This window comes from Salipaludibacillus keqinensis (assembly GCF_003226325.1).
Classification (GTDB): domain Bacteria; phylum Bacillota; class Bacilli; order Bacillales; family Salisediminibacteriaceae; genus Salipaludibacillus; species Salipaludibacillus keqinensis.
Genome location: NZ_PDOD01000006.1, coordinates 115,344 through 230,686, shown reverse-complemented (window position 1 = coordinate 230,686; position 115,343 = coordinate 115,344). Strand labels below are relative to the sequence as shown.

The following is a 115,343-nucleotide window of genomic DNA, read 5'->3' as shown; positions in this document are numbered from 1 at the left end:
GGACGCATTCAAACACGCAGTTTCGATAATAACGAAGGGCGTCGTGTATTCATGACTGAAGTAGTTGGGGACAGCGTTCAGTTTCTAGAGCCTCGTGGTTCAGGAGGATCTGGCGGTGGAGGAAACCAATATTCAGGTCAAGGTTCAGGTCAGAGTAACTACGGACAGCAAAATGACAACAGCGGTTATCAAAATAATCCGAACCAAGGCTCCGGTCAAGGTGGATATAGTCAAGGAAATCAAGGCGGCCAAGGAAATCAAAATGACGATCCGTTTGCCAGTGATGGTAAGCCAATTGATATAAATGATGATGACCTGCCGTTCTAAGAAACCGGTTCAAACCGGATAAAATTTATTAGAAGGAGGGATATTTATGGCACGTCGCGGACGACCAAAACGACGTAAAGTGTGTTACTTTACTGTAAACAAGATCAAGCATATTGACTATAAAGATACTAATTTGCTAAGCAAGTTTATCTCTGAGCGTGGAAAAATTCTTCCTCGCCGAGTAACTGGAACTTCTGCAAAATATCAACGTCAATTAACTCGCGCTATCAAGCGCTCCCGTACAATGGCTTTATTGCCTTTCGTTACTGGAGAATAATTCTTGCACAACACAGTAGCTCTTTGCTACTGTGTTTTTTTGTTTGCAGCTGACTGAACACCGATTTATCACTTACTGAAAAATGACCGAGTCAAGAAGAAACCGGGGGTAACACTCATAATTCACTAGACTTTGTCGAATTTACTAGTTTTTATGCTATAATTGGACATGCTTTACTACTACATATTAGTAGTTTTAAGACGGGTTTATCTACTAATGTTAAGCATACATAATCTATATGAAACACCAAGACTTGGTGGTTTTTCACGTTGGGAGTTAGGAATGTAATGAAAAAAACTTCGGTCTTTTTATTTTTACTTTTCGGTTTGTTATTAATTGTGCCGTCTTATGTTTTTAGCGAGTCCAACGATATCATTTCCGTCCCGGAAACGGATGTTTCATCTGAAACGGTGAGAGGTGAAATTATTGAAATCTTGGAAGATACACCTCAAGTGCAAGAAATTGTAGTGAAGGTGAAACAAGGAGAATTCAAAGGTGAAACTGTAACGGCAAGGCAAACATTATCAGGTAACCCTGCTCAAGATTTTTATTTCCAAGAAGGTGAACGTGTTCTTTTATGGATTGAGAGTGAAGATGGGGTCATTCAACGAACGTTAGTGAGGGAGTTAACACGAGATCATTATTTAGGTTATTTAACGGCCTTTTTTATTTTTTCTCTTGTATTAATTGGAGGCATAAAGGGGATTAAGACGGTTGTTTCGTTAGCACTGACAGCGTTTCTTGTCATTCAGGTTCTCATACCTTTTATTTTAGCAGGACTACCACCGATTCCTGTAACGATCTTTGTCGCTTCGATTATCACTACAAGTTCTGTTTTAATTATTAGTGGATTTAATAGGAAGTCATTAGCGGCCATCATAGGGACAATTGGTGGGGTGATCATTGCTGGAATCCTAGCCTGGGTGATGACGAGGTTGACGAGGTTAACTGGTCTGAGTGGCGACGAAACACAAATGCTCATGTATATTCCACAGCAAATTGACTTCGATTATCAAGGGTTATTATTTGCAGGAATGATTATTGGAGCAGTCGGAGCTGTCCTTGATATTGGGATGTCGATCTCTTCTGCCATTGATGAAGTAAAACGTAGCAATCCTGCTATTAGTACGAAAAATTTAATTAAATCAGGGTTGAATTTAGGAAAAGATATAATGGGCACGATGGCAAATACGCTTATCCTTGCTTACACAGGGGCCTCGATGTCGCTTTTGTTAGTATTGGTCGCCCACAATATTTCTTTTGCCCGAGTCGTGAATATGGATGCCATGTCCACCGAGATCGTTCGTATTTTAGCAGGGAGTATTGGCTTAATCTACGCTATTCCGATTACAGCAATTGTTGCTGGTTTGTTGTATAAAAATGTGGATGTAGAAAAGGAAGCGAGTATAATAGAGGAGAAAAAAGAGATGAAAGAAAAAAAGAAAAAAGATAAACGAGACAAAAAGTTGCTACCAGATAAAAAGAAACGTTCGAAAAACTAACACAAGAAAAAGGAGGATGTTACCAAAAATTACTTTTGGAGCATCCTCCTTTTATTTTAGGGTCTGTTAAATCTTATTTGTGGATTTAGAAATTTTATACGGATGGGTAGTCACCTCATCTGCTCAGGTGTGACGTGAAATTTGACTTACGGCGATTCCATGTGCACTAACTGAACGAAGCTCTAAGCAAGCGAGTGAGATAAAGCATGATGCAAGCAAGTCGCAATGGCGAAAGGAAGTAAGGGAGGTGTATAGTGCTCAATACGAGCAAGTGCGATGGCGAAGGGAAGTAAAGGAGGTAGGTAGAGCTCGACGTGAGCGAAGCAGCTGGTAGAAGGGAAGTAAACCCACGAGATATAATACCCACCACACGATATAGAGTCCGATCCCACCGAACAGGAACAAAATAAGCCACCTGTTGTTTAGGACCAAAACCGTTTTTCTTAGAAAATGAGCTAGGACATATTAAGTCCTAGCTCATTATTTCTTCTTATTAATAGTAAGGATCATCCTTCCTATTCTAAACTTAGTTATCGTTTAAACCTTCAATAATTTGTTCTGTTTTCTCTTGAAGGTCTGCTTTCGCTGCTTCTTCAATATGTCGGTCACTCTGTTTACGATTTAAATGTTTCAGGAAATTTTCCATGAACTTCACCGATTGTGAGTAACGCTCATGACTTTCATGGTGTTTGGCCTGTTTTAACGCAGTACCTAATTGATTTTCAAGTGGGCCACCAAGCTCACCGGCATCAACGTAATCGTTCATTGTGCTTTCCAATGTGTGGAGATCAGGCTGATCTGTTCCTGCACGCATTTCTTCTGTAAAGTTATACGTGTAAACCGCACCGTTATTATCATCATCGATTAACTCGCCCGTTGCGCTAACGGCAGTTAATCCAAGTTTATCGATGTGTTCTGCGCCATCAGCAGAACTGTTAAATAACACTCTACCATTCGTCTCTATAGGTTTGATCGACCAGTTATAGGACGCATATGGCGTGTAATCTGTACCTAAATCTTGAATATAGTCCAAGATCACGTATCTGTTTTCGATACTTAACGCTTGTAATGAATCGACCAGTGGTGCATCTAATCCTTCAAGGTGATCACCGCCACCGCCAGCTCGATAGTTATTGGTTGCAACTAAAAATTCCATATCTGACGTAACCGGTTCTCCTTCATACGTTAGATCAGTAATTCTTTCACCAATTGGCTGTGTAACGTCGATTTGGTATTCGACACCTTCAATGACATCATAGTTAAAGGCACTAAAGCTAGCAAGTAATGATTGATCATCTTCTTCATTAGGATCAATTTGATTGAAGCTTTCTGCTGAGCGTTCTAGCCATTGATTTAATCCATCACCGTCTACTTCAACAACTTGTAACGTATTATCATACACATAAATATCTGCTAGATCTCGTACTCTAAGGTCACCAGCATCAACCTCTGTGTACCCACCTCTGTAGCCAGCTCTAAACGGAGCAGCTGCTGATAATAACGGTTTATCTTCATATTCCGTTCCTTCTAAATAATCTTCTGTGAACCATAACTGAGCATCGTTCACTAACTGTAAAACTTCATTATCCATCACTAAAGAGAAAAATGTGTTAAAGCTATCCGCCATTGTTCCAACAACACTATCAACGTATTCTAGTGTTCTTTCGTGAACATCTACAATTAAGTCGACGATGCCCTGATCAGCTTCGACGTTTTCTACTCCCGTAACTTCTGATTTGGAGCTGACAACCGTCCACTCTCCATTTTCTTCTGTAAGGTCAAGTTGAATCGTACCTAAGTGGCTTCCCCAAGAGCCTGCCATGACAGCAGGTACACCATGGATCGTTCCAGCTTCGTCATCGACACCTTCCACATTATCATAGCCAGAGTTTTCCGGGAATGTTTGGTGTGCGTGTCCCATAACAAGGGCATCAATCCCATCTACTTCTCTTGCTAAACTCACGGCAGCGTGCTCTGTTTCACGATCCCCCGTGTTCACACCAGTGTGGGCAAGAGCAACAACTAAGTCTGTTTGTTCCGCTAGTTCTGGTACGTATCGTTGTGCAGATTCTACAATGTGTTCTACTTCGACATTCCCTTCAAGGTGAAGGTTGTCCCATTGCATGATTTGTGGAGGTGTAAATCCAATGACTCCTAGTGTAATGGTCTTTCCGTCCACTTCATGTTCAATGATTTCGTATGGCTGAAATCGGTGCTCTTCTAAATCTGTTCCTGCTTCATACACATTGGCATTTAACCATGGAAAGTTTGATGTTTCAATGGCATTGTCTAAAAAGTCTAAACCAAAGTTAAACTCATGGTTACCGATCGATGCCGCGGCATAATCTAATTCATTAAATGCTTTAATAATCGCTTGCGTCTCGCCTTCTTCAAGAGGTTCTACAGTTGCTTCTAGTTCTCCAAGAAGACTTCCTTGAAAAATATCTCCATTATCAAATAAGATCGTATTATCGTGATTCGCTCGAATTTGGTCAATCAATGTGGCTGTTTTTACTAATCCGTAATCGTCTACTTCTGTATCGTTCATGTAGTCATAAGGCATAAGATAAGAGTGAATGTCCGTCGTTGTCATGATCATTAGTTCATGAAGGTCATCGTTCTCATCATGCTCTTCACCGAATGTCACCATTGGTGAAAGGAACACAAATAGTAATGATAAGATTGCTGCTCTTTTAAAAACATGGGGAAATCTCCAATTCTTTAACATAAAATACCTCCTGTTTTTTTATTAACCGAAAAAATAAAGCGCTAGCTAATTCTATTATTTCGTCGGTTTCACCTCCTCTATATAGAGTACAGCCAGTAAAAAAACCTCCTTTTAAGAATCCACCTCTTCTTGAGCTAATTACCAGACAAACCGGACAATTTGCTATGTATGAAGTCAGACAATTGGAAGCGTTCCCATATGTTAACACAAATTTTTATCGATATGGGTAATACATTTAGACAAGTTTTTTTAGTTTATTGGACCCTACTTTCGTCATTATTTGTATATTAATGTAAATAAAATAAAACTTGATACCTCTTCATAAATAGGCAGTGCTTTTTTCGTCTCCTCAGGCCGAAAATTTCTAATGAACTAAGTAGTCAGGAGTGTCATTTTGATTTTCTGAAAAAGGGTATTTCAAAGTAGGTACAACACGTACCTTTTATACAATTTCTTTTTATTCTTAAAGAATGCAAGACTAATTTCATAACGAAGGTTTGACATTTTTCGTCCATTGTCAAAAAGATGCCCTCTAATTGCAATTATATTACCATAATTAACCATAAAAAATAGACAGAATTTTTAAGTCGAAGAAAACTCATCTATTATTTGCATACTGGAGGAAAAGAATCAGATGATTTCAGTTATTGAGATGATAGGGAGTGAGAGGGGATCTTTTTCACGAATAGTATTAATTTAGCTAAAGCTACACATTTTCTAATGATGGTCTGATAAATAATTACAGTATATTCGTTTAAATTAGTACGTAAGTCATGTGCATAAGTGCTTGATGCTCTCATTGATAAGGTTTACGTTAAGACCAAATCACGCTTATAATTTAAAAGCTATTATCTTTACTATCAGAATGATAATAGAATCAAAGATTATCCAATACTTATTTAAGGGAGGAAATCGTATGATGAAGAATCGACAGAAAGTGTATCAGAAAGTAGTGATGGTTTTAATGGCAGTCATTCTCATGGCAGGGTCATTTGTTGGCCTGTCACCCGTTGCTGCAGACCAAGGCAATGGAAAAGGAAGTGAACAGGAACAAAAGGGAAATAGTGACGGGGCACCTCATGGTCCGAAGCGTGCTATTGAAGACGTAATTGTTATAGATTCTACTAGCTTTGAAATTGATTTTGATAAAATATATCCAGAAGGTTTGGATATAAATAGAATGATTGACGTAGAAGTGGAGTTAGATGACGAAACGATCGTTGACCCAGAATTAACAGGTTTTCACGTCTCCTCTGAAGACCGATCACTTGTCACAGTAGAACATGAAAACGATGATCTTGATGGATTAGCAGGTACATTATCGATTAATGGATTTGAAGTCGACTTTGATTATGTTCAAGAAGACGAAGACATTTTTTCTTTAGATATTTTACACACGAATGATATCCATTCTAAGATTGATAACTTCGGAAAAATGTCTGCATTTATTAACGAAAAAGGAGAAGAGGCAGATAATCACCTTTTCTTAGATGCTGGGGATATTTTCAGTGGGAATGCTGTCGTTGACTTACAAGATGGTGAGCCAATTGTTGAGCTTTTAAACGAAATGGGATTAGACGCGATGGCGATTGGAAACCACGAATTTGATTATGGCCAAGAAGCATTTGCTGCGAGAGAAGAGCAAGCAGACTTTGACTGGTTAAGTGCCAACATGGAAGTTGTCGATGAGGACATTGCCATTCAGCAACCAGAACCTTATGAAATTTATGAGATTGACGGGGTGGACGTAGGAATTTTTTCCTTAACACAAAACCCCCCAGCAACAAGTCCATCTGGTATTGTCGGACTAGAGTTTCATGATTACGTAGAAACAGCTGAAGAATATTCTTACTTACAAGATGAAACAGATATCTTGATTGCATTAACACATATCGGGAATAGTGCTGATAAACATCTAGCGGAGAATGTGGATTTCTTCGATGTGATTATTGGAGGACACTCTCACAGCAGAATTTTTGAAGAAGAGATTGTAAATGGAACGCCTGTTGTACAAGCAGGAAGCGATTCGTTATTCGTTGGTCACTTCAACCTTGAATTTGACGGTACAGATGTGACTTTTAATGACTATTATTTGCAAGATGTGGAAGAGTTGACGGACGTCAATCACGATGTCCAGGACATGGTTGATGCATACAACGCTGAAGCAGAGGAACTATTAGAAGCAGTTGTAGGTTACACAAACACAGGGTTGTATCGTGATGCACGCTATACAAGAGATACTTCTTTAGGAAATTTTATCACCGATTCGATGAAAGATGCGTTGAATGCTGATATGGCAATAACGAATAATGGTGGTATTCGCGCGAATATTGAAGAAGGTGACATTAAAGCTGCGGACATTTACACGGTTGAACCATTCGGTAATGAACTAAGTGAATTGGAGATTACAGGAGAAGATTTAAAAGACGTCATAGAATATTCTTTCTCAAGAAGTAATAGCATTGATCTGCAAACATCTGGTTTGACCTATACGATCTATACGAATGAAGATGGTGAATACGTAGATGCTGATTTGTTTGTAGATGGTGAACCTATTGATGAAAACGAAACGTATACGCTAGTGACAAATAACTTCATGGCTGAAGGTGGTAGTGGTTACGACTTCTCTGCTGCTGATATCATTCAACAAGAAGCAGGTTACATCACAAATGCGATGTTCCAACTGTTGGATGACATCATGGATGCTGAGGGTGCCGTAGATTATGAAGATGGAGAAGGGAGAATTCAAATAGAAGAAGTGAACTAAGAAGCTGTTTTAATAGGCCCTTTTTAAGCTGAGCTTAGAAAGGGCCTGGTCTTTTCATTAGTGAGTGACTGCTCCCTATTTTGACACTAAGTGAAAAATGAGCGAGTCAAGACGCTAGAGAATAGTTCGCGTTATCGAAAAAGTGAAAACTCCAATGTATATGCAGACCGTTTAGATTGATCTTCTCGAGTTCTTATTAACTTCAATATAATCTTATGAAAAAGGTGTTTAAATATTTCGAGGCGTGGAATACATAAAATATCAGCATAAACAGCTGAAAAATACTCACATTGAAAAATGCGAGAGGAGAAAAGGAACAGCATGTCTGAAGAGAATATTCGCTACACCGATAATATGGAAAAAGCTCTGCAACAAGCTCATGGAATTGGGCATGAAGCTTATAAAAACGATTTAGATAAAAAAATCCAAATCGAACAAGACAGAGAAAAAGATTATCAAAAAAGTTTAGAAGTTGAACAAGAATTAGCAAAAAAAATTAGTCGATAATTTGAACACTATTGTCATTTCCAACCTTTTCATTTATTTCCCCCCTTATAAATAAATGATTATATGAGCGATCAGCTTTAGCTGATCGCTGATTTTTTGTGGTTTAAGATCTGTTCATGCTAAAATAGATCAAGGTGTTAGAAGAACGTTTGAAATGAGGGACGAAGTGAATGGAACAATCACCATTAATTAAAGATGGCGCTATCCACTTAGGGATCTATATTCTGCTTATGATCATGACGTTATGGCTCCCTGTTGCAGGATTGATTAGCCTCTTTTTTTTAGCTATACCTTTTATCTTTTTCACGAAGAAACATGGTTTAAAGGCTGGTATTACGTTAGCCACTTTGTCATTTTTCTTACTTTTTATTATCATCGGACCGATTGCCCTTCCTTTATCTTTTACTTTTGCAGCTAGTGGTGTGGTCATTGGTGAAGGTTATCGGCGTAACAGAGAGGCATTCGCTGTTCTGTTAGGTGGTTCGTTAAGTTTTATTACCGCGTTTATTCTTATTTATGTAGGGAGTATTCTCATTCTTGATGTAAATCCAATTGAAGGATTTCAAGATGTTATGATGGAATCGACGGAGATGACAGAAGATCTGTTGGTTGTAATGGGGGATGAACAAGGAGAAGCATTGGAAATGGCCCATGAATTTATAGATGGGCTAGTGGTTATTGCTCCTACTCTGATGATCATCGTTGGGGTTATTTTTGCTTTTATCGTTCAAATAATCGCAGGGGCTTTGTTAAGAAAAAAACACCGAGATGTAAATAGGTTTCCACCACTTAGGGAGTGGAGCTTTCCAAAAGCGTTTATATGGTATTATTTACTTACCTATTTGTTCATATTAATAGGGGTGGATGAAGGAACGGCATTACACACAGTTGTGGCAAACCTTAGGCCAATATTGGATGTGGTCATGGTTATCCAGGGGCTTGCACTTATGTTTTTCTATTTTCACTTTAAGAGATGGAGTATCGTGATTCCCGTTATTCTCGTTGTGATTTCATTTCTTTTTCCGATTTTCCTTCATATCTTACGAATCTTAGGTATAATTGATTTAGGTTTTGACTTGAGAAAGCGGATGAACGCGCAGAAATAGGAGTTGTGAAGAATGCCGAAATTCCTGTTAAGAAAGTGGCATGGATATCACGTCATTGCCTTGTTTAGCGTAGCTGTGCTGTTTACTGGAATATTAACGTATTTCCAATGGCAAGTAGGGCTTATAGGGTTTGCAAGTTTAGGAGTTGTCCTCTTTCTAATCATTCGGGCGAGAACCCATTTTGAAAGAGACTTATCCGAATACATTTCTACATTAACGTACCGGGTCAATAAAGCGGGGGAAGAAGCAGTAACTAAACTGCCTATCGGAATATTACTTTATAATGAAGACCGGGAAATTCAATGGACCAATCCATATTTAGCAAGACTTGTGGAGCAAGAGTTGGTTGGAGAATCGATTTCATTTTTTTCCAGTCATCTTAAGGATGAAGTGGATAAAGATAAGAAGCGGTTTTTAGTAGAAATACTTGATCATAATTATCGTGTTTTCCATGAACCTAATGAACGTTTGCTCTATTTTATTAATGTGACAGAAGAGCAGGAATTCAAAGATTTATTTGAACGAGAAAAAACAGTGCTCGGACTCATTTACCTTGATAACTATGATGAAGTAACCCAAGGTATGGATGATCAAATTCGCAGTAAATTGTTAACTCACGTAACAGACTCATTAAACCGATGGTCGAAAGAGCACGATATATTTATTCGAAGAACGGCAGCTGACCGATTCGTCGCTGTTTTTAATGAAGATTCACTGAAAGTATTGGAAGAAAATCGCTTTACTATCCTGGATGAAATCAGAGATAATACAGCGAAAGAAAAAGTTGCCGTCACTTTGAGCGTAGGCATTGGCAGTGGAGAGTCATCACTCCGGGAGCTGGGAAGTTTAGCTCAATCCAGTCTTGATTTAGCTCTTGGAAGAGGTGGAGATCAGGTCGCGATCAAAGAAAAGAATGGTAAAGGGCGGTTTTATGGCGGTAAGTCAAATGCTATGGAAAAGCGCACGAGAGTCCGGGCCCGTGTGATTTCTCACGCTATTCGGGATTTCGTCCTAGAAAGTGATAAAGTATTTGTCATGGGTCACAAAAATCCGGATATGGATTCAGTTGGTGCGGCAATAGGGATGTTGAAGATTGCCGAAGCTAATGGAAAAGACGGCTTTATTATATTAAATCCAAATGATGTGAATCAAAGTGTTCATAAACTACTGGAAGAGATTGAAGGTCATAACGATTTGTGGGCTCAGTTTATTACCCCGGAAGAAGCAAGAGAAGAGGCGACAGACGATACATTAATGGTTGTGGTAGATACCCATAAGCCATCTCTTGTGATGGATCCGAAGTTACTAGAAAGAATGGACCGTACGATTGTCATTGATCATCATCGACGAGGTGAAGACTTTATTGATGATGCCGTGCTTGTGTACATGGAACCTTACGCTTCATCAACGGCGGAGCTTATTACAGAACTTCTAGAATATCAACCTTCTCAGCCTGATTTAGATGTGTTAGAGTCCACAGCACTACTTGCTGGAATCATTGTAGATACGAAAAGCTTTGCCATCCGAACGGGCTCACGGACATTTGATGCTGCTTCCTATCTTCGCAGTCGTGGAGCAGACACTACGTTGGTTCAAAAACTATTAAAAGAGGATTTTGACCAGTATGTGAGACGTTCGAAACTGATCGAAAAAGCGTACATTTATTCTGGTGGAATGGCAATAGCTAAAGGTTATTCTGATGAATCTTATGGTCAAGTGCTTATTGCACAGGCAGCTGATACGTTGCTTACTATGAATAACGTGGTTGCGTCTTTCGTCATATCGAAATTAGATGACGGACGAGTTAGTATTAGTGCTCGTTCTCTTGGTGAAGTTAATGTGCAGGTGATCATGGAAATGATGGATGGCGGAGGACATTTAACGAATGCGGCTACGCAGATAGATGATTTGCTGATTGACGAAGTGGAAGAATTATTGAAAGAAAAAATAGACGAATATTTCAAAGGGGGACAATCATCGTGAAAGTCATCTTTTTGGACGATGTAAAAGGAAAAGGTAAAAAAGGCGAAGTGAAGAATGTATCAGAGGGATACGCAAGAAACTATTTGTTAAAAAATAATCTTGCCGTAGAGGCAAATAAAGGTAATATGAAATCGTTAGAAAAAAAGCAAGAAAGTGAAGAGCGTCAGACTGAAAAAGAACTTGAAGCGGCAGAAAAGTTCAAGGAAGAATTAGAAAATATGACGATTGAACTAACTGCAAAAGCTGGAGAAAACGGTCGGTTATTTGGTGCTGTAACAAACAAGCAGATTGCTGAAAGATTGAAAAAAATGGACTTGAAGATTGATAAACGGAAAATTGAGATGAACGAACCGATCCGTGCTTTAGGGTATACGAACATAAAAGTAAAAGTTCATCCTCAAGTCACTGCTACTTTAAAAGTACATGTAGCGGAAGCTAAATAGACTCTTCGTATAGGAGTGCTTTGAGCATTTCTATCGAATGATTTGCATTAATTTTACGTGGGAAATGAGGGAATCAAGTCATGTCTGACTTATTTGCCGATCGAACACCACCTCAAAATATTGAAGCCGAACAGGCGGTGCTAGGGGCGATTTTTATTGAACAAGAAGCCCTCGTCACCGCCTATGAACGTTTAATTCCTGAGGATTTTTACCGAGCAGCCCATCAGCGAATTTTCACAGCCATGTTAGATCTTTCCGAGAAAGGTGAGCCGGTGGACTTAATTACGGTCACCTCGGAATTGCAAACAAAGAAATGGCTCGAAGAAATTGGTGGCGTATCGTATTTGAGTGACTTAGCAAATGCTGTACCAACAGCAGCCAATGCACTTTATTACAGTCAAATTGTTGAAGAAAAATCGTTGTTACGTAGGCTAATACGTGTAGCAACAAACATTACCTCTGAAGGTTACGCTGCTGATGAAGACGTAGATTCTATTTTAAATGCAGCGGAAAAGTCTATACTAGAAGTTTCTCAAAAGAAAAATTCAGGTGAGTTCGTAGAGATTAAAGATGTTTTAGTAGAAGCCTTTGATAAAATTGAAATGCTTCAGCATACAGCAGGTGACGTCACAGGCATTCCTACTGGCTTTACGGAGCTAGACCGAATTACAGCCGGGTTCCAGCGAAATGACCTCGTCATTGTAGCTGCTCGTCCATCTGTAGGTAAAACAGCCTTCGCCTTGAACATATCACAAAACGTAGCCACAAAAACGGATGAAAATGTAGCCATATTTAGTTTGGAGATGGGGGCTGACCAACTTGTCATGCGTATGTTGTGCGCAGAGGGGAATATAGACGCTCAGCGACTTCGTACAGGAAAGCTTGAAGACGAAGATTGGCAGCGGCTAACGATGGCCATGGGAAGCTTATCAAAAGCTGGTATTTATATTGATGACACTCCCGGAATCAAAGTCAAAGATATTCGATCCAAGTGCCGAAAATTAAAACAAGACCGTGGCCTCGGAATGATCATGATTGACTATTTACAGCTCATTCAAGGAGACTCGCGTAGCGGGGAAGGTAGACAACAGGAAGTCTCGGAAATCTCCAGAGAATTAAAAGGGCTTGCCCGTGAACTGGAATTACCCGTTATTGCTTTATCCCAGCTTTCTCGTGGCGTTGAATCTCGACAGGATAAGCGTCCGATGATGTCAGACATTCGAGAATCGGGTAGTATTGAGCAAGATGCTGATATTGTTGCTTTCCTCTACCGAGATGATTATTACGATCAGGAATCAGAAAAAAAGGATATCATTGAAATTATTATTGCGAAGCAACGTAACGGACCCGTTGGAACAGTGGAGCTCGCATTCGTGAAAGAATATAACAAGTTCGTCAATTTAGAACGACGTTATGACGAGGGTGATATGCCACCAGGTGCGTAAGGACAATAGAACGATGGGAAAAACGAGACAACATATGCGTCTCGTTTTTTTTGTTACAAAAAAAGTATATGAAAGAAGATATATATTATCTTGTGATCAAGTTCACAATTTAGCCACCAGTTTGCAACGAACTGTTCACAGGTTGCCCGGTGGTAACCACGGAATCCATACTATACTAGAACTATAGAGAGCGAGTTAGTGATCACTAACAAACAGCCTAAATGAACTTATCATTCTTATAAATACAAGTGATCGTCAACTCCCTTCCTAAAAAAAACGAAACCTTACGAGGAGGAATTATCATGTTTATGGATTTCTTAAGAAACAACAAAATTGCAGCGGGACTTTTGACAGTGTTACGAGTGTACATTGGGTGGCAGTGGTTAACAGCAGGGTGGGGGAAAGTCGTCGGCGAACCATTTGATGCATCAGGTTATTTAACAGGGGTAGTCGGAAACGAAGCAGTCATGGAGCAGTATCCAACGTATCACGCGTTTATTGAAAACTTTGCCTTACCAAATGCAGGCGTGTTCAGCTTCATGGTCGCATGGGGTGAATTGTTAGTCGGACTTGGTTTAATTGTCGGTGTTCTTACAACAGCAGCAGCATTCTTTGGTATCATGATGAACTTCGCATTTATGTTTGCAGGAACTGTTTCTTCAAATCCTTGGTTAGTATTACTAACAATTTTCATCTTAGCAGCAGGCTACAACGCTGGTAAATTTGGTGGGGACCGTTGGGTAATTCCTTACATTCGCACAGTTGTATTTAAAAATAAACTAATGCCAACAGACCATCGGCAAGTAGCATAAATCATAACATCAAAACATTCCCGTCACATCGACGGGAATGTTTTCTTATGTATTACATTATAAACTAATAAACGAATGAAAAACATAAATCGCTTAGTATTGTTCGGGATATAGTTGACTGTAGCAGGTGAAACTGATAAACTAACGATGGTTCATTTGGTAAATGCCAATGATTTTCATATGAAAAATATAAATGCAGGAAAATAAAGTTGGAGGTGCTCGATTCATGCCATCTGTTGTCGTTGTAGGAACGCAGTGGGGAGACGAAGGAAAAGGAAAGATTACTGATTATTTATCAGAGCAGTCAGAACTGATTGCACGGTATCAAGGTGGAAACAATGCAGGCCATACAATTGTGTTTGGCGGTACGAAATACAAACTGCACTTGATCCCATCTGGAATTTTTTATAAAGATAAGACGTGCGTGATCGGAAATGGAATGGTGATTGATCCAAAAGCGCTTGTGAAAGAATTGACTTACTTACATGACAAAGGTGTAGACACAAGTAACCTTCGCATTAGTAATCGTGCACATGTGATTCTTCCCTACCATTTGAAGCTTGATGCGGTGGAAGAGGAAAGCAAGGGAGCAAATAAGATCGGGACGACAAGAAAAGGTATAGGTCCTGCCTATATGGATAAAGCGGCACGCGTTGGAATCCGTATAGTAGACTTGTTAGATAAAGAAACATTCCAGGAAAAACTTGAAATAAATCTTCGTGAAAAAAATCGTATGCTTGAAAAAATGTATGATGTGGATGGATTTAAAATCGAAGACATTCTTGAAGAATACTATGAATATGGTCAGCAGATCGCTCATTACGTGGCTGATACTTCTGTCATCTTAAACGATGCTCTCGACGGCGGAAAGCGTGTCTTGTTTGAAGGTGCTCAGGGGGTAATGCTTGATATCGATCAGGGGACGTATCCATTCGTAACGTCTTCGAACCCAATTGCTGGTGGTGTAACGATTGGTTCTGGTGTTGGACCATCTAAAATTGATCATGTCGTGGGTGTATCGAAAGCTTATACGACACGTGTAGGGGATGGACCCTTCCCAACAGAACTGGACAATGAAATTGGAGAGAAAATTCGTGACGTAGGTAACGAATACGGAACGACCACAGGCCGTCCAAGACGTGTAGGTTGGTTTGACAGCGTAGTTGTTCGCCACGCTCGCCGCGTCAGTGGAATTACTGATTTATCACTGAATTCCATTGATGTGTTGACTGGTATCGAGACATTAAAAATCTGCGTAGCATACAAGTATCGTGGTGAGATCATGGAAGAATTTCCAGCAAGCTTAAAAGTTTTGGCTGAATGTGAGCCTGTATATGAAGAAGTGCCAGGGTGGACTGAAGACATTACAGGAGTGAAGTCATTACATGACCTTCCTAGAAATGCGATTTATTATGTGGAGCGCATCTCTCAACTAACAGGGATTCCTTTGACGATTTTCTCTGTAGGACCAGACCGTACACAAACGAATCTTGTACGTGGCGTATTTGCTTAATATCTGAATGAAATTTCTTGTGAGCTCTGAGAATTATTTTTTCAGAGCTCTTGATTTTTGAATGGATATTCGTTAAAGTAAGAAAGGTTCAACAAGTGATCAAAAATAGATATTTTTTTCTTTTAAAAAACTATTGCCTATTTTTAAAATGAATGGTAAGATATATCTTGTCGCTGAAAAGTGATCTGAAGTATGAATGAAGTACTTTGTAAGATCCTCGTTTTCAGATGAGAGCCATTAGCTCAGTTGGTAGAGCATCTGACTTTTAATCAGAGGGTCGAAGGTTCGAGTCCTTCATGGCTCACCATGTTTTCTTTATTGACATGGCCCGTTGGTCAAGTGGTTAAGACACCGCCCTTTCACGGCGGTAACACGGGTTCGAATCCCGTACGGGTCACCAAATTATTTCTTGACAGATTTTAAGTTTTCATGTATAGTTAGATCTGTTGTCCCTCATACTAAATGTATGAACTGAGAAACGAATATTATTGTCGCGGGGTGGAGCAGTCTGGTAGCTCGTTGGGCTCATAACCCAAAGGTCGGTGGTTCAAATCCGCCCCCCGCAACCAAATTTAATTTGCTCCTTCATCGATTATTCTTAGTTTAGAAAACTCGATAAAAGACAAAGTAGTAGTACTTAATAGGTGCTATTTTTTATTTGAAACAATGAAACATACATATGATTTATTCAAAGGTCCCGTGGTGTAGCGGTTAACATGCCTGCCTGTCACGCAGGAGATCGCGGGTTCGATTCCCGTCGGGACCGCCATTTTTATTTTATCGTAAACTTTAGCATGGCTCGGTAGCTCAGTCGGTAGAGCAACGGACTGAAAATCCGTGTGTCGGCGGTTCGATTCCGTCCCGAGCCACCATCTTTTGAGTGCTGGCCTAGCTCAATTGGTAGAGCAACTGACTTGTAATCAGTAGGTTGGGGGTTCAAGTCCTCTGGCCAGCACCATTTTATATAATAGTTCAATCCTATCTTATAGATAGGATTTTTTTGTGCGTGAAATATATAAAAATAAATACTGGCTTAATTATATGACCGTAATTATGAAATGTTGTCTGAATTTGTTATTTGTAAGAGCTTAGTTAAAATACAAAAGAACTGCCAATATGAAAAGGCTTTTCCTACTGAAAGAAGGAAATTTCACACTAGACGAGGAATTTGAGCTGTAATAAAAAAGAACATCTGAAAAGTACCTTTCCATTTTGTGAAATGTTCAGCTCTGACGGGCTATATCATTTCCTAGGAAATAATGGTGAAATATAAATAGTCTTCTCCTTCTTGTGCACATAAAGAGGTTTCCTTTGAAAAAGTTATGAAGGTTTTCTAGAAACTTCCTGTGTCTAGCTAGAGAAGTGATTTTTTTATGTGATAGAATAGAAGGAGTGAATCAGGAAGAGGAGCTGGTGAGAAAATGGATAAGCAAAAAATTCTAGTAGTTGATGATGAAAAACCGATAGCGGATATTATAAAGTTTGGTTTAGAGAAAGATGGATTTGAAGTGATCTGTGCTTATGACGGCAGTGAAGCTGTTGAAATGGTGAAGGAGCATGTTCCGAATCTTATTCTTCTCGATATCATGCTTCCGTCGATGGATGGTATGGAAGTGTGCAGGGAAGTACGTAAGACGTATGATATGCCGATTATTATGCTGACAGCTAAAGATTCAGAAATTGACAAAGTTCTTGGCCTAGAACTAGGTGCAGATGATTATGTAACGAAGCCTTTTAGTACGCGTGAATTGATTGCACGTGTAAAGGCGAACTTACGTAGAAATCAAAAAGTTCAAGAAACAGATACAGAGACGAAAAACATTGAAATTGGTCCTTTGTTAGTTCAACCAGATGCCTACTTAGTGACGAAACGAGGAGAACCAATAGAATTGACTCACCGTGAATTTGAACTGGTTCATTATCTTGCCCGACATATTGGACAAGTTATGACGAGAGAACATCTGCTGCAAGCCGTGTGGGGATATGATTACTTCGGAGACGTACGTACCGTAGATGTCACCGTGAGACGGTTGCGCGAAAAAGTAGAAGATAATCCTAGTAATCCGGCGTGGATTGTAACTCGGCGTGGTGTAGGGTACTACTTGCGTCAGTCCGATCAGGAGAATTAAATATGAAAAAGATTCGCTTTTATAAATCAATTCACGTAAAAATTGTCATCATTTACGTGTTATTGATTCTGATCGCGATGCAGGTCATTGGCGTGTATTTTACTAGACAGCTTGAAGATCAACTTGTAGAAAATTTTAATACAACATTAGAAGAACGAGCTGAATTAGTAGCCTACAATGTGGAGCAGGAAATGATAAGGGATGAGGATGAAGTAGAGCGTTCACTTCGTGCAAGAATAGATGAATTGTTGACACAACTTTTTAATATGGATCATGCAGATGTGCAAGTAATTGACCAGAACCAAGTCGTTGTCACTGCTACAAATCCTGATCAACAAATTTTTGTGGGTCAACGTGTCACAGATACTCGTGTGAAGCGAGCATTGGCATCTACTGATAGTGAAGAAGATATTCTTCGTAAAACGACTACAGGTCACCGAACGAGAGTATTGGCCGTTCCGATAATTTCAGAGGACCAAACAATAGGTGCTGTTTACATTGAGGCGTCAATGGAAGAAATCTACGATCAGATGCAGGATATTAACCAAATATTATTCACTGGTACATTTATTGCCCTTTTACTTACAGCAGCGCTTGGCATATTCTTATCAAGGACGATTACAAGACCGATCGTTGATATGAAGAAACAAGCCGTTGTCATGGGAGAAGGAGACTTTTCTAGAAATGTACGGGTTTACGGTCATGATGAAATCGGTCAACTAGCAGCAACATTTAATGAACTGACAAATAAGCTTCAAGATGCTCATGCTACGACAGAAGGGGAAAGAAGAAAGCTGTCATCCGTATTAACTCATATGACGGATGGTGTAGTGGCCACCGATAAGAATGGAAAAATCATCTTAATGAACCGTCGAGCGGAAGAAATGCTAAATCAAACACAAGAAGAAGCTATAAATTCTGAGATTATGAAACTATTGAATTTAGATAAATTCATGAAGTTGGATGATTTATATGGCATGATTGATCCGATTTTACTTGATTTTGATATTGAGCATGAGGAGACTATTCTTGAAGCCCATTTTTCAGTCATTGAGAAGGAAACGGGTGAAGAGAACGGGATTATTGCTGTGTTGCATGATGTTACAGAGCAAGAACGTATAGAAGAGGAGCGAAGGGAATTCGTCGCTAACGTGTCGCATGAACTGCGGACACCACTAACGTCAATGAAGAGTTATTTAGAAGCATTAGAAGATGGAGCTCTTGAAAATCCAGAAGTAGCACCTCACTTTATTCAAGTAACGTCTAATGAGACGGAGCGAATGATCCGCCTAGTGAACGACTTGCTACAATTATCGAAAATGGATAGCAAAGATTATCAAATGGTTATGGCTAGCATGAATGCAACCACTTTTGTGAACCATGTCATTGATCGGTTCGAGATGGCCACGAAAAATCAAGAAATTCAATTTAAACGAAAGATTCCTGATCGAGCCATTCCTGTTATGGGTGATCGCGACAAGCTGACTCAGCTATTAGATAATATCATCTCAAACGCTATCAAATACTCACCCGAGGGTGGGACAATTACATGTACGTTAAAGCCTGAAAAAGACCGTGTCGTGATTAGTGTGAAGGATGAAGGGGTTGGCATTCCGAAAGACAACATTCCTCACGTATTCGACCGTTTCTATCGAGTAGATAAAGCAAGATCGAGAAACCTTGGTGGGACCGGGTTAGGTCTAGCGATTGCGAAAGAAATCGTGAATGCTCATGCAGGTCATATATGGGTAAGCAGTGAATGGGGAAGAGGAACGACATTTTCGTTCACCTTACCGTACGATGAGGTAGAGGGGGATGGATCATGATCGAAAATTTAAAAACTGCCATCCTCTGGCTTATGATCTTAACCAGTGTGGCATTAACATGGCTCATCTGGACTTATCAACCTGCATACAATGAGCTAGAAGAATCAGGTGAGAGTTATGTAGAAATTGAAGATATCGGTGATACTCGTTCTTTATCTGAAATTCTTCATCCTAAAGAGGTCCTCGTGCATAATGAAGAAGAGATCTCACTCGTTTTACCCGGGAATGATCGATATGATGAATTAGACGAGCTCATGGATACATTAGATTTGGAGTATCTGCATCCTAAAGGTAGTAATAATGCACCTTCTTTAGAACGATTCTACACAGGAGTGGAGATTGTTTTCGCTCAACCTCTAAAAGGAGAGTGGCTGGAAGAGTTATTTTCAATTGAAGAACAGAATATACCAATTGAAGAGATTGACCGGATGATTTTTGTTGATAATTCATCTTCGTCAGTAGGAACAGAAGTGTTAGTCCAGTTTGTCGATCATGCGAATGAAGCCATATATGAATCAGATACTTCAATTTCTGTAGACCAATTAGAAGATTTTGCAGAAGATACGGAAGAATATCATACTCCCGTAGAAAAACGGGTGTTTCAAGAGCGAAGTAATAGTGACTATCAACCTATTCATTATGTTACCACTGAACCTATTACGTTAAGGAAGTATACGTATGAATCTCAAGATCTATCTTCTCAAGCCTTTACACAAATTCTTTTTAGCGACCCTGATTTTGTTAGACGTTACCCACAAGGTGGACAAGATGAGACCTTTACAGATGGGAATCGAATGATGACCATTTTGGATAGCGGGTCAATCCTAAAATACGAACGACCCGATGTTAGTTCAGCGGGAGAACTTGGTCAAACAGCGATTCTTGAAGATGGGCTGGATTTTATTAATAGTCATTCAGGATGGACCAATCAATTTTATGCAGATCAATGGAGTGAAACAAATGTAAACGATCTAGTACGTTTTCGCTTGCATGTAGGAGGACTTCCTGTATTTAGTTCGAATATGAATGAGGAACTGCTGTACACAATTGAATTGACTCGAGCGGGCAATCAAATTACCGAATACACTCGCCCAATGTTTCAATTAGAAGATGAACCATTTGAAATCGATACGACTGTGAGGATTCCTTCGTTTGATGTTATAGAGCTTCATATTGAAGAGAATGAAGTATTTAGTATGGATGCAGTTGAAGGGATTCGAATTGGTCATAAAATGGAGCGGCAACGATCCTTTGCTACATTTGAGCCTGCTTGGTACGTAAACATAAGGGGAAGATGGACCGAGCTTGACATCCCCTCAGACTTAGATCGTGAGGTGATTCAAGATGGATTGGAGTAAAACGAAGACCATCTTTATCTTAACGTTCCTTTGCTTAAATATTTTCCTTGGATACCAATTGTATGAGAAGCATAACCGAGGAAACCTTAATTTTCTTACTGAAGCCTCTCTTCAAATGAGGTTAGATGACAATCGTATTGAGATCGAAATTGAAGATGCTGAGGAAACGATTGATGGAGCACCTATTACTGGGACGGTCCGCCCATTCCAGGAAGAATTCTTTATCAATTCCCTTGAAAGGCAGACGCCTTCAGTCATAGATGAAACCATTCTTTATTCAGAATTGGACAGCCCTTCACCACTAGTTTCAGCTAATTTAAGGGCGAGTGTTGAGGCTTTTTTACAACAGTATGTTTATCATGGAGATGAATACGAATTCGCTCAATTTAATGAGCAAGAGCAGTATATTGGCCTGTATCAAACCTATAAAGGTAGGAAGATTGATCAATATGAACGAGAAGACTTTCACCTCGTTCTGCATCTAAATGAGGATTTAGAAGTAGAGTCTTATTCACAGAAATATATGTCGGTCAGTGAGCAAGAAGGACGGGAACAGGAATTACTGTCCCCACTAAAAGCTGTCGAACGTCTATTAAATCAACAGTATATTCGTCAAAATACAGTGATTACAGAAGCAGAACTTGGGTATTACAGCAGGATTCAATTAGATGCAAACTTCCAAGTGTTTGCACCGATGTGGCGTATAATAGCGAACGATGAGATATTTTTTGTCGATGCCATTAACGGAGAAGTGCAATCGGCTAGTTAGTTGGAGAGGGATAATCATATGAGTTTAAAATTTAGTGTTTTAGCCAGTGGTAGCACAGGCAATGCGATGTATGTGGAAACAGAGCAGCAACGTTTACTAATTGATGCTGGTTTAAGTGGGAAGAAGATTGAGCAGTCTTTCCAACGAATTGGTGTATCTCCAGCTGATTTGGATGGAATTCTCGTTACTCATGAGCATAGCGATCATATTAAAGGTGTAGGCATACTAGCAAGGCGATTTAAACTTCCTATTTATGCGAATGAAAAAACATGGAAAGCCATGGAACCTAAACTAGGAGTTATTCCATTAGAGCTTAAATTCCCATTTCAACGGGGGAAGACAAAGACATTTGGCGATTTAGATATTGAATCGTTTGGTGTTTCTCACGATGCTGCGGACCCCATGTTTTTTGCTTTTCGTCATGAGGGCCGTCAGCTAACACTTTTAACAGATACCGGTTATGTCAGTGAGCAAATGATGGATATGACAAAAGGGGCAAACAGTGTCATATTTGAATCCAACCATGATACAGATATGCTGCGTATGGGAAAATATCCTTGGAACATCAAACGTAGAATTCTGGGCGATGAAGGTCATGTATCCAATGTAGATGCAGGGATTGCTTTAGCTGAAATTCTTCGAGATACGAAAGCAGATGTTTATTTAGCTCATCTTAGCTTGGATAATAATATGAAAGAATTGGCCCGAATGACGGTCCAACAGACATTGGAACAGCATGACATTGAAGTAGGCAGACAAGTCAAACTATTTGACACAGATCCATCTGTACCTACTCCTTTGAAAGTAGTCTAAGCAAAAAACTTTTCCTTTACCTCTACGTTTATTTTCCTTTTCATGGGAAATTATAGAGATGTATGAAAAAATACCGAATTCAATTCATAAAGATAGACGAGAGCGGTCCGAATGAATAAAATAAATGTATACATTGAAATTAGTCACACAACTTTTATCGTTTTCCGCATAAAGAGGGGGGTTAGACATGGGTTATTATGATAATCATGCACCTTCTTCCTCAAGACGTCGTACTGGACAAAGAGGAACGAAGCGATCAGGTCTTGTTGGTTTTTTTGGAGCGGTTCTCGGTGCGCTCATTGTTGTGTTTTCCATTCCTGTTTTAGCATCAAATGGATTTTTGCCTTACGATGTGATACCAAAGAATTTGGATCCTATTGATGAAGAAGTCATGTCTGAATCAGATTTAGAAGAAGAAATAGAAATGTTAAATTTACAAACGACATCAGAAGTGATCGAAGCGGCTGGAAAAGTATCCGACGCTGTCGTCGGAGTCGTCAATATGCATCAATCTTCAGGTGGTCTTTTTGGAGATACGCCTGGCGGTGAAGGTACGGGTTCAGGTGTGATTTATAAAATAGATGGAGAGCGAGCTTATATCGTTACGAATCAGCACGTCATTGAAGGCGCAAGCCGAGGCTCCAGCAACATTGATATTACGCTTAATAATGGGGCGCGGGTGTCTGCCGAATTTATTGGTGAGGATGTCCTAACTGATTTAGCTGTTCTGACGATTGATTCAGATGGAATTGATACTGTAGCTGACTTTGGCAGTTCAGACAGCTTACAAGCTGGCGAACCAGCGATAGCTATCGGAAATCCTCTTTCTTTTGAAGGGTCCGTAACATTAGGAATTATTAGTGCTGTGGAACGGAGTCTACCTGTTGATTTAACAGGGAATGGACAGCCTGACTGGAATGCAGAGGTCTTGCAAACGGATGCAGCCATTAACCCTGGAAATAGCGGCGGCGCCTTGTTAAATATTCAGGGTGAAGTCATTGGAATCAACTCGATGAAAATTGCTCAACAAGCTGTAGAAGGGATCGGGTTTGCTATTCCTTCAGCTATCGTGTTACCGGTAATAGAAGATATAGAACAATACGGAGAAGTTCAACGACCTCAAATGGGCATCATGCTCCGGTCCTTACAAGAAATCCCGAGTTTTCATTGGCAGGACACACTAGGACTTCCTGAAGATGTGAAAGGTGGCGTATATGTAGAAGGAGTTGAACCAAACACTCCTGCTGCCGAGGCTGAACTACAAGAAGGCGATGTCATCGTTGGTCTGAACGACGAGGAAATTAAAGACGCGCACGATCTACGGAGGTTCCTATATACAGATGTTCGTATCGGTGAAACGATCAATGTAACATTCTACCGAGACGGTGAAGAACAAACGGTCGAACTTACATTAGATAAACAAGTATTTTAATTGGTGCAGGGGGGCAAATTAAGCCCTTCTGCTTTTTTTAGAGCCTGTTCTGAAAACGAAAATAAAGGTTAACATGCTAAACTTCAAATTGCTATTTTCGATTATTCAAGCATTTGTTAAAATGGAATCTGTGGATCGTGGTTAAGCTGATCTTAGAGTAAAATAAACTCCCTTTCAAGTTATTCACAAGAGGGTGTGGATAAAAATATTGTCAAGTCTAAAACTGATGTTCGTATGAATGTGATCAAAAATAAACAAGATGAAAATGAGGTGATGATATGCTATTTAGTTGTGAGAATCATGTAGAGGAAGCTTTAGAAGAAGCTTTGGAAGACGAGGGTTTACCGCCAGATTTTGAAATACTTCCACCAGAAGTACGTACTTCTAAAAAATGTTTTTTTTGTCATGAACAGGCGACGTATCAAGTAACCCCGCGTAGTTAATTTCCTCTTATATGACTGTGGATAAGTCTTAAAAAAAGAGAGTTGTAAGCGGTCTTTTACACACGTTTATCCACAATGTTACGATAGTGAATGAATGAGTATATTTAAAAGATACACGTACGCAAATAAGCGAATTCATTCGTTAAGTGATGAAATTGATCTTTTAGGGTTAGCCGGAGAGTTATTTTTTTAATCATAAAGAAGATGAAGTCAAAGAAAGAGAAAAAGATTAGAAATAAGGTTATCCACTTGTTTATAACGTGATAAAAGCTGTAATGAGCATAATTAACTTATTTAAGCTGTGTATATGTGGATAAGTCCTGTTGATAACTTTTCCTAGGAGGAGCCTGAATGAACATCTCAATAATATGTGTGGGAAAATTAAAAGAGAAGTATTTGAAGCAAGGCATTGAGGAGTATACGAAACGACTCTCTGCCTATGCGAATGTACAACTGATTGAAGTGGCGGATGAGAAAGCGCCAGAAAACATGAGTCAAACGGAAATTCAGCAATTGAAAGAAAAAGAAGGGGAGCGGATTCTAGGAAAAATCGGCCAAGATACTCATGTGATCGCGTTGGCAATCGAAGGAAATTCGTGGACATCTGAAAGATTAGCCAAAGAGCTGGACCAATTAGCTACGTATGGAAAAAGTAAAATTGCCTTCGTGATTGGAGGATCAGTTGGACTGAGCGATAGTGTTTTAAAGCGGGCTAATGCCCAGCTGTCGTTTTCTAAAATGACCTTCCCTCATCAACTTATGCGACTTATATTAGTGGAACAAGTCTATCGAGCGTTTAAGATCATGAAGAATGAGCCGTACCACAAATAAAGATTATCCTTTTTAGGACTGACTAGAGACATGAGGGGAGGGATTTCGTTGACAAATCAAGTGATCGTCTACTCAACAAATGATTGTATAGAGTGTGAGTTCGTCAAGAAAATGCTACTTCAAAATAACATTCAGTTTGAAATTCGGGACATAACAACAAATCAGAAGTACCAACAAGAAGTTGAGAAATATGGATATTTAGGAGTTCCAGTGACTGTGTTTGGCGATACTGCCGTCAAAGGAATGAATCCGGACTTGCAAGCGCTAGTGGAAAGAATGAAAGAAGTGTAGCTATGTAAAAAAAGTAGAAGTTGTCACGTAATACTTTGCTTTGTTTGAGTGTGAAAAAAGGCTACTACTCCGCACGATTTTTCATTTCCATCGGAACCACATACAAGCCATCTCCGTCTAGCCACTCTGCATAGAGCACGCCTTGGCTGTTAGGGTAACCTAATGCTGATAATTGATTGGTAAGCCAAGGACGTGTGAATCCTAACTCTCGTAAATTTTCTTCTAGTATTTCACCGTCAAGAATCAGACTTACTGGTAAAGAAATAGAGGTTACTTTCAAGTTGAGATCTCCGATTGTCACCTTTTTATATTTGGATTTCTTTAGGATACTCATTTCTCCATTTGACTCTAAAATAGCATAGGCCACCTCTCTAACTGAAAAGACTTCACTTTGTCTCAGGAGGCTCAACAGCTGGTTAATATTCATACGATTTTTCTTTAACTCTTTCCGGTCAATGTGGCCATTTCGTATGACGATCGAAGGTTTTCCTTCTAAGGTTCCCCGCAGACTTTTGTATTTCAGTAAACTATTTTCCATCACAACCATTAATAGTCCCCACAAAATAATAGAAAAAGCAATATAATGTAGGGGAACATTAGATTCAAATACGCCATTCCCCAGAAGCTCCGACAAGACAATGGCTGAGACAAAATCAAATGGAGTGAGTTGCTTAATGGTCGTCTTTCCTAGTAATCTCGTAACCAAGAAGAGCATAAAGAAGCCCAAGATTAATTTAATAGACATATCGAAGAAAGTAGGTTCCATTTGTTTTCTCTCCAAACTATACGTTTTCATACAGTATGGACGAATTTGAAAACCTTCATTCTTATGGTAGTTAAAGATTATACTAGGCTTGTTCTTCAACATGATAAAAAGGAGTCATTTTATGATAATAGAAACAAAAGCGGACATCATTGAAATAATAGAAAAAGATGAATATATGATGGAGATTTTACAGACGGCGAAGTCATTAAACCTTCCTGATTGGTGGATATGTGCTGGGTTTGTACGGGCAAAAATATGGGACTCACTGCATAACTTTAGTGAGCGAACAACGACGGCCGACGTGGATGTGATATATTTTAATGCTGAGAAAATGGATGAACGGGAAGAGAAGAAATGGGAACAACTATTATCTGACCTTTTGACAGACGTTCCGTGGTCCGTAAAAAATGAAGCAAGAATGCATGTGGTGAACAACATTCCACCGTATACTTCTTCTGTAGACGCTATATCAAAATTCCCCGAAACCGTAACAGCCTTAGGGATGAAGATCGATGAGGATGGTAAAGTGTTATTGACCGCCCCGTGTGGAATAGATGACCTTCTCAACATGCAAGTGAAACCTACTCCCTATTTCAAAAAGACGAAAGAAAGAGCCAATATTTATGAACAGCGACTCAGGGAGAAGAACTGGCAAGCTACTTGGAGGAAAGTCCAGGTTCAACATCTGTCGCCGGATAAGTTCATAGAAGAATAATTATTAGTTTGCTGGGCCTGCCCGAATCTTTTAAACACCAAGAATAACCTTGGCACGAATAAGAGATTCATGCCAAGATTTCTGAAATCTTATTTATGTTCAGTAACGGATAGGTTTTAAAAGAGACCCAGTTGCTTGATTCTTTCTGCAGCTTCCCTTAGACGATGTTCTTCGGCTACAAGGCCAACCCTCACAAAGCCTTCGCCATATTCTCCAAATCCAACTCCAGGGGCTACAACTACATGAGCCTGCTCAAGAAGGAGGTCGGCAAATTGTTGGGAGGTATAGCCTTTCGGAACAGCCAGCCATGCAAAAAATGTCCCTTTCGGTGCTTCTACATGCCACCCAGCTTCTTTCAAGTGTTCAATCAATACATTCCGTCTCTTTTCATACGTTTTGACTAGACTGCGCACCTCATCTTGCGGACCTAGGAGTGCATGTGCTGCAGCCTGTTGGACTGCACCAAATAAACTGACGTACATATGATCTTGAATGAGGTTTAGGCTCTCAATTACTGAAGAATTTCCAACTGCAAAACCGACTCGCCATCCGGCCATATTATACGTTTTTGACAAGGTGTACATTTCTATTCCAATGTCTTTCGCACCCTCGGTTTCGAGGAAACTCCGTGGTTTTTTCCCGTCAAAACCAATCGCCGCATAGGCAAAATCATGGCAGACGCAAAGGTCATATTTGTCGGCTAATGCGACCGTCTCTTTGAAGAAATCTTCTGTAGCAGTGCCAGCAGTGGGATTGTTCGGATAATTTAAAAACATGAGTTTAGCTTCACAAAGATCGGCTTCGTTAAGCTCAGAATACTTGGGCATAAAACCGTGCTCTTTTTTTAATGGCATAAAGGATGCTTTCGCATTAGCCAAAGCAATCCCAGACATGTAATCAGGGTATCCAGGGTCAGGTAGCAAAGCGGTATCTCCGGGATTTAATAAGCATTGGCTTAACTCTACCAATCCAGTTTTCGCTCCACCTAGAATCGCTACCTCCGTTTCTGGATCAAGTTCCACATCATATTCTCGTTTATAAAATTCGCAAATCGCTTCTTTTAAAAAAGGTTGTCCACGAAAGGGAGAGTACTTATGGTACAGGGGATTATTTGCTGATTCTTTCAATTCTTCCACCACATGTGAGGGAGTAGGAAGGTCAGGATTTCCTTGACCTAGATTAATAACATCGTGGCCTTCTTCAGATAGTTGCTGTACTTTTTTCACGAGGTTCGCGAAGAACTGTTCAGGTAATCGGTCTAGTGTCTTTGATGGTTCAAAAGTTCGCATATAGTCCACATCCTACTGTTCATGATTAGATATTATTCACTATGATAATGATATCTGAATGCTATGTAAAGGATATCGTTAGACAATTTCGAATCTTGACACACTAGTGGGTGAGTGTCATACTTTTGATCATTATTTACCGGATTGAAGATACTTTTAGTATAGTCAATTTGAATGAAGGTTTAGAGAATATTAGATTGCAACAGAAAAACACCGTGTGAGGTGATGGGGATGGATATCAAAGTACAAGGAGCTCCAAATATATATATATGTGAACAAGGGGCATTAGACAAGCTTAAAGACGAGGTTGAAAAACAGAACTTTCATAAAGGAATGGTGATCCACGGGACAAAGTCATGGGAAGTAGGAAAAGAATTTATCGAGCCTCTTCAATTAAACACGGTGAACGTTCCTTACAGTGGAGAATGTTCTAAAGAAGAAGTGTCAAGATTGAGTAAGATCTTTGCATCAGAAGAGGCAGACTATATTATAGGGGTAGGCGGAGGAAAAGTCATGGACTTGGCCAAAGCCACGGCTCATGAAATGAACGTGCCACATGTATTGGTTCCGACATTAGCATCAAATTGTTCTCCATGGACCTCTTTAAGTGTATTTTATAGTGAGAAGGGGAAATTCGTGAAATATGAAGTGTTTCCTAAGAATGCATTTATGGTAGTGGTAGACCCTAACCTGATCGTGGACTCTCCTGTAGAATATTTAAGAGCAGGCATCGGTGATACGATTGCTAAATGGTACGAAGCAGAAGTGCTTGTGAAACCTTTATCTGTAAAACCACTTTCAGTTGATATCTCTCTTCACGCGGCGCGACTGTGCCGTGACGTTCTGATCGACGAAGGGGCGGTTTCGATTGAAGCGCTTAAAAAGAACGAAGTCAGTGTATCTTTTGTCAAAGTGATTGAGACTATTATCATGGCCGGTGGAATGGTAGGAGGTTTTGGAGACCGGTTTGGAAGAATAGCTGGCGCTCATTCCATTCATAATGGTTTAACGGTCATCGACAACACACACAATTTTCTACACGGAGAGAAAGTGGCTTACGGGATCCTCGTTCAGTTAGCGATGGAGCGAAGATTCGATGAAATTGAACGTCTCTATTCTTATTATCTCGAATTAAAATTACCAGTATCTCTCCAAGACTTAGGTATTGTTGACAATATTTCTGACGCTATAAAGCGAATTGCTCATGCGTCAACAAAAGAAGGCGAATCGATCCTTCTTATGGCGGAATCCGCAGCCTCGTCTGTAGAAGTTGCGATGAAAGAACTAGAGACCTTTATTTACCAGAAAAAACAGTCGACCAATCTCATATAACGAAGGATGTGAAGTTAATGAAATTAAACGTTGCTTTAATTCAAATGGACATTGCGTTTGGCGATCCTAAAACAAACTACAGTAATGTAGAACGTTTTTTTCGAGAGGCGGCAGGACAAGGTGAAACAGATGTAGTTGTATTGCCTGAATTATGGACCACTGGGTATGATCTCACTTCTTTAGATCAAATTGCTGACGTAGAAGCATCGGAGAGTATCGCTTTTATTTCTAAACTGGCCATGAAATACAAGGTAAATGTCGTCGCAGGATCCGTCGCGAAAAAATCAGAAGCAGGTTTGACTAACACGATGCTTGTCATCAATCGTCAAGGCCAATTAGTGAAGGAATACAGCAAAGCCCATTTGTTCCGATTAATGAATGAGGAGAAATATTTGGTAGAAGGAAACGGTGATGGGTTGTTTCAGCTAGATAACCACTTATGTGCAGGGGTGATCTGTTATGATATTCGCTTTCCTGAATGGATCAGAACACATATGCTCAATGATACGAAAGTGTTATTTGTCGTAGCTGAATGGCCGAAGCCTCGGGTGGACCACTGGCGGGCTCTGTTGATTAGCCGGGCCATTGAGAACCAGTGTTACGTAGTAGCATGCAATCGTATCGGTTCTGATCCGAATAATGAATTTGGCGGTCATTCCATCATTGTTGGACCTTGGGGAGAAGTCATATCAGAAGGGAAAGACAAGGAAATGATCTTGTTCGGTGAAGTTGATTTTGACGAGGTAGATCGAGTGAGAGACACCATTCCTATCTTTTCTGACAGACGCACGGAGCTGTATAAATTATAAATACCAATTGTGTTCTTTAAAAAATGGTTGACATCAAAAATAGCTTTATAGTAAAGTGAATGTCAGACTTATTAAAACAATCAAATACTTTCTTATCAAGAGAGGTGGAGGGACTGGCCCTTTGAAACCTCGGCAACAGGCTTTTATAGTCATTGTGCCAATTCCAGCAAGCGAACAGCTTGAAAAGATGAGAAGAGATGAAACCAATCTACCAACCTCTTCTTATATACGTAGGAAGAGGTTTTCTTATACTTTAAAATTTAACTACTCTAAAGGATTAAATCGGTAAAGTCTTCATCTACAATTCCTAGTTAACCTATTGGAAAATACTTGTATTCAGTGAAGCCAACAGCATTTTGCTGGTTGACGATAAATACTATCAAGATATTACGCACAGAGGAGATGGAAAAGTTGAAAAAAATCGTATCAGGAATCGGCATATCATTATCATTAGGAGTATTAGCTGCTTGTGGTGGGAATTCAGAAGGAAATGAACTGTCAGAAGATGAATTGAAGATTGGCGTGACGGCAGGACCACACGAACAAATTTTAGAAAAAGTAGCTGAACTGGCAGAAGAAGAAGGTTTAACGATTGATGTAGAGGTATTTACTGATTATGTAGTACCCAATGTGGCATTAGCTGAAGGGGACCTTGATGCGAATAGTTTTCAGCATCAACCTTACTTAGATGATTTTAAGGAAGACCGTAACTTAGATATCACTGAAGTAGCTACGACGGTAAACTTTCCAATGGGGCTTTATTCCTCTGAGTTATCAGATGTAGATGAAATTGAAGAAGGGGACAATATAGGGCTTCCGAATGATCCGACAAACGGAGCTCGAGCGTTGATGTTATTTGAAGAGGCAGGCCTGATTACGCTAGAAGAAGATATTGGATCTGATGCGTCTGTACTAGATATTGTCGACAACCCATTAGACTTGGACTTTGTTGAATTAGAGGCTTCCCAGCTTCCACGTCAGTTGGATGAATTGGCTGCAGCCGCTATTAACACGAACTACGCCATTGAACACGGGTATGTCCCAACGGAAGATTCTATTTTCATTGAAGACGGAGATTCTCCATGGGTCAATTTGATTGCTGTACGTACAGAAAATGAAAATGATGCAGTGGTTGATAAGCTCATCAGCATTTATCAATCAGATGAAATCAAAGACTTCATCGAAGAAGAATTTCAAGGTTCCGTCATCGCTTCTTGGTAACACGAGAATATCTAGATGCCCCTATCATAGGGGCATTCTGTTTTATAATAAGACTCAGTAATCAGTAAGGGGTTATAGAGATGATTCAATTAAAAGAGATATCAAAGACGTTTTACTCTAAAAAAAATGAAGAAGTCACCGCATTGAAAGGTGTTTCCCTTGAGGTGAAACAAGGAGAGATTTTTGGCGTGATTGGTTACAGTGGAGCGGGAAAAAGTACTTTAGTACGCTGTGTAAACTTATTGGAAAAACCAACCTCCGGCGATGTCGTCGTCAATGGAGCTAGTTTAAAGAATATGTCTAAAAACGAACTGCGTAAAAGTAGACAAAATATCGGGATGATTTTCCAAGGGTTCAACCTGTTGAAAACCGCCACAGTTTACGAAAATATAGCCATTCCTTTGAAGCTCACCGGGATATCCAGTAAAGAAATTCCGACTCGTGTGGAAAAATATTTGGCCATCGTAGGCTTAGAAGACAAGCATCATGTGTACCCTGGACAGCTTTCAGGGGGGCAAAAGCAGCGAGTTGCCATTGCAAGGGCTTTATCTCACGAACCGGACGTTTTGTTAAGTGACGAGGCTACCAGTGCATTAGACCCTGAAACCACACACTCGATCCTTGACCTCCTGTTGAAAATCAATCGTGAATTTGGCATCACGATCTTATTAATTACACATGAAATGCACGTCATTCAAAAGATTTGTGACCGTGTAGCCGTCATGGAGAATGGGGAAGTGATTGAACAAGGAAACGTGATTGACTTATATTCGTCCCCTAAAAAGAGAACGACGAAAAAGTTTGTGAACAGTCTTTTTCCTAATGATCTTCCGAAAGAAATTTTAGAACAATTAAAAAAAAGAGGGCCGATTATCAGTATGACTTTTGTTGGAACGTCGGCTGATAAGCCAGCTCTGTCGCAACTCTCGAAGAAATTCGATGTAGATGCGAACATCTTATCAGGAAACATAGTTCAGTTAAAAGATAAACCTTTCGGCAAACTGGTGGCACATATTCAAGGAGAAACAGAAGAGACAGACAAAGCCTTGCATTATTTAAAAGAAGAAGGCGTTCAAGTGGATGAGGTGGAAATCAATGAATCTTAATGTTATTGCCTTTTATGATCGTTGGGGTGGCGTACTTGGAGAAGCGACGATTGAAACATTTCAAATGGTATTTATATCTTTGCTTATCTCAGTGTTGATTGGGTTACCATTGGGAGTTTTACTGGTTCTTAGTCGTCCAGATAAAAGCATGTCAAATCCATATGTGTATCAATCTTTAAATGTAGTCATTAATGTTCTTCGTTCTATTCCATTCATTATACTTTTGTTTTTCTTGCTTCCGTTTACGAAGTTTATCGTTGGAACTTCAATTGGAGTGAAAGGCGTAATTGTTCCTCTTGTGTTTTATACCGCTCCATATATCGCTAGACTAATGGAATCAGCCTTACTGGAAGTGAATAAAGGTGTGCTAGAAGCGTATGAAGCCATGGGAATTAAAACAAAGGATATTATCTGGCATGTTATGGTTCGTGAAGCCAAACCGTCTATTATTCTTGGCTTAACTATTGCCATCATTGGTTTAATTGGTGCAACGGCCATGGCAGGACTCGTTGGTGCAGGGGGATTAGGGGATGTCGCATATCGATTTGGCCATCTGCGCTACGAACCGGAAGTCATGTACGTGACTATCGTGTTGCTTATTATCCTTATTCAAGGGATCCAATCGATTGGAAACCGTTTAGCTGCAAAAGCGAAAAAAGATTAACTCGGAGGGTAAATAATGACTATACCTCATACTCATAAAGCAAATCCTTGTTTTATCGTAGAATGGCCCTCGGAGCTGATGCCGTCTTACTTGGTCGACCTTATGTCTATGGGTTGGCGCAGGGGCAGGAAGGCGTCACATCTGTCTTGAGGAATCTGTTAAGAGATTTAGATACAAGCTTAGCTATTATAGGCAGTAAAGATTTTTCGTCCATTGACCGGAGGTTTATAGGGAAATGTCATGCATAAGAAGAAGTAAATCAGCACTAACACGACCCAGGGGCCCCGTGTTTGTGCTGATTTTTTTGTTAAAGCCATTCATAGTGTATTTTGGAAGGTAAGCCAAAGGAAGGAAGTGAAGACTTGAAGAAAGCTCACTTAAGCGGCTTGAAAACCCTCCCTCTAAATATAGTTACCTTTTCAGCGATTTGTTATAAACACAGTGGCAATATGACATATGTCATACTCTTCTTTTGACGTTTATGACTTCATCCTAGGGGCTGAACGAATTATCATAAAGGAAGAAGTGACAGTCACGTTGTTTGTGACGCGTTTATTTGAAGGGAGACGGTATCATGAGTAAATCAAGCATTGCCAATCTAAAAAAAGAAGTCGCACCTTTTGCGCAAACAGACCATAATGCAAGTGTTAAACAAGTCATCAATACATTAGGACCTTTATTTATCTTATGGTTTGCAGCCTATTTAAGTTTATCTGTCTCTTATTGGATTACCTTTCCCATTCTTGTTGTGACAGCTGGATTTTTAGTTAGAACGTTTATTATTTTCCATGACTGCTGTCATCAATCCTTTTTCAAAAGCCGAAAACTGAACAATATTTTAGGTACCATTACAGGAATCTTAACGCTTGTTCCATACGAACAGTGGAAGAATAGTCATAACATTCACCATGCCACAAGCAGTAATTTAGATAAACGAGGTACAGGAGATATGTGGCTTCTGACCGTAGATGAATACAATGAGTCATCAAAATGGCGTAAACTGGCTTACCGTGTATATCGGACACCAATCGTAATGCTTGGAATCGGCCCGATTGCCGTATTTATGATTGAATACCGCATGAACACAAAAGGAGCAAGACGGAAAGAGCGGATCAATACGCATGTAACGAACGTATCTATCGTTGGTCTTTATGCATTACTTTGTTTAGCCGTCGGTTGGCAAGCATTTCTTATGATTCAACTGCCAATTCTACTCGTGTCAGGGATGCTTGGCATTTGGTTGTTCTACGTCCAACATCAGTTCGAGGACTCTTACTTTGAGCATGATGAAGAGTGGAGTTACGTTCAAGCAGCTGTCGAAGGTAGTTCTTATTATAAATTACCGAAAGTATTGCAATGGATCACGGGAAACATTGGTTTTCACCACGTGCATCATTTAAGTCCAAGAGTTCCAAATTATCATTTAGAAAAAGCGCACGAGGCGTCAGTACCTCTTCAGAAAGCAACTACTATTACTCTTGCAACTAGCTTTAAGTCACTTAGATACCGTCTTTGGGATGAACAAGGAAAAAAGTTCGTTACATTTAAAGAGGCGAAGAAAATCTCTAAAAGTCTCGGGCGGTCAGCGAGGAAATCAACTGCACCAGAGATGTTAAAGAAAGTAAATTGAACGTCTTATTGTGATATAATACAGAAAAAGAACGGACAGAAAAGAGGGTAGGATCGTGAAAAACTGGAATCGCAAGTTTCGCAAAAGTACAGGGCTGAGCCCGTACGTCTGGATCGTTTTCTACATCCTCCCTTTTTACTTTATCGTTCAAGATTCGACGACCCTTGAAATCGTGTTAGGGATTGCTATGGTTGTCGGGTTCTTTCTCTGTTATGTTCTATCTTTTGCTTCTCAAGGTTGGCTTGTTTACATAGGCGCTGGGTTGCAAATTGCCATATCTACAGCGATGGGTATGTTGTTCGGGTACATTTATTTCTTTCTCTTTTTAGCTTTTTTCATCGGCAATCTCAGAAACCGAGGGGCCTTTTTTACGTTATATACGATTTTACTCGTGAACACCTTTGCTACCAGTTATTATGGATTTGTCAATCACAGTGTGTTCATTACGCAACTGCCCTTTGTGTTCCTCAGCATTATCGCAGTCATTCTCTTGCCCGTTAGTACATATAACAAAAACAAGGAAGAAAAGCTCCAAGGACAATTGGAAGATGCCAATAAACGTATTTCAGAATTAGTGAAAATGGAAGAGCGTCAGAGGATCTCAAGAGATCTTCACGACACGCTCGGACAGAAGCTTTCATTGATCGGGCTGAAAAGTGATTTAGCGGCAAAGTTAGTTACGAAAAATCCTGATCAGGCTCGAACTGAAATTAAAGATGTTCAAGATACAGCAAGGACGGCCTTGAAAGAAGTCCGCGAACTAGTAACAGAAATGCGAGGCACGAAACTAGAAGACGAAATTCATCGGGTGAAGCAAATCCTTGAAGCAGCGAGAATAGAGTTGAACGTCCAAGGACCATTGCACCTTCCGAACACTTCCTTGATTGCTGAGAATGTCGTTAGTATGTGCGTGAAAGAAGCCGTGACCAATATAGTGAAACATAGCGGAGCCACCTCTTGTTTAATCAGTATCGAGCCGGCAGAATCAGCGCTAGCTGTGAAAGTAAGTGATAACGGTGTAGGATTAAATACCGCGCAAAACAGCAGGAAGAAAAGTGGTCTTCAAGGAATGAAAGAAAGACTGGAATTCGTCAATGGTCATTTGGACATTCAAGGAGAGCAGGGAACGACGATTATCATTAATGTGCCAGGTGATCATCATAAATAAAAAAAGAAGGGAGAAGAAGAGATGATTCGAATTGTCATAGCCGAGGATCAAAAGATGCTGTTAGGTGCTCTTGCTGCACTACTTGATTTGGAAGACGACATGACCGTAGTAGGAAGTGCTAACAATGGCGAAGACGTCGTTTCATTAGTGCATGAAAACCAACCGGATGTCTGCATTATGGATATCGAAATGCCTTTGAAAAGCGGTCTCGATGCAGCGGAAGAGTTAAAGCATGCCGAATGCAAGTGTATGATCTTAACTACGTTTGCAAGGTCCGGTTATTTTCAACGCGCTGTCAAGGCGGGAGTTCATGCCTATATGCTAAAAGACAGTCCAAGTGAGGAGCTGGCAAGTGCGATACGAAGCGTAATGGGTGGGCGCCGTATTTACGCACCTGAGCTTGTGGACGAGTTTTACAGTCCACAGAATCCACTGACAGATCGTGAAAATGACGTGCTGGAATTAATGGCTGAAGGCAATAGTACAAAAGAAATTGCCGAGCAGCTATATTTGACGAACGGTACTGTGCGCAATTATATCTCTTCTATCCTAGAAAAGCTCGAAGTGAGTAACCGAATTGAAGCCATTAAAGTATTCAAAGAAAAAGGCTGGTCGAAGTGATGCTTCCCCAGCCTTAATTAGTTTAGTAGAACGAGAACATTCCTAACTTAAGGAGTGTTTTTTTGTCTGGTTCTATGGAGTGATCATCCTAGCAAGAAGGTAATCCACCGCTGGTAATAGAATGGTATATGAGATAGGGCAGGCAAGCTTGTATGCAACACCTCATTTTAATAGTTAACCTACCTCGATAAAAGTAATGATTTAAGGAGGTTCAACCTATATATGAATAAACTCTACAAGAAAGATTTTTCTCTACTTGGGCCTTTGTTTAAAAAGCACGCAGATACGGTTCCTACTTTCGCTGAGGCGGTTGTAGATGGCTATCTTGAAGGGCACATATGTGTGAACAATCAAACGGATCTTAAGGCGGCAATCATTGAAACAGAAGGTCATAAATATTATGTGTGCGGCCTCCCCTTAGAGGCATTTGTTCAATCATTTAGAAAATTGTACGAAGAAAAACATAGTAAAAAGATAATAATTTTTTCAAGTAGTCTTGAGTGGGATCTCTGTATAGAACAGTTGGAGAGTAATTGCATGAAAAAGACAGAACGAACGTGGTTTACTTTTAACAAAAGGCGTTTTCATCAACTTTCAGCAGGGCTTCTGGTCGATGCAACCATTCAACCAATCAACGAAGAGTCGATCTATCAAAGCGAAAAATTTACCTCAAGTTATTATCAGCGCTTTTGGGGAAATGTGGCTACATTTTTGCATCAAGGACTTGGAATTTGTGCCATAAAAGACAAGCGGGTGATAGCCGAGTGTACATCGATTTACAGAAGTAAGAGCCAAGCAGAAATTGATATTTTCACGCATGATGAATTTAGAGGGCGCGGATTGGCTTTTCAGGTTGCTAAACGATTTATACAAGAGTGTCTCGACCGGAGGCTCATACCGACGTGGGACTGTAATATTGAAAACGAAGCTTCAATGAAGTTGGCAGATAAGTTAGGTTTCGACCCTGGTACGGTATACAGTGTATATGAGATCGAACGAAAAAAAGACCTTCCCTTTGACCAAGTTTGATAAAGGTTAAGAGGGGAACAGTTTCAATAGAATTCTAACTTAATTTCCAGAACAGGAGGATGTACATGAAAGTGGACGTGGTAATTAAAAATGGTCTCGTCATCGACGGGAGTGGTAAGAAGGGGAAACATCAGTTAGTAGCGATTAAACATGATAGAATATTCCTTCCAAAGAATGATTCAGAGGTAGAGGCAGAGAGGGTCGTTGATGCTGCAGGATTAGTTATTGCCCCGGGGTTTATAGATATACATACCCATTCAGACTTAACCTTGTTGGTTGATTCACGAGGCGCTAGTAAAGTGTCTCAAGGAGTGACAACGGAAATTATCGGAAATTGTGGCATGGCAGTTGCCCCGTGTCCACCGAAAAGTAAAGCCCATATGATTGAAACAGGTTCATTCATTTATTCTGACGAGGTTGAGTGGTTCTGGGAGAATTATAAAGAGTATTTAAAACAGTTTGATGTAAAAGGAATTTCGATGAACGTTGGCTTTCTTCTCGGTCATGGCGCGATTCGTACGGCGGCGATGGGATTAGAAGATCGAAAGCCAACTACAGCTGAAATGGAAAGAATGAAGCAATTTGTTGCAGAAGGAATGGAGCAAGGTGCAGTAGGCCTCTCATCAGGTCTCGTTTATCCTCCTGGAATGTTTGCAGATGTGGAAGAGCTAGCAGAATTATGTAAAGTCGTCGTAGAGTATGGCGGGATCTATTCTACTCATATGCGAGATGAAGAGGATCATTTGCTTGATTCCATTGAAGAGTCGATCGATGTTGCGAGACGATCGAACGTCTCTTTGCAAGTTTCCCATTTAAAGGCGGTTGGAAGGCAGAACTGGGGGAAAGTGGTTCAGGCGATCGAACGTTTAGAAGAAGCACGAAAGGAAGGGATTAACGCTCATTATGACTTTTATCCTTATCCTGCAAGCTCTACTTCATTGACGAGCCAATTGCCTAAATGGGTGCATGATGGCGGTTGGACGAAAATGGCTGAGAGAATAACTACCCCGGAGACGAGGGAAAAGATAGTAAAAGAGGTCAACCCTCATATTGAATCATCAGTTGGTTGGCACAGTATTATTGTGGCATCGGTAAATACAGATGCAAACAAAGGTTATGAGGGCAAGAATTTAGACGAAATAAGTGTGTTAAAACAGATGTCCCCGATGGAAGCCATGTTGGATTTGATCTATGAAGAAAAAGGGGCAGTGAAAATGGTCAAGTTTTCGATGTGCGAAGAAGATGTGGCTACAGTTGCTGCTGGCAAACTATCCATGGTTGGTTCCGACGGCTATGCATTGGCAAAGGAAGGTCCTCTTAGTAAAGGAAAGCCTCATCCTCGCAGCTATGGATCTTTTCCTCGTGTCTTCCGAAAATATCAACGGGAGCAAAAATTGTTCAGCCTTGAAGAGGCGATTTATAAAATGACGGGGTCGGTTGCGGAGAAGTTAAGCTTTACTGATCGTGGACTAATTAAACAAGGGTTTGTCGCTGATCTTGTGCTCTTTGACCCTTCGGAAGTGAAGGATATGGCGACTTACACAGACCCACATCAATATTCTGAAGGGATTCACAGCGTATATGTTAGTGGTAAAAAAGCATACGAATTAGGAGAATTCTTAGACCCGAAATCTGGAGTGTTAGTAAAGCCAAGCTCAGTTTAGAAGGGGTTCTCCCGTAGATTAACTTCAATGACTAGAGTCCAAATAAAAAACGGATGAATGTTCACTAAGTATGAATATTCATCCGTTTTCACTTATTCTTTGTTTTATGACGAAGAAAGCTAAGTGTTTTTCCCTGAAGAGGTCTAAAGAAATTCAATGTCAAGCAAGGTTCTTACATGCTCAATCTGGTTCAGGATTGTCACTTCAGGACTCCCCGCAAACAGAAGTCCTACTGCACGGTTGTCTAAGTCTGTGACTAATGAGCCGCTGTCGCCCCCTTGTGAAAAACTGGTGGCAAGGATTTGATCACGAAAGCGAGCGACACGATTATTTCCGAAGTTCACATCGATCGTAGCATCAACCGAAAGAATCTCAGCCGTTGTGTAACCAGTCGTCCGCCCCGTTTTCTTAATCAGCATCCCCACTTCTACATCTTCTTTTTTCAGCCATCCTTTCACATATCCACTCCAGTATACTTCCCGATCTAGCTCTTGGAGGGATCCTTCCGCAATCGCAGCATCAACGAGATTGTCGTGGTCTTCCTCTCTTTTGTCCGGTGTGAGATCAATCGGTATAAATTTACTCAACGTGGCCACTTGGTCATCTGGGGCACTTCCGCCGTCTACTGAACCGGGCTGCAAAATCGGATCGCCGATGGTTGCATCGTTACTGTTGGCTAATACATGATTATTCGAGAGAATGTAATAGTGGGCAATATTTTCTTCATCTTTTCTAAACACGACGGCCCCCGCTGTTCCAGCAGTTATATCAGGGTGACCTACGCTCCAGCCTCCTTTTACTGGCCTCATCCTTGAGCTGAGCTCGTTTGAAGGAAGGGTGCGAAGAAGTTCGCTGTTTTGTATACTCTTTTGAACAGTAGGCATACTAATTTCGATCACATCGGTCTCTACACCATCGACCGTTTCAGGAATCACATCTTTTCCAGCCAATACATCGACCGACTTTTTTCTTGTCACATACGTTACTAAAGCTGGTCTGTCTGTCAATTTTCCATCTTTTATTTTCAATCCAATCCCAAGACCGACAACATTCTCCTTCTCCATAATTTCAGCTTCGTTTTGCTTACTTTTCACTTTACGAACCATTTCAATTTCCTGTTTTGAAAGGTGAGGCATAAGTGATTCCTCCTTGTTTTTTGGTTTCGTAGATGTAAAAAACAAGTATGCTCTTTATATCATTCGGTGGAAAATAACAATTTCCTTTGAAATGTCGAGAAGATAGGACATGAGATTCAGAAAGAGAATGGTAAATAGTCCTGTAAAAGTTGATCTGAAAAAATCTTGATATGAAGGCGATTTCACATGTTTTTAATCATTCATAATAGTTGAAAACGTAGTATGATAGGAGAAAATAAGATGATGATTGGTTAGGTGTTACATATATGGATGTTCAATTAACATCACTTGGGACGATTCTCGCCCTTTGTGTCACGATTGGATTAATTTTAATTCGAGTGGCTCCGGCTTATGCAATGATGGCTGGTGCAGTGATTGGTGGGATCACAGGTGGTGCAGCTCTCACAGAAACTGTAGGCGTTATGATTGATGGTGCGGAGGGCATGATAGGTGTCGTGCTTAGGGTATTGGCAGCTGGCGTTCTTGCCGGTGTGCTCATTGAATCGGGGGCAGCAAAAAAGATTGCCGAGTCGATTCTAAAGGGCTTAGGTGAAACGAAAGCCCTTCTCGCTATCGCAGGAGCGATGATGGTATTAACTGGTGTGGGTGTGTTTATTGTAGTAGCTGTGTTAACGATTGCTCCAATAGCTTTATCCATTGCAAAGCGGACAAATATGTCGAAAATGGCCATACTTCTGGCGATCTCGGGTGGGGGAAAAGCGGGAAACATTATCTCACCAAATCCGAATACGATTGCTGCTGCTGAAGCCTTTCAAGTGCCGTTGACAACTGTGATGTTTGCAGGGGTGGTTCCTGCTTTAGTAGGTATTGGGGTGACATATTTATTAGCAAGGAGAATGAAATATGTCGGTGATACCGTTCAAGATAGCGATCTTTCAGCTGAGGTGAAAGGTGAAACTCCTACATTGATGGCCGCATTGTCAGCTCCCGCTGTCGCCATCTTCTTATTACTTTTACAGCCGACCGTGGGTATTTATGTAGATCCATTGTTTGCATTACCAATTGGTGGAATGGTAGGAGCTTTGGTGATGGGAAAAGGGAGAGAACTTAACGAGTACATTTCCTCAGGACTGCAGAAAATGGCAGGAGTTGCAGTGCTGTTAATAGGGACTGGAACGCTTGCGGGCGTTATTTCTCACTCAGCATTGATTGAACACATCTTAAACGGGATTGAGGCGTTCAATATACCGGCGTATATATTAGCACCATTAGCAGGGGTGACGATGTCTGGTGCTACTGGTTCGACCGCTGCCGGAACGGCTGTAGCAGGAAGTGTTTTTGCCCCCACAATCATTGATCTCGGGATACATGCTTTAGCAGGTGCGGCTATGGTTCACGCAGGGGCAACCGTGTTAGACCATCTGCCTCATGGAACATATTTTCATATCACGAAATCTAGTGTACGTATGAATATGAAAGAAAGATTTAAACTGCTACCTTATGAAACGATGATTGGAGTGGCGATCGCTACTATATCTACACTTATCTTTGGCGTCTTCGGATTTATATTTCTGTGACCCAGCCGTTAAGATGCCTGTGTTTTTAATTGAATGTTATATAAAAGACTTGCATTTGTTCAGAACGGTGGTAATATAAATAGTAATATTTTCCTTGTAACATCGATGACAAAGAGAGTAATGGTTGGTAGAGCCTCAGCGAGTTGGGAGATGGTGGGAGCCCGATGGCCGAAAGATCATGAAACGCACTTTCGAGATGCTTTCCTGAATTTTAGTAGGGAAGGCCGGGGACAGCCTCGTTATCAATGCCAAGTGGTTTCTATTGTATGATAGAGACAATCAGAGTGGTACCGCGGGATAAATTTAGCTCTCGCCTCTTTAGTAAGTAAAGGGGTGGGAGCTTTTTGTGTTTTCGCCCCTAACAACCAAATGATAGAAGGAGGAAGAGGGATGAGGATCAAAGAAGAGTTCGCCCATGTGATTAAACAACAGTTGGAGGGGCAATGGGATCGCAGGAAGATCGAGTGGATGATTGAAAAACCAAAGCACGAACATATGGGTGATCTCGCCTTTCCTTGTTTTGAATTAGCAAAGGCATTTCGGAAGTCACCGAAAATGATTGCAGAGGAATTGTCGGAAAAAATCTCAGCTTCTTTTATTGAAAAAGTAGAAGCTATCGGTGGCTATGTCAATGTGTTTTTGAATAGGGAAATGATTACGACTGAGGTCATGGCTGAAATACTGGCCGCCCAAGAAAACTACGGAAAAGCTATTTTCGGCAATGGAAAGGTCATTACTGTGGATTTCTCGTCACCGAATATTGCTAAGCCTTTTTCCATGGGCCATTTGCGCTCAACGGTTATTGGTCATTCTCTTTCGCTGATCGCAGAGAAATGTGGGTATAACCCCGTAAAAATAAACCATATCGGTGACTGGGGGACACAATTCGGCAAATTAATTACAGCTTACCGTCTGTGGGGTGACGAGGAAACTGTGAAGAAAGAACCGATTAAAGAACTGTTGAAGCTCTATGTTCAGTTTCACGAAGAAGCAAAGGAGAACCCTGACTTAGAGGAGCAGGGTAGGAATTGGTTCAAGAAATTAGAAGAAGGACATGAAGAAGCGATCTCCCTTTGGACGTGGTTCCGGGATGAATCTCTAAAAGAGTTCGGAAAAATTTACGATAAGCTGGGAATTACGTTCGATTCACAAGCCGGTGAGGCATTTTATAACGATAAAATGAAGCGAGTGGTGGAGCTATTAGAGTATAAAGGAGTATTAGTCGAATCTGAAGGGGCTAAGGTGGTTCCTTTTGAAGGTATGCCTCCTTGTTTAATTAAGAAGCGGGATGGCTCTACTCTCTATGCGACGCGTGATCTTGCAGCGGCGATGTATCGTCAGAAGAAGTATGGATTTGCGAAATCTCTTTATGTGGTCGGAAGTGAGCAAAGTCTTCACTTTAAACAGTTATTTGCCGTGTTACGTAAAATAGGCTGTGAATGGGAACAAGGCATGGCTCATGTTCCCTTTGGAATGATGCTGAAAGACGGCAAGAAAATGTCCACGCGAAAAGGGAAAGTGGTGTTATTAGATGAGGTTTTAGAAGAAGCAGTTTACCAAGCAATGAAGAATATCAATGATAAAAATCCTCATCTCGAAGATAAAGAGGAAGTTGCTCGTCATGTTGGGACAGGAGCTGTTATTTTTCATGATCTGAAGCATTTTCGACTTCATGACGTGGAGTTTTCACTAGAAGATATGCTCACATTCGAAGGAGAAACAGGACCGTATATTCAATACACTCACGCTAGGGCATCATCACTTTTACGAAAAGGGCGATTTAATGATTCTCAACAATATACAAGCGCAATGGAAGATAGCTCAGCTTGGCCGGTTGTTGTCAGCTTGATGCAGTTCCCCGATGTGATTAAGCGCTCATTTGATGCATATGACCCCTCGCAAGTAGCAAAATATGTTGTTGAATTAGCTAGGGCTTTCAATCATTATTACGGCTCTGTGCGAATATTAGACGATCCAGAACAGATCCAATCGCGACTGAGCCTTGTGCATTCGGTGAAAATCGTTTTGAAAGAAGGGCTAAGGTTATTAGGGATGGAGGCACCTGAAAAGATGTGAAGCGACTCGAAAGGGGGCACTTCCATCCACATAATGAGAGAAAGTGCGATGCAATCCGTCGCAAGGAGTGGAAGTTTCCAATGAAATGGTTCATTTCTTTTTCTTCTTTGACTTTTTTTGGTGAGCGGATTCGTCGTTAGTCATTCGGTGACTAATTTTTTCAGACCAGAGCCGTTCACTTCTTAGCGTGTTTATTAGAGTGGGCGCATCCTCTTCTGAGAGGGCATGGTACCACGTGCCGTCTGGATAGTCGACAACGACACATCGATCTTTGCACCTTTCGAGACAGCGCGTGCGAGTCGTTTGAATACTTTGCTTCAAACCATTCGTTGAAATTTCTCGTTGAATGGCTTTATGAAGCGCTTTGGCTCCCCCTTTTTTGCAGCTTTTACCATTGCAAAGAAGCAAATGATGAGTAGTATACTGTATATTTCTTGAAGCCATAAATCTTCCTCCTTACATGGGGAAATTCCCGAAAATAATTCAATGATCTTTCCTATTTACTAGTATCCTAACAGGGTAAAGGTTGAAAGACCAATGATAGAATGATCAATATGTAAATACTTTGGGAAATCAGTGCTCAAAACACGAAAGCTGTGTTAACCTTAATGTAAGAAATAGTAACAAATACATGATAAAGGTTAGGTGAAGATGATGGTTAGCGAAAAATTAGTTAAAGGGTTAAATGATCAAATGAATTACGAATTTTACGCAGCTCACGTGTATTTAGCTACGGCAGCTTATTGCTCGAACGAAAGCCTTGATGGATTTGCCACTTTCTTTCTTGCACAAGCAGAAGAAGAGCGTTATCATGCCATGAAGTTTTACCGATTTATTAATGACATGGGACATAAAGCGGAAGTGGATAGTTTGCCCGCACCTAACAACACATTCTCCTCTGTTCTAGATACTTTTGAGAAATCATTGGTACATGAAAAAGAGGTAACGAAGCGAATCTACAATTTGGCCGATATGGCATTGGATGAACGCGAACACGCCACAATGACATTCCTAAACTGGTTCATCGAAGAGCAAGTGGAAGAAGAGGCAACCTTTGATGACCTTATCCAAAAATTAAAGCGAATTGACAACGATAGCAATGCATTTTTCATGCTAGAATCAGAATTAGGGAAAAGGTCTTTTTCACCAGAAGGGTAGAGCATACTAACGAAATTAGCATTTTAATATAATAATATACATTAAAAAAACCTGTTTCTAGTCATTTAATTACGAAGCTGTATTGAAAGCATAGCCTTTCATTGCAGCTTTTTTGATTCTCGTAACGACGACATACATGTCTGCATAATCTATGGAGAAGAGATGTTCGTTGAAAGGAGCTTGAATATGAAACGTACAGATTTGATCAAGTATTTTTGTGATAAATATACTACTGCAAAAAAAAGGAGAAATGACAGACCACTGCGAGGAGTTAATATTCATACAGGAGAGACATTCAAAATTCCATTTATACACCCTAGTGATCGATTCTCGTTAACCAAAAAAAACCGCAATCAACAAGATTAGCGGTTTGAAAATTTCAGTCTCTTTTCCAAATTCTCAAAGAAACCATTGGAGTTTCTATTGAAGGATTGTGGAGAAATATTTTGCTGGATCTTCCCGTACTTTTTTAAAACGGCTTTTTGACCAACAGTGTATTCCTTTGGCTTCTTTGCATTAGAATCCACATTCATCTCAACCGCCTCCTTATAGTATCATTATATCATAAGCATCTCACTGAATGAATGAAACCGTCAGCTTTCCAAATTCTCTTCATTCGGCTCAGGGAGTAAAGTAATCATGTTGATCATTTCATAGAGAATCAGAGAATATTCAATAATGCTTGCCATTGACTCCATGTCGTAGTGATCAAAAGGGTAGTCGTAATTACTTCTGGCGATGATGACCACGTTGTCTACCTCCTCGGAACCTTTCACCACTCCAACCATGACATTGTTGCCATTCAAAATCCGATTTAAATACGTATTGCTCATATGTTCTGACCGCTTTACATCTTCTAATAGTTTTTTCTCTTGTGCTGATTCTATTTCATTTTCTTTTAGCACATCAACCTCGAGGGAAACCCCTTTATTGTATTCATTCACAAATCGCTTATAACTTAAAGACAACTTCTCAACAACGTCAGTTAATTCGGTTAAGTTGTCATTTAGCATTTCTTTGATGGTTGAAGAATTGTTGTTAAGCATGGTTGATATAAACGTGAATTGATTTGCTACGATAAGCTCTTTTTCAGCCTTGTCTTGGAACTCCATTTCTACATTGAAAAATGCTAATCTTTTAAAGGGTGACATTAATACTACTGACGAAAAGAAAACTCCAAACAATAAAATCACCGTGATTGTAAACATGCTGATAAATAAAGGACTGGCTAAATGCTCGACAATCGTTTCAGGGTTGGCAAACATAGGGTCTCTTCTATAGATAAAAAAGATCCTTATTCCGATCGACAGCGCAATAGTTATGAACACTACCATTGATAAGAAGTGAATTTCTTTTTTGCGATTTTCAGACCATGACAACAGCCTTAGGATCATTTGAAAAAAACGTGATTTCGCCATGTAAGCACCTCTTTAGAAGAAGGTATAGGGAATGGGGCTTTAATAAATAACGATATTTATGGTTAAGAATGCTGGTAGGGATCTTGGGGAGCGGCAGGAATTTGAAATAATAAAAGGACAAGGTATTAGCAAAACCATGGTTTCATTTTCATTATACTGGAAAATTTATTCGATCACAATTAATTAATTGAATATTCTGCTATTTTTGAGTTGAAACGAGTTTCTCTTAGAACGACGTCTTAACTTCCATCTTTAATTATATAATGTAAACTTAGTAAAAGGATCGGTGCATGTGGTTGATGTGGGCAAAAGGTCAGCGGGCGCAATCACGCACGAAAACCGATTTTTATCGAAACGTGTTAGAGTAATTTAGCATCTTATAAAGGAGTGAGGAACAAATGAGTCCATTATATCGATCAACACATGACCGAAAGTTAGCAGGAATATGCGGCGGATTGGGAAAGTATTTCAAGATGAATTCTACAGATGTGAGGATCGCGACTGTCTTTCTCATGGTCCCACTAAGTATTGTGATTCTTCTGGGCTATATTATCGGAATTTTTGTCATTCCGAAAGATACGAGCGACTAAGAGCCAGTCTTTACATACAAGTAATGACTTCGTAAGGCTGTGACCAAGACTTATTGTAGTAAGTCTTGATTAAATTCTTGGGAAAGGACCCGCCTCACATAGAAAAGATTATTGTGTTGGTGGTCAGGTGCTTTTTGGTTTCCAGACGGATAGAAATAATAATAAATGTGTCGTCCCTTCTACTCCTTTTGCAAATGAGACTTCATGGCATCTATAACGACATGAAGTGTTTTGATGCGTGCGTGCCATTTATCGTTACCTTCAATGATCGTCCATGGAGCATAAGGAGTCGTTGTTTTTTGGAGCATGTCTTCCACAGCCATTTCGTATTCATCCCATTTATCGCGATTTCTCCAATCTTCCTCAGTTAATTTCCATCGCTTTAAATAATGCTTTTGACGTTCTGTGAACCGTTTATATTGCTCCTCTTTACTGATGTGGAACCAAAGCTTATAAATGATATGACCGTCATCATGTAACATCTGTTCAAAACGATTGATTTCATCGTATGCTCTCAAACATTCCTCCTTTGAAGCAAATCCTTCTACTCGTTCCACTAGAACTCTCCCATACCACGAGCGATCAAACAAAGCGATTTGTCCATGAGCAGGGAGACGGCTCCAGAACCGGTGCAAATAATGATAGTGAAGTTCTGTAGGTGTGGGGGCAGAGATAGGGTGTACTTGAAATCCTCTGGGATCAATTTTCTGGGTGATCCTTTTAATTGCTCCGCCCTTACCTGCAGCATCCCATCCTTCAAACACGAATAGACAAGGAATATTTTTCTCGAATATGTTTTGTTGTAAATGTAATAATTCGTTTTGAGCTTTCTTCAATTGTTTTTTGTATTCTTTCTTCGACTCAATTCGCTTTGTTAAATCGATGGCTTTCAATAAGTTGCTTATTGTGATCACCTCTCCTAATCCTTTGAAGGAACGAAATAACTTCTGACAAAATGTTTCAAAAAAGCAAAATGAGGATCCTTCACTCAAACCATACATAATAGGATTGATACCAATCCATTATTTGTTAAGACGTTCAATATAAGGTTAAGTGGAAACATCTTAAACATCAAGCAATTTGTTAAGCAAGGATCATTTTGATCAACTATCTGCGGTTCAGTAATGAAAAGTACCCACTAAATGTAATAATGATCATTCCTACTACAAAAGCAATAAAATATGGGGACACCATGTCCCGGATGACTCCGGTAACAGATGTACTGACGATGATACCCATAGAGAAAACAGCTGACATGTACCCGAAAGCTCTTCCGTGGGCCTCTTTTGCAGCCCTCTCAATGATGGAAGTTGCCATGGCTGGCATAATGAGGCCAAAAAATAATCCAATGACAAACAATAGAACAGGTAACGGGAGTACTGTAGTTATTAATACAAACATGCTGAGAGACATGCCGCACAAACCAATCATAAGCCGCTTAAAAGAACCAAACCGGTTCAAGAAAAATAATGATAATGTCACTAGAGTTCCAATGCTCATATAACTGAACAATTGACCTGTTTGAAAGGTAGACAGACCTTTTTCAACAGTTAAATAGGGTATTTCGAATATTAGGACGCCGTGGATATACATGACAGCGAAGCCGATCAGATAAACAACAAGCAAGTGAGAAGACCTTAGGATGGTTCCACCTGACATTTGTGCACTTTTCTTAACTGCAACCATTTGTCTATCTCTTATAAAATGAACGGAATACGTAGCTGTAACGATCATGGCCGTACCAATAAAAAAATAAGTATTTACATACCCGATCATGACAACCAATTGACCACCGATGAGCGGAGCAACAATGCTTGCGATCGTAGACAGTAAGCTGTTGAGCGCGATATTTTTTCCTTGTTGCCGGCTACTCTTTGCGTATCCGGAAAGGAGAGTAAAAGCTGCTGGAATTAAAAAGGCTAAGGCGAAACCATTTAGTGCGTGCAAAATCAACAAGTCAGTGGAGTTTGCTGCTAGTCCATGAGCGATAAAAAGCCCACCTGAAGCGAATAAGGGCAATGTGATGAACACTTTCTTGCCAAAACGATCGACTAAAGAACCAGCAATCACATTTCCAGTTAAATTTGATAATGAGGTCACACTTAGTATAATGCCAATAAGAATACTGGATGCACCAAAAGATGCTGCATATGGGGTGAAAACAGGGATTTGAACTCTCATAATCAAAGTAATAAAAAACATAACGATAAAAATGTTTAATTTGTCCACGGTTGATTCTTTCATTTTTTCACCTCGGAACAATGTATGTCCGAGCGATAAAAAATAGACTGGCCTTAAGTTTGATTCCTTTTTAGGTAACAAGGAGTGAGTTGTAGGGATGCAATACTTTAATTCCTAGGCTCTGTTTGAAATATTAAATTTAGATGTGATCATCTATAATCAAATTAAAACGTAAATGGGGTTAGAATATGAAAGGTCAAATTGGACGATGTGAATTGTGTGGGAGGAACAAAGTGACGTTAACGGAACATCACTTGATTCCAAAAGAAGAAGGGGGAACATTTTTAGAGACCGCCTTTCTTTGTCGGCCTTGCCATAAGCAAATTCACAATCTCTATACAAATCAGGAATTGGCCGTCCGACTATTCACCATCGAACGGCTTCAGAACGATGAAAAGATCCATAAGTTCATCAAATTCATTCGAAAACAACCTGCCTCTGCATCAGTAAAAATAAAGAAATCAAATGAAAGAAAGTATAGGGGAAGGTAGGAAAACTCCACTGTTTTTATGAAGATAATATAAAGTCTATGAAAATTCTTCAGCCGATACCTTGTCAGGTCGACTGTCTTATTTATTCCTCACCACCGCTGGAACCTCGAACATGGAAAGATCTTCAGCTATAAATGTATTTGGGAAAATGTCCCTCGCTTCTATCACAAGTTGCTCTATGTTGTCTTTTTGGTAGCGTGAACTAATATGGTTCAGAATCAATTGATGGGCACCGGCACGTTGAGCCACCTCGGCTGCCTGTGCGGTTGTTGAATGAAAGAACTGGTGTGCTAATGCCTCTTCATTCTTGGCAAAGGTCGCCTCGTGAACTAGCGTGTTGGCTCCATTCGCTAATGTTATGGCGCTCTCTGTAGAGCGAGTATCACCTAAGATAGTGACGATTTTCCCTCTTTTTACTGGACCGATAAACGACTTGCCCTGAACGATTCGCCCGTCTGGAAGAATCACATCTTCTCCGTTTTTAAGTTTCTGCAAAATGGGGCCCGCAGGGATGTTCGCCTGATTTACTTCTTCCATTAATAAAGGTCCCGGTAAATCCTTTTCTTGGACTCTAAATCCAAAAGAAGGAAGGGCATGGTCTAACTTGGAACAAGTAACGATATATTTATCGTTATCTAAGAGCAGTCCCCCATTATCTACTTCCACAATCTTTAACGGATAGTTCAAATAGGTTCCGCTTATTTGCAGCGACGTTTCAATGAATGAATGGATTCCCACAGGACCATAAACCGTTAACGGCGCCTTAGCTCCTTGAAATGAGCGGCTTCCTAACAATCCCGGTAGCCCATAGATGTGGTCACCGTGTAAGTGAGTTATAAATATATTTTCAATTTTTCTAAGTTTGACGGATGTATATAAAATTTGATGTTGCGTCGCTTCCCCACAATCAAAAAGCCACACGCTATTTTGTTTATTCATTAAATGTAAGGCTAAAGAGGATACATTGCGTTTTTTAGCAGGGATACCGGCCCCTGTGCCTAAAAAAGTAAGTTTCATCCTCACACCTCCTCGATCAATGTATTTCTTCTAGTATCTGCAAAAAATTGCAGAATTTCAAGTATTTTTTAAGGTCTCTTCTCTATGTTGCGAACTCTAAAAGGCAGACTATTTCTTAAAGCATTGTCTACACCCTATAAGTTTGTGAGATTAGTCACAGAATTTAATGATGATCAATTGTATGCTACCTCTATGGGAGGGATAGATCGTGAAGAAAATATTAATAGCAATACTTTTAGGCACCTCACTAGTCCTCGCTGCGTGCGGTGGTAACAGTGAAAATGAACCGGTGAATAGTCAAGCTTCGTCCAACGGATCAATCGATTTAGCAAACGGTGAAGAAATTTACCAACAGAAGTGCTCCGGTTGTCATGGTGGGGACTTAACTGGTGCTGGTGCGAGTGGAGTGAGGAACTTAACCTATGAGGAAGTTCTTGACGCAGTCGTGAACGGTGCTGGTAGTATGCCCGCAGGTCTTGCAACGGGAAGTGATGCAGAAGATGTCTCTGCATGGGTTGAAAAGATTGGCAATGAATAGAAAGTAAAAGGACATTCTCTCGTAAGTGCTCAAATGCACTTATGGGAGTTTTTTTTGTGTTGAGATATAATGTCCTATGCTGATGATGATTGGCGCCTATTGGTTAAAACGATTCTGTTGCGGTCTATTGAAAAAATCTAACTTTCTGAAGAGGATAAAAGCGCTAGATTTATTTGTACACAAATAAGTATACTTGTTTACTTAATGTAATCTTATTGTGTTCAATAGTGTATTCATGTATACAAAGGCGTACACATATTGTTTTTACAGTATGTGTACAATTCAATACGATTGTATACAATTTGTAATCGTGTGTTCTTTTTTGAACACAACTTTAGGATGATTGAATTAAAGAAACTTCTACTATATCATGAAGTTTGTGGTAAATATTAGATTTATAAATTATGAATATGATTGGAAGGGATGAATGTATGAGTAAAAGTAGAATTGCCGCTATTGATGTAGGGAATGATTCTCTTAAAGCATTATTCGGAAAAGCTGAATATGAATTAACAATGCCAAACGTTATAGCAATAGACACAGAAGACAGGCCAGTCATTGGAATAGAAGAATTGGATGAGAAAAACCCGTTAGAGGGTGTTCACATTCGCGTTCACTCACCTGCTTTAAGAGAAAATAACGCCATTTATCGTGTGGGTGATTTAGCAACTAAAAGTGGAAATGCAACAGAATTAGATCAAGGAAGCAGCAAGTCAGAAGAGGACCAAACATTAATTATGCTTTTTGCCTCTTTGGCTTTAGATGCCGTTAGAGAAGAAAATGCAGATTTATTTGAAAGAAAAGATAATGTGGTGAATGCAAATTATACATTAGGGACAGGATTGCCTCTTCGTGAAGCAAAGGAAGGAAAAGACGTAGGATATCGTTCCCGTTTATTGGGGTCCGTTCATCAAGTAGAATTTTTAGTTACCCCTAAATACCAAGGTAAAAAAGTAAATATTAAATTTGATCATGTTAAAGTTTATCCTGAAGGCTTTGCTGCTTATATTAACTTAGTTATGGATAATAACTTAAATATTATTAATAGAGATTTAGTAGATAAGAGAATACTAATCCAAGATATCGGTGGTTTAACAACAGATATCGCAGTAATCGAAAATCGGAAAGTAGACGATGATAAAGCGCAAGGGTTTAACATTGGAGTGTCAGAATCGTTAGAATTAATCCGAGAAGAGATTAGAACAAAACACGGCGTAGAATTAGACAGTCGGAGAGACGTTGTTGATGTGATTACGAAGAAAAACGATCGAAATCATATTATGGTCAAAGGTAGTCGGACAAGCGTTCATGATATTACTGACCGGATTTTATTGGAAATAGCTAAAAAGCAATACCGCCATTTACGTAACGTATGGCAAAAGAATTCTCAGACAGAAATTTGTTATTTTGTCGGTGGCGGGTCTATGGTATTAAAAGAGTATCTTAAAACGATAAATAACAACTTAGATGGCTACAATATTGACTTTTTTGAGGATGAAAAAGAAAGCATTTGGATGATGGCTAATGCCTATTACAAATTAATTTCTGCATACGACAGAAAGATTAATAAAGATTTACAGGAAAAGAACAAAGAGACTGAGAAAAAAGCAGTAAAAAATAAATAGGGTGGTTTTATGACAAAAAAGGGGACGACAAGGATTGAGAGGGGACAGGCTATTACGTTTCGCCTCCCTTCTGATACACCTGATCATTTGCTAAAGCAATTACAAAAGCTAAAAGAAACGGAACGAAGAAACTTTTCCAGCGAAATTGCTAAGTATGCCTTAGAAGGGGTTAGTAACTCCCTCTCAAAAGAGAGAGAGACGGTCACCATTCCTCTTCCTAGACAATTAAGTAAGGAACAGCGTAATTGGCTGAAACATTCCCATTCTGAGGCTTTGTTAGGGAGTGTCGTCTACCAATTGTTAGTAGATCCAGTGCGAGCAACTTCTTTTCTGGCCTCACTAAATAGCAACGCCATTGATATTGATGAGGCGCTTTATTTGCAAGAAGAAGTTACTGATGACCCCGCTGTTTTAGATAATCATCATGCTTCTTCGAGTTCGACTTATGATTATGAGCAGCGATCAAAAGAACCTGAACGAACCTCTGTAAAGAATGAAAAAGAGGGCGAAATAGATGATTTGGAAGATTTTGATTTGAATAAAGCAAGAGAGGAATTTGCTTCTTCTATTGAAAAAAAGCATGCTGAAAAAGATAATGAACAAGATGACGAAGATTTACTTGGTGATTTTTTAGCGCAAATGAACAAGTAAATTCTTGGTCCCTGTTACTTTCAGTTCATAAGATCTAGCATCGATGTGTTTCGCTTTCCCGTAAGTTTAGAAATGAACTTACGGGATTTTTATATCTAGAGGGACGTTATAATTATTAATAAAGGAAAATTGGCCTACCATACCACCGAAAAAAACACTTTGTCTTTATGTATGAGTGTGGTTTCTCATCACTACCAACTAGGGTAGTAGAGAAGTATTGTTGACTTTAATTAATGAAAGGGAGGATACGACATGAAAGTTGATTATCCGAATTGTCCAAAGTGCAATTCTGAAAACACTTATGAAGACGTGAATTTATTTGTTTGTCCAGATTGTGGTCACGAGTGGGCGTTAGAATTAGAAGTGGCAGATACTGGAGAGGAATCATTAATTAAAGATGCACATGGCATGGTGTTACAAGATGGAGATACAGTCGCTATCATCAAAGATCTTAAAGTCAAAGGAACTTCTTCAGCTGTAAAAATAGGAACGAAAGTGAAAAATATTCGTCTCGTTGATGGGGATCATGATATTGATTGTAAAATTGATGGTTTTGGTGCGATGAAATTAAAATCAGAATTTGTTAAAAAAGTGTAGTGGACGTTTATGAAGGTGTCTGGGGAAAGTTCCTCAGGCACCTTCGATTGTAAATAGGGCTAAAAAACTATCAAAAAATGTTCTATAAAGGGAAAGTGATCAGCGTAAACTCCCTTGGAGCAAGTTAGTACTTTTCGATTTCTTCGTAATAATTGCTTAGTTCAACGATCATGGCGCCCATTCTTTCTAAATCTGGTTTGACGATGCGGTCAATCCCTTCTTCGTGTAATGCTTCAGCCGTCACTTTTCCTACGGCAACGGCCATCGTATGAGTCATAAAGGCATCGACGATAGACCTGCTATATCTTTTTTCTTTGGCATACTTAAACAAGGAACGAACTTGAATCGCTGCTGTGAAACAGACTGCATCAATTTCACCTGCTAACACTTCCTGACAAAAACGTTCTACCGTTTCCGGCTTTGGATCCACATGCTTATAAGGGAGGATGGGGAAGACAATTGCCCCTTCTTCTATTAAATACTCAAGCAAGGAGGGCGCATTTTCTCCGTGAAGTTGGACCATGACTCTTTTTCCATTGAAGTCATACGGCTGCAGTGATGCAATAAGACCTTTAATAGTTCCGTCGTCGTCTTTTGCGGTAGGGGTGACTCCAATTTTTTTCAATGCTGCAAAGGTCTTGTATCCTCTAGCCGCAATCGTTGCTTCGTTGATTGACTTTAAATATTGGTCCTTAATATTCATGTCTTTTGCCATGTCTAGAAGAGCATTTACTCCAATTCCAGTAGTGAAGATCATCCAGTCATAGTTTTCTTCAACATCTCTTTCAAGGTCTTTCCTCACTTCTTGGTCATTCAGAAAAACTGTCCCTTGAAGAGAACGAACGAGTGGTGTTCCTTGTTGTTTCTCAATAATTTTACTCATCTCATTTGTTTTTCTTGAAGCAGCTAACACTACAGTTTTATTTAATAAACTCACATTCAACGCTCCCTTAGAATAATATGATAGATTTGATTTCATTCGTATGTTTCCCCTTATACTATCAGAAACGTGGATGTACGGATATTATTATAGTGAAAGAACGAAAGGATGTTGGTGTCTCATGATCAATTAATGATGCTGAAATGAAAAATAGCCCGAGCGTCCATGAAACTCGACAGGACGTCAGGCCATATTTTTATCGTTATTTTAGAGATTTAGAAAGGATTCGTACCCCATTGAGCAGCTGTTTTAATAAATGTACGTTGGTTCAGTTTAAGTTGGCTGACCATATATTCTGCCACATCCTCTGCTTGCGTATATTTATCGGGGTTTCGCTCGGCTGAATCCTTTCCTCTAGTAAAATCTGTTTCAATCAAGCTTGGTGTTAGAACACTTACACGAATGTTGTGGCCGCGTACTTCTTGCATCAACGACTCACTCATACCGATGACGGCAAATTTCGAAGCACTGTAAGCACTTGATCCCTTAGTTCCTTTTAAGCCGGACATGGAGGAGATGTTAATAACGTCTCCTTGATTTTTCTCAATCATGCCTGGAAGGACAGCCTGTGTAACATGCACAATGCCCATCACATTTGTGTCCAAAACCTTTCTCCATTCGGAAGTAGGCAATTCTTGGAACGATCCTCGTACGCCAACGCCTGCATTATTGACTAAAATATCAAGTGCACCCAGCACATTTTCAATTTTTTTGACGGCTAGGTGAACTTCTGTTTCTTTTGAAACATCTGCCACAGCCGTAACAAAAGTCGCTCCAAGGTCGTTTAATTCTTTGCGGATTCCATCAAAACTTTCCTCCGATCGGGCAATGAGCCCCAGTTCGACACCTTCCTTAGCGAGAGCTATGGCGGTAGCGCCACCAATCCCCCGGCTTCCTCCTGTAATAAGAGCTTTCTTTCCTTGTAATGATTGCATGTCTCGATCATCCTTTCTATTCACGTCTCTACCTCATCTATTCACGAAAAAGAAAGGAAGGAAACATACCAATCTAAAAAAGGTAGTGAAAAAAGCTGTTCTTGGTCATGACACGTCTTTCAAGGACAAGTAAAAAGGGTTATCTTAGCGACCTTGATATCAGTTTTTTCAACCAACCCATGGTTGCTCCGAAAAGACCACCTGCCGTATCAAGAATAACGTCTTCTATTAATCCTGACCGTGAAGGGATGAAGGTCTGCCGGTATTCATCTAGAGCGGCATAAGCAATAACCACAATCATCGCGATAATAAAAGAAGAGAGTGACCGACGGGTTAACTTAAATAACGCCAAGAAGACGAAGAAACCGAGGAGGGCGAAAAGAAAGAAGTGAGCGCCCTTTCGGAGAAAAAACTCCATTAAGCCATCTACACCGTGGCTTTGTAAATTTACGGTCGAGCCAGCATAAGTGAAATCAATTCTTGTAAGAAGGGTTCTAATTTGATCCAAAGAGAGCTGATTTCTAATCACCTCAATGACGGAATCACTTTTAACAGCAAAAACGGCGGTAGCCATGAACATAAACATAATTCCAGAATATATAATTGACTTCAACACTTTTTTGACAGTGGAGTCCGGTGAATGAACGAGTCGAAAGAATAATACTGCTATAAGGATCGCCATTACAGTAAAGCTTACTAGGACAATCGAAGGGTGATTGATAGCCAATGCGATTACCCGGTCTGCTACTCCATCAATTCTCTCTTTAACAGAAGCAGCAATGCCTCTTAAACTACTTTCATCGGATACTCTGTCCAATACAGGACTGATATCTTGCTGATCAGAGCTCTGGGAAGAGGCAATAAAAATCGTTGACATGACAATCACAATCGGCAGTAAGTTGATAACAAAAAACTTGATAAATTTCATTTCGTTCCCCCTAAATTGGAAGCTCGTATCTTTCTAATAATATATCAAATACAAAGCTAGTCAACTTGTAAAAAGTAAATGTTTACACTCATCTGTAAGACCACGAAAAGAAGTAAACCCTCTTTTCATGGTCTTTTTAGCGTCCGTTCAATAAAACAAATATTCAAAAATTATTAATAAATGTTGGAAATTTGTGTTGACATGGACAAGTTAACACAACTATACTAATAAATCATATAAGTTTACTCGGTTATTTAAACAGCAGAGGGGGAATGTACATGAAAAGCGCAGAAAAGAGAGAGTTTGAAGGGGATCAATTAAAGAAGGAAGAGCCCCAAAAAAATTCGTTAAACACGGAAGACTGGTGGGCAGTTTGGCTTGGTTTTGGTGTGATTGGGCTTGTCGCCTTATCGCTATTATCTTCACCGGTACTGCCTGAAAGGTGGGGGACAGAAGCAGCAGATACCATTTTTCAATCCATTCCTTTAGAGAATGTCCCAGGTCTCTTCATCACCTTATTAAGTTCGTTTCTTGTATTTGGAATAGCCATTTTTTTCTTGAAGAGAAATTCTTTTAAGAATTTTGTGGTGGCCTTTCCCGTGCTATTTTTGATCACGACTGCAGCGTTCGTCTTAGGAGAATTTGGTCCATGGCGACACTATGGCTTCAATGACGTTATTTGGGCCCTTGCTCTCGGTTTATTTATAAGTAATGTTCTTAAAACGCCAGCATTTTTAAAGCACGCGTTACACACGGAACTTTACATTAAGGCGGGACTCGTGTTGTTGGGCGCATCGATCTTATTTGACCGGATGCTAGCTCTAGGTTTATTAGGTGTAGGTGTAGCGTGGATTGTTACGCCCATTGTGATTATTTTAATGTATTGGTTTTCACAGCGGGTTCTGAACATGCAAGACCAAAGAGGGCTAGCGATTACCATTTCATCAGCAACAGCTGTTTGTGGGGTGTCGGCGGCAATTGCTTCAGGTACGGCTGCTAAAGCAAAAAAAGAAGAGATTACGTTGGCCATCTCCATTACGCTTATTTTCACCATTATTATGATGTTAGGGATGCCTGCCTTAGTGTCAGCTTTAAATATAGATGCTGTCGTAGGCGGTGCTTGGCTTGGTGGAACAATTGATGCGACTGGTGCTGTAGTAGCAGCAGGGTCTTTACTTGGAGATGAGGCCATGGAAGTGGCGTCAGTGATAAAGATGGTGCAAAATATTTTAATTGGATTTGTAGCTGTAGCCATCGCCCTATTCTTCGTTTCTCGTTACGAAAACAAAGGCTTGAATAAAAAAGTGAGTGGGGAAGAAGTTTGGACACGTATGCCAAAATTCATTATTGGGTTTCTAGGTGCTTCACTTATCTTCTCTTTCGTTTTACCAGAACAGGCAGTCGAGACGTATTTACCGGTGATTGACGATTATAGAGGAGTCTTTTTTGCCCTAGCATTCGTCAGTATTGGTTTAGAATCAAATTTCAAAGAATTGGCTAAAGGGGTTCAAGGTGGCAAGCCGATCATTCTATATATTACTGGGCAATTGTTGAATATCATATTAACGCTACTTGCTGCATGGTTCTTTTTCAGTGGGCATTTCTTTTCGCTTCCATTCTAAAATGAAAGGTGATCTATATGACGATAAAGAAGAGAATGTTCATTACTGTTGTGACCATCATGATACTAGGTTTCTCTTTGAAATGGTCCTTGCCTAATGAAACTTCAGAAGAAAGACCATCAGGTGCAGGTGATATATGGTGGGTACAAGTTCCGGAAATCATAGAATCTTTCAGAAAGACAGAAAATGATAACTAGAGACCATGAAAGTTAGGGAGAGGAAAGGAAAAGTACTAAACAGACCCCCTGTCAAAATAACTAAATTTAGAATTGTATATATTTTTCGCAAAATTCTGTTGACCAATTATTGTAAGTTGTATATAATCCCTAGTAACCAAATGGGTATTATCAAATTTATATGAAAGTAATCTAAGTGGATGGGAAGTGTGAGGGATGTTATTAGCCTATACAGCGATAGCCATTGCGTTATTTTTTGCTATGAATATTGGAGCTAGTGGTGCAGCTGCAACTTTAGGTCCTGCTTATGGTAGCGGAGCTGTAAAAAAACAACTCGCACTTCTTTTAGCTGGATTAGGGGCAATGCTTGGAGCAGTCATTGGCGGAGGCGAAGTGGTGAAAACCGTTGGGGAAGGAATTATTCCTCAGAGTATTTTTTCAATCGAGGTGGCTCTTGTTATCTTACTTTCAGCTACTCTTACCCTTTTCCTAGCGAATATGATCGGCATCCCGTTATCAACCAGTGAAGTGACGATTGGAGCTGTAGTTGGGGTGGGCATCGCCTTTCAAGCTCTGCATGTGAATAATGTTTTGTATATTGTCTCTTTTTGGTTGCTTGTACCTGTCGCAGCTTTTCTGATCTGTTTTATTTTAGGGAAGACGATTCAAGTACTTGAACGTAGATGGCCTGAATTAAAAGGGAAAGGCGTTTGGAAAAAATGGCTAGCTCTCTTGTTAGTTGCAACGGGATTTATTGAAGCTTTTTCCGCTGGAATGAACAATGTAGCCAATGCGATCGGACCCCTTGTTGGGGCAGGAATTATCGCCCAAACTTCAGGTATTTGGTTGGGAGCGGTATTCGTGGCATTAGGGGCTTTGATTTTCGGAGGGAAAGTACTTGAAACAAATGGGAAAAAAATCATTTCCTTTTCTTTGTTAGAAGGAACCGCAGTTTCAGGCACGGGTGGTGGACTCGTCATTATCGCTTCCGTATTTGGTATCCCAGTTCCTTTAACTCAAGCGACAACCTCAGGAATTGTTGGTATTGGTTGTGCTAGAAACGGGTTTCAACTTTGGCAAAAAGGTGTGATAAGAAAAATTATTAAGGTGTGGATCGTGTCACCGATTTTGTCACTCGTCATGTCATATAGTTTGATTCAAGTCTTTCTCCATCCTAACCCATATATGGTGGTTATTGTCCTTGCCATCATTATCGCAACAATCGGTACATTGAGTTTATATAAGTCCGTCAAGTTAGAGCAACAAACAGTCCAACAGTGATTAGATGAATTAAGGAAGAAGAAGGGAGTTAAGCCCATGACAAGAATAACCAACCCTGATCAATCATTTACCGAGAGCGACTATCTTTTTTTTCAAGAGCGTTTGAAACACCTTAAGGCAGAAGACGTGATTAGGTGGGCATATGAGTTGTTCCACGATAAACTCACCTATGCATGCAGCTTCGGAGCAGAAGGAATCGTCTTAGTGGATATGATTTCAAAAACCAAACCAGATGCTCGTATTGTTTTCCTTGATACGCATGTTCATTTCGCTGAAACTTATGAATTGATTCATCGGATCAAGAAAAAATATCCAACCTTGCAAATAGATATGATTGAGCCCGATCTCACTCTAGAAGATCAAAAGGCTGAGTATGGCGACAGACTCTGGGCGACTCGTCCCGATCTGTGCTGTGAGATTCGTAAAAATCGTCCCTTAAAAAAAGCCCTAGAGGGAAGCACGGCGTGGCTATCTGGCTTAAGAAGAGACCAATCGCCGACTCGAGCGAATACAGAGTTTGTAAATCAAGATGACAAGTTCCAGCTCGTGAAAGTGTGCCCGTTGATTCATTGGAGTTGGCAGGATGTGTGGGATTATATCCACGCTAACGAACTTCCTTACAACGAGCTTCATGACCAAGGTTATCCAAGTATAGGCTGCGAGCCGTGTACATTTCCGGTAAAAGAGGGCGAAGACCATCGGGCAGGCCGCTGGTCTGGGATGGAAAAGACCGAGTGTGGCCTGCACGTAAAACCAAATTCAGCGAAGGAGTGATCGAACATGACAGTAAGCCTTCCTCACGGAGGAACATTAATGAATCGATTCGATGATTCGGTCGATTATTCAGGAATTTCAGAGTCAATTGAACTAGACAAAACGAGTTTGTCAGATTTAGAGCTTATTGCTAATGGAGCTTACAGCCCGTTAACAGGATTTTTAGGGAAAGAAGACTACTCTAGTGTGGTGCAAGAAATGAGGCTATCAGACGGCCATGTGTGGAGTCTGCCGATTACCCTTCCGGTGACTAGAGAAGTCGCTTCTTCTCTTTCGGAGGGACAGTCGGTTTTGCTTAAGTTCCAAGGTGTGACGTATGGTATCCTAAAATTACAGGAAATTTACACCCCAGACCAACAAACGGAAGCGATTCAAGTGTATAAAACCTCTGATCAGGCACACCCAGGGGTCAAAAAAATCTTCGAAAGAGGCGATACGTATTTAGGAGGTCCAATTACGCTCGTCCGTTCACCTGAAAAGGATCAATTTTCCACATATTATCTTCATCCAGCTGAGACGAGAGAAACTTTTGCGAAAAAAGGGTGGAAAAAGGTCGTTGGGTTTCAAACGAGGAATCCCGTTCACCGAGCTCACGAATATATTCAAAAATCCGCCTTGGAAATTGTCGATGGCTTGTTTTTAAATCCACTGGTTGGTGAAACGAAAGCCGATGATATTCCTGCCGATGTTCGAATGGAAAGTTACCAAGTACTGTTAGAAAATTATTACCCAAAAGATCGAGTTTTCCTAGCTGTATTTCCAGCAGCCATGAGATATGCGGGCCCCCGCGAAGCGATTTTTCATGCCTTAGTCAGAAAAAATTACGGTTGTACTCATTTTATCGTCGGGCGTGATCATGCTGGCGTAGGTGACTATTATGGCACGTATGAGGCACAGGAGATTTTTGAGCAGTTCTCAGAAGAAGACTTAGGCATTACGCCACTTTTCTTTGAACACAGCTTTTATTGCAAGAAGTGTGAGAACATGGCTTCCACTAAGACGTGCCCTCATGAACTGAAAGACCGGGTCATTTTATCAGGTACAAAGGTAAGAGAACTTCTACGAAACGGGGAGACGCCTCCACCGGAATTTAGTCGTCCTGAAGTCGTTCAAGTATTGATTGATGGAATGAAGGTGAGTGTATGAGCCATAAAGCGGCAAATATTCACTGGCATGATTCTGTCGTAACAAAACATGACCGTCAACAACTTCGAGGGCACAAAAGCTGTATCATATGGTTTACTGGACTCTCTGGCTCAGGAAAATCAACATTGGCGAACGCTGTGGATAGAAGCCTACATCAGTCTAGTGTTCAAAGCTATGTGTTGGATGGGGACAATATTCGACATGGTTTAAATCGGGACCTTGGATTTAAGCCGGAGGATCGGCAAGAGAACATACGTAGGATAGGAGAGGTATCCAAGCTTTTCGTTGATGGAGGAAGTATCGTACTAACTGCTTTTGTATCCCCTTACCGGGAAGATCGCCAACTTGCCCGAGAGATGGTGGAACAAGGTGAATTCATCGAAATTTATGTGAAATGTCCCGTTGAAGAATGCGAAAACAGAGATCCAAAAGGCCTTTATAAGAAAGCGCGGAACGGTGAAATACCTGAATTTACGGGAATTAGCGCCCCATATGAAGAACCTGTGTCACCAGAATTAACGATCTCTAGTGACCTTGCTTCAGTAGAGGATTCGGTAGAAACGATCATAACCTATTTGAAAGAGCAACAAATTATTTAGTAGAAAGGGGATTTACATAATGGGGTACACGAAAGTTTGGGCAGATAACGAAAAATTGAGTAAAGAAGAAAAATTAAAACTAGAAAAAGACGGATTGGATATTTTAAATGATATTCCTCAATACGCGGAAGAGGGGTTTGCCTCGATTCCAAAAGAAGATTGGCCCCTCTTTAAATGGGCTGGGCTCTATCTGCAAAAGCCAAAAGAAGATGGTTATTTCATGATGCGGGTCAATGTCCCATCCGGCATTCTCTCTCATAGTCAAGCATTGATTCTTGCTGGGATTGCTAAGGATTACGGCCGTGATGTCATTGACATCACGACACGTCAGGCAATTCAGTTCCACTGGCTTCAAATCGAAGACATCCCAGATATTTTCCGTCGCTTAGAGGAGGGTGGTTTATCATCGGTAGGTGCCTGTGGAGACATTATGCGAACCATCGTTGGAAATCCCTTGGCGGGAATCGATCCAAATGAGCTGATTAATACGCAGGAAATCGTTCAGGATGTCTATGATTATTTCCAACATAACCGAGATTTTTCTAACTTGCCGAGAAAATTCAAAGTGTCGATCTCATCCAATTTGAACAATGCACAAAATGCGGAAATTAACTGCTTGTCATTTACACCGGCAACGAAAGAAATAGATGGGAAAGCGGTCCACGGTTTTCACGTGTATGTTGGCGGAGGCCTCTCAGCAAAACCTTACTTGGCTCAAGAGCTGGATGTGTTCGTAAGGCCAGATCAAGTGAACGAAGTGACAAAAGTGGTGACGACCATTTTCCGTGATCATGGATACCGTGAAAAACGTCACCGTGCTCGTTTAAAATTTCTTCTCGCAGATTGGGGGCCTGAAGCGTTCAAGGAAAAAATGGAGGAGTTCATCTCTTTGCCATCGAAAGGCACGAACCGCTTTGAAACGTGGAACGCAGGCTATTTTTACGGAGTTCATCCGCAAAAACAAGCAGGATTTAATTATATAGGATTAAATATCCCTGTAGGCCGTTTGTATTCGGATGAATTAATTGAACTTGCTCGCATTTCTAAGGAATATGGAAATGGTGAAATCAGGACGTGTAATTCGCAAAATGTAGTTATTCCTAACATAGCTGATGATGACGTGGATCGTTTTCTAAATGAAGATATTCTAGACCGGATGAATATCGCTCCGAAGCCGTTTATCGGTTCATCGGTGTCATGCACAGGGATTGAGTATTGTAACCTTGCCCTTGTTGAAACAAAAGAACGGATGAGGGATATCGCAAATTATTTGGATGACCATTTAACGGTCGATGTACCGGTGAGAATCCATATGGTTGGCTGTCCAAATGCCTGTGGGCAAAGGCAAATAGCCGATATCGGTTTACAAGGGATTAAAATGAAAAACAAAGATAAAAAGCTTGTTGAAGCGTTTGAAATTTATGTAGGTGGAACTCTGACGCAAGGAGCTCAATTCAACGAAAAGTTGAAAGGGAAAATCGAAGCACACGAATTAGACGGCGTCCTATTAAAATTCATTCAATATTTCACAGATGAAAAACAACAAGGAGAGGACTTTCACGCTTTTTATTTACGTTTAGGAAAAGAGCCACTTCAAGAAAAACTAACCGAAATCATTGAACAGCAAGCATCTTGACTCGGTTTTCATCACGAGGAGGAAGGACCATGAAACTTTACCGGTTTGAAGCGCGAGTGAATAAAGAGAAAAATGTCCATATTGTCGTTGCAGCAGAAGATGAAGCCACCGCTTTTAATGTAGCTGAAGTTGAATTAGAGAAATCATATTTACAGACCCCGATCATAGAGGAATTATCATTATATGATACGAGAATCATAACGAAACACGCCGGGTTTGTGATCGGACATGAATAAAATCATAGGGGGAAGACGTATGAAAAGACATGTAGGTGAAGTTTATTTTGTTGGGGCAGGTCCGGGAGACCCGAAGCTTTTAACACTCCGAGGAGCAGAGCTGTTACAAGAGGCGGATGTGATTGTGTATGATCGGCTTGTGAATATCCAGTTGCTTGATCATGCTAAAAAAGGTGCAGAGCTTATCTATTGTGGGAAACAACCACAAACAGCTTGTATTTCCCAAGAGGAGATCAATGACATTCTCGTCTATCATGGGAAGCGAGGTCAAAAAGTGGTTCGTTTAAAAGGCGGAGACTCAACGGTATTTGGTCGAGTCGGTGAAGAAGCGGCCGCTTGTCGGCAAAATGGGTTACCCTTTGAAATCGTCCCAGGCATTACATCCGGAATTGCGGCGCCAGCTTATGCGGGAATCCCTCTTACCCATAGAGAATTAAGCTCATCTTTTGCGGTGGTAGCAGGGCACAGACGAAAAGATGGCAAGCAAGAAGAGATCAATTGGCAGAGCTTAGCGGTCGGAGTGGATACGCTCGTTTTTTATATGGGAGTAAAGCAAATTCAGCTCATTCAAGAAAAATTGTTGCTACATGGACGACCGCCCTCTACACCGGTGGCGATCATTCAATGGGGAACGTGCGAGGTGCAGAAAACGGTCACTGGGGAACTAGGAACGATTGTGAAAGAATTGGAAACAAAGAAAATTGCCTCTCCAGCAATCATTGTCGTGGGCGAAGTAGTTAGACTTAGAGAAGACTTAGCTTGGTTTGAAGATAAATTGGCAGATTCGCCTTTGCTTCAACAAGCAATCCATGCGTAAAGAAGGTGAATTTGAATGAATATGAGTCAAACAGGAGTGCTGATCATCGCCCATGGCTCAAGTAACCCAAAATGGGAAAAGGATATTGAGGAAGCCGTTTTAAAAGTGAACACAGAGCTTCCTGTGGTGATCAGTTATTTGGAATTTAGCGAAGAAAAGACGATAGAAAAAGGAATTCAGCAGTTAGAAAGTGATGGAATTAAGACGATCGTCTCCATTCCTCTTTTTATCTCGTCAGGAAGCACGCATATTGATGAAATCAAATATGCGTTAGGAGTCATCGCAGAAACGCCTGTTGATACGGATCTTCATCCAATTGAAATGGCTTGTGATATTGTTTGGTGCGAACCAATGGATGATCATGCTCTAGTAATGGACTTGGTTTCAGAACGGGTGGCTTCTTTATCCGTGAATCCGGAAAAGGAAGTCCTCCTCCTTGTCGCACACGGTAGCGATGAATCTTCCTTTCATGAGAAGTGGGAGGAACTTCTGCAAAGGATGAAGCAGGCATTGGCTACTCGCTTTCCATTTAAACAAATCGTCCATGGTACTCTTCACCCAGATAACTTAAGAAGTACAGTTGCTCGTCTCCCACAAGAGACCGAGACCCTCGTCCTTCCGCTGTTTTTATGTGAAGGGTATTTTACAAACAAAGTCATACCAAATAGGTTAGAAGGTCTTTCTTATCATTGGGAAGGAAAGACGTACCTTCCACATCCACTGGTGTCATCTTGGATAGAAAATCAACTGGAAGCGGCGTTAGCGAATGATAGACAGTAATGATCATTATTGAAAGGAGATGGTGAAAATGAGTAGCCCCTTTGTTCTTCAGATAAAAAACAAGCCGTGCCTTGTCATTGGGGGCGGCACCATCGCCGAAAGAAAAATCATACATTTACTTAAAGAGCAGGCCTCCGTCACGGTCATTAGTCCAACATTGACTGAAAATTTAAAACAGCAGCGGAATGCCTTTACCTATAAGGAAACAGATATGAAAGTAAAGGATACTGATCGAGAAGGTTGTGATCGGTTGGACTTGAACTGGCGGTCCTTCTTTTTGGTAGTGATTGCAACGGATTCCTTTGCATTAAACGAAAAGTTCGCGACAGGTCTCACTCAGTACGTATCACTAATTAATGTAGTTGATAACCAACAGGTAAGTAGCTTCTTTTTCCCATCTGTTATTGAACGGGGAAAGTTGAAAGTAGCAGTAACCACATCTGGTGCGAGCCCAATACTTTCCAAAAAAATAACGAGACATATTGCAAAATTATTAGGTCCAGAATATGGTGAATACGTCGACCAGTTGGCGGCCCTACGAAGAGATTTGCAAAAAAGAGAGATAAACCCCATCAGGCGTAAAGAATTACTTGAAGCATCGACTCCGTTTCCTCTTCCGGACAGTCAAGAGAGAGAGAACAAAAAATAGAATAGGTATAGAGGCAGCTAAAGTTTATTGGTTTTCTTTAGTCTTTTAAAGGTTATGAACAGGTATATACCTATTCCAATATAAGAAACAAACACACCTATCGTTAATTGAGTCACTTCTTGCATGGATGTGAAGCTAAGGAGAAATGGTGGCAAGTATAAAAGAGTAATTATGACCAAAAGAACGGCTGTTTTCGCCCACCACGAGGCAGCGATAAGAAAGATCATTGTGATGATTACTGCAATAATACTGCCGAGTTGTCCAAAGTGTATGAGTGGTGGGTCGATCACTCTATTTAAATAGATTAAACTAAAGAACAACCCCATGGTCAGAAGTGGAACGAGACTTAAGACCGTGACTTGTTTTCCATTTGAAAGATTTTTACCTGAAATAAATTTGAAAGTAGCGGAGACACCTAGGAGAAAAATAATGCCGATGGTAAAGAATCCGATAAGTTCTAATATAGAGTAAGCAAGTGCTCCACTGAGACTGTCACCGACAATTTTAAACGAAAAGCTACCGAATAGAATAATCGGGACAAACTTTGCCCAAGCCTTATAGTCGAGCGACATTTCATGAGAGAGTTGGTTCATATAATCCTTAGGAGAATCGCCAATAATTTTTTCAATGGTTTTTCCGTTTTGTTCTGCTTCCAATAAATGAACTTCCAATTGATCGACAATATCATCAATTTCTTCAGAGTTTTTTGCACTTGAAAATAAATAGATTCGTAAATCTTCTAAGAATGTTTTACTTTTGTGGGAAAGTTTTGAGTGTGTCATTTGCTCTCTCTCCTTTTCATGGTTTAGTTTCATCATTCAGCACGTTCGTAACATTGATCTGTAAGTACTCCCAACGTTTAATGAAGCTTGCTAGTTCCTCCTCGCCTTTGTCTGTTAGCGAATAGTACTTTCTTTTTGGGCCTGCAGTAGATTTTTTATAGGTAGAAGTCACAAGTTTTTCCTTCTGCATCCGAATGAGCAGAGGATAAATGGTTCCCTCACTTATTGAATCAAACCCGTATCTCTCCAATTTCACGGCTAATTCGTAGCCATAAACTTCATTTTCGTTAATGATTGCAAGCAAACAACCATCTAATATGCCTTTCATCATTTGGGTCATGGCCACTAGGGATCACTTCTTTCTTTACCTTGTATTACATAGTATAAGAAAAGTATAACTTTAAGTACCTTGTAATGCAAGGTACTCATGTGGTTTTTATGATACTTTGCTATTTCTCCCTTAAAAAGATATCTTTTATAGATAAGGGCAATGATACGAAAAGGATGAGAAGAGATTGGAAAACGATAATAAACCAACATATATTTATACATACTCGTACAGAGAAGAGGAGAAAGATCTCTGTCAATTAGAGATGCGTGCTTTTTTTGGTGCTGATTCGAACATAGGACTGATGGAAAGTGTCATTCAAGTAGACCCTAATCGAAGTCCGTTTATGAACGAGCGAATAGAAATATTATGTGAGTCATATTCAATAGACGGGTTAATGAACCGAGTCAAAGAACTTCCTAGACTAAACGTGACATTCAAAGTGTTATTCGTGAAAAATCCGTCTACCCATAATCCGATGTTCAAAGAAAGACGATCATTGGAGAGGGAAGTCGGTTTGAAGGTAGATGGAACGGTGGATTTACATAAGCCCGGTCAATTATTCGGGATCATGAATGTTGAAGGCCGTTGGTTGTTCGGACGGTTAAAACAAAGTGAACCAGTATGGCTCAAACATGAAAAAAAGCCTTATCACTACTCCACGGCATTAAGTACACGGATAGCAAGAAGCATCGTTAATATTGCCGTTCCAAATCCAACTGAAATCAAGGCCATTGACCCTTGTTGCGGCATTGGGACCGTCCTCATTGAGGCAAGCTCGATGGGCGTGTATATTGAGGGAAGTGACTCAAATCCAAAAGTCATGTACGGCTTACGGAAAAATTTAGCTCACTTTGGAATACAAACGAAGGTGTCTCTGACTGATATGAGAACGATCACCGGAAACTATGACGTGGCGATTATTGATATGCCATACAATTTATGTTCTGTGATAACTGATGAAGAAAAGCTGGAGATGTTTACAAGCGCTCGAACCTACGCAAAGAAAGTGGTTATCGTGACAATCGAGTCCTTTGATCATCTCATAAGAAACGCAGGATTTATGATTGTTGATCGATGTATTGTCAGTAAAAACAAGATTTTTTCTCGTGAGATACTTGTTTGTGAATAAAGAAATTTAGTGCAAAAGGATTGATTATATGCATAATTGCGGACTTGTGTTAGAAGGAGGAGGAATGAAAGGGCTTTATACTGCTGGAGTTCTTGAATATTTCTTAGAAAGAGATTTATTTTTCAATTATGTCATAGGAGTATCAGCAGGTGCCTGCATGGGCGCCTCGTATTTATCAAGGCAAAAGGGTCGAAATAAAGAGGTCAATATTGGGCTCGTAAACGATTCCCGTTATTTATCATGGCGAAATGTCATCTTGAGAAGACAGTTATTCGGCATGGATTTCTTATTCGATCACGTACCCAATCATATTGTTCCTTTTGATTTTACTGCATTAGAAAAAGGCAAGGAACAGTTTTTAATCGGTACCATTGATTGCCACACCGGTGAGGCACTATATTACAATAAACAAGAACACGGAAAAGATATCCTGAAAATCATTCGTGCCTCAAGTTCTCTGCCGCTGATCGCTCCGCCAGTGGAATATGACGGAAGAGTGTTGCTTGACGGAGGTCTTGTGGACCCGATTCCAATTAAGAAAGCGAAAAAAGACGGAAATCAAAAAAATGTCGTTATCATGACCAAAACCAATAACGAACGATTGAAACCAAGCAGGGCTTCGTCGTTTATGAGGTTGCTCTATCGAAAATATCCTGCCGTCGCTGATTCGTTGCATAAACGATTAATTACATATAATGAGGCGTTATCGTTTATTGAAGCTGAGCAGGAAAAAGGTAATGTGTTTTTAATCCAGCCAAGTGAGGATGTCCCCGTTAGTAGTTTTGAGCGAAACCAGAAAAGGTTGGAAAATTTGTATGAATTGGGCTATCATGATGCAAAAACTCAGTTTGGCAGATTGAGTGAATGGGTGAGGGGATAGATTCAATCACCATTTCATCAGGTTGATTGTTTGATATGAGACTTTTCTGTTAACCATTATTTTCTTCATAGATCCTTCAAATTTGGAGGGTAGGGTGAAGATATACTTTTAGAAAGGGGCAGTTAAAAATGAAAAAAATTACAACGGCGGTCCTTGCAGCTACTCTGTTGATTTTTGGAGCAGGGAGTTTAGTTTCTGCGCATGACCATGTAGAGGAAGCAACTGGAAAGATGAATGTGGGGCAGATGAAGCAAAACCATGAGGACATGTCTATTCATGAATTCAAGAAAATGTATCAAGGCCATCATGGCACTTTGGGTGCCGCACCTAGTAAAAATTTCAAGCATCATCATGGCGGTATGGACAACTAAAGAAATATGAATATGATAGCCCCAGCCCCGTGTCTAATTTACGAGGGGCTGAGGCTTTTTTCATCTGAACATATAAGATATATATGGGACAGTCGCAGTCGGCAACTGATTAACTCTCACTTTCTATCATCTTTGTTCTTGTAGTCGTAAGTCAATGCGGCGAATTTTGCCGGATGTGGTTTTCGGTAATTCTTCTATAAAGCTGATCTGTCTTGGATATTTGTAAGGGGCGGTGATGCTCTTTGTATGGTCCTGCAATTCTTTGACAAGGTTTGCGTCAGGAACAACGTCCGGATCTCTTAAGACGACAAAGGCTTTTACGATGCTGCCGCGGGTTTCGTCTGGTGAAGCTACCACCGCGCACTCACGAACGGCAGGGTGCTTCACGAGAGCATCTTCCACTTCGAACGGTCCGATCGTGTAACCTGAGCTAATAATAATGTCATCACTGCGGCCTTTAAACCAAAAGTAACCGTCCTCATCTTTCATAGCATGGTCACCTGTTAAGTACCAGTCGCCTCGAAAGGATGCTTGAGTACGTTCAGGTTCGTCTAGGTACTTTTTAAACAGGGCAGGACAATCTTTGTGTACGGCGATGTCACCGACTTCCCCTACCTTAACAGGCTTGCCATCTTCATCAATAATATCTACAGGATTTCCTGGTGTCGGCTTACCCATGGAGCCAGGTTTCGTTGGCATCCCCTTTAGGTTACAAACGAGCAAAGTATTTTCTGTTTGACCGTACCCGTCTCTTACATCTAAATCAAATGCTAGGCGGAAAGCTTCAATAACGGGACGATTTAACGGTTCTCCAGCAGACACAGCACTTTTCAAATCGGGAAGTTTGTAGTCAGACAGATTTTCAACTTTAGCCATTAGCCTATATTCTGTCGGTGTACAGCAAAGGACATTGATCTTTTCCACTTCCATCAGTTTTAAGTAGCTTATCGGATCGAAACTACCGTGATAGACGAAGGCGGTGGCGCCTAGGGTAATCGTTGAAAGGAATGGGCTCCAGATCCACTTTTGCCAGCCCGGTGCAGCCGTGGCCCAGACAAGATCCCCTTCTTCGACACCAAGCCATTCTTTGGCCGCTGTACGAACATGAGCATAGCCCCATCCGTGCGTGTGAACGACTCCTTTAGGATTCCCGGTAGTTCCCGATGTATAAGATAAAAAAGAAATATCGTCCCGGCTAGTTTTTTCGCCTTCATAATCTGTTTTCTCTTTTGCAGCAAGCTTCTCTAACGACTGCCAACCTTCTTCCTCACCGCCAACTATGAATTTTTTCGAAAGGGCGGGATGATCTTCATCAATGGAGTTAATTTCACCAGTTGTTTCATGAAAGGAAACAATCCCTTTCACATTCGCATGTTGGATGCGGTATAACAAATCCTTTTTACGAAGCATGTCTGAACTAGGAATGGCGATAATACCAGCTTTTAAACAGGCTAGGTAAGTGATATAAGCTTCAGGAATTCGCGGTAGAATAATGAGAAGTTTATCCCCTTTGTTAACCCCTTGCCCCTTAAGAGCTAAGGCGAACTGATTCATTTTTTCCACCATTTCTCTGTATGAGATATTCCGTCGCTTGCCTTCCTGATCTAGCCAGCGAACAGCTGTCCTTGTGTTGTCGTGAGCGTATTTCATAAGTTCCTCAGTGATATTGTACTGTGCAGGTGCTATTAATTGATCACGATTCACGAGTGACTCCCCCTTAAGTTATTATGCTTGTAGGCATAACGATGTAATAAACACTTGCGAAAAAGACAAATACTGCAAATACGGCAGCGTAGGCTTTCCAACGTACGAATCCTTGGGTTACCTCATGGATTCGTACGCAAATAAAAAACATCCAACTGACGCCGATGACTAGTGCCCCCATCATAAACCAGCTGGTGTTCATCCCTGTGAGGACAGGGATTGCCATTACTCCAGGGATAAGGGCGATTGTTGTGGTTTGGTTTAAATCCTTGATTTTCCCTGGACCACCAAAACCTTTAGCCCCTGCCCAAAGCAAAACAGTCAGACCGATCTTTGTGAGCCAGACAGAGAATAAGCCAAACAAAATGAAGATGATCGGGACGATGACACTGCGCAGCAGGGCCGATTCAAAGCTTGCAATAAACACCGCGTTAGCAGCAATACCAGCTAATCCATAGACCACCCCAAGACAGATGATGATCAGGCGAATATATAACTTTGATTTAGGTGTACCAAGAAATGCCTCAAACGCCGGTGCGTGTAGTGTAATCATTTTTCCAATCATCGCAATGTCCCCTTTATGAACCTACATATTCCAAGGCATGATCGCCCACACGGCAATGGCCGTAAAAAATGCGACAGTAATGGCAGCTCCTATCGTGCTGTTGTATCGTCGGGGATGAATATCTTTCCATCCATGGATTCTTTCAATAAGTATGTGATCTGCTTTCGTCGTCAGCATTGTCGACAGTTTAGGGATTCTATTTGTCACGTAAGAAACGACGATAAGCAGGATGAAACTGACAGGGATGGCCAGCATTGCGCCGGATAAACCCATGCCGTCGGTGACACTGTGACCGGTCAGGACAATCGTTGGGAATACGAACGGTGAGACGATAATATAAAGGGCACCTCCAATTACTGAGGCTGCGATGGCGCCGAATTTGTTCGCTTCTTTCCACCACACTCCAACGATAATAAGCGGTGCGTTAGTAACACCGGCAAGACCAAACGCCCACAAGATACTGACGACTAAAAAGGCAGGGGGGTTAATGGCAAGCAAGATACTGATAATCCCTCCGGTGAAAATGGCGATATACCCTAGCTTTAATCGTGTTTTTACGTATAAGTTTGGTTTAAGTACGGTTACAATGTCCTGAGAAAGTAAGGCGCCGATAGCGAGCAGATTGCCACTAAGTGTAGACAAGCCAGCTGAAATAGCTCCGGCAATGACGAGGGCAGTGACCCATTCAGGATTATAAACCAAGTTCAAAATAAGGGTGAGCTTGTCGGCATCGGCTGCAGAAATAGCTACGCCTTGTGTTTCCGTCGCATAAACTCCGACGAAGCCCATTGCATAAGTTGCTGAGAAAACAAGTCCGATAATAAATGCAAACCAGACCATTGCTGTTCGCGCGCTTTTCAAACTAGAAGCAGTGTAAATCCGCATAGCCAAGTGGGGAAGGCCAAGAGATCCAATCGTTAATCCAATAAGAGAGACGTACCATTTCGGCGAAAACTGGTAATCAAAGAAATTAGGCATTGCTTCTAGCATGGCTGGAACCATATCAGAGTAGAGGAGAGGAGGGAAGAACCATCCACTTCCACCCACTGCCTTCATAATCGCAGCAAGGGGCACGATGAACATGAGCGCAATGATGACCATTTGAATCGCAGCATTATTTGATGCGCCTGCCATGCCTCCCAAGGTGACGTATCCGACAATCACCAATCCCCCAAATATGAGGCCGGTTAAGTACGGAATTCCGAGAACAGTTTCGAAGGCAAGTGCAATCCCGATCATTTGCCCCAATGCATACATGAGCGAGACAAGAATCATAAATAATGCTGCAATGATCGAAGCACTGAGTCCGTAACGTTCACGGATAAAGTGGGTCGGTGAGAAGGCTCCCATCCGCCGTAAGCTTGTGCCATAGATGATTGTAATAAGGGGAATAGACAATATAAGCTGAATCCACAGCATGATAAACGGTACTTGTAATTGAAGGATAAGCGCTGTAATCCCAAGAAATGTGGCCAAGCTCATATAAGTCGATGCCATGGCCAATCCATTTGTTAAAGGGCCAATACTAGCTCCTGCCACATATAAATCAGTAACAGAGCTGCTCTTACGATTGGAAATATACCCTACGACATAAAATAAAATGAAGGTTACAATGATTGCTGCAATCCCTAAAAAGGGGTTCGATAACTGCCATGCTTCTTCTCCCATACTTGTCTATGCCCCCTCGTAATTCTTTTTTTTCTTAGTGAAACCTTCAATCTGTTCCAGCGAAGGGTCCCCTTGCTCATTGGCTTGCTCAATTTTTTCATCAATATGATTGCCGATTTTACTTGCGACTATCGTTAAAAATAATATCCCGAACCAACCTGAAAGTATCGGTATAATGTACATGATCGGGAATCCGAACAGCATACCATTGACAGGGAAAATAGAGAAAATTAACGCAACGTTCCCAGCAAGTAAAAGTAATACGCTCATCATAATGGTAAAACGGACTTCCAGCTTGTAAGCATTCAATACAGCGCCCCCTTTTTATTTAGTAATCCGACTGAGTGTTCAGTCGTTGATGCTCGTAAACATCAAATGCAGTGAAAATGACTTCCTGCAAGTTCGTTTACAATAATAGACAAGTATGGTATTGATTAGATTGTAATCGCTTACACTTAAATAAGTCAATATAGTTTTAGGAATGTTATGAAAATTAAGTCATAGGGCGGATAAGTGGTTTTTTTCACTATGCTGATATATACAAGGGAGAAGGGAAAATTCTAAATTAATGTTCTTCATTGTCATATAACAGTTGGCCTTGGTAGATGTTGTGTATCAAAATTGCGCGATAAACGATATCTATTCATTATGGTTTATTCGGAATATCGTGCTTTTCAGTAGTTCTTTTATCCTAAAAATCGAAGGTACAAATGAATGTTCAGTCTATTAGGATAGGAATTCACCGAGTCTACACACTTGTGAGAACACATTTCATTTGGCTTTTTAAGATGGTCGTGGAAGAGAGGTACCCTCCACTTTAAGTGTGGCTAAGTGGAGGGGTACGTAAAAATTATCCCTTTCATATTTAGAGCACCTATATTTATTAATATCATCTTTTCACTATTCCGATACCCAAGTGTTCTTTGTAGAAATAAGTGACCTAGCCTTCTCACGGCTAGGTCATTTCTATAAAACTATTAATATTCGATGGCATCCAACGACTGGACAAGACCATGACCATATTGGCTGGCCGATCCTAAACTCTGAGCTGTTTCATTTAATAAATCTCTTAATTCCTCGTTTGATAGTTCCGGTTTCGCTTGCCAAACTTGCGCAGCCACACCTGCTACATGAGGAGATGCCATGGACGTACCGTTAAATGCTGCGTAATCATTGCCAGGGATGGTGCTGAGGACACTCACCCCAGGCGCAGAAATTTCTACTGCCGGACCGCTACTGGAAAAACTCGCTCGATTATTGTTTTCATCAATAGCAGCCACTGCAATAACCGAGTCATAGTTGGCAGGGTATCCAACCGTATCATTGTTTCCACCACGATTTCCACTGTTTCCTGCAGCTGCAACTACAAGAACACCTTCGTCATAAGCGAGGTCACTGAACTCCTCCAAAATTGATGATCCTTGTGAACCACCTAAACTCATATTAATGATATCCATTTCATTATCAATTGACCATTCTATACCTTCAGCAATTCCTGCTAACGTGCCACTGCCGGCATTGTTCAAGACCTTAACAGCATACAAATCTGCGTCATATGCTACACCAATAACACCTAAGTCGTTATTCACTGCACCGACGGTTCCGGCTACGTGTGTACCATGTCCGTTCTCATCATAATATGGATCGCTGTTATCTGCGTCATCAAAGACGGAATGTCCGCCTTTTACATTAGCAGCTAAATCTTCATGCGTGTTATCGACACCCGTGTCTAAGATGGCCACTTTCACACTGTCACCCGTGTAGCCTTCTTCTTGAGCAGCGGTTCCCTGAACATGCGGGACACCCCATGGAACAGTCTGACCTAACGCCTCAACTTCTCCATTTTCTTCAACCATCTCAACTTGAGGGTGTCTTTCTAATCCTCTCTTTTGATTGTCGGTTAAATTGATGTGCATAACAGATAATAACTCGTATTCGTGAAGAATATCTTCTTCGTCAACACCAAAGGCTTTAACAATCCCCTTCTCTGCTGGACCATTAAATTTCACTAAGTAGTCACTGCTTTCACCATTTCCTCCTGAAGCTAATCCTCCGTGAGCTGGTAAAAAGATAAGTACAAGAAGTAACCATGATACGACTAATTTTTTCAATTGAACCCTCTCCTTAAGATTATATTTAAAATAGTTCTCTAGTATTTCAAGCTACTTTTATTCCAAATAAGATATTAATAGGCAGCATGAGAAGCATTTACAAGGCCACTTCCATAATAGTAAGAATGACCAAGAGACGTTGCTGTATCAGTTAACCTTTGTCTGATTTGAGCATTAGAAGCCCATGGGTACTCACTCTTTACTAGGGCAGCTACACCAGCTACATGAGGACTGGCCATCGATGTACCGTTCAATTCCACATAACGGTTTGATGTGTAGGTGCTAAGTACTGAGACTCCTGGTGCCATAATCTCTAACTCGTTGCCGTAAGTAGAAAAGGACGCTCGATTGTTATTTGAATCCACAGCACCTACGGCCATGACAGAGCTATATCTCGCAGGATATGAAATGCCAGCTGTACCGGTGTTCCCAGCAGCCGCAATCAATAGTAAACCTTGATTATTGGCATAATTTGCAGCCTGACTCAAAGTTGAAGACCCTGTAGGTCCCCCTAAACTCATATTGACAATGTCCATATTATTGGTAACAGACCACTCGATTCCTTTGGCTATGCTGCTGTGCGATCCGCCCCCGTTTCGATCTAAGACTTTTACCGCATAGAGATCAATAGATGGGGCGACGCCAATGACGCCGTAGCTATTATCCAGAGCAGCTACTGTTCCAGCAACATGTGTGCCGTGTCCATTATAATCTTGATAAGAAGGCTCCGAGCTAATGTAACTAACACCACCTGAAATTCTTAAATCCTCATGTGTAGCAATTCCAGTATCTAGTACAGCTACCTTTACACCAGTTCCTTTATTTCCCCAAGAATGGACGGTTGGAGCATTAATATGGTCGATTCCCCAGGGGACGGTTTGCGATGTAGTTACTTCTTCATCTTTTTCTACATAATCAATATTTGGATTTTTTTCTAGAGCCTTAGCCGCCTTCTCAGGAATCTTCACATGAAGAACGGGCATGTATTTATATTCATGCAGCACTTCACCGCCAGCTTGCTTTACAACATTCTCATTGACGTCATTATTGAAACCAATTAAGTAATCAAATCTTTCTGCTCCCTGACCGTTGGCGGAAACACTAGCATTTGAAAAAACATACGTAAATGCTAAGATAAATCCGATAATGACCCCTAATAACTTAGAATACCTGTTCAATATAAAACCTCCTTGGAATATTATTTCGATTATCGATAGACTCATAATATTCTAAATATTTGTACTTATCGAACCGTAAAAAAGCCTGTTATTCGCCAGTAACAACGGCAAAACTACACAGGCTTCTTTAATTATAGTTGTTTCTTATAAAGATATTAACATATTAATACTCTTCAGGTAGTATTTGGAGCCAGGAAGCAAGAGGGGAGAAACTCACAAAATAGCAAATGATTATCTATATCTTTTACACTGAAAAATAGTATAAAATTGATAGATTGATAGAGTGCAGTTAACAAAGAAGTATGATTAGCCATTCTTAATGATTTCTAATTCTTCATGTAAATCATTAATAAACTCTGTTACAGGTTTTAAACGGTAAATATGTAATGCTTCGTTCAATAGCTCGATACTTTTATCCTTTTCGGTAGGATCATATTGAAAGAGAGAGCAGCCTTTTTGGAAGAAGAGATGGCCTAATAAATAAAGTTGATCCTCTTCTAGACATGTTTTAATAGCTTTATCTGCATATAAAATCGATTGTTTGAAGTTTTTTCGGTCATATTCGTTTCTGCTAGCGTTAAATAGTATTCGGATGATCAAACGCTGACTACTTAACATAGGAAGGGAATCGACCTGAGATAATAGTTTACTGTAAATTTCTGCGGCAAGGTCTAATTCATTCATTTTACTGTAAATAATCGCTTTAGAGGCTAGAATATCAATCTCGTTTTCAGTAAGATTTTTCTCACTGTCCACTCTTAATTTAAGTGCATTATCCAGCAGCGTAAGTGCCTGATGACTATCATGGTTCATATGAAACAGGCAAATTCCTTCTCGCCACAGAAGGTATTGTTTTAAATGCCGTTCTTTAAATAGGGGGTTGTTCTTTTCAAACCGAATAATCTTCATGACTTCAGGGTAGTGGTGGTCACGAATGTGCGAATCGATAAGGTTGGTTGTTTCTTTTACGTAATTTATTCCATTTCTCGAAATATCGTCAAAAAAATAATTTAAATCGACACCTAACCTTATGGCCATCTGGTGCAACAACGGAGCGGTAGGTGTGGCGGTATTGTTTTCGATTCTGCTGATCAGGCCTTGTGTACAGATTTCCTCGCAAAGTTCTTTTTGAGACATACTCAAATGTTCTCGCAAATCTTTTAATCGATCGCCAATTAAATAGTTCATCTCTGACCTACTCCTCAAAAATATTAATATGTTAATTATAACTTACAAATAAGGAAGCATGTGAAAGAAATAACGTTATAAGATTCAGAATATTAACTATATTGGACGATGCAAGGAATTTCTAAGTATGTAATAATAAATGAAAATATTCTAGGAGGTTGTTCTTCATGAAGAAACTACTTGTTATTATGGCTTTCACTCTATTTTTCGTTTCACCTGTAACGTCATATGCCATAGATGTTACTCCAGACGCCCCCCCGGAGTACACTCATGGATAGATAAATTTGGAGCCTTGTCTATTTGGACAAGGCTCTTTTTTATATGATAGACTTCCTCTTCTCCTATACTCTAACTTAATCTTCACATTATAGGGTCGTTCTCTTAGCTTCAAATCTTCCGAAATATTAAATGTTTGTGTTTTATACGTGTCCTGAGCTTAAATAATTTTTTATTTAAACCCACTAAGTCGAACGAAGAAGTTTTGAATAAATTCATAGAATAGTTGTTCGGTGGGTAACAGAACCCGCTCTTTTGGTGTAATAACTCCGACGGTACGAGTTACGTTCGGTTCGACCACTGGTACCTTAACGGTTGAACGGAAAAGGCTGTCTACTAATGTTACCTCAGGCATTAGTGTTACTCCAAGTCCTGCTGCTACCAGCCCCTTTAATGCGTCAATATCGTCCCCTTCAAAAGCTACGTGCGGAGAAAACCCAAGTTCTTTACACGCATTAATTACGATATCTCGAAAGACAAAGCCTTTCGGTAACAACACAAAAGGATCGTCTTTCAGTTCCCAAAGCCTAAGCGAGGATCTATCCGCTAAAGGGTGATGAATTGGCAATAAAGCGACTACATTTTCTGTAAACAATATTTTCCTTTTCACTCTATTCTCATTCATTGGAACCGGACCGATCAAGGCCAAATTGAAGTCTCCTTTCACAACCCCGTCGATCAAGTCGTTGTAAAGCCCCTGCTTCAACTGAAATTTAACTTCTGGATATTGCATGCGGAAAGAAGAGATAGCTGTCGGCAGAGTGTGTGCGGCTAAACTGATAGGGAAAGCTATACGCAGCGTTCCTTTTTCAGGCTCTAAATACTCTGATACTTCCCGCGTCGCATTATCGATAACATTCATAGCATGAGAGATTCGTTCAAGAAAAATCTTGCCAATAGGCGTTAATTTCAATCTCCTACCTTCACGAATAAATAAATCCACCCCTAATTCTTTCTCTAAATTGACGACTTGTCTGCTCACAGCTGACTGTGCTACATGAAGGCTATGAGCAGCTTCTGTCATATGCTCACGAGTAGCTACTTCCATGAAATATTTGATTTGCCTCAGTTCGATAATAACCCCTTCTTTCTAATCGATCTAAAAAAAGCATTGATTTTATCGATTGTTGATATTGTTTAGATGATTCCTTTAATTATAAAATACAGAATAGTAGAAAATCTAACAATAAAGATAATTAGCTATATTTTATTTCCATATAAATTACACATGAGGGAGTGAGAGAGTTTGGAAACATTGGAGAGAACAACATTCACACAAACGGAGAAAGCCCAAAATTACGTAAATGACGTTTTTGAAACTGTAAAAAGAAGAAATCCAAATGAAAGTGAGCTGCATCAGGCAGTAAAAGAAGTGTTTGATTCGCTAGTGCCTGTCTTGGCTAAAAAACCACATTATATAAAACAAGGTATTCTCGAAAGGATAGCTGAGCCTGAAAGAATGATTTCGTTCAGAGTGCCTTGGGTTGATGATCAAGGTCAAGTTCAGGTAAACCGAGGCTTTCGTGTCCAATATAACAGCGCCATAGGTCCTTACAAAGGAGGCTTAAGGTTTCATCCTTCAGTAAATGCTAGCATAATTAAATTTTTAGGGTTTGAGCAGATCTTTAAAAATTCATTAACCGGTCAGCCAATCGGAGGGGGAAAAGGAGGCTCAGACTTTGATCCTAAAGAAAAATCAGATATAGAAATCATGCGTTTTACTCAAAGTTTCATGTCAGAACTTAGTAAATATATCGGAGCAGATACGGATATACCAGCTGGGGATATAGGTGTAGGTGCAAGAGAAATTGGTTACATGTTCGGTCAATATAAAAAAATACGCGGTGGTCACGAAGCAGGTGTATTAACAGGGAAAAGCATTAATTCGGGCGGAAGCCTTGCTCGTAAAGAAGCAACGGGGTACGGGACCGTTTATTTCGTGGAAGAAATGTTAAAAGGCCAAGGTTCTAGTTTTACTAGTAGCAAAGTGACAGTATCAGGGTCTGGAAATGTCTCTATTTATGCGATGGAAAAAGCTATAGAGTTAGGTGCCAAAGTTGTGGCTTGCAGTGACTCTAGCGGTTATGTGTATGACAAGAATGGCATCGATCTTTCAACGGTGAAACGTCTAAAAGAAGTGGAGAATAAACGCATCAGTGCGTATGTAGATGAGCATCCGAGTGCGCATTATTTTGATGACTGCTCAGGCATATGGTCTGTTCCCTGTGACATCGCACTTCCTTGTGCAACACAAAACGAACTGGATGAATTGGCAGCAAAAATTTTAATTGCAAATGGAGTCAAAGCGATAGGAGAAGGCGCCAACATGCCGACTACTGAGGAAGCCGTCGATCTTTTCTTGAAAAACAAGGTACTCTTCGCCCCTGGTAAAGCGGCAAATGCAGGGGGCGTAGCCGTTTCAGCATTGGAAATGGCGCAAAACAGTGCAAGACTTGCTTGGACCTTTGAAGAAGTGGAAAACAAACTTAAGGAGATTATGAAAGACATCTACAGTGAAAGTATAAAAGCAGCAGAAGAATATGGCGCGCCAGGAAACCTTGTCGTCGGTGCCAATATTGCCGGATTTGTAAAAGTAGCCGATTCAATGATCATGCAAGGCATCATCTAAAAGTTTCAAATAAAACCGGGACCACCTATAATGTGGCAGTCTCGGTTTTAAGCGTTTTTAGACAAGAAATCCCCTTGAAACGTTTACTTATGACGATCAAAGCTGAAGCTAAAGTAAGAAAAATTCAGGCTGAAAGAGCGGGTATGGTATGAAGATGACTGGAACTAACAGACGGAGAAGTTGATTTAATGTGAAGAGAGCGGGTGGCTGTTTATAAATACATACAAATAAATCCAATAGCCTCTTTAAATATCTAAATATTTAGAATATAATATATGTGATCATTGTTTATGAGCGAGTGCTCAGTCAGCAGAGGTCTAGCATGACTGAAGGATGTTACTTCATTTATACAAGGGGGAATTCAGTTGGCAGAAATTAAGCATGTCACTATTGGGAAATTGCTTGAGAATATGGCAAAAGAGCGGCCCAATCATGATGCGGTGGTCTATCCAGATCGGGGTCTGCGTTGGTCATACGGGCAGTTTGATCATGTTTGTCGCGATGCTGCAAAAGGTCTAATGGCTCTTAACATAGAGGCAGGCGATCATGTGGCCATTTGGGCTACAAACCGGCCAGAATGGATTACGAGCCAGTTTGCAACGGGAAAAATGGGGGCCGTACTCGTCACAGTGAATACAAGTTACCGTAAGGCAGAATTGGAGTATTTACTAAGGCAGTCTGATACATCCACGTTCATCTTAATGGAACAATATAGGGACACCTCCTACATTGACATGCTTTACGAGATCGTACCCGAGTTGAAAACATCTGAGCCTGGAAAGCTTCAATCTAAACGTTTGCCGAATTTAAAGAATGTCATTGTATTAGGTGATAACCGTTATCCCGGCGTATTCAGCTGGGACGAGATCCTCGCAAGGAAAGACAACATCACAGATGATCAACTAGATGAGAGAATGAACAGTCTGAATCCTGACAATACGATTAATATGCAGTACACTTCTGGTACGACAGGTTTTCCGAAAGGGGTCATGCTTACCCACAACAACATCGTTAACAACGGGTTAAATATTGCTGAAAGCATGAAATTGACCAGTGAAGATAGGATGTGTATTCCAGTACCTTTCTTCCATTGTTTTGGCTGTGTTCTTGGTATTCTTGCCAGCATTAATGTGGGGGCAACGGTAGTACCTGTGCAAGAATTCAATGTGAAAGACGTGTTGACAGCTGTGGAAAAAGAACGTTGTACAGCCCTTCATGGAGTACCAACGATGTTTATTGCTGAGTTGAATGACCCTGATTTTGATAAATATGACTTGTCGTCGTTAAGGACGGGCATCATGGCTGGCTCAAACTGCCCAACGGAAGTGATGAAGGCAGTTGTTGAAAAAATGGGTGCTTCTGAAATTACAATTGCATACGGTCAGACGGAATCTTCACCGGTTATTACTCAAACAAGAACTGACGACCCGATTGAGGTTCGCGTATCAACGGTTGGTAAAGTTCTTCCAAATGTGGAAGCGAAGGTGGTTACTCCAGGCACGAATGAAGAAGTGGAGCCCGGTGTACAGGGTGAGTTAATTACCCGCGGCTACCACGTGATGAAGGGGTATTATAATAATGAAGAAGAAACGGATCGTGCGATTGATTCAGAAGGCTGGCTTTACACTGGCGATTTAGCAGTCAAAGATGAAAGCGGTTACTTCAAAATCACCGGACGGTTAAAAGACATGATCATCCGTGGAGGCGAGAATATATATCCTCGAGAAATAGAAGAGTTTCTTTACGAGCATCCGAGTATTCTTGATGTTCAGATAGTCGGTGTGCCAGACGAGAAATACGGGGAGGAAGTCGTTGCATGGATTCGCTTAAAAGGAGAAAAAAAAGCTACAGAAAATGACATTAGGGAATATTGCCATGGGCGCATTGCCAGTTACAAAATTCCTAAATACATTGTCTTTTGTGAGGAATATCCTATGACGGCGTCAGGGAAAATTCAAAAATTTAAATTAAAACAGGAATCCATCGCTTACAAAGAAAAGGTTCAATAGCCATATATATAGTTCCGTCCCTGCTATAGGGAAAATAAATATAAGAAGACTATATTGGCAATCATTTAACAGTGTGGTTCAAGAGAGAAACCCATTTAGTCGTCCTTCTAGGCCAAGGTCGGTTATAGAGGCTTTCACCAGCAAAGTGTGTCCCAAAAGTACAACCTTCTGGGACACACTTTGCAATTCTATTTTCCTCAAGACCCCTCCGGTTTTCGTCCTGAGCCATCGGGGCGTGTTGGGAACCCTCTTTTGATTTTTAGTTTAGAGGTTTTTCTTAATATTCATTAATCTAGAGTATTCTACTTCTAACCAGTCCTTTTCTGATTCAGTGCCCAGTTCTGTCATTTTGCTTAACACTTCCGTTAACTTCATGTCGACAGCTAGTGCGCTCATCTCTTCTTTTTCTTCTTCGGCCGTTTTTTCTGGACTATTTATGTCATTTAGAGCTTTTAAAGAGGCTTTCCTGTCTTTGATTTCTAGAACGTCATCAGCTAGTTGGCGAATAAAATATCGGTCGTGTGTAACGAAAATGATCGTTCCTGGATATTGCTTTAACACTTGTTGCAAGGCTTCTTTCGTAGATAAGTCTAAGAAGTTGGTCGGCTCATCTAGAAGCAGGACATTATAATCTCCTAAGAAAACTTTTGCTAAAGCTGCCTTTACCCTTTCACCCCCGCTTAAATAATGAACAGGCTTATACACATCTTCTTTTGTAAATTGAAGCCTAGCTAAAATCGTACGGTTAAATTCTTGTGAAAAAGGACTGGAAGCCATGACATTTTCTAAAATTGTCAGGTTCTCATCAAGGTTTTCTAACTGTTGATAGAAATAGCCGATTCGAACAGGCTTAGCTAATTGAATCCCTTCGGCGTTAGTAGCAAGCATGCTCAATAAAGTGGATTTGCCTGCGCCATTTTTTCCAATAACAGCTACTTTTGACGCCGTTTTAATTGAAGCGGTGAAGTTATGAACGAGCATATTTTCACCGGCTGAGACGGTGAGATGGTCAAAGGATACAGCTGTTCGGCTGTGAATGAGAGGGAACTCTGCTAGGTCAAACGTAACCTCTGAATCCATTCTCGGCTTTTCCTTCTTCTCAAGCTGATCGATGCGAGATTGGATCGCTTTCCCACTCTTATCCAATTTAGCCTTTTGCTTTCCAACACTGCGTTTATGCAGCCTAGCCTCAGAATTCCCCATTCGTCTCGGCGCTTTTCGTAAGGAGGAAGACCGCTGAGACTTTTCTTGTTTTGCAACGGTTAACCGTTCTTTTTCTTTTTTATACTGCTCGTATTCGAACCAGTTGCGCTCTTGTGAATGACTTTTTTGTTCAGCGTAGTCAGAATAATTTCCTTGATACAAAGTGACCGTACCGTTGTCCACTTCCCAAATGGTTGTGCAGATTCGATCTAACAGTTCCCGATCATGCGAGATAAGTATACAGGCTCCGTCAAAAGCGAGCATTTCTTCTTCAAATAGTTGAATCCCCTCAACGTCGAGGTGGCTCGTAGGTTCGTCCGCAAAGATAAGTCTAGCTCCAGAAGCTAGAGCAGTGGCGATTTTCTTCCTAGTTTGTTCGCCACCGCTTAATCCATCTTGCTCTGTGACGTGCCATTGATGAAGCTGACGATGATTTGAAGGAGCATCATTTAGCTCTTGTAACTGAGGAATATACGCTTCAGCTACTAAATGTTTGACGACACCTGTATCAGGCTCCAACTCTCCGACGAGAATTTTTAACAGGGTAGACTTTCCTTCTCCGTTTTTTCCAACAATACCAATTCGTGTTCCATCATACACATGGAGTTGCTCTGCCTTGATGATGAGCCGGTCAGCGTAACTTTTTTCGATATGAGTTGCTTCTAATAAAAGCATAAAAAAACCTCCCTATAGTGCTAGAGAGGATGAGTGATTGTTTTAGGTGTGCGCAAAGAGACAACTCCGATTCTCTGTGTATAGCATTAAAGAAAACAAGACCTGTCGCGAAGGCCTATTATTACAGAGTATAGGAAAGTCTTTTTACTAATTATTCATAAGAGCTACCTAAAAATGGCACACGAATCCTATCTAGACAAAAGATTAATCATTAAAATCATGTCTGGAAATATAGGATTACAGCTTCATCGTATAAGGTACCTCTCTTTTCTATGAATTATCCTTATCTTAAGTTGAAGACTTCTAAATGTCAACATTAACGGGATTGCGGGCTGAACTAAATAATAATTAAGGCGATTAAGATGCCAATTGAGCCGAAAAACAATGTGAACGGCAAGTTCCTTAACGTAATCCGATAAGGATTCTGTTGTGTATTCATTGACGTCATGGTAACCGTGACCCCGTAAGTTCCTGAAGAGGCCGTAGCGAGCGCACCGACGATTAGTACAATGCCAATACCTGCTGGGTTAAAGACATCAAACAATGGAGTTAGTACTTCTAATAAGATGGCAATGGTACCAATGGGATGGACGCCAATCATAGCCATGAGTAAATAAGTCACGAGAATGAGGGTGAGAATGACTACTGGATAGTCATTAAACATCAAAAATGGCCGCTGCACATAATCCACCATCCCTGTTTCACTTAAACTGTTTGTGAAAAATGCGAGAGAAATAAACAAGATGACAAAGTTTTGCATGTGATTTGTACGAGCTTTCCACACCTCAAAGCCGAAAACTCTAAACAAATACCATCGTTTAATCAAGATGGCCCAAAGGCTGGAGAAAGGTAAGATGACAAGTGTTACAGCAAGGATAAAGTTCAAATCAAATAAACGACTAATCGTAAGGACTGTAGTCAGAAACAAGCTTAAAGCGAAAAACAGTTTTAAAATTTGCTGAACGATTTTTTTTAATGGGACTGGGGGTGCTGTGCTGGGATCGGCTGCTTCAAATGGCACCCCTTTGAATCGGTATCTTCCAACAAAAGCGTCAAGGGCCAGAGCGATAAATGAAATAAACACAAGCCACGGAAGGTAAGTCAAGTAGCTCACACCAGTGGCATCGACGGTTATGGCAACGATCACCTCCATCGGACTCCATATAAGTGCTAAGGCAAAAGCTCGAACGGTTGTCTTACTAATAAAGATGTCACGCACCGTTTTATTTACGTTTTTCATGCTTTTCAATAACACACCTTGTGACAAATTCACGGCTGACAAGTTAAGAAAAGTCATAAGAATATAGGTTGTAAATAGACTTCGATAATACAGGCTTCCAAGGTTATCAACGTTTTCTTTCATTAGACCGTTGATTTGCTGGTCGTACTTCCCAACATGCACTACACTGTTGATCCATGGAAGGAGCATCAAGAAGGCCAAGAGAGGCATATTGGAAGTGAGAAACAGCGGCAATCTATAAAAGGGTAGCCCGGAGGATATATACATTATTAATCCGCTGACGATAAATGCACTACCAAGAATCCTAAATAGCTTCGACGCTCGTCCGAACGAAACCGCTAGCATGACCATAGCTAAGAAACCTACCGTATGTGCCAACCAGATTTTCTCTAAAAATAAATTAATAATATAAAGGCCTAACACCCCGGAGTAAAAGAGGTAGAGTCGTTCGTAAAGTCGTTCTTTCATATAAATCCTCTTTTCTAATAACTGAATTCATTCATTTACTCTATCACAAATCTGCTGAAGGGTTGGCTGGTAAGATCGGAGGAACTTTTTGGAAGGGATATGGTATAATTATTTAAAAAATCGTACCGAGTACAAGAAGGGGAGGTCAAGAAATGGATTTCTTTTTTTATATTGTTTTAATTGTATTGATCGTTTATCTTTTTGGCGCCTACGAGAGTAAGAAAAAATTCAGGTTAAAAGAGCGGGAACTAAGAGTAGAAGAAAAGCGTATTGAATTGGAGAAACTGAAAATTGAAAAAGGAATCAAAGGGACCGATTCGACTGATAAATAGAAAAAATAGAACAGGAACGAAGAAACCTAGCTGGAAAAGCTTCCTCTCTAAATTATAAACCGTTAAAGGCATGACTTTTATCCATAAAATGAGTGCAAGGGCTTTAGAACGGAAAAAAGAAGTTAGGATTTTTTCAGTATGATCCAACACATGCCTAGTACACTATCATTTATCAAATGTGAATTTTCAGAAATCTTAATATTAAAGCTTTTTTACTTTGCCCAAGTCGAAATCATGTTAAACTATACAAGGATATTACGAAAAAAATGGAGGAGTTCGAATGGGTAAAAGGTTTATGCTTTTCATCTTAACAAATATTCTTGTTATGACGACAATTGTGATTGTATGGTCACTCATTACACGATTTACTGATATCAGTGGTTCGTTTGAAGACGGCAGCGGCGGATTAGGAATTAATTATGTTTCGTTAATGGTATTCAGTTTGCTCGTTGGTTTTATAGGATCATTTTTCTCACTTGCTATATCACGTTGGGTAGCGAAGAAAATGATGAAAGTGAAAGTGCTCGATCCAGACGGTCAGCTATCACGAAGAGAACAGGCAGTAGTAGAAAAAGTTCACCGCTTATCTCGCGCTGCAGGCTTGGCTCATATGCCAGAAGTGGGCATTTACCAGTCTCCTGAAGTGAACGCGTTTGCGACCGGTCCTTCGAAAAAAAGGTCGCTTGTTGCAGTTTCAGCTGGATTGCTTGATAACATGGACGATAATGCGGTTGAAGGGGTTATTGCTCACGAGGTCGCCCACGTAGCCAATGGCGATATGGTCACAATGACGTTATTGCAAGGAGTGGTCAACACGTTTGTTGTCTTCTTCTCCCGAATTGCTGCGATTCTTGTTTCTCGCCTCGTGCGTTCTGAAATGCAATTTATTGTTCGTTTTGCAGCTATAATTATTTTTCAAATTTTATTTTCGATTCTTGGAAGTATGGTCGTTATGGCGTACTCCCGCTACCGCGAATTTCATGCAGACCGAGGCGGAGCTGATTTAGCAGGCCGAGATAAAATGGCCCATGCTCTTCGATCGTTGAAAGCTCACGTAGACCGCGCCACAGTTAAAGATCGCACCGACGATTCAGCGATCCAAACGATGAAGATCAGCGGTAAAGGTGGAATGTCGAAACTCTTCTCGTCCCACCCAGATTTGGATGAAAGAATTGCTCGACTTGAACAACGATAAAACAATCATGTAGTGTTGCAGCCGTCCTGGTTTAGGGCGGCTGCTTTTGGTTCGTGGAACCGGGGTTCACGGAACGAAGGTTCCAGGAACCAGCGTCACCGGAACCACGGAACCCATTTTTGACTCTGAACTCAGTTTTTTCTACATAACTATCACCTTCATCAAACTTTTTTCATTGTATAAAATAAGAGGATTCGGAAATAATGTTGAAAAAGAATGGACAAGATCGGAGGAGAGAAAATGAGTGATTCAAATTCATCAAAATTAGCGAAGGAAATGCTGGAAAATCAGAAAAAAGAAAATGATAAAGCAAAAGAAAAAGCGAAGAAAGCGCTTAGTGGGAATGGAACTTACCATGCTTAGAAGCAGAAGCCGACTAGTTTTATATCTAAGTGAAATGATATAGAGGGGCCTGAACAAAATAGAATATTTTCTATGTTTTATTAGCTCTTACTGCTATTAGGGCTTTTTTGCCATGGGTAGAGCTTGTCCAGACCAACTTTTCATTTCACCCTTCCTCTTATTCTTCTGTTTTTTGACGTTTTTTGGCAAATTTGTTGAGCAGTTCACAGCAAATCCATAAAAGTTCTTGGATCAGACTGAGATTTAGTTTCCCCGCATCAGTCTCTAAACTATATTTGATCCTATTGGATGCGTCTAAGTGCAGTGAAATAATCCACTCCTCACCATCTTGGAGGGTTCGTTTCCATGATATAAAGTCGCGTAGGATAAGTGGATGTTGATGAGTTGTATGAATCGACTGGATATATTTATCACCTAGGAATTGGAAAGGAATAAAAGCCTCAAACTCGGCTTTGTTAATACCGTAACCATCAATGAAACGTAAGCCCGTATCTTTAACTTTATATAGCGAATAATTCACCCCGAAACTAATATTATCCAAGTTAAATTGATCGTGCACAAGCATGCTCAGTTTGTTTTTAAGTCTGAACAAGAAGTCCATCGCCATATCGCTTCTCTCATTAAAAACGTTGGCTAGTTCTTCACTTGCCGTGAGCTTGTCGAGAAGGTCTAGAATAGCCTCTTCATTTTTTTTAATAACTTCCTCTTGTTTTGCTATTTCACTGCGAAGATTTTTTAAAGTTTGATCCTCTGAGTTAGCCTTCATCAGCTCTTCTTTTAGTGTCAGTACGAAATTTTTCTCTTCAGATAACGCAATAAGCGAGTTATATTCCTCTTTTCTTCTTTTTTCATATATCCCTAAATGGAAGAAAGGGCTGCCCACTCGACTCATTTCTTCTAGTACTAAGCTTCTTAAGAAAGCTCCTGTTAAAAGCGTTACTGCTGTTGCGATGAGTAGGAGTGCAGATGGTGGTAGATTTACGATTGCTTTCAACCCTTCTCTAAATATGGCTGCGATACTTACTGGAACGAAGGCAAGGGATAATCCTTTCCAAGAAAAAGCTTTAAGGATGATTTGAAGTACATAGATCAATGTGTTTTTAAAGGCTAAGGTTCGAGACAATCGTTTTTGAGTTTTGGATGATTCGTGGAAGAAATTGAGCAAGTAATTCAGCTCTTGCGAAAACACTCTCAGTTTTCGTTCTGTTTCCCTGTCCATCTGAGCTCCTTTCTAGTTCTAGTTAGTTAATAAAAGACAATCTATACAAGAAAATTCGATTTGAATACCCTTTATATATGTTTATTTTCATATTCCTTTTGTCATTCCTTTCTTTTTAAGAAAAATGCTCTTATTTTTTTATGAAATGGCAGGGGGGAGCTCCAGTAACTTTATTTAAGGGTGGAAGATAAGATATTTGAAATGAAAAGGATAAGATCAAACCAAAATGAATTGTCACCAGAAGATTTTTCAGTACAAATTTAATATTTATTCAAAATGGATATAATTTCTCAAAAAAACGTAAACGTTTACGTAATAATCTGTTAAAATGGATTTGTGAAAACGTTTACGAAATAGTAGAAGGAGTGAATTGATAATGAAAGTAACAGTTTGGAATGAAAACAGGCATGAACAGAAAAATCCTATCGTCAGAGATATTTATCCTGAAGGGATTCACGGGGCGATTGCGTCATTCTTGAAAGATGGACATGACGTGACAACGGCTACTCTTGATCAACCTGAGCATGGTCTTACTGATGAGGTGTTAGATGAGACCGAAGTGTTACTCTGGTGGGGGCATATGGCTCATGAAGAAGTAGATGATGCCATTGTTGAGAAGGTCAAGCAGCGAGTATTGGATGGAATGGGGTTAATCGTGCTTCATTCAGCTCATTTTTCAAAAATATTTAAAACATTAATGGGCACGACGTGTGATCTTAAATGGCGTGAAGCCGATGAAAAGGAACGCCTTTGGGTTATTGAACCGAGTCACCCGATCATGGAAGGGGTCGACCAGTACATTGAATTAGAGAAAGAAGAGATGTATGGTGAGCACTTTGATATACCAACCCCTGATGAGTTAATTATGTTGAGCTGGTTTGAAGGGGGAGAAGTTTTCAGAAGTGCTTGTACATATCGTCGTGGTCAAGGAAAGGTGTTTTATTTCCGACCAGGACACGAGACGTATCCGACGTACCACAATGAAGAAATTCAACTCGTCATTAAAAACGCCGTTCACTGGGCAACACCAACGACACGAACAAAACCTGTCTATGGAAATGCACAACCATTAGAACAAATATCTGACAAATAAAAAAGGAGGATGACAGTATGAGTAAAATCAGAATAGGTGTGATTGGCTGTGGAAGCATTGCCAAGCATCGTCATTTACCAGAATATGCAGGAAACCCCCAAGCCGAAATTACAGCCGTGTGTGATATAAACGAAGAGAGGGTCAATCTCGCAGCTGAAACTTACGGTGCCAAGCCATTTACGAACTACGATCAATTATTAACTGAAGCTGACGTGGATGCTGTCAGTGTGTGTACCCCTAATTACTTACACGCACCGGTTTCAATTGCTGCTTTGAAAGCAGGAAAGCATGTGATGTGTGAGAAGCCGATGGCCACATCTAAAGAAGAGGCGGAAGCGATGATTGATGCAGCTAAAGCAGCAGACAAAAAATTAATGATCGCTCATAATCAACGGTTTGTTCCTTCCCATCGAAAGGCGAAGAAGCTCATTGAAAGTGGAGAAGTAGGGAAAATATACAGTTTTCGCACTGCTTTTGGCCATGGTGGACCTGAGCAATGGAGTGCGGATGGAGAAAACAGCTGGTTTTTCAAAAAAGAGGAAGCATACCTCGGGGCAATGGGAGATTTAGGCGTGCACAAAACCGATTTACTTCGATTTCTCTTGGGCGAAGAATTTGTAGAAGTAGGTGCCTTTGTTGAGACAAGTGCAAAGGAGAAAGCAGATGTAGATGACAATTCAGTTTGCGTTCTGAAAACTGGAAGCGGCATTATCGGTACGCTGGCAGCGAGCTGGTCATATGTAGCTGGAGAAGACAACTCTACGATTATCTATGGTGAGCACGCGATTCTACGCTTGGAGGATGATCCAATCAACTCCTTAGTAGTTCAATACAAAAATGGCGAAGTTGTAAAATATGAGTTAGGTGGAATTCAAACGAATGATGGCGATACGCAAGAAAATTCTCACGTCGTAGAAGAATTTCTGAGTGCCATCATTAAAGATCATACACCAGCTGTTTCTGGGGAAGAGGGACTGAAATCGTTACAGGTTGTCCTGTCAGCCCTTCAATCCAGTGAAACAAAGCAGATTACAACGATTTAAAAGGAGCTGACTATGTCGAAATTAAAAATGGGGATTATAGGTGCTGGTGGGATTGCCCAGCAACGCCACCTCCCTTTACTAAAACAGCTGTCAGAGCAAGTTGTGGTAGTTGCAGTATGTGATGTCAATCCTATGACAGCAAGGGCTGCTGCAGAGAAATTCAATATTCCAAAGGTGTATGAAGACTACAGAGAAATGCTCTCAGAAGTTGACGCGGTGACAGTATGTACCCCTAATAAGTTTCATGCAGATATTACCGTAGCCGCATTAGAAGCGGGACTACACGTGCTATGCGAAAAACCGATGGCTATGAATACAGAGGAATGCGAGGCGATGATTCAAGCAGCCGAGCAGTCAGGTACACTACTATCTATCGGCTATCATTACCGATTTATGAGGAATTCTCAAGCGGCGAAAAAAGTGATTATGGAAGGTGAAATAGGTACTCCTCTCGTCGCTAGATCCCAGTCACTGAGAAGACGGAAAGTCCCTGGCTGGGGCGTGTTTACGAACAAAGAACTGCAGGGCGGTGGAAGCTTAATTGATTATGGTTGTCACTTTCTCGATCTCACTCTCTGGCTATTAGGAAATCCAAAGGTAGTGGAAGTAACGGGCAGAACTTACAACCATCTAAGTAAAATGACGGATCAAGTCAATGAGTGGGGAACGTTTAATGCGGAAACCTTTGACGTCGACGATCACGTGACCGCGTATATCACGTTTGAAGGAGGCGCATCGCTTCTGTTTGAAACTTCGTGGTCAGCGAATATCAAGGAAGATGTAGAGAGTGTCAGTATTTCAGGTCAACGAGGCGGTTTAGATGTGTTTCCGTTTCAGTTGAATCAAGCGAAGCATGGGATGTTGTTAAATAGTGAAGCCCAGTGGCTTCCTGGGGAAGAGGAACCAGGCCTGTTCTTGTTGAATAACTTTGTAGAGTCTTGTCTTGGTAACGAACAATTAATTGTCAAACCTGAGGAAGCGTTGCAAGTCACTAAAGTGATTGATGCTATTTATGAAAGTAATGAATCAGGTCAAAGTGTGAAACTAATTTGATAATGGAGGGAACTTCATGAAACTAGGTGTATTTACGGTCTTATTTTCAGAAAAGACCTTTGAGGAAATGCTCGATCATGTGAAGGAAGCGGGTCTCAAGGCAGTCGAAATTGGCACAGGAGGCTACCCAGGTAATGCTCATTGTGACATGGATTCGCTATTAGAAAGCGAAGAAAAACGGCAAGCATATTTGGAAAAAGTATCATCTCGAGGGTTGGAAATCAGTGCCTTTAGTTGCCACGGTAATCCGATATCGCCCGATACACAGTTTGCGAATGAGTCTGATGAAGCCCTAATGAAAACGATTGAACTTGCAGGCAAGATGGGGGTTCAAGTCGTTAACTGTTTTTCCGGAACGGCAGGAGATCATGAAGATGCTAAGTATCCGAACTGGCCGGTTACCCCATGGCCAAACGAGTATTCAGATGTGTTAACGTGGCAGTGGGAAGAGAAGTTGATCCCATACTGGAAACGAGTAGGCGAATTTGCTGAAAAGCACAATGTCAAAATCGGTTTGGAATTACACGGAGGATTTCTTGTTCACACACCACACACGATGCTGAAGTTAAGAGAAGCGACCAACGATGCTATTGGTGCCAATTTGGATCCAAGCCACATGTGGTGGCAAGGGATTGATCCGGTCGCGGCAATCAAAATTTTAGGAAAAGCCAATGCGATTCACCATTTCCATGCCAAAGATACGTATATCGATCAAGACAACGTGAATATGTATGGACTGATTGACATGCAGCCTTACGGAGAGGTTCGCACAAGAGCGTGGACGTTCCGTTCTGTTGGATGTGGACACAGTCTTCAAGAATGGTCGGACATGATTAGTGCCCTCCGTACATTCGGTTATGATCATGTGGTTAGTATCGAGCACGAAGATCCAATTATGTCGATCGATGAAGGGTTTAACCGAGCTGTAAAAAATCTGCAGTCGGTCCTCATTGAAGATCAACCTTCGGACATGTGGTGGGTGTAACGTTTTGAAGTCATGAAAATACGTAAGTGCGGTCCCAAAAGTTACTTTTGGGACCGCACTATTTTTATGAAATATCTTTTTCTTTTTCCGTTTTATTAATGACAGAGGTTCCTACAAGGTCACCGGTTACATTAAGAGCCGTGGCACCCATGCCTATGAGGACGTCTACGGCTGCAAGCAATGCAACAGCTTCCATCGGTAAACCGAGTTGAGAGAAAACCGTGGCAATCATGACAATTCCTGCACCAGGCACTCCTGCAGTCCCGACAGATACTAACGTTCCAATTAAGACCACTTGAAGAATAGCGATCATTGATAATGGTTCTCCAATGACATTTGCGGCAAACACAGTTGAAACAGCAATTCGAATCGCAGCCCCATCCATATTCATCGTAGCCCCAAGTGGAAGGCTAAAGCCGTATAAGCTTTTCTTTAATCCCATATTTTTAGCAGCGTTCAATGTCAGCGGCAATACCCCAGTGCTACTTTGTGTGACAAAGGCAGTGATCATCGGTGTTCGAGCTTCTCTAAAAAAGCCACCTAAATCGATCTTTGTTAAGACCATCAAAAGAATATAAAGACCCAGATGGACGAAAATCGCCACGTATAAAACCAAAATGAAATTACCTAATGATAGGAGAGTGTCGGCTCCTTGGCTTCCGACAATGTTAGCTAAGATAGCGAAAACACCGATGGGAACGTAATGTAAGATAGCCTTCATAACAATAAGAGTCAATTCATTCAATCCGTCAAACATACGATAGATGCGATCCCCCATGTCACTCAGCTCGGTTGAAGAACGCATAAGAGACAAGGCAATCCCAAAGGCAAGGGCAGTAAAAATGATTCCTAATAGGTTCATTTCAGCAAAGCCAGAAACAATGTTGTCCGGAACAATACTCAAGAGTACTTCCACAATTCCAGGGTTTTCTGGAACCTCCATGTTCTCGGTACCTGTTAGTGTCGTTCCTTCGCCTGGATTGAAGAGGCTGGCGACAGCGATACCAACAGTAATTGCAAATGCTGATGTGAGCATATAATAGCCGAACACTTTACCTCCCATACGACCGAGGTTACTAGCAGTCGTTTGGTTCACTCCAACGATTAGTGTGAAAAATATAAGAGGAACGATAATAAATTGGAGCAAGTTCATAAGTAAGTCCCCAAAAGGTGAAAGAACTGAAGCGTTCTCACCAAAAACCAGGCCTGTTGTGACTCCTAGAATGAGAGCTATGGTCACTTTTTTGATTAGCGGGGCTTTAATATACATTTTCCAAATATGTTTCAAGACGATCCCTCTTCCTCTACTTCTTATATTTATAACGATAATTAATCCTATATAGATAGTCAGGATTTATACCTATAGGAAGTAGAATATAGGACAGGAGGAAATATGTCAAAAGGTTAGGTGTAAAGGTTGTGCTCTATTGTAGGCTTGCTAATAATATCTTTCATGGATCCAATTTGGAGGCAGGATATACCTTCTCTCTATCATCAATAACGTCTATCTATTACATTAGGAGGAGCGATGAAAAAGGTAGGGTGCCATGATGGGGAATGCGACGTGGAAGCAGATGGTCACAACAGCAATCATAGGAGCTATGGGAGGATGTATCTTTTATTTGGGAAGCCTTCCATTACCATGGCTCCTTGGTTCCATGACGATGCTGGTACTATGGCAAGGCATCTATAAAAGAAAGCTGTCTGCACCAAAATATTTGAAAAACATTGGATTTGTGCTCGTAGGGATGTATTTCGCCTTTTTTGTTACAAATTGTCCAAATCGGACACTAGCTGCTAATTCCTTGTAATTTCCCATGTTCTTCCACCTATCCAAATAGTTCCTCTTAACTAGTACCCCGACTGAGGAGACATTAATCTGGATTTTCGAGGGAGGAAGAAGTAAATGACAACGAACGTAAAGAAACGGCCTAACTAGGCCGTTTCCTTCCACTGTTTATTCTTTTTCAATCAGGCTGGTGACTTGCACATCAAACTCTTTTTGAGGATCAGCTAGAGGGAATACCCTAGCAGTATCGGTGTCCATGTCTACGTGTTGTATATAAATCGGCGTGCCGTTAAACATGACATTCTTCATGTCTGGGGACTGGGCGATTTGTTCGGCTCGTTGCTTATTGATGTTCATACACTCCTTTATCTGTGACTATAGTCCTTCTTCAATCAAACCTTTCAAGTCAACTTCTTGCTGATGGTCCATTTCATCTAATGGGAATACAATGGCTGTTTGAGTGCTTTCATCCACTTCTTCGATATACACCGGTATACCATGGTACGTAACGTTAATCATAACCGGGGCATCGATAATTTCTTTCACTCGATGACTGTCCATGAAGACCTCCTTAAGGCGAGTTGAATTGTATTTTTCCTCCCAAGAAAAATAAATATAAGTGGAGAATATTGGCATGGTAAAATGAAAGAAATAAAATGCTGATAGAAAGGTGGGTCTCTATTGGAGAAACACGAAGAAATTCCTATTCTTGTCACCGGGCATTACCTATTAAGAGGTTTGACCGAGAACGACGCTGAGGATCTATTCCCAATGTTGTCAAATCAAGAGACGATGAAATTTATTACGCCTCACCCAGCTAAAAACGTGACGGAAATTTGTGAAGAAATAAGGGATAGTTTATCTAAATACCATCAAAAAAAAGAGATTCCGTGGATCATCATAGATAAAGAAACAAATCGTTTCATTGGGATGTTTCGCTTCCATAAGTTGAACTTATGGCACAAAAAAGCGGAAATGGGTGTGGTGATTAGTAAAGAAAATCAAGGACGTGGAGTCATGACTGAAATCCTCCCGGTTTTGTTACAGTATGGATTTAGTGAAATGCATCTGAACCGTATTGTAGGTGATATTTTTTCCGGAAACAAAGGGTCAAAGAAACTCCTTGAAAAGAACGGTTTTCGAAAAGAAGGGACATTAAGACAAACGGATTTCGATGGAGAGAAATATCACGATACCATCGTCTACTCATTGCTAAAACATGAGTTTCATACGCTTCATCAACTTGATTAATGTCGAATTCGCGGGATTTTCAAAGAGGGTTCTGGTTCTTTGTATTGACTGATTTGTAACTCAAGGTCAGCATTCATGGACGCAAAAAATATATCTTTAGGATCATCGATGCCGTGTTCAAATAATTGTACGTTAAGCCAATCTTCATCTAATGAAAAATCCTTTAACACATTCACATCTATTTTGCCCTCTATAACGACAGGCACTGCCATGGTCGAAGTAGCTTTCATAATGTTCATGTCCTGCCGAGTGACAGGCTGGCTATCTACTTTTTTCAACAAACTTAAGGAACCGTTCGCCTCCACTATGGCCGTTTCTACTTCATTCACATTAAATACGTCTTTTTCTCTCAGCATTTGCAAAAGGTTGTCGAGAGAATAGCGAATGTGTTTTAAATTCCTATTTAATATTTTTCCATCTTGAACGACTACAGTGGGTTCAAACGTAAGGAGTCGACCAATGAATCGGTTGGTGATTTTCAGCTTTGCGACTACTTTTTGCAAAATAGCAATGAATATAATCGCTAATGCGGTAGGGAGGTGGTGAATGTCAGGATCAGCAATATCCGCACCAACGACAGCGCCTAAAATGACAACAATGAGAAAATCAAATATAGGGATTTCTCCGATGGCACGTTTCCCCATGAAGATGGTCATGAATAGCAGAAGGGGAATGATGGTTACAATTCGCCCTAGTACAATGAAGATTTCTTGCAAACTTTCCATCAACCTTTCCCTCCCGAATTAGTGTTTCTGCTATTTTTTCCAAATAAGCGGAGAGTCATGTATGATCTTATATAAAAAAGAAATGATTCCATTAAAGTAAGAAGGGAAACTATAAATATGACCGAGAAAAAACCTACAATCGATTCATCTTATATTCAGCAACACCTAGCGAATGAACGGACATTTCTGGCATGGGTCAGAACGGCACTGGCAATGAAAGGAATTGGATTTCTCATATTCGGTATTGAGTTAACAGTAGGAGTGGGTTCGCCGTTTACGAGAAACCTTGCAACGATACTAAGTGTGATATCATTCGTGGCAGGTGTAACGGTCTTAGGACTAGGAACGTGGCTGTTTTTCAAAAACAGACGAACTATTAATGAACAATTGTTCACATCGTCTTCGTGGGTTGTTATGATCACGAGTGTGTTGGTGGCCATCGTCATGTTCTCTTTGTTGCTATATGTTTTGTTCATGGCCTAATCAACTATTCAAGCTCTTCGTCTTTGCTTCTAATCCTTGAAGCAGTGAACGAAGTGTAAAACGTGCGTTTCCTCCACGCATAAGGTACGATGAAAAAAAATAAACGATCAAAGTTGAGAAGTTTCATTCCGATCGTTCATATACTGAAGGAAAACTTGGAGGAAGATCATCATGACTTTTAAACATAATATGATTCTTGGCATTGTTGCGAGCGTGATAGGTGCCGTTGCTGCTTCCCCCTCAATAGTAGAGCTAGCATTAATGTTCGTATTCTTCATTTTTGTTCCAAGCTTCCTATATTTAGCTTCTGCTGGACGACCACAATGTGACTATCAGAGACGAATGTTTCAATTATCTTGTTATTCATTTCCATTTGCCGTTTTCGGCATTTTGGCTATCTTCGTAGATAACGGTTGGCTATCGGCATTACTTGCAGCTGTTTGGTTTATTTTCACATTGTCTGCAGGTATAACGAGTCTTCAAAGGCTGTATAAGCGAAAGTTCAGTCATCCTGAAGAGGCGATCATTGATATCGGAATCGCATTTCTTATTATAGGTGGAATTTGGCATGTTCTCGCAAGATGGGGGATTGCTCAGTTTCTACCTTATACAGAACTAACAATTGATTTGACGTCCATTCACTATCACTATTCAGCGTTTATTTTACCAGTGTTCACAGGACTATTTGGCAGGTGGATCTTTGAGCGTCGACTAAAAGAGAGGGGAAGTCGAGGGAACTCTGTACCTTTCATTTTTTTATGTGGCGGAATGGCTATCGGCTCACCCCTTGTTGCATTAGGTATCGCAGTGGGTAATTCTCTACAACTGGTGATGGTATCTATTTATGTTATTTTCATTTACTGGCTATGTAGTTGGTGCTTAATAAAAAGTGTTCATTTTGGACTTCTTGCTGGGTGGATGATCGGTTTGGCTTGTGGGTCCTTGTTAGTGGCTATGGGAATTTCTTTACTATATAGACTAGGGATGTATATAAATTTAGACATGCCTCAACTAACAGAAATGATTCATTGGCATGGAGGACTTAATGCGTTTGTTTTCTCCGTTCTTGCAACAGGGGGATGGCTCCTGTTGTCACCTGAAGCGAAGGTAAGTAGAACTAAGTAATTGGTCATGGAATTTCATTTACAATCATTTTGATTCGTACTCCCTCTTCTTCTTTCATACACATGACAATGGTATGAAAAGTGAGAAGAGTTTTTTCAGTGTGTCTATCTTTCAGCTGTTAAAATGAAGGAACGATTTAAAGAAAAAATATAGTTAGTCGACTATTTAAATTGCGGTTCCAGGAACCCATTAGAAGAAGCTCAATTTAATGGGTAAAATACTTGTAACAGATGCAGGCCCATCACTTATCGAGATCTTGAATTCATCGCATTTGGACAAGAACAAATTTCCCATGGAGTAAAAAAAGAGTTTGCTAATGTCATGACGATGCTCTATCTTATAACTTGGATGGGAAATGCAAAAAAAGTAACGAACGATTTGGAGATCCTCATTCAGAGGAAACCTACATCCTTTAAAGAGTTTGTATTGGAGCACCATCCAGAATGGATGAAGAGGATCCCCGTTCAAAAGGAGGCAAAGTAAAGATGTATGAACAACGTTTTTCTCGTTATGTTATTGGAGGAGTCATTACGGCCATTGTAGCAGCAGCCCTAGCGGTATTTACCTTTCTTATTTTCAGCTTTATTTCAGGATACGAAGTGAAATTTATTGGGTCGAATCAAGATACGCTCTATGTGGGGGTCATTATTGGAGCGAGTGTAGTGTCTATTTTACTAGGTGCCGTGCTATTTTATGCCTTTAATCGGTGGACTAAAAAGCCTATTGTCTGGTTCGGCGTCCTCGTTCTTATAGCTTTCATAGGGAATACGGTCATGGCTGAAAACGACTTGCAGGCGCAATTCAAATTGGTTGCACACACGATCCATGTCATCGTCGCATTGTCAGCGTTCCTGCTGATACCGAAGTTAACGAAAAAATCCAAGGCAAGAAATATTCTTAAATAATTATCACTAAAATAGTGCAAGTGATTATTTACTAGGTCATTTTGAAAGAATACTTTGACTGGATCAGAGTGCTCCTCCATTGAGATGACTAGGCTATTTTTTACGGATCTAGCATTCAATTAATCAGGGAAAATGATATAATAGAAAAGTTGAAGTCCATTGATGGAAGGGAAATGCCGGTTGAAACAGACAGAATATAAACAAAACAATCATAACAGCCCGCTTAGGGATAAAATTAGACAACTGGTTGAGCACAACTATTTCCAGCCTATAATAATTAGTATTATATTGTTAAATGGCCTTGTCATCGTTGCTGAGTCGTATTTACCTGGGAATCAATTATTACTTATTCTTGATACGATTATTGTTTGGGTTTTTGTCGTGGAACTAGTCTTGAAAATCATTGGGCTAGGTACGAGAGGCTACTTCTCTGAGAAGTGGAACATCTTTGACTTTTCGATTGTCGCTGCCAGTTTAATTTTCTACAATACGCCGTTGGTGAGTGTGTTGAGGCTCATTCGAGTTTTACGTCTCATTCGGATGATTCCAGCAATTCCAGCGCTTAGGAAGATCATTGACTCATTAATGAGATCCGTACCTGCTTTAACAGGGATATTAGGTTTATCAGGATTGATTTTTTCAATCTATGCCATTATAGGGACAACTTTTTTCAGAGGTGTCCTACCTGATGAATTCTTTGGCAGTTTCCATATGTCTTTGTTTACATTGATGCAGGTTGTGACGTTTGAATCATGGGCGAGTCAGGTTGCAAGGCCGATTATTGCTGAAATACCGGGAGCTTGGGTGTATTTTGTTTCTTTTATTGTCATCGGCGCCCTCGTGATCTTGAACTTAGTCGTTGCGGTTATTTTAGATTACCTTGGCCATGATGATGAGCTTGCTCATCAAGAACAAATGGATCGGCTGCACAAAGAGAACGAGGAGCTAAGGAAAGATGTCCAAGAAATTAAACAAATACTACTAGATCAAAGAAATAGTGGGTAAGGCGTTAGCCTAACCCACTATTTTTTTCGTTATAGGCTCTTCTTAAGAGACTACCAATCAAAAAACAGTTTTAACAGTAGAGTAACCGTCGAATAAGTGAAAGCCGATATTATAAACGTAGGCAGATGCGCGGATCCTTCCGACGGCAGCTCATGTTTAATAACATTGAACATAATTGCGCCCGAAATAAAAGCGAAGACAATGGACAGAGCAATTGAGGAGTGTGGGGTGAACTCAGCAATAAGCCATCCGCACAAGATACCACCTGCAAGCATGAACCTCCCATATTTCCTATATTTTTTATTATTTTCGCGGTACATATCGTGCGCGACAGCCATGAAGTGAAGACCAACTGCCACGCCATAAAAAATCACCTGTTCTGTTGTTTGGTCCGCAGCAAACATGATGTAGGAAATCAACATATTGTAAATGAAAAACAAAGATGTTTGGATGAAAAAGAAAGAATCTTCTATCGTAGCCCCACTTCGGTATCTATGCCTTTCTGCTAATTTACTAAGAGTATAAAACACAACGATACCAATAAGGCCAAAAAAATATAGCTCAGATTCCATCGCCAGCTCCAAAGCAGTATCTCCAAAGTCATCTTGTTCGTGATGTAAAGAAGGGAGTATGTAAACGAAAATATAGGAGACGGCAATGCCACCTGCAAGTGACATCCATTTAATTTTTCCAAGTGATGAACTTCGAATGATATGATTAGCGAACACTTGAATGATCAAAAAAAACATCACAATGATAAAAGAAGCGATAACACGTCCCCTCCCTGCTTGTTTTCGTTTATGTATATATCAAGAAGGTTAAATTAGCTTTGACTTACTTACTGTGTTCCCTCAGCAGTAAAAAACCTTCCTCATCATCGGAATGAGAATAGGAAATCATTTTCCTTCATCATATTTGAAACTTATATACACATCTTACACCTTGACGAACTTCACCGTACAGAAATTTTTACAACAATCATATTTGCTTGTTTGTAAGATGATGGAACTTTTTTGTTTCAAGTAGATGCAAAAAAGGGAAGAGGAGACCTATAACTTAATGGAACAAGGAGTGAGTGTTTTGAAACTAGATTATATGTTACAAAATCCTCAGGGAGGAGAGGTGACGTTACAAGAAGTAATCAAAGGTCAACCCTCTTTAGTTGTGTTTGCTCGTCATCTCGGTTGACCGATTTGTAGAGAATTTCTTGCGCAGTTGCGTGAGCATGCGGATAGTATTGAACAAGAAGGAGTCAAATTAATCGTCATCGCTCCATCAAAAGGATCGTTCATCCAGCAGTTTCTTAATTCATTTGGACCGTATCCTTTTCCGATCTACGGTGATCCTAGGCGACATGCGTACCGAGGAATGGGTCATGAGACGATGCCGAAATTGAAGATGTTATCTATGGTAGCGATAGGGTTTGCCACAGGGAAAATAAAGAATTTCCTACCGAAAGAAGCAAAACAAAAATCCTTTGTAAAGAAATCTATGAAAACCCAAGACGTTTATATTCAAGGCGGCACATGGTTGTTTGATGCAAAGGGCCGCGTTGTTTGGAAGCACGTAGACCATTCGCCAGATGATCATGCGTCAATAGAAGAAATTTATAAGCAAGTGAAGGAGATTCACTCTAATGTTTGAAATTAGAGTGAGTCTTTTTTCTTCGTCATCAGGTTTATGAGTATGGCTGAAATACAATCTCTCTACTTAAAAAGAAAAGAAGTTAAAGGAAGATTTGTCTGTGAATAGTTACAGCTAAACTAAAAAAGAAGTGGCGCCTTTAAGTTAGCCACTTCTTCATTAAATTTACGACTTCTTTAATTGATTTTCTGCTAAATCACCGACGATGGGGAATTTGGTTCGTTCACCTTTATAAGCTTTGTACATGGCAACAATCCAGAGAATGAAGGTAAGTGGGGCGAGCAACAGACTGATAATCCATCCGAAAATTGGAATCATCCCTACAACGAAATTCAAGACGAATAATCCACCAAACAGGAAAATGGACTGAAGAGCGTGGAATCGAATAAATTGATTTTCTTTTTCAATAATGACAAAAATAATACCTGTAACAAAACCTAATAAATAAGCGAGTAATCCTCCTAAATTTTCGTCTAGACCAGTGGAAGCTTTACCTGGCGTCATGGCAGGTTTTTCATGGTCCATGCTGTGTCCTCCTTTCTTATCATATAAATATGGTACTTCGAGTTTATTATATCATATAACGAACAAAAACGACTTGTATTATTTGAATATTACAAATACTTTATTTATAATTATGAAAATAAAATAGATCAAAAGTATTGAGTAAAAGGTTTCAATTATATTGATAATGGTTATACATACTATATACAAAACTTAAATAATTTCAATGGGACAAGGAGAGATTCACATGCAAACAGTGAAAATGATTGACAAAAACAAACAAATTATCGGGTTGAGCTGGATTGGGAAGGTATCGCCAGAGGATGTTCAGGCGGCAAATGAACAATTCTCAGCGTTGATGAAACAATTTTGATCAAAGGGATTTGACGTTCTTGTAGATATGAAAGAAGTAACGGTGCTGTTTCCAGAGACACAAAAAGAGATCGTGAAGCATCAAGCATGGTTGTTGGAGATGGGAATGCAGCGTGCGGCGGTAGTCGTTAGTGGAAGTATTGCCAAAATGCAGTTAAAGAGAACAGCAAAAGAATCGAATCATTCCAAAGAATTTCATTTCTCAAGCCAAGAAGAGGCGTTAGAATTTCTGAAAAAAACCCCTGCAGGACAATAGTTGGATGAAAGATACCGAATTAAGCTCGGTATCTTTTTTATTCATAAACCTGTAATAGCGATGTTTATGGAGATAACGTGTTAGATTGAAATAGGCTTAATTAGTTCAGGGTCGTTATTTTTAGGTGAACTGACAGCAGATGAAACAGGGTAAGCTTGCATGTCGCCTGCTGGGTAAGGTCTTAGAAGATGCTGTAATTCATTTGTGTTAGACTGCATTGGATCAAGCCATGCAACTTCGTCCTTTGGATTTATTATGACTGGCATTCGGTGGTGAATCTCATTCATGAGCTCGTTTGCTTCTGTGGTAATGATCGTGCATGAGAAAACAGCTTCTCCAGTTGGAGGAGTCCATTTCTCCCACAGCCCAGCAAAAGCAAAGTACTTTTCATCTTTTAGATGGATCCTGTAAGGTTGCTTACCCTTACCGCCGTCACGTTTTTTCCACTCATAAAAACCATCAGCAATGATCAAGCATCGTTGAGTTTGAAAAGGCTTTTTAAAACTCGGTTTTTCAGCTAGAGTCTCAGCGCGTGCATTCATGAGTTTGTGGCCGATTTTTTCATCTTTTGCCCAGCGGGGGATCAGTCCCCAGCGAAGGTGACCCATCCGCTTGTTCTTTCCATCATGAATGACTGACAGAACAGGCTGACTAGGTGCGATATTAAATGAAGTTTCTATTTGTTCCGGTAAATACGCACTGATAATTCCAAAACGTTCCTCTAATTCATCAGCTGTAGTTAATGTGAAGCGCCCGCACATTTAAATCCCCTCCGTCCATTCTATTGTTTCTTTCCATTATAAAGGAAGACAGATGATTTTTCTAAACGGACTCTGCTTAATTTATCTCTTCATTTATATAAAGCATTTCTTAGTGAAATGCATGCGGTCACTTTTTCTTTAGGTGGCACTGTGTCGGAAAAAATAAGAAAAGAAAGGCTATCTTTTTAAGACAGCCTCTCTTTGTTTTTTTACAAATCAACCCAAGTATATTTCTCCCCCCAACTTTCTCTAGCCAGTTGTTCTACCTTTTGGACCATTTCCTTTTCAACTGCATAGGCGTCTCCTTGTTCATAAGGGTTGTAGTGAAAAGCGTAAAGACGAGCGGCGAATTCGTGAAAGGGAAGTGAGGATTCACCAGGAATTTCTCCGTGTCCTGTCACTGTAGGGGTGATGCCTTGTCCCCACACTTGCGAGCTGTCATTATTGGGATTGTAAAAGTAGATCCGGTATTCACCATCAGGATCTTTTGCGATTCGTTGAATAGAAACGGCATGTAGCCCAAGCATTTCGCCGAACGTATTGGTAATAAAGATTCCAACTGGGTTTGGATAGATTAATTCGTGTCCTTCATTAAATTCAGGGTGGTGTGTGGAATAAAACAGTCGAACAAACCCTGAGAAATCGGCTATAGAACCGGTCATGGCATCGATAGCTGAACTGAAGCCTTTGTTGACCCAGTTCCCGTAGAAAGCAGGATTGACCCATTTATGCACGTCTTCGCCCCGAAATTCAGATCGTCGGACCAATTCACCATATATTCGGTCCAGATGAGGGACAAGCACCAATGATACTGGATCTAGTTCTTCATGAAGATCATCGACTAATCCTTCCCTCAAGTTTTTCGAGTGAATGGCCTGTCCTTCAAACATGATATCGATATCTCCATCTCTTACAGCACGAGGAATAAGTTCCAATAAATATCCAGGAGCGTGAAGAGACCATAAGCTGATCCCCCGTGCAGTCTGGCAAGTGGGGTTCATTCCTTGACCGATTCCGAGAGGTTGTCCTAAAACACTAATCACACCAGAAACGAGAATGTCGTTAGCGGTAATCCCTTCGTCTTTATTAATGGAGCTTAGGAGCAACCTTCGAATTTCCGGTTGTAAATCCAGTTCAATTAAACGTCTAAGTCCTGGGATAACCGGGTTTGTTGAGAGAATACCTCGTTCGAGCAACAGAGCAAGCCCGTATACCGACTGTCGCATTGGCGGATGAATCGCAACTTTTATCAAGTCGCTGACGGTTGAGATATGCTCTTCCAGATTGGCGACTCCTTTTTTACTTAAGCCAAGAGCCATCGCAAGTAATTCACTTTTCTCTCGATTTAAATAGCGTACTAAAATGGCGTGGTGATCGCATACAAGTCCGGTCGCGTGCATTGATTTAGCAAACGTCCGTGCTTCTTCTTTTAACTCTTTTTCCGTCGCTTCTTTCAGGCGTTTCCGGTAGTCGCACGGTTCATTGGCTTCTTTACACAATTTAGAAGGGCCTGAAATAGCCTGAACGTAGCGTTTAATCGCTTTTTTATCTTGGGCATCGATAGGATTTTCCAACAATTGTTGCGCGTCTTGAATCATTGAAGCGATTCGATTAACCATAATTGGGCGTTGAGCTACTAACTCATCAATTTCTTCGATGAGCGTCCCCGAGATAGAAGTGAGAGAAAGTTCGTCTGCCAAAAATTGAAACAGTTTTTCTGCACGGTTTTTCTCTTTTTCTTTTCCTTCGATTCGGGCGGCTTCCGTTTCTTCTGGAAAAAGAATATCTACATTTAATGCCATGACCGAATCAAGAAACTCTTTTGCCATCTCTTTGCTTACCGTTTCGTTTTCATGATCTCCTTTGGCAATAGAAACCATGCGGAGTTCACTGAGGATCTCAACAATGGCGGTCATCCCAGTGGCCATTAACGACCCTGAGACGAGACGGGGTTCAAGCTTCGCCGGCTCTGCCCATGGACCACCTTCAAAAACTCCAGCTGCGTCAAATCTTCCTGCGTATTGGTATAGGAATTTCATCCCCTCTGGTTCTTCCATTAGTTTGGCAGAGGCTTGCAATACATCAGGTTGATACATTTTTTTGGCGTAGGGAAACGCCTCTTCCATCGTAATAAAAGCTTGTTTAAATGCTTCTGTTTTCGTCGCATCTATTTCAGTATGATTCGTCTCTTCTTCTGTTGTCACGTACGACACTCCTTTCTAAAAATAGGGGATGCCATGAAAGGCTCGAGGGTTCACGTGCCAGTTCTCGCAATTCTACATAAAAAAATCATGATCCACGTAATCGGTTAATGGCTGTTTCACATGATCACTAAGTTCGTTATAAAAGAACACGGTACCAAGGTGGTTTCCATACCCTTCTTGTTCTTGAATTTTACTGACCCCTGGCTTGAATAAGGTATGCTTTTCAAAGCTTGGATGATCTTCTAAATCGGGAGGGACATTCACGCCTCCAATATAGGGTGATTTAGGGTACACGAGAAAACTTCCAGCATGACCAGTGAAGTCGTTCTCTTCAGGAAACACTCCGTCTAGTTCTTCTTCAGTGGTGTTCGGGTCACAGCAAAGAATATGAGCCTCGTAAGGATTAAATCCATATGTCTTTTTCATCAAATCGAAAATATGTCCGCCGGGAATTCGGTATGCTACTTCTCCGAAATACAACGTTCCATCGTTAGCAATAAAAAATTCCGGATGAATAATTCCGTGATCAATATCGAAAACGTCAACGATCTTTTGAACTTCTTCCCGAACAGCTGGACGAAGCGCTTCAATTTCTGGGGAGGGGGGAACCATCATAGAGTATCCAAATACAACATACTCAGTAATATTCAGAAATTGAACTTTCCCTCCTTGTACAAATGCTTCACAAGAAATTTCGACGCCTTCCAAGTGACTTTCCATCAAACAAGGAAAATTCTGATCTGATAATTTTTGGTCAATGTCGGTTTCAGATCGGATGATTCGATGTCCTGCAGCACCAGCTTTATTAAAGGCCTTTACATGAATAGGATCGGGGTCTTCTTGATGATGCCTCAAAAGAGATTGATTAACTTGGCGGAAGAAGCGGCGCACATCTTCTTTTGATTGGCCCTCTTCAAACACGCCAACTCTCAGTCCTCCTATATGAGCTCGACGTTTCATCATTGCCTTGTCTCTGAAAAGAATGGAATGGTCAAACAGTCTGCGATCATTTCGGAAATGAGAGTTCAGTGCACCAGCCCACTCGACCGTTTCTTCAAAAATGGGAACCGCATGATCCACGTCCAGTTCCGTTAATTTCTTAAATAATTCTTGAGATTGTTCATAAATATCTTCATAGCTAAGGTTACGGTCAAATTCCCATTCAAAAAATGGAATGTTATGTTTCGATGCGTATTCTCCAAACTCTGGAAGGCTGACGACTAAATACTTGCGCCCCATTCGATCCAAAGCTTCAATAGATGGAATACTCCAGCCGATAAGAGCGATTTTCTTTTCGCGGTTTCTTTTTTTATGCTCGAGCTTCTTAGGTCCAGTTGTTTGCGACTGCAAATACTTTCGGTCTTGCTGGTCGTTCATTTTAAATGATAGATCTTGTGCTAGGTCATTCAACGGCATGCTTGTCCTCCCCTTCTTAAATCACTGATAATCTGCTAAATTGGATATAGTTTCCCTATCCAACTCACACCTCTCATGATTTTCAAAAAGAGAAGAAAATATTCCTTCGGTCGGAAAAGAGTAAAAAGAAAAAAGAATGAAAGAAGGAGCGCTTTCATTCTTTGAAAACAATGTTTATCGCCTTTCTTAAAGAGCTTTATACCAAATATTCATATTCTCCAGTCTTCCGCAAATGTTACTATTTTTAATCATCCGTCCCCCGAAATGAAAGCCGTGTTTAGCGTTGACTAAATTCATTCCTGCAGAGATGGATCGTGAATAGGAGAAAAGTGTTTTTACGCCGATTTTCTTTAGCCGTGGAATTAAGTGCGCCACTTGATAGGAGAGTAGCTGCTTACTACGGTGTTCCCGATAGGTGGCACAGTCAGAGAGCTCTGCTGCGCTAAATTTTTTCATGAGATCAGCTGAACAAGCGCTAACTATTTTTCGTTTGTGTTCTACCACTAAAAAATAAACATCGTCATCCATCATTTTAGTAATGAAATCAGGTTCATTCATCGGAGTAGGATAAGAGGCGAAAACCGTTTCGTAAAGTGTAGCCATTTGATAAACATCATCTTTTCTTCCCCATCTCATGAAGTAACCAGGCGGCAGTTGGAACCGGTGAGATGGGCCTTGACCTTTTTTTCTGTGAACTAAACGAAATACATTTTTCTCTAGTTGGGTTAGAGAGGTTTGATCTCGATCTGTGTCAAGAAATAAGGCGAAGATATGAGCGTCTTCTCCATTAAAGAATGCTTCGATCATTCCTTCATACCGATCAGCATATGCGTTGATTATTGGTTGTTGAGATAATGTCACATAGAAAATTACCTTATCGCATTTTTTCTCGATGGCTAGCTTTTTTACAACTTCAATAAATCGGTCAATTAAGTGATTCTCAGGTAGTGAATAAATTTTTAATCTCCGACTGATGGGCTCAAAGAGAATTGGTATACTGAACACGGAAGTAGTGAAAGAATGGTCCTTCAAAATAGTCATAGGTGAAGAGACTCCCCCTTTATAAATCATTGCTTACAAAACAACATATTTTACTAAGACTTGGATTATGTCAAAACCGATCAAAAGGGATGGTATTCATTCATAAATGTAAAGTAGAACTTACAATTTTGGATTACGCTTCATAAATGTTTGGCACGAATATTGCATTAGATTTAAACTGAATAGACGTGAATGATAATTATAGGAGGAATGGACAATGAGAGAAGTAGTGATTGTCAGTGCAGCAAGAACAGCGATCGGTAATTTCGGGGGAGGACTAGCATCGAAATCAGCTGTGGAATTAGGTGCGATCGCGGCGAAAGAAGCGATTGAGAGGGCAAGGATTGATCCCGCTGTAATCAACGATGTGCTTATTGGAAATATTTTGTCTGCAGGTTTAGGCCAGAACGTAGCAAGACAAGTGGCGATCGAATCAGGTGTGCCCAATACTGTCCCAGCGACCACGATTAACAAGTTATGCGGTTCTGGTCTTAGAACAGTAAGCATGGCCGCACAGTTTATTTCCCTAGGTGATGCAGACGTGATTCTTGCCGGTGGAACGGAAAGCATGAGCAATGCTCCATACGTATTGCCAAACGCACGGTGGGGACAGCGCATGGGCGATGGGAAGATGGTAGACACACTCTTGAAAGACGGATTAATGGACGCTTTTACAGACATTCATATGGGGATCACTGCAGAAAATATCTCTGAGCAGTGGGAAATTAATCGAGAATCGCAGGATCAGTTCGCATTGGAAAGCCAACGCCTGGCTGAAGCAGCTCAAAAAGAAGGGCGTTTTGATGAAGAAATTGTCCCGGTAGAGATTCCTCAGCGTAAAGGAGATCCGATAGTCGTTAAGGACGATGAATTTCCGAAGCACGGTATGACGATTGATAAGCTTGGCAAGCTTCGTCCAGCCTTTAAAAAAGGTGGGACGGTGACTGCAGGTAATGCATCAGGCATTAATGATGGAGCAGCCATGGTCATAGTAATGGCAAAAGAGAAGGCAGACGAGCTAGGGTTAACACCACTGGCAACGATTACTTCGTATGGAAATGCGGCATTAGATCCTCAAATCATGGGTTATGGACCTGTTCCTGCAACGAAACAAGCCTTAAGTCGTGCAGAGCTAACGATAGAGGATATAGATCTTATTGAAGCGAACGAAGCCTTTGCTGCCCAAGCTCTTTCTGTAGCAAAAGATTTGAATATGCCGAGAGAAAAAGTGAATGTTAATGGAGGTGCGATTGCCCTTGGTCATCCCATTGGTGCCTCTGGTACCCGTATTCTCGTCACTCTTCTTCACGAAATGAAGCGGCGTGATGCGAAGCGGGGACTAGCTACTCTATGCATTGGTGGGGGACAAGGAACATCCTTGATTGTAACGAGATAAATTCAATATTGCATTTCAAAGAGGAAGCTACCTTGAGGGCTTCCTCTTTGCTATACTTACATTGATTACATAGTACAAGCGTTTAACTATCGAAGTGGTAAGTTAACATCAAGTGCACACACCAATCTGAGGACCATAAAACGGTGAATCCATCGGTGGAAATAATACAAATATATATAAAACATCTTCTGAGAGGAGGTTATTAGAATGAACCAACACGTCCCGGCAAAACAAGCAATGAGAACAGCTCCTGTTATTTTAGACCATAACGAAAGTATTCAAGAAGCGGCAGCGAAAATGTACCACATGCAGGGATATGCGGCCCCTGTATTAAATGGAGATCGTAGAGTCATCGGAAGTCTGTCAAATGACTCGCTCATGACAGCGATGATGAAAGGGCTCTCCCCACAAACAAAAATAGCCGACATCATGGAGCGTCAAGTGACAACAGTCCATGAAAAAGAAGTCCCGTTGCAAAAAATAACGTGGAATCCATCGTCCTTACCTGTAGTGAATGATGAACAGCAGTTAACGGGGATGCTTTATCCTGATGACTGGCTGTTTGCGTTAGAAACAGAGCGAAACGAAACAATCGAGGTGTACCAATCTCTGTTGAATGCAGAAAGAGACGCCCTGTTTCTTATAGATGCCAACGAAATGGTTGTCTATAGGAACAGACGGGCTGCCGATTTATTTGAGAAAGATGGATCAAATCTTATGTCGGAGACGCAGCGTTATGAGCTGTTCAATCAGGATACGGTCAAGAAAATTTTAAATGATGCAAAGGATGAGGGCAACTACTCTATTTTTGTTAATCAAAAGAAATTTAGGGTTAAAAAGCAAACAATTCGATTTTCAAAAGAGACAAAGACGTATGTAGCTCTTCGGATCAATGTAGCTGAGCCAACTTCATTTCCTGTCGAACAAGAAGAATGGAAAGAAAAAGCGGAGAAAATGAAAACGGTCATCGAACTGGCTCATGACGGAATCATAATGGTCGATAAAGATGGAATCATTACGATGCTTAGCCAAGATTATGCGGATTTTCTTGAAGTGAGCATAAACGATGTAGTGGGTAAGCACGTTACAGATGTGATTGAGCATACGCGTATGCACATTGTTGCGAAGACTGGCAAACCGGAAATTGCGGATATTCAACCAATCAAAGGAGACTATATGGTAGCTACCCGTCTGCCTATATATAAGGATGGAAAGTTAGAAGGCGCAGTAGGAAAAGTTCTGTTCAAAAATTTAGGTGGATTTAAAGCATTGAAAAAAAGAATGGAAAAGTTGGAAAAAGAGCTGAGTACGTATCGTGGAGAATGGCAAGAAACAAACCGTGCAAAATATCAGTTCAATCAATTAATTGGTAAGAGCCAGCCTTGGACCAAAGCGAAAAATCTCGCGTTAAAAGCTGCCTCAACTGAATCAAACGTACTTTTACTAGGAGAGAGCGGAACGGGAAAAGAATTATTTGCCCATGCTATTCACAACGCCAGCACAAGATCACCAGGCGCATTTGTGAAAGTCAATTGTGCAGCGATCCCAAGTGATCTCATTGAATCAGAATTATTTGGATATGTTGAAGGGTCGTTTACGGGAGCGAAGCGAGGCGGAAAAAAAGGAAAATTTGAAGCGGCAGACGGAGGAACGATCTTTTTAGATGAGATCGGTGAACTACCTATCCATATGCAGGTCAAGCTTCTTCGCGTTTTGCAGGAGAGAGAAGTGGAGAAAGTGGGAGCGACCGTTGCTAAACCGCTTGATATTCGTGTCGTCGCGGCAACGAATCGGAATTTGGAAGAGATGATTGCAGAGGGAGATTTCCGATTGGATTTATTTTATCGTTTGAATGTGTTTTCGATTCAAATTCCTTCTTTAAGATCTAGACCAGAAGACATTGACATCCTTGTACCCCATTTTTTGAAAAAGCTTTCTGCTCGTCTTAGCAAAGAAGTACATTCCATTGACCGTCAAGCCATGACTAGCTTATTACAATACGATTGGCCAGGAAATACGCGAGAGCTTGAGAACGTAATAGAACGAACCGTCAATGTAGTCGATTCGTATCAAACGATTCAGATGACTCATCTCCCAGAAAAGATTACAGGTGTAAAGTCCGAAGTGAAACCAAAAACTTTAGATGAATATATAAGAGAAGCAGAAGAGAAAGCTCTCCACGACACAATAAAATATACAAAAGGAAACAAATCTAAGGCGGCTAAATTACTTGGTATAAGCCGAACCGCCCTCTACGAAAAAATAGCCAAATACGAATGACAGGAATGCTGGATGGGCCAAGCCCGCCAGCATTTTTAAGTCACGTTTGACGTCACCTCTCATGAGAGATTAGCGACATTTATGCACGAGCTACAATGATCATCAACGACATTTAGCTCATATAAAAATACCGATTTTATAACTACACTCACATGTAGACAGTGCAAAAACCATAAATGTGTAAACTTATACGAACATACTTTTACTCTATGCAATATAGTGTAAGTTTTAACTAACAACTTGTTGTAAGCGCTTTATTTATCGTTCGGAAAATGTGACACTTTCATGAACGATTCGCGTAAGCGCATTCATTCACTTAACTTGTAGGACTTGATCTGTTCACTTATTTTTCTTTCGTATTCTAAAAAAAGTTGGCATCGATCTTGCAGTATATTTCAGTACAACATTTATGAGAAAAGGATATGGAGGTTGATGAACATGAGTAAAGTGATGACAGCAAAAGAAGCCGTTAGTCAAATTGAAAGCGGTGCCATGGTTGCGACAGGTGGATTCGTTGGAAACGGTCATCCAGAGGAGCTTACGCAGGCACTAGAAGAACGTTATTTAGAGGAAGGCGCACCAAAGAATCTATCACTCGTTTACGCTGCGGGCCAAGGCGATGGAAAAGACCGGGGTTTAAACCATCTCGGTTACGAAGGCCTCGTGTCCAAAGTTATCGGCGGACACTGGGGGCTGGCACCGAAACTTCAGAAACTAGCTATTGATAACAAAATTGAAGCTTACAATCTTCCACAAGGGGTTATTACTCATATGTTTAGGGATATTGCCGCAGGAAAACCAGGGACGATTTCACATGTTGGACTTAGAACCTTTGTAGATCCTCGTAACGATGGGGGAAAGATCAATGAGTTCACAAAGAATGACATGGTTGAGTTAATGACTTTCAATGACAAAGAGTATTTATTCTATCATTCCTTTCCCATTCACGTAGCCATCATTCGAGCGACGTATGCCGATGAATTTGGGAATGCGACGATGGAAAAAGAGGTTGCTAGTCTTGAAGTCCTTTCCATGGCTCAAGCAGCAAAAAACAGTGGCGGAATTGTCCTTATGCAAGTGGAAAAAGTTGTAGAAAACGGCACATTGGATCCAAGGATGGTGAAAATTCCGGGAATCCTTGTGGATGCAGTAGTGGAAGCAAAGCAAGAGAATCATATGCAGACCTTTGCAGAGCAATATAACCCAACGTATTCAGGTGAGGTCAAAGTGTCTTTAGACAAACTAAAACCTCTTCCACTGAACGAAAGAAAGATTATTGCTCGTCGTTCAGCGATGGAATTAATTCCAAATGCAATCACTAATCTTGGAATTGGTGTTCCGGAGGGAGTTGCCTCGGTCGCTAGTGAAGAAGGTGTGATCAGTAACATGCGATTAACTCTAGAATCAGGACCTATTGGCGGAATTCCTGCAGGTGGATTAAGTTTTGGCGCATCAACGAATCCTGACTCGATCATAGATCAGCCTTATCAATTCGATTTTTACGACGGTGGCGGATTAGACCTTGCTTTCCTTGGTTTGGCCCAATTAGATGAAGAAGGCAATGTGAACGTAAGTAAGTTTGGAA

113 protein-coding genes, 6 tRNA genes, 1 riboswitch and 1 other annotated feature (2 of these 121 cut by a window edge) are annotated in these 115,343 nt (G+C 40.6%); of the genes, 83 read left to right on the top strand and 36 right to left on the bottom strand.

All coding sequences use genetic code 11. The features are described from left to right. The 3 genes from ssb to CR194_RS19445 form a co-directional block, all read left to right on the top strand. Positions 1 to 327: the 3' portion of a single-stranded DNA-binding protein gene (gene ssb, locus CR194_RS19455; protein WP_110612171.1), read on the top strand. 222 nt of this gene lie to the left of the window's left edge; only the last 327 of its 549 coding nucleotides appear in the window; its start codon lies off the left edge, out of view; its stop codon occupies positions 325 to 327. 46 nt (positions 328 to 373) lie between these two features. Continuing rightward, positions 374 to 604 (top strand): 30S ribosomal protein S18, encoded by a 231-nt coding sequence (gene rpsR, locus CR194_RS19450; protein ID WP_110612169.1) that lies wholly within the window; start codon positions 374 to 376, stop codon positions 602 to 604. A gap of 287 nt (positions 605 to 891) precedes the next feature. Further along, the gene (locus tag CR194_RS19445) at positions 892 to 2,106 is read left to right on the top strand and encodes a YibE/F family protein (RefSeq protein ID WP_110612167.1); all 1,215 of its coding nucleotides are present in this window, start codon (positions 892 to 894) and stop codon (positions 2,104 to 2,106) included. A gap of 526 nt (positions 2,107 to 2,632) precedes the next feature. Here the strand turns inward: CR194_RS19445 and CR194_RS19440 are convergent. Further along, the gene (locus CR194_RS19440; RefSeq protein ID WP_110612165.1) at positions 2,633 to 4,834 is read right to left on the bottom strand and encodes a bifunctional 2',3'-cyclic-nucleotide 2'-phosphodiesterase/3'-nucleotidase; all 2,202 of its coding nucleotides are present in this window, start codon (positions 4,832 to 4,834) and stop codon (positions 2,633 to 2,635) included. A gap of 916 nt (positions 4,835 to 5,750) precedes the next feature. Here CR194_RS19440 and CR194_RS19435 point away from each other — a divergent pair. From CR194_RS19435 to CR194_RS19325, 23 genes are all read left to right on the top strand, one after another. Then, positions 5,751 to 7,601, top strand: coding sequence for a bifunctional metallophosphatase/5'-nucleotidase (locus CR194_RS19435; protein ID WP_158282319.1), 1,851 nt, complete (start codon positions 5,751 to 5,753; stop codon positions 7,599 to 7,601). A gap of 321 nt (positions 7,602 to 7,922) precedes the next feature. Next, a complete protein-coding gene (locus CR194_RS19430) occupies positions 7,923 to 8,108 on the top strand; it encodes a hypothetical protein (protein ID WP_110612161.1) in 186 nt (61 codons plus the stop codon). Positions 8,109 to 8,278: 170 nt separating this feature from the next. After that, positions 8,279 to 9,214 carry a YybS family protein gene (locus CR194_RS19425; protein ID WP_110612159.1) on the top strand — a complete coding sequence of 312 codons (936 nt, stop codon included), beginning with the start codon at positions 8,279 to 8,281 and terminating at the stop codon, positions 9,212 to 9,214. Between the two features lie 12 nt (positions 9,215 to 9,226). Then, on the top strand, positions 9,227 to 11,197 hold the full coding sequence (locus CR194_RS19420; RefSeq protein ID WP_110612157.1) for a DHH family phosphoesterase: 1,971 nt from the start codon (positions 9,227 to 9,229) through the stop codon (positions 11,195 to 11,197). Beyond that, on the top strand, positions 11,194 to 11,640 hold the full coding sequence (gene rplI, locus CR194_RS19415; protein ID WP_110612155.1) for a 50S ribosomal protein L9: 447 nt from the start codon (positions 11,194 to 11,196) through the stop codon (positions 11,638 to 11,640). Before CR194_RS19420 ends, rplI begins: the two co-directional genes overlap by 4 nt. A gap of 80 nt (positions 11,641 to 11,720) precedes the next feature. Beyond that, positions 11,721 to 13,085 carry a replicative DNA helicase gene (gene dnaB / locus CR194_RS19410; protein ID WP_110612152.1) on the top strand — a complete coding sequence of 455 codons (1,365 nt, stop codon included), beginning with the start codon at positions 11,721 to 11,723 and terminating at the stop codon, positions 13,083 to 13,085. A gap of 302 nt (positions 13,086 to 13,387) precedes the next feature. Then, complete coding sequence (locus tag CR194_RS19405) at positions 13,388 to 13,897, top strand: DoxX family protein (protein ID WP_110612150.1); 510 nt, start codon at positions 13,388 to 13,390, stop codon at positions 13,895 to 13,897. 226 nt (positions 13,898 to 14,123) lie between these two features. Continuing rightward, on the top strand, positions 14,124 to 15,410 hold the full coding sequence (locus CR194_RS19400; RefSeq protein ID WP_110612148.1) for an adenylosuccinate synthase: 1,287 nt from the start codon (positions 14,124 to 14,126) through the stop codon (positions 15,408 to 15,410). A 231-nt stretch (positions 15,411 to 15,641) separates the two neighbouring features. Beyond that, positions 15,642 to 15,717 (top strand) — tRNA-Lys (locus tag CR194_RS19395). 18 nt (positions 15,718 to 15,735) lie between these two features. Continuing rightward, positions 15,736 to 15,810: transfer RNA gene (locus CR194_RS19390), tRNA-Glu, on the top strand. 92 nt (positions 15,811 to 15,902) lie between these two features. Further along, positions 15,903 to 15,979, top strand: a tRNA-Met gene (locus CR194_RS19385). Between the two features lie 124 nt (positions 15,980 to 16,103). Next, a tRNA-Asp gene (locus CR194_RS19380) sits at positions 16,104 to 16,179 on the top strand. A gap of 27 nt (positions 16,180 to 16,206) precedes the next feature. Beyond that, positions 16,207 to 16,282 (top strand) — tRNA-Phe (locus tag CR194_RS19375). Positions 16,283 to 16,292: 10 nt separating this feature from the next. Continuing rightward, positions 16,293 to 16,368: transfer RNA gene (locus CR194_RS19370), tRNA-Thr, on the top strand. Positions 16,369 to 16,831: 463 nt separating this feature from the next. Further along, a complete protein-coding gene (gene yycF, locus CR194_RS19365) occupies positions 16,832 to 17,539 on the top strand; it encodes a response regulator YycF (RefSeq protein WP_110612147.1) in 708 nt (235 codons plus the stop codon). Between the two features lie 2 nt (positions 17,540 to 17,541). After that, positions 17,542 to 19,365, top strand: a complete 1,824-nt coding sequence (gene walK / locus CR194_RS19360) for a cell wall metabolism sensor histidine kinase WalK (protein WP_110612145.1) — start codon at positions 17,542 to 17,544, stop codon at positions 19,363 to 19,365. Beyond that, positions 19,362 to 20,723 carry a YycH family regulatory protein gene (locus CR194_RS19355; RefSeq protein WP_110612137.1) on the top strand — a complete coding sequence of 454 codons (1,362 nt, stop codon included), beginning with the start codon at positions 19,362 to 19,364 and terminating at the stop codon, positions 20,721 to 20,723. Before walK ends, CR194_RS19355 begins: the two co-directional genes overlap by 4 nt. Beyond that, the gene (locus CR194_RS19350; RefSeq protein ID WP_110612135.1) at positions 20,710 to 21,492 is read left to right on the top strand and encodes a two-component system regulatory protein YycI; all 783 of its coding nucleotides are present in this window, start codon (positions 20,710 to 20,712) and stop codon (positions 21,490 to 21,492) included. The genes CR194_RS19355 and CR194_RS19350 overlap by 14 nt, the downstream gene beginning before the upstream one ends. Positions 21,493 to 21,510: 18 nt before the next feature. Further along, entirely contained in the window at positions 21,511 to 22,305 is a 795-nt protein-coding gene (locus CR194_RS19345; RefSeq protein ID WP_110612133.1) for an MBL fold metallo-hydrolase, read from the top strand. 187 nt (positions 22,306 to 22,492) lie between these two features. Next, a complete protein-coding gene (locus CR194_RS19340; protein ID WP_110612131.1) occupies positions 22,493 to 23,737 on the top strand; it encodes a S1C family serine protease in 1,245 nt (414 codons plus the stop codon). A 278-nt stretch (positions 23,738 to 24,015) separates the two neighbouring features. Next, positions 24,016 to 24,180: a CxxH/CxxC protein gene (locus CR194_RS19335; RefSeq protein ID WP_110612129.1), complete on the top strand. Its 165-nt coding sequence runs from the start codon at positions 24,016 to 24,018 to the stop codon at positions 24,178 to 24,180. Between the two features lie 351 nt (positions 24,181 to 24,531). Next, entirely contained in the window at positions 24,532 to 25,011 is a 480-nt protein-coding gene (gene rlmH, locus CR194_RS19330) for a 23S rRNA (pseudouridine(1915)-N(3))-methyltransferase RlmH (protein WP_110612127.1), read from the top strand. Between the two features lie 48 nt (positions 25,012 to 25,059). After that, positions 25,060 to 25,302: a glutaredoxin family protein gene (locus tag CR194_RS19325; protein WP_110612125.1), complete on the top strand. Its 243-nt coding sequence runs from the start codon at positions 25,060 to 25,062 to the stop codon at positions 25,300 to 25,302. A gap of 64 nt (positions 25,303 to 25,366) precedes the next feature. Here CR194_RS19325 and CR194_RS19320 read toward each other — a convergent pair whose 3' ends face one another. Beyond that, positions 25,367 to 26,098 carry a DUF421 domain-containing protein gene (locus CR194_RS19320; protein ID WP_233254437.1) on the bottom strand — a complete coding sequence of 244 codons (732 nt, stop codon included), beginning with the start codon at positions 26,096 to 26,098 and terminating at the stop codon, positions 25,367 to 25,369. A 91-nt stretch (positions 26,099 to 26,189) separates the two neighbouring features. On the opposite strand from CR194_RS19320, the gene CR194_RS19315 reads away from it, so the two are divergent. Continuing rightward, a complete protein-coding gene (locus CR194_RS19315) occupies positions 26,190 to 26,783 on the top strand; it encodes a nucleotidyltransferase family protein (protein WP_110612121.1) in 594 nt (197 codons plus the stop codon). Positions 26,784 to 26,899: 116 nt separating this feature from the next. On the opposite strand, the gene CR194_RS19310 is transcribed toward CR194_RS19315, so the two are convergent. Further along, positions 26,900 to 28,072 (bottom strand): pyridoxal phosphate-dependent aminotransferase, encoded by a 1,173-nt coding sequence (locus CR194_RS19310; protein WP_110612119.1) that lies wholly within the window; start codon positions 28,070 to 28,072, stop codon positions 26,900 to 26,902. 231 nt (positions 28,073 to 28,303) lie between these two features. On the opposite strand from CR194_RS19310, the gene CR194_RS19305 reads away from it, so the two are divergent. The 11 genes from CR194_RS19305 (at position 28,304) to CR194_RS19255 (ending at position 39,316) form a co-directional block, all read left to right on the top strand. After that, entirely contained in the window at positions 28,304 to 29,404 is a 1,101-nt protein-coding gene (locus CR194_RS19305; protein ID WP_110612117.1) for an iron-containing alcohol dehydrogenase family protein, read from the top strand. A gap of 17 nt (positions 29,405 to 29,421) precedes the next feature. After that, the gene (locus tag CR194_RS19300; protein ID WP_110612115.1) at positions 29,422 to 30,213 is read left to right on the top strand and encodes a carbon-nitrogen family hydrolase; all 792 of its coding nucleotides are present in this window, start codon (positions 29,422 to 29,424) and stop codon (positions 30,211 to 30,213) included. Between the two features lie 89 nt (positions 30,214 to 30,302). Beyond that, positions 30,303 to 30,407: riboswitch (SAM riboswitch) on the top strand. Positions 30,408 to 30,615: 208 nt separating this feature from the next. Further along, positions 30,616 to 31,434 carry a MetQ/NlpA family ABC transporter substrate-binding protein gene (locus CR194_RS19295; protein WP_110612113.1) on the top strand — a complete coding sequence of 273 codons (819 nt, stop codon included), beginning with the start codon at positions 30,616 to 30,618 and terminating at the stop codon, positions 31,432 to 31,434. A gap of 80 nt (positions 31,435 to 31,514) precedes the next feature. Continuing rightward, complete coding sequence (locus tag CR194_RS19290; RefSeq protein WP_110612111.1) at positions 31,515 to 32,540, top strand: methionine ABC transporter ATP-binding protein; 1,026 nt, start codon at positions 31,515 to 31,517, stop codon at positions 32,538 to 32,540. After that, positions 32,530 to 33,204 (top strand): methionine ABC transporter permease, encoded by a 675-nt coding sequence (locus CR194_RS19285; protein WP_110612109.1) that lies wholly within the window; start codon positions 32,530 to 32,532, stop codon positions 33,202 to 33,204. The genes CR194_RS19290 and CR194_RS19285 overlap by 11 nt, the downstream gene beginning before the upstream one ends. Before the next feature lie 47 nt (positions 33,205 to 33,251). After that, positions 33,252 to 33,452, top strand: coding sequence for an alpha-hydroxy-acid oxidizing protein (locus CR194_RS19280; protein ID WP_233254436.1), 201 nt, complete (start codon positions 33,252 to 33,254; stop codon positions 33,450 to 33,452). A gap of 326 nt (positions 33,453 to 33,778) precedes the next feature. Then, positions 33,779 to 34,834: a fatty acid desaturase gene (locus tag CR194_RS19275; RefSeq protein ID WP_110612105.1), complete on the top strand. Its 1,056-nt coding sequence runs from the start codon at positions 33,779 to 33,781 to the stop codon at positions 34,832 to 34,834. A gap of 55 nt (positions 34,835 to 34,889) precedes the next feature. Then, positions 34,890 to 36,002 carry a sensor histidine kinase gene (locus CR194_RS19270; RefSeq protein WP_110612103.1) on the top strand — a complete coding sequence of 371 codons (1,113 nt, stop codon included), beginning with the start codon at positions 34,890 to 34,892 and terminating at the stop codon, positions 36,000 to 36,002. A 21-nt stretch (positions 36,003 to 36,023) separates the two neighbouring features. After that, a complete protein-coding gene (locus CR194_RS19265; protein ID WP_110612101.1) occupies positions 36,024 to 36,623 on the top strand; it encodes a response regulator transcription factor in 600 nt (199 codons plus the stop codon). A gap of 222 nt (positions 36,624 to 36,845) precedes the next feature. Beyond that, positions 36,846 to 37,652: a GNAT family N-acetyltransferase gene (locus CR194_RS19260; RefSeq protein ID WP_110612099.1), complete on the top strand. Its 807-nt coding sequence runs from the start codon at positions 36,846 to 36,848 to the stop codon at positions 37,650 to 37,652. Positions 37,653 to 37,717: 65 nt separating this feature from the next. Beyond that, entirely contained in the window at positions 37,718 to 39,316 is a 1,599-nt protein-coding gene (locus CR194_RS19255; RefSeq protein ID WP_158282318.1) for an N-acyl-D-amino-acid deacylase family protein, read from the top strand. A 143-nt stretch (positions 39,317 to 39,459) separates the two neighbouring features. On the opposite strand, the gene CR194_RS19250 is transcribed toward CR194_RS19255, so the two are convergent. Further along, on the bottom strand, positions 39,460 to 40,452 hold the full coding sequence (locus tag CR194_RS19250; protein WP_110612095.1) for a chymotrypsin family serine protease: 993 nt from the start codon (positions 40,450 to 40,452) through the stop codon (positions 39,460 to 39,462). A 266-nt stretch (positions 40,453 to 40,718) separates the two neighbouring features. Between CR194_RS19250 and CR194_RS19245 the strand changes: the two genes are divergently transcribed. Together CR194_RS19245 and argS are read left to right on the top strand one after the other, a co-directional pair. Further along, entirely contained in the window at positions 40,719 to 41,990 is a 1,272-nt protein-coding gene (locus CR194_RS19245) for a GntP family permease (protein ID WP_110612093.1), read from the top strand. A gap of 96 nt (positions 41,991 to 42,086) precedes the next feature. Next, positions 42,087 to 42,311 (top strand) — a binding site (T-box leader). Between the two features lie 69 nt (positions 42,312 to 42,380). Further along, a complete protein-coding gene (gene argS / locus CR194_RS19240; protein ID WP_110612091.1) occupies positions 42,381 to 44,066 on the top strand; it encodes an arginine--tRNA ligase in 1,686 nt (561 codons plus the stop codon). Positions 44,067 to 44,156: 90 nt separating this feature from the next. On the opposite strand, the gene CR194_RS19235 is transcribed toward argS, so the two are convergent. Then, positions 44,157 to 44,510 carry a (2Fe-2S) ferredoxin domain-containing protein gene (locus CR194_RS19235; RefSeq protein WP_110612089.1) on the bottom strand — a complete coding sequence of 118 codons (354 nt, stop codon included), beginning with the start codon at positions 44,508 to 44,510 and terminating at the stop codon, positions 44,157 to 44,159. Between the two features lie 210 nt (positions 44,511 to 44,720). On the opposite strand from CR194_RS19235, the gene CR194_RS19230 reads away from it, so the two are divergent. Then, complete coding sequence (locus CR194_RS19230; protein WP_110612087.1) at positions 44,721 to 45,224, top strand: ferritin; 504 nt, start codon at positions 44,721 to 44,723, stop codon at positions 45,222 to 45,224. A 362-nt stretch (positions 45,225 to 45,586) separates the two neighbouring features. Here the strand turns inward: CR194_RS19230 and CR194_RS20360 are convergent, their stop codons facing one another. Both CR194_RS20360 and CR194_RS19220 read right to left on the bottom strand, forming a co-directional pair. Then, the gene (locus CR194_RS20360) at positions 45,587 to 45,757 is read right to left on the bottom strand and encodes a hypothetical protein (protein WP_158282317.1); all 171 of its coding nucleotides are present in this window, start codon (positions 45,755 to 45,757) and stop codon (positions 45,587 to 45,589) included. A 60-nt stretch (positions 45,758 to 45,817) separates the two neighbouring features. Further along, entirely contained in the window at positions 45,818 to 46,642 is an 825-nt protein-coding gene (locus CR194_RS19220; protein WP_110612083.1) for a hypothetical protein, read from the bottom strand. Positions 46,643 to 47,040: 398 nt separating this feature from the next. Between CR194_RS19220 and CR194_RS19215 the strand changes: the two genes are divergently transcribed. After that, complete coding sequence (locus CR194_RS19215) at positions 47,041 to 47,232, top strand: PspC domain-containing protein (RefSeq protein WP_110612081.1); 192 nt, start codon at positions 47,041 to 47,043, stop codon at positions 47,230 to 47,232. A 179-nt stretch (positions 47,233 to 47,411) separates the two neighbouring features. On the opposite strand, the gene CR194_RS19210 is transcribed toward CR194_RS19215, so the two are convergent. Continuing rightward, complete coding sequence (locus CR194_RS19210) at positions 47,412 to 48,137, bottom strand: polyphosphate kinase 2 family protein (RefSeq protein ID WP_233254442.1); 726 nt, start codon at positions 48,135 to 48,137, stop codon at positions 47,412 to 47,414. Positions 48,138 to 48,339: 202 nt separating this feature from the next. Further along, a complete protein-coding gene (locus CR194_RS19205) occupies positions 48,340 to 49,476 on the bottom strand; it encodes an MFS transporter (RefSeq protein WP_110612078.1) in 1,137 nt (378 codons plus the stop codon). Between the two features lie 185 nt (positions 49,477 to 49,661). On the opposite strand from CR194_RS19205, the gene CR194_RS19200 reads away from it, so the two are divergent. Continuing rightward, the gene (locus tag CR194_RS19200) at positions 49,662 to 49,964 is read left to right on the top strand and encodes an HNH endonuclease (protein ID WP_110612076.1); all 303 of its coding nucleotides are present in this window, start codon (positions 49,662 to 49,664) and stop codon (positions 49,962 to 49,964) included. Positions 49,965 to 50,042: 78 nt separating this feature from the next. Here the strand turns inward: CR194_RS19200 and rnz are convergent, their stop codons facing one another. Further along, positions 50,043 to 50,981, bottom strand: coding sequence for a ribonuclease Z (rnz, locus tag CR194_RS19195; protein ID WP_110612074.1), 939 nt, complete (start codon positions 50,979 to 50,981; stop codon positions 50,043 to 50,045). A 208-nt stretch (positions 50,982 to 51,189) separates the two neighbouring features. Between rnz and CR194_RS19190 the strand changes: the two genes are divergently transcribed. The 4 genes from CR194_RS19190 (at position 51,190) to CR194_RS19175 (ending at position 54,392) form a co-directional block, all read left to right on the top strand. Beyond that, positions 51,190 to 51,519: a c-type cytochrome gene (locus CR194_RS19190; protein ID WP_110612072.1), complete on the top strand. Its 330-nt coding sequence runs from the start codon at positions 51,190 to 51,192 to the stop codon at positions 51,517 to 51,519. Positions 51,520 to 51,950: 431 nt separating this feature from the next. Further along, on the top strand, positions 51,951 to 53,144 hold the full coding sequence (locus CR194_RS19185; protein ID WP_110612070.1) for a ParM/StbA family protein: 1,194 nt from the start codon (positions 51,951 to 51,953) through the stop codon (positions 53,142 to 53,144). A 9-nt stretch (positions 53,145 to 53,153) separates the two neighbouring features. Continuing rightward, on the top strand, positions 53,154 to 53,795 hold the full coding sequence (locus tag CR194_RS19180) for a hypothetical protein (protein WP_110612068.1): 642 nt from the start codon (positions 53,154 to 53,156) through the stop codon (positions 53,793 to 53,795). Between the two features lie 252 nt (positions 53,796 to 54,047). Continuing rightward, the gene (locus CR194_RS19175) at positions 54,048 to 54,392 is read left to right on the top strand and encodes a zinc ribbon domain-containing protein YjdM (RefSeq protein ID WP_110612066.1); all 345 of its coding nucleotides are present in this window, start codon (positions 54,048 to 54,050) and stop codon (positions 54,390 to 54,392) included. 124 nt (positions 54,393 to 54,516) lie between these two features. Here the strand turns inward: CR194_RS19175 and CR194_RS19170 are convergent, their stop codons facing one another. From CR194_RS19170 to CR194_RS19160, 3 genes are all read right to left on the bottom strand, one after another. Then, positions 54,517 to 55,335 (bottom strand): uroporphyrinogen-III synthase, encoded by an 819-nt coding sequence (locus tag CR194_RS19170; protein WP_408640771.1) that lies wholly within the window; start codon positions 55,333 to 55,335, stop codon positions 54,517 to 54,519. A 212-nt stretch (positions 55,336 to 55,547) separates the two neighbouring features. Then, positions 55,548 to 56,267: a 3-ketoacyl-ACP reductase gene (locus CR194_RS19165; RefSeq protein ID WP_110612062.1), complete on the bottom strand. Its 720-nt coding sequence runs from the start codon at positions 56,265 to 56,267 to the stop codon at positions 55,548 to 55,550. Positions 56,268 to 56,406: 139 nt separating this feature from the next. Next, the gene (locus tag CR194_RS19160; protein WP_110612060.1) at positions 56,407 to 57,195 is read right to left on the bottom strand and encodes a VanZ family protein; all 789 of its coding nucleotides are present in this window, start codon (positions 57,193 to 57,195) and stop codon (positions 56,407 to 56,409) included. Between the two features lie 278 nt (positions 57,196 to 57,473). Here CR194_RS19160 and CR194_RS19155 point away from each other — a divergent pair, with 278 nt between their 5' ends. The 11 genes from CR194_RS19155 to CR194_RS19105 all read left to right on the top strand — a co-directional run bounded on the left by CR194_RS19155 (position 57,474) and on the right by CR194_RS19105 (position 66,911). Beyond that, positions 57,474 to 58,817: a YeiH family protein gene (locus CR194_RS19155; RefSeq protein WP_110612058.1), complete on the top strand. Its 1,344-nt coding sequence runs from the start codon at positions 57,474 to 57,476 to the stop codon at positions 58,815 to 58,817. Between the two features lie 59 nt (positions 58,818 to 58,876). Next, positions 58,877 to 59,014, top strand: a complete 138-nt coding sequence (locus tag CR194_RS20355; protein WP_233254435.1) for a hypothetical protein — start codon at positions 58,877 to 58,879, stop codon at positions 59,012 to 59,014. Between the two features lie 195 nt (positions 59,015 to 59,209). Further along, complete coding sequence (locus CR194_RS19145; protein ID WP_110612054.1) at positions 59,210 to 60,274, top strand: inorganic phosphate transporter; 1,065 nt, start codon at positions 59,210 to 59,212, stop codon at positions 60,272 to 60,274. A 36-nt stretch (positions 60,275 to 60,310) separates the two neighbouring features. Beyond that, positions 60,311 to 61,048, top strand: coding sequence for a phosphoadenylyl-sulfate reductase (locus tag CR194_RS19140; RefSeq protein ID WP_110612052.1), 738 nt, complete (start codon positions 60,311 to 60,313; stop codon positions 61,046 to 61,048). A gap of 6 nt (positions 61,049 to 61,054) precedes the next feature. Next, positions 61,055 to 62,194 (top strand): sulfate adenylyltransferase, encoded by a 1,140-nt coding sequence (gene sat, locus CR194_RS19135; RefSeq protein ID WP_110612050.1) that lies wholly within the window; start codon positions 61,055 to 61,057, stop codon positions 62,192 to 62,194. Beyond that, on the top strand, positions 62,191 to 62,793 hold the full coding sequence (cysC, locus tag CR194_RS19130; protein WP_110612048.1) for an adenylyl-sulfate kinase: 603 nt from the start codon (positions 62,191 to 62,193) through the stop codon (positions 62,791 to 62,793). Before sat ends, cysC begins: the two co-directional genes overlap by 4 nt. 19 nt (positions 62,794 to 62,812) lie before the next feature. Further along, complete coding sequence (locus CR194_RS19125) at positions 62,813 to 64,429, top strand: nitrite/sulfite reductase (protein WP_110612046.1); 1,617 nt, start codon at positions 62,813 to 62,815, stop codon at positions 64,427 to 64,429. 29 nt (positions 64,430 to 64,458) lie between these two features. Continuing rightward, positions 64,459 to 64,665, top strand: coding sequence for a DUF3906 family protein (locus tag CR194_RS19120; protein WP_110612044.1), 207 nt, complete (start codon positions 64,459 to 64,461; stop codon positions 64,663 to 64,665). 19 nt (positions 64,666 to 64,684) lie between these two features. Continuing rightward, positions 64,685 to 65,482 (top strand): uroporphyrinogen-III C-methyltransferase, encoded by a 798-nt coding sequence (gene cobA, locus CR194_RS19115; RefSeq protein ID WP_110612042.1) that lies wholly within the window; start codon positions 64,685 to 64,687, stop codon positions 65,480 to 65,482. 15 nt (positions 65,483 to 65,497) lie between these two features. Beyond that, positions 65,498 to 66,262 carry a sirohydrochlorin chelatase gene (locus tag CR194_RS19110; RefSeq protein WP_110612040.1) on the top strand — a complete coding sequence of 255 codons (765 nt, stop codon included), beginning with the start codon at positions 65,498 to 65,500 and terminating at the stop codon, positions 66,260 to 66,262. A 28-nt stretch (positions 66,263 to 66,290) separates the two neighbouring features. Next, a complete protein-coding gene (locus tag CR194_RS19105; protein WP_158282315.1) occupies positions 66,291 to 66,911 on the top strand; it encodes a precorrin-2 dehydrogenase/sirohydrochlorin ferrochelatase family protein in 621 nt (206 codons plus the stop codon). Between the two features lie 17 nt (positions 66,912 to 66,928). Here CR194_RS19105 and CR194_RS19100 read toward each other — a convergent pair whose 3' ends face one another. Both CR194_RS19100 and CR194_RS19095 read right to left on the bottom strand, forming a co-directional pair. Beyond that, positions 66,929 to 67,693, bottom strand: a complete 765-nt coding sequence (locus tag CR194_RS19100) for an HAAS domain-containing protein (RefSeq protein ID WP_110612036.1) — start codon at positions 67,691 to 67,693, stop codon at positions 66,929 to 66,931. Positions 67,694 to 67,709: 16 nt separating this feature from the next. Further along, positions 67,710 to 68,033 carry a PadR family transcriptional regulator gene (locus tag CR194_RS19095; protein WP_110612247.1) on the bottom strand — a complete coding sequence of 108 codons (324 nt, stop codon included), beginning with the start codon at positions 68,031 to 68,033 and terminating at the stop codon, positions 67,710 to 67,712. Positions 68,034 to 68,208: 175 nt separating this feature from the next. Between CR194_RS19095 and CR194_RS19090 the strand changes: the two genes are divergently transcribed. The 3 genes from CR194_RS19090 (at position 68,209) to CR194_RS19080 (ending at position 70,404) form a co-directional block, all read left to right on the top strand. Next, positions 68,209 to 69,153, top strand: coding sequence for a TRM11 family SAM-dependent methyltransferase (locus CR194_RS19090; protein ID WP_233254433.1), 945 nt, complete (start codon positions 68,209 to 68,211; stop codon positions 69,151 to 69,153). Positions 69,154 to 69,181: 28 nt separating this feature from the next. Continuing rightward, positions 69,182 to 70,033, top strand: a complete 852-nt coding sequence (locus CR194_RS19085; protein WP_110612034.1) for a patatin-like phospholipase family protein — start codon at positions 69,182 to 69,184, stop codon at positions 70,031 to 70,033. A 128-nt stretch (positions 70,034 to 70,161) separates the two neighbouring features. Beyond that, the gene (locus tag CR194_RS19080) at positions 70,162 to 70,404 is read left to right on the top strand and encodes a hypothetical protein (protein ID WP_110612032.1); all 243 of its coding nucleotides are present in this window, start codon (positions 70,162 to 70,164) and stop codon (positions 70,402 to 70,404) included. Between the two features lie 126 nt (positions 70,405 to 70,530). Here the strand turns inward: CR194_RS19080 and mbcS are convergent, their stop codons facing one another. The 8 genes from mbcS to CR194_RS19040 form a co-directional block, all read right to left on the bottom strand. Then, entirely contained in the window at positions 70,531 to 72,108 is a 1,578-nt protein-coding gene (mbcS, locus tag CR194_RS19075; protein ID WP_408640770.1) for an acyl-CoA synthetase MbcS, read from the bottom strand. A gap of 13 nt (positions 72,109 to 72,121) precedes the next feature. After that, positions 72,122 to 72,673, bottom strand: a complete 552-nt coding sequence (locus tag CR194_RS19070) for a hypothetical protein (protein WP_110612030.1) — start codon at positions 72,671 to 72,673, stop codon at positions 72,122 to 72,124. 21 nt (positions 72,674 to 72,694) lie between these two features. Continuing rightward, entirely contained in the window at positions 72,695 to 74,341 is a 1,647-nt protein-coding gene (locus tag CR194_RS19065; RefSeq protein WP_110612028.1) for a solute symporter family protein, read from the bottom strand. Positions 74,342 to 74,347: 6 nt separating this feature from the next. Then, complete coding sequence (locus tag CR194_RS19060) at positions 74,348 to 74,650, bottom strand: hypothetical protein (RefSeq protein ID WP_110612026.1); 303 nt, start codon at positions 74,648 to 74,650, stop codon at positions 74,348 to 74,350. Positions 74,651 to 75,318: 668 nt separating this feature from the next. Further along, on the bottom strand, positions 75,319 to 76,452 hold the full coding sequence (locus CR194_RS19055; RefSeq protein ID WP_110612024.1) for a S8 family peptidase: 1,134 nt from the start codon (positions 76,450 to 76,452) through the stop codon (positions 75,319 to 75,321). 74 nt (positions 76,453 to 76,526) lie between these two features. After that, entirely contained in the window at positions 76,527 to 77,633 is a 1,107-nt protein-coding gene (locus CR194_RS19050; RefSeq protein ID WP_233254440.1) for a S8 family peptidase, read from the bottom strand. 303 nt (positions 77,634 to 77,936) lie between these two features. Next, positions 77,937 to 78,818: a helix-turn-helix domain-containing protein gene (locus CR194_RS19045; RefSeq protein WP_110612020.1), complete on the bottom strand. Its 882-nt coding sequence runs from the start codon at positions 78,816 to 78,818 to the stop codon at positions 77,937 to 77,939. A 448-nt stretch (positions 78,819 to 79,266) separates the two neighbouring features. After that, a complete protein-coding gene (locus CR194_RS19040) occupies positions 79,267 to 80,169 on the bottom strand; it encodes a LysR substrate-binding domain-containing protein (protein WP_110612018.1) in 903 nt (300 codons plus the stop codon). Positions 80,170 to 80,340: 171 nt separating this feature from the next. Between CR194_RS19040 and gdhA the strand changes: the two genes are divergently transcribed. Beyond that, complete coding sequence (gdhA, locus tag CR194_RS19035) at positions 80,341 to 81,723, top strand: NADP-specific glutamate dehydrogenase (RefSeq protein WP_110612017.1); 1,383 nt, start codon at positions 80,341 to 80,343, stop codon at positions 81,721 to 81,723. A 374-nt stretch (positions 81,724 to 82,097) separates the two neighbouring features. Next, positions 82,098 to 83,732 carry an AMP-binding protein gene (locus CR194_RS19030; protein WP_110612241.1) on the top strand — a complete coding sequence of 545 codons (1,635 nt, stop codon included), beginning with the start codon at positions 82,098 to 82,100 and terminating at the stop codon, positions 83,730 to 83,732. Positions 83,733 to 83,996: 264 nt separating this feature from the next. On the opposite strand, the gene abc-f is transcribed toward CR194_RS19030, so the two are convergent. Together abc-f and CR194_RS19020 are read right to left on the bottom strand one after the other, a co-directional pair. Then, entirely contained in the window at positions 83,997 to 85,610 is a 1,614-nt protein-coding gene (abc-f, locus tag CR194_RS19025; protein WP_110612015.1) for a ribosomal protection-like ABC-F family protein, read from the bottom strand. Positions 85,611 to 85,947: 337 nt separating this feature from the next. After that, positions 85,948 to 87,318: a hypothetical protein gene (locus tag CR194_RS19020; RefSeq protein ID WP_110612013.1), complete on the bottom strand. Its 1,371-nt coding sequence runs from the start codon at positions 87,316 to 87,318 to the stop codon at positions 85,948 to 85,950. A 152-nt stretch (positions 87,319 to 87,470) separates the two neighbouring features. Here CR194_RS19020 and CR194_RS19015 point away from each other — a divergent pair, with 152 nt between their 5' ends. The 3 genes from CR194_RS19015 (at position 87,471) to CR194_RS20780 (ending at position 89,208) form a co-directional block, all read left to right on the top strand. Then, on the top strand, positions 87,471 to 87,650 hold the full coding sequence (locus CR194_RS19015) for a hypothetical protein (RefSeq protein ID WP_110612011.1): 180 nt from the start codon (positions 87,471 to 87,473) through the stop codon (positions 87,648 to 87,650). A gap of 280 nt (positions 87,651 to 87,930) precedes the next feature. Then, positions 87,931 to 88,845, top strand: a complete 915-nt coding sequence (gene htpX, locus CR194_RS19010; protein WP_110612009.1) for a protease HtpX — start codon at positions 87,931 to 87,933, stop codon at positions 88,843 to 88,845. Between the two features lie 240 nt (positions 88,846 to 89,085). Further along, a complete protein-coding gene (locus CR194_RS20780) occupies positions 89,086 to 89,208 on the top strand; it encodes a hypothetical protein (protein WP_269845736.1) in 123 nt (40 codons plus the stop codon). Positions 89,209 to 89,365: 157 nt separating this feature from the next. On the opposite strand, the gene CR194_RS19000 is transcribed toward CR194_RS20780, so the two are convergent. Beyond that, positions 89,366 to 90,427 (bottom strand): hypothetical protein, encoded by a 1,062-nt coding sequence (locus CR194_RS19000; RefSeq protein WP_110612005.1) that lies wholly within the window; start codon positions 90,425 to 90,427, stop codon positions 89,366 to 89,368. A 373-nt stretch (positions 90,428 to 90,800) separates the two neighbouring features. Between CR194_RS19000 and CR194_RS18995 the strand changes: the two genes are divergently transcribed. Genes CR194_RS18995 through CR194_RS18980 form a run of 4 tightly spaced genes read left to right on the top strand, consistent with a single transcriptional unit; the run spans position 90,801 to position 94,601 of the window. Continuing rightward, on the top strand, positions 90,801 to 91,520 hold the full coding sequence (locus tag CR194_RS18995) for a ThuA domain-containing protein (RefSeq protein WP_110612239.1): 720 nt from the start codon (positions 90,801 to 90,803) through the stop codon (positions 91,518 to 91,520). A gap of 17 nt (positions 91,521 to 91,537) precedes the next feature. Then, positions 91,538 to 92,563, top strand: coding sequence for a Gfo/Idh/MocA family protein (locus tag CR194_RS18990; protein ID WP_110612003.1), 1,026 nt, complete (start codon positions 91,538 to 91,540; stop codon positions 92,561 to 92,563). A 12-nt stretch (positions 92,564 to 92,575) separates the two neighbouring features. Next, positions 92,576 to 93,616, top strand: a complete 1,041-nt coding sequence (locus CR194_RS18985) for a Gfo/Idh/MocA family protein (protein ID WP_110612001.1) — start codon at positions 92,576 to 92,578, stop codon at positions 93,614 to 93,616. Positions 93,617 to 93,632: 16 nt separating this feature from the next. Next, on the top strand, positions 93,633 to 94,601 hold the full coding sequence (locus tag CR194_RS18980) for a sugar phosphate isomerase/epimerase family protein (RefSeq protein ID WP_110611999.1): 969 nt from the start codon (positions 93,633 to 93,635) through the stop codon (positions 94,599 to 94,601). A gap of 64 nt (positions 94,602 to 94,665) precedes the next feature. On the opposite strand, the gene CR194_RS18975 is transcribed toward CR194_RS18980, so the two are convergent. After that, complete coding sequence (locus tag CR194_RS18975; RefSeq protein ID WP_110611997.1) at positions 94,666 to 95,889, bottom strand: dicarboxylate/amino acid:cation symporter; 1,224 nt, start codon at positions 95,887 to 95,889, stop codon at positions 94,666 to 94,668. A gap of 262 nt (positions 95,890 to 96,151) precedes the next feature. Here CR194_RS18975 and CR194_RS18970 point away from each other — a divergent pair, with 262 nt between their 5' ends. After that, positions 96,152 to 96,412: a hypothetical protein gene (locus tag CR194_RS18970; protein WP_158282314.1), complete on the top strand. Its 261-nt coding sequence runs from the start codon at positions 96,152 to 96,154 to the stop codon at positions 96,410 to 96,412. Between the two features lie 146 nt (positions 96,413 to 96,558). Here CR194_RS18970 and CR194_RS18965 read toward each other — a convergent pair whose 3' ends face one another. Both CR194_RS18965 and CR194_RS18960 read right to left on the bottom strand, forming a co-directional pair. Continuing rightward, complete coding sequence (locus CR194_RS18965; protein WP_408640769.1) at positions 96,559 to 96,747, bottom strand: H-type small acid-soluble spore protein; 189 nt, start codon at positions 96,745 to 96,747, stop codon at positions 96,559 to 96,561. Positions 96,748 to 96,765: 18 nt separating this feature from the next. Next, complete coding sequence (locus tag CR194_RS18960; protein WP_110611993.1) at positions 96,766 to 96,951, bottom strand: H-type small acid-soluble spore protein; 186 nt, start codon at positions 96,949 to 96,951, stop codon at positions 96,766 to 96,768. A gap of 120 nt (positions 96,952 to 97,071) precedes the next feature. Between CR194_RS18960 and CR194_RS18955 the strand changes: the two genes are divergently transcribed. Next, positions 97,072 to 97,641 (top strand): GNAT family N-acetyltransferase, encoded by a 570-nt coding sequence (locus tag CR194_RS18955; protein ID WP_110611991.1) that lies wholly within the window; start codon positions 97,072 to 97,074, stop codon positions 97,639 to 97,641. Here the strand turns inward: CR194_RS18955 and CR194_RS18950 are convergent. Further along, positions 97,638 to 98,369 carry a DUF421 domain-containing protein gene (locus tag CR194_RS18950; RefSeq protein ID WP_110611989.1) on the bottom strand — a complete coding sequence of 244 codons (732 nt, stop codon included), beginning with the start codon at positions 98,367 to 98,369 and terminating at the stop codon, positions 97,638 to 97,640. The genes CR194_RS18955 and CR194_RS18950 overlap by 4 nt on opposite strands. A 114-nt stretch (positions 98,370 to 98,483) precedes the next feature. Between CR194_RS18950 and CR194_RS18945 the strand changes: the two genes are divergently transcribed. The 5 genes from CR194_RS18945 (at position 98,484) to CR194_RS18930 (ending at position 101,884) form a co-directional block, all read left to right on the top strand. Next, positions 98,484 to 98,849 carry a YidH family protein gene (locus tag CR194_RS18945; protein WP_110611987.1) on the top strand — a complete coding sequence of 122 codons (366 nt, stop codon included), beginning with the start codon at positions 98,484 to 98,486 and terminating at the stop codon, positions 98,847 to 98,849. 171 nt (positions 98,850 to 99,020) lie between these two features. After that, complete coding sequence (locus CR194_RS18940) at positions 99,021 to 99,974, top strand: YndJ family transporter (RefSeq protein WP_110611985.1); 954 nt, start codon at positions 99,021 to 99,023, stop codon at positions 99,972 to 99,974. Between the two features lie 321 nt (positions 99,975 to 100,295). Next, positions 100,296 to 100,457: a hypothetical protein gene (locus CR194_RS20350; protein ID WP_158282313.1), complete on the top strand. Its 162-nt coding sequence runs from the start codon at positions 100,296 to 100,298 to the stop codon at positions 100,455 to 100,457. Between the two features lie 2 nt (positions 100,458 to 100,459). Further along, complete coding sequence (locus CR194_RS18935; RefSeq protein ID WP_110611983.1) at positions 100,460 to 100,879, top strand: DUF6069 family protein; 420 nt, start codon at positions 100,460 to 100,462, stop codon at positions 100,877 to 100,879. A gap of 180 nt (positions 100,880 to 101,059) precedes the next feature. After that, the gene (locus CR194_RS18930; RefSeq protein ID WP_233254432.1) at positions 101,060 to 101,884 is read left to right on the top strand and encodes an ion transporter; all 825 of its coding nucleotides are present in this window, start codon (positions 101,060 to 101,062) and stop codon (positions 101,882 to 101,884) included. Between the two features lie 50 nt (positions 101,885 to 101,934). Here the strand turns inward: CR194_RS18930 and CR194_RS18925 are convergent, their stop codons facing one another. Further along, entirely contained in the window at positions 101,935 to 102,636 is a 702-nt protein-coding gene (locus CR194_RS18925) for a hypothetical protein (RefSeq protein ID WP_233254431.1), read from the bottom strand. A gap of 463 nt (positions 102,637 to 103,099) precedes the next feature. Between CR194_RS18925 and CR194_RS18920 the strand changes: the two genes are divergently transcribed. Beyond that, positions 103,100 to 103,528, top strand: a complete 429-nt coding sequence (locus CR194_RS18920) for a peroxiredoxin-like family protein (RefSeq protein ID WP_110611978.1) — start codon at positions 103,100 to 103,102, stop codon at positions 103,526 to 103,528. Positions 103,529 to 103,693: 165 nt separating this feature from the next. On the opposite strand, the gene CR194_RS18915 is transcribed toward CR194_RS18920, so the two are convergent. Next, positions 103,694 to 104,053, bottom strand: a complete 360-nt coding sequence (locus CR194_RS18915) for a DUF4870 domain-containing protein (protein WP_199228210.1) — start codon at positions 104,051 to 104,053, stop codon at positions 103,694 to 103,696. 226 nt (positions 104,054 to 104,279) lie between these two features. Here CR194_RS18915 and CR194_RS20775 point away from each other — a divergent pair, with 226 nt between their 5' ends. Further along, a complete protein-coding gene (locus tag CR194_RS20775) occupies positions 104,280 to 104,405 on the top strand; it encodes a hypothetical protein (protein ID WP_269845735.1) in 126 nt (41 codons plus the stop codon). A 27-nt stretch (positions 104,406 to 104,432) separates the two neighbouring features. Beyond that, complete coding sequence (locus CR194_RS18910; RefSeq protein ID WP_110611976.1) at positions 104,433 to 104,660, top strand: hypothetical protein; 228 nt, start codon at positions 104,433 to 104,435, stop codon at positions 104,658 to 104,660. Between the two features lie 80 nt (positions 104,661 to 104,740). Here CR194_RS18910 and CR194_RS18905 read toward each other — a convergent pair whose 3' ends face one another. The 4 genes from CR194_RS18905 to ablB form a co-directional block, all read right to left on the bottom strand. Further along, complete coding sequence (locus tag CR194_RS18905; RefSeq protein WP_110611974.1) at positions 104,741 to 105,421, bottom strand: SOS response-associated peptidase; 681 nt, start codon at positions 105,419 to 105,421, stop codon at positions 104,741 to 104,743. 209 nt (positions 105,422 to 105,630) lie between these two features. Beyond that, positions 105,631 to 107,625, bottom strand: a complete 1,995-nt coding sequence (locus CR194_RS18900) for a hypothetical protein (RefSeq protein WP_233254430.1) — start codon at positions 107,623 to 107,625, stop codon at positions 105,631 to 105,633. 72 nt (positions 107,626 to 107,697) lie between these two features. Continuing rightward, positions 107,698 to 109,041, bottom strand: a complete 1,344-nt coding sequence (locus CR194_RS18895) for an ATP-grasp domain-containing protein (protein WP_199228209.1) — start codon at positions 109,039 to 109,041, stop codon at positions 107,698 to 107,700. 186 nt (positions 109,042 to 109,227) lie between these two features. Continuing rightward, positions 109,228 to 110,082 (bottom strand): putative beta-lysine N-acetyltransferase, encoded by an 855-nt coding sequence (ablB, locus tag CR194_RS18890; RefSeq protein ID WP_158282312.1) that lies wholly within the window; start codon positions 110,080 to 110,082, stop codon positions 109,228 to 109,230. 217 nt (positions 110,083 to 110,299) lie between these two features. Between ablB and CR194_RS18885 the strand changes: the two genes are divergently transcribed. The 3 genes from CR194_RS18885 to CR194_RS18875 all read left to right on the top strand — a co-directional run. Further along, positions 110,300 to 111,478 carry an acetyl-CoA C-acetyltransferase gene (locus tag CR194_RS18885; protein ID WP_110611970.1) on the top strand — a complete coding sequence of 393 codons (1,179 nt, stop codon included), beginning with the start codon at positions 110,300 to 110,302 and terminating at the stop codon, positions 111,476 to 111,478. A 207-nt stretch (positions 111,479 to 111,685) separates the two neighbouring features. After that, positions 111,686 to 113,758, top strand: coding sequence for a sigma 54-interacting transcriptional regulator (locus CR194_RS18880; protein WP_110611968.1), 2,073 nt, complete (start codon positions 111,686 to 111,688; stop codon positions 113,756 to 113,758). A gap of 438 nt (positions 113,759 to 114,196) precedes the next feature. Beyond that, a protein-coding gene (locus CR194_RS18875; RefSeq protein ID WP_110611966.1) for an acyl CoA:acetate/3-ketoacid CoA transferase crosses the window boundary here: on the top strand, positions 114,197 to 115,343 show its 5' portion. Its footprint extends 428 nt past the window's final position; 1,147 of the gene's 1,575 nt are visible here — the first part of the coding sequence; it begins with the start codon at positions 114,197 to 114,199; the stop codon falls past the right edge of the window.

Bases quoted from the DNA above. Each gene is read 5' to 3' on its own strand.
- rpsR (WP_110612169.1), top strand. From the start codon at position 374: ATGGCACGTCGCGGACGACCAAAACGACGTAAAGTGTGTTACTTTACT.
- CR194_RS19445 (WP_110612167.1), top strand. From the start codon at position 892: ATGAAAAAAACTTCGGTCTTTTTATTTTTACTTTTCGGTTTGTTATTA.
- CR194_RS19440 (WP_110612165.1), bottom strand. From the start codon at position 4,834: ATGTTAAAGAATTGGAGATTTCCCCATGTTTTTAAAAGAGCAGCAATC.
- CR194_RS19435 (WP_158282319.1), top strand. From the start codon at position 5,751: ATGATGAAGAATCGACAGAAAGTGTATCAGAAAGTAGTGATGGTTTTA.
- CR194_RS19430 (WP_110612161.1), top strand. From the start codon at position 7,923: ATGTCTGAAGAGAATATTCGCTACACCGATAATATGGAAAAAGCTCTG.
- CR194_RS19425 (WP_110612159.1), top strand. From the start codon at position 8,279: ATGGAACAATCACCATTAATTAAAGATGGCGCTATCCACTTAGGGATC.
- CR194_RS19420 (WP_110612157.1), top strand. From the start codon at position 9,227: ATGCCGAAATTCCTGTTAAGAAAGTGGCATGGATATCACGTCATTGCC.
- dnaB (WP_110612152.1), top strand. From the start codon at position 11,721: ATGTCTGACTTATTTGCCGATCGAACACCACCTCAAAATATTGAAGCC.
- CR194_RS19405 (WP_110612150.1), top strand. From the start codon at position 13,388: ATGTTTATGGATTTCTTAAGAAACAACAAAATTGCAGCGGGACTTTTG.
- CR194_RS19400 (WP_110612148.1), top strand. From the start codon at position 14,124: ATGCCATCTGTTGTCGTTGTAGGAACGCAGTGGGGAGACGAAGGAAAA.
- yycF (WP_110612147.1), top strand. From the start codon at position 16,832: ATGGATAAGCAAAAAATTCTAGTAGTTGATGATGAAAAACCGATAGCG.
- walK (WP_110612145.1), top strand. From the start codon at position 17,542: ATGAAAAAGATTCGCTTTTATAAATCAATTCACGTAAAAATTGTCATC.
- CR194_RS19355 (WP_110612137.1), top strand. From the start codon at position 19,362: ATGATCGAAAATTTAAAAACTGCCATCCTCTGGCTTATGATCTTAACC.
- CR194_RS19350 (WP_110612135.1), top strand. From the start codon at position 20,710: ATGGATTGGAGTAAAACGAAGACCATCTTTATCTTAACGTTCCTTTGC.
- CR194_RS19345 (WP_110612133.1), top strand. From the start codon at position 21,511: ATGAGTTTAAAATTTAGTGTTTTAGCCAGTGGTAGCACAGGCAATGCG.
- CR194_RS19340 (WP_110612131.1), top strand. From the start codon at position 22,493: ATGGGTTATTATGATAATCATGCACCTTCTTCCTCAAGACGTCGTACT.
- CR194_RS19335 (WP_110612129.1), top strand. From the start codon at position 24,016: ATGCTATTTAGTTGTGAGAATCATGTAGAGGAAGCTTTAGAAGAAGCT.
- rlmH (WP_110612127.1), top strand. From the start codon at position 24,532: ATGAACATCTCAATAATATGTGTGGGAAAATTAAAAGAGAAGTATTTG.
- CR194_RS19320 (WP_233254437.1), bottom strand. From the start codon at position 26,098: ATGAAAACGTATAGTTTGGAGAGAAAACAAATGGAACCTACTTTCTTC.
- CR194_RS19315 (WP_110612121.1), top strand. From the start codon at position 26,190: ATGATAATAGAAACAAAAGCGGACATCATTGAAATAATAGAAAAAGAT.
- CR194_RS19310 (WP_110612119.1), bottom strand. From the start codon at position 28,072: ATGCGAACTTTTGAACCATCAAAGACACTAGACCGATTACCTGAACAG.
- CR194_RS19305 (WP_110612117.1), top strand. From the start codon at position 28,304: ATGGATATCAAAGTACAAGGAGCTCCAAATATATATATATGTGAACAA.
- CR194_RS19300 (WP_110612115.1), top strand. From the start codon at position 29,422: ATGAAATTAAACGTTGCTTTAATTCAAATGGACATTGCGTTTGGCGAT.
- CR194_RS19295 (WP_110612113.1), top strand. From the start codon at position 30,616: ATGGAAAAGTTGAAAAAAATCGTATCAGGAATCGGCATATCATTATCA.
- CR194_RS19290 (WP_110612111.1), top strand. From the start codon at position 31,515: ATGATTCAATTAAAAGAGATATCAAAGACGTTTTACTCTAAAAAAAAT.
- CR194_RS19285 (WP_110612109.1), top strand. From the start codon at position 32,530: ATGAATCTTAATGTTATTGCCTTTTATGATCGTTGGGGTGGCGTACTT.
- CR194_RS19275 (WP_110612105.1), top strand. From the start codon at position 33,779: ATGAGTAAATCAAGCATTGCCAATCTAAAAAAAGAAGTCGCACCTTTT.
- CR194_RS19265 (WP_110612101.1), top strand. From the start codon at position 36,024: ATGATTCGAATTGTCATAGCCGAGGATCAAAAGATGCTGTTAGGTGCT.
- CR194_RS19260 (WP_110612099.1), top strand. From the start codon at position 36,846: ATGAATAAACTCTACAAGAAAGATTTTTCTCTACTTGGGCCTTTGTTT.
- CR194_RS19255 (WP_158282318.1), top strand. From the start codon at position 37,718: ATGAAAGTGGACGTGGTAATTAAAAATGGTCTCGTCATCGACGGGAGT.
- CR194_RS19250 (WP_110612095.1), bottom strand. From the start codon at position 40,452: ATGCCTCACCTTTCAAAACAGGAAATTGAAATGGTTCGTAAAGTGAAA.
- CR194_RS19245 (WP_110612093.1), top strand. From the start codon at position 40,719: ATGGATGTTCAATTAACATCACTTGGGACGATTCTCGCCCTTTGTGTC.
- argS (WP_110612091.1), top strand. From the start codon at position 42,381: ATGAGGATCAAAGAAGAGTTCGCCCATGTGATTAAACAACAGTTGGAG.
- CR194_RS19235 (WP_110612089.1), bottom strand. From the start codon at position 44,510: ATGGCTTCAAGAAATATACAGTATACTACTCATCATTTGCTTCTTTGC.
- CR194_RS19230 (WP_110612087.1), top strand. From the start codon at position 44,721: ATGGTTAGCGAAAAATTAGTTAAAGGGTTAAATGATCAAATGAATTAC.
- CR194_RS20360 (WP_158282317.1), bottom strand. From the start codon at position 45,757: ATGAATGTGGATTCTAATGCAAAGAAGCCAAAGGAATACACTGTTGGT.
- CR194_RS19220 (WP_110612083.1), bottom strand. From the start codon at position 46,642: ATGGCGAAATCACGTTTTTTTCAAATGATCCTAAGGCTGTTGTCATGG.
- CR194_RS19215 (WP_110612081.1), top strand. From the start codon at position 47,041: ATGAGTCCATTATATCGATCAACACATGACCGAAAGTTAGCAGGAATA.
- CR194_RS19205 (WP_110612078.1), bottom strand. From the start codon at position 49,476: ATGAAAGAATCAACCGTGGACAAATTAAACATTTTTATCGTTATGTTT.
- CR194_RS19200 (WP_110612076.1), top strand. From the start codon at position 49,662: ATGAAAGGTCAAATTGGACGATGTGAATTGTGTGGGAGGAACAAAGTG.
- rnz (WP_110612074.1), bottom strand. From the start codon at position 50,981: ATGAAACTTACTTTTTTAGGCACAGGGGCCGGTATCCCTGCTAAAAAA.
- CR194_RS19185 (WP_110612070.1), top strand. From the start codon at position 51,951: ATGAGTAAAAGTAGAATTGCCGCTATTGATGTAGGGAATGATTCTCTT.
- CR194_RS19180 (WP_110612068.1), top strand. From the start codon at position 53,154: ATGACAAAAAAGGGGACGACAAGGATTGAGAGGGGACAGGCTATTACG.
- CR194_RS19175 (WP_110612066.1), top strand. From the start codon at position 54,048: ATGAAAGTTGATTATCCGAATTGTCCAAAGTGCAATTCTGAAAACACT.
- CR194_RS19165 (WP_110612062.1), bottom strand. From the start codon at position 56,267: ATGCAATCATTACAAGGAAAGAAAGCTCTTATTACAGGAGGAAGCCGG.
- CR194_RS19160 (WP_110612060.1), bottom strand. From the start codon at position 57,195: ATGAAATTTATCAAGTTTTTTGTTATCAACTTACTGCCGATTGTGATT.
- CR194_RS19155 (WP_110612058.1), top strand. From the start codon at position 57,474: ATGAAAAGCGCAGAAAAGAGAGAGTTTGAAGGGGATCAATTAAAGAAG.
- CR194_RS20355 (WP_233254435.1), top strand. From the start codon at position 58,877: ATGATACTAGGTTTCTCTTTGAAATGGTCCTTGCCTAATGAAACTTCA.
- CR194_RS19145 (WP_110612054.1), top strand. From the start codon at position 59,210: ATGTTATTAGCCTATACAGCGATAGCCATTGCGTTATTTTTTGCTATG.
- CR194_RS19140 (WP_110612052.1), top strand. From the start codon at position 60,311: ATGACAAGAATAACCAACCCTGATCAATCATTTACCGAGAGCGACTAT.
- sat (WP_110612050.1), top strand. From the start codon at position 61,055: ATGACAGTAAGCCTTCCTCACGGAGGAACATTAATGAATCGATTCGAT.
- cysC (WP_110612048.1), top strand. From the start codon at position 62,191: ATGAGCCATAAAGCGGCAAATATTCACTGGCATGATTCTGTCGTAACA.
- CR194_RS19125 (WP_110612046.1), top strand. From the start codon at position 62,813: ATGGGGTACACGAAAGTTTGGGCAGATAACGAAAAATTGAGTAAAGAA.
- CR194_RS19120 (WP_110612044.1), top strand. From the start codon at position 64,459: ATGAAACTTTACCGGTTTGAAGCGCGAGTGAATAAAGAGAAAAATGTC.
- cobA (WP_110612042.1), top strand. From the start codon at position 64,685: ATGAAAAGACATGTAGGTGAAGTTTATTTTGTTGGGGCAGGTCCGGGA.
- CR194_RS19110 (WP_110612040.1), top strand. From the start codon at position 65,498: ATGAATATGAGTCAAACAGGAGTGCTGATCATCGCCCATGGCTCAAGT.
- CR194_RS19105 (WP_158282315.1), top strand. From the start codon at position 66,291: ATGAGTAGCCCCTTTGTTCTTCAGATAAAAAACAAGCCGTGCCTTGTC.
- CR194_RS19100 (WP_110612036.1), bottom strand. From the start codon at position 67,693: ATGACACACTCAAAACTTTCCCACAAAAGTAAAACATTCTTAGAAGAT.
- CR194_RS19095 (WP_110612247.1), bottom strand. From the start codon at position 68,033: ATGACCCAAATGATGAAAGGCATATTAGATGGTTGTTTGCTTGCAATC.
- CR194_RS19085 (WP_110612034.1), top strand. From the start codon at position 69,182: ATGCATAATTGCGGACTTGTGTTAGAAGGAGGAGGAATGAAAGGGCTT.
- CR194_RS19080 (WP_110612032.1), top strand. From the start codon at position 70,162: ATGAAAAAAATTACAACGGCGGTCCTTGCAGCTACTCTGTTGATTTTT.
- CR194_RS19070 (WP_110612030.1), bottom strand. From the start codon at position 72,673: ATGATTGGAAAAATGATTACACTACACGCACCGGCGTTTGAGGCATTT.
- CR194_RS19065 (WP_110612028.1), bottom strand. From the start codon at position 74,341: ATGGGAGAAGAAGCATGGCAGTTATCGAACCCCTTTTTAGGGATTGCA.
- CR194_RS19045 (WP_110612020.1), bottom strand. From the start codon at position 78,818: ATGAACTATTTAATTGGCGATCGATTAAAAGATTTGCGAGAACATTTG.
- abc-f (WP_110612015.1), bottom strand. From the start codon at position 85,610: ATGCTTTTATTAGAAGCAACTCATATCGAAAAAAGTTACGCTGACCGG.
- CR194_RS19020 (WP_110612013.1), bottom strand. From the start codon at position 87,318: ATGAAAGAACGACTTTACGAACGACTCTACCTCTTTTACTCCGGGGTG.
- CR194_RS19015 (WP_110612011.1), top strand. From the start codon at position 87,471: ATGGATTTCTTTTTTTATATTGTTTTAATTGTATTGATCGTTTATCTT.
- htpX (WP_110612009.1), top strand. From the start codon at position 87,931: ATGGGTAAAAGGTTTATGCTTTTCATCTTAACAAATATTCTTGTTATG.
- CR194_RS20780 (WP_269845736.1), top strand. From the start codon at position 89,086: ATGAGTGATTCAAATTCATCAAAATTAGCGAAGGAAATGCTGGAAAAT.
- CR194_RS19000 (WP_110612005.1), bottom strand. From the start codon at position 90,427: ATGGACAGGGAAACAGAACGAAAACTGAGAGTGTTTTCGCAAGAGCTG.
- CR194_RS18990 (WP_110612003.1), top strand. From the start codon at position 91,538: ATGAGTAAAATCAGAATAGGTGTGATTGGCTGTGGAAGCATTGCCAAG.
- CR194_RS18985 (WP_110612001.1), top strand. From the start codon at position 92,576: ATGTCGAAATTAAAAATGGGGATTATAGGTGCTGGTGGGATTGCCCAG.
- CR194_RS18980 (WP_110611999.1), top strand. From the start codon at position 93,633: ATGAAACTAGGTGTATTTACGGTCTTATTTTCAGAAAAGACCTTTGAG.
- CR194_RS18970 (WP_158282314.1), top strand. From the start codon at position 96,152: ATGGGGAATGCGACGTGGAAGCAGATGGTCACAACAGCAATCATAGGA.
- CR194_RS18965 (WP_408640769.1), bottom strand. From the start codon at position 96,747: ATGAACATCAATAAGCAACGAGCCGAACAAATCGCCCAGTCCCCAGAC.
- CR194_RS18960 (WP_110611993.1), bottom strand. From the start codon at position 96,951: ATGGACAGTCATCGAGTGAAAGAAATTATCGATGCCCCGGTTATGATT.
- CR194_RS18945 (WP_110611987.1), top strand. From the start codon at position 98,484: ATGACCGAGAAAAAACCTACAATCGATTCATCTTATATTCAGCAACAC.
- CR194_RS18940 (WP_110611985.1), top strand. From the start codon at position 99,021: ATGACTTTTAAACATAATATGATTCTTGGCATTGTTGCGAGCGTGATA.
- CR194_RS20350 (WP_158282313.1), top strand. From the start codon at position 100,296: ATGACGATGCTCTATCTTATAACTTGGATGGGAAATGCAAAAAAAGTA.
- CR194_RS18935 (WP_110611983.1), top strand. From the start codon at position 100,460: ATGTATGAACAACGTTTTTCTCGTTATGTTATTGGAGGAGTCATTACG.
- CR194_RS18915 (WP_199228210.1), bottom strand. From the start codon at position 104,053: ATGGACCATGAAAAACCTGCCATGACGCCAGGTAAAGCTTCCACTGGT.
- CR194_RS20775 (WP_269845735.1), top strand. From the start codon at position 104,280: ATGCAAACAGTGAAAATGATTGACAAAAACAAACAAATTATCGGGTTG.
- CR194_RS18910 (WP_110611976.1), top strand. From the start codon at position 104,433: ATGAAAGAAGTAACGGTGCTGTTTCCAGAGACACAAAAAGAGATCGTG.
- CR194_RS18905 (WP_110611974.1), bottom strand. From the start codon at position 105,421: ATGTGCGGGCGCTTCACATTAACTACAGCTGATGAATTAGAGGAACGT.
- CR194_RS18895 (WP_199228209.1), bottom strand. From the start codon at position 109,041: ATGCCGTTGAATGACCTAGCACAAGATCTATCATTTAAAATGAACGAC.
- ablB (WP_158282312.1), bottom strand. From the start codon at position 110,082: ATGACTATTTTGAAGGACCATTCTTTCACTACTTCCGTGTTCAGTATA.
- CR194_RS18885 (WP_110611970.1), top strand. From the start codon at position 110,300: ATGAGAGAAGTAGTGATTGTCAGTGCAGCAAGAACAGCGATCGGTAAT.
- CR194_RS18880 (WP_110611968.1), top strand. From the start codon at position 111,686: ATGAACCAACACGTCCCGGCAAAACAAGCAATGAGAACAGCTCCTGTT.